Source organism: Deltaproteobacteria bacterium, assembly GCA_018668695.1.
Lineage (GTDB): Bacteria > Myxococcota > XYA12-FULL-58-9 > XYA12-FULL-58-9 > JABJBS01 > JABJBS01.
Genome location: JABJBS010000383.1, coordinates 1 through 115,343, shown reverse-complemented (window position 1 = coordinate 115,343; position 115,343 = coordinate 1). Strand labels below are relative to the sequence as shown.

Sequence of the window (115,343 nt, the reverse complement as noted above, 5' to 3'; positions counted from 1 at the left end):
CCGTAGTAATAGGGCCCACTTGGCCGAATACCAAGCCATTGCTGGAGGTTATCTCGATTCGACACGTTACAGGCAATACAGCCGGTCTAAAACCCAGCCAAAAGCGCCTTCTTGAGCGCACCTATCAACGCCGAGTTGCCCCCGACCGGATCATCAGCCCCGAGCTTGCTCGCCATCTAGCTGGAATCAGTAGAGAAATTGGTCGCCAGGTTGGAGTTCTCGTCAATCGCCGCGGGCAAATTGAAGATGTTTTTGTGGGAGATGCCCACAGAATTTATCTACCAGACATTGGTCGTACGAGAGCGGGTCAGAGTAATCTACGAGGCCTTCGCCATATTCACACGGTGTTCGGGAAAGATGGTCTTCATCGAGACGATTTTGCCGACCTCACGAAATTGCGGCTGGATCTCGTCGTTGCATTAGAAACTCGGGACGATGGCCAGCCCGGTAAGCTCACCACGGCACATATCAATCCCAACGCTCACAAAGCCAAGCGGACCATCGATCATGTCACCTCAGAGGATTATCGCTCGATTTATGAGGTAGAAGTCGACTTCAAAGAACTCGTTGAGGAAATTGAACGAGAGCTGGGTCGCCAGACCAAGGCTAGAAAAGCCGACGGCGGGCAAACCCGCGCGGTTCTTGTGGGAGTTTACGACCGTAAACAAACCGCTCAATGGCGGCTCGAAGAAATGCAAGAGCTTGCCACCACGGCAGGTGTTCATATCGAAGATGTGATCATCCAGATAAGGCCCAAACCAGACCCGAAACTCGTGGTTGGCCGGGGGAAACTTGAAGAGGTTGTCCTTGAGTGCCTCGACCTTGATATCGAGCTCATCATCTTTGACCACAACCTCAACCCGACCCAGGCCAGAGCCGTTGCAGCGTTCAGCGATCTAAAAGTCATCGACCGAACCCAACTCATCCTCGACATCTTCGCTCAGCATGCTCAAAGCCGAGACGGTAAGCTCCAAGTTGAATTGGCTCAGCTGAAATACAACTTGCCAAGGCTTACAGATCTCGATGCAGGGCTTTCAAGGCTTACGGGTGGAATCGGTGGCCGCGGACCGGGTGAAACCAAACTCGAGATCAACCGGCGCCGTGCCCGTGATCGCATCACCAAGCTTGAAAACGAAATTGGAGCGCTCTCCAAACAAAGGCACTTGCGTCGCCGTAAACGCCAAAACAGCGGTGCTCCGATTGTGTCTGTGGTCGGCTATACCAACGCGGGCAAATCCACACTTCTGAACGTCTTAACTTCGAGCGAAGTCCTGGTTGCCGATCAACTCTTTGCAACGCTCGATCCGACGAGCCGTAGGCTCCGGTTTCCAATGGAACGCGAAGCCATCATCACGGATACGGTTGGCTTTATTCGAGATCTTCCGCCAGACCTGATTCGCGCATTCCGGGCAACTCTAGAGGAGCTCGAAGGTGCCGATGTGCTTTTGCACGTCGTCGATATTTCCGATCCCATGCGCGACGAGAAAATTGAGGCTGTTCGCGCCTTGCTAGAAGAGCTTCACCTCGCGGAGATTCCAGAAATCTTGATCTACAATAAGTGTGACTTGGTCGATAGCATCACCAAGCGAGGCTTGTGCCAAAAAGACAAAGCTGTAGGGACATCCGCCATCACCCGCGAGGGATTGGCCGATCTGATTGGAACGATTTCCCAGAAGCTCTGGCGAACCAATGTTTTGGATACTGAAGAAAACTGGCTTGATTACAGCCAAGGCAAACTGCCGGCTGAAGCCTAGAGATTTTTATTTCGACTTGCGACGGGTGATTGCGAAAATCAGCGACCCATTATCAAATGGCGGTCCACCCACTGCAATTGTTGCACCCGGACGGATATTCACCTTGGACTTAAACTTCGGTTTATCCGAAGAAATCTCAAGCTGCACCATGCCTGCTTGCTTACTGGGCTGAGCCTGAACTTGCATCCACATTTTATTGGGCAATTGTACCCGCGTGGAAGCGCCCAGCTGCACATCGATTTTCATCTCATCTTTCAAAGAGTAAGAAGTAAAATCTAAGTTCGTAAAACTTTGCACAAGCTTTTGGATCGGTGCATCGACTTGCTTACCAACATGGCTCGCATGAATAACCTGTATATCCAACGTGATTCGATTGTCTGAATTTGCGAATGCAATATGACTTGCACCCAAGAAGAGAAGAATTGGCCACCAACGTGCTATTCTAAAATTCTTCCTCATAAACTTCCTCACCCGCATCTATCCAAATAACTGCCGTGTCTGATCCTTGAGGCTGGAAAACAACTGTCTTCGCATTGCCCTCAATCTCCACTGACTCTACCACCACCGAAGCTGTCTGCGGTTGGCCATCGGTTGTGGTATGATTATCGATACCACCAGCGCCCATTAACCACAACGCAGCCGGAGCAACCACTGCACCCAGCGCCGCTGCACATGCAAATCCAAGAGCCATTTGACGAGGGCTTTCAAAGATACCCTCCCAAAATGCCGTCCATCGAGATTTTGCAGATTTAGCTTCCTCTTGCTCAATGCGCTCACGAATCGATTGCAACGCACGAAGCGGCTCTACTTCCGGCACACCTTGAGACACGATCTCTCGGAGATATTCACCGGTAATGCGTACCGAGTCGACTTCCGCCTGACTTTGAGCGCAGTTCAAAAGCTCTTTTTCGATTTCTGCGGTTGCTTCACCAGCTTCGCCATCTGCAAAAGCGTGCAGCATTTCGTCTGAAAATTTTCGATCACTCATCCGTTTACCCTGCCTTCAACTTTTGCTTTCGGCTGACTCTTCATTTGCGCCTGCATGGCCTTTCGAGCATGGAAAAGACGGCTCATGACCGTGCCCTTCTTGATCTCGAGAGACTGCGCGATCTCGTCGTAACTTAAACCCTGAACTTCTCGCAGCACCAACACAGCGCGGTGAATCTCTGGGAGTTCTTTAAAGGCTTGATTGAGTTGTTTATGAAGCTCTCGGCGCTCTAAACTAACCGATGGGTCATGCTCTTCAAAGCGTGGCCACAAGTCCTGCTCACTTCGCAGCGCATCGCGAGCAGCTTCGTCATCAATATCGGCTCTTCGCTGACGCTTTTTCTTTCGCATCAAGTCGATGCTCAGATTCACAACAATTCGGTAAAGCCAGGTTGAAAAGGCAGATTGTCCCTGAAATCCTTCAAGTTTTCGGTGAACTCGAACAAAGGCATCCTGAGCTACATCTTCTGCGTCTTGTAGGTTTTTGAGCATACCAAAAGCAACACGGACCGATTTCTCGTAGTGACGATTCACCAACTCGCTGAAGGCGATACCATCGCCAGCAACCGCTCGGTCCACGAGCATAACATCGGTGATTGTCTCGTTCACCCTTGTTTTCCTTGTGCTTTCTTCACTCTTAGCACCCTCTACAACCTTAAGTTGAACCTGACGCTTCGCTTGGATTTTGGTGGCTTTATTCATGCTCTCGTCCTCCTGCCATAGAAAGACGCCCGGCCAATCCAGCCTATTCAATCAAAAAACCACTCTTGTGGTGCTTTGGTACTAAAAAGATCAGGATTTTTTAATGGTTGCCAACTCACGAGAGCGGGCAGTGGCTGCCACAACTGCATTGATGAGCGTAGTGCGTAAGCCACCTTCTTCCAAGGTGTGGAGACCCGCGATGGCCGTACCGCCTGGGCTCGTCACCCGATCTTTAAGAACGCCGGGGTGCTCTCCGGTTTCAATCACCAGCTGCGCACTGCCAAGTACGGTTTGGGCCGCAAGTTTTTGGGCCTGGCGGCGATTGAGCCCCACCTTTACGCCTGCATCTGACAACGCTTCAATAATCATGAACACATAAGCAGGGCCACTGCCCGACAGTCCGGTTGCCGCGTCCAATAAACTTTCTTCATGCAGTTCAACCGCAAGACCGCAGGACTCAAAGAGTTCGTGGGCCATCTGCTTGTCTTCGTCTGTAAGGTGCTTGCCGCAGGCCAAAGCTGCTGCGCCGGCTCCAACCACGGAGGGCATGTTGGGCATTGAGCGACAAATACGGGCTTGCTCACTAAGGTGCGCCCCAATCTGTTGCATGGTGATTCCCGCAGCGACACTGATGACCAGGGCATCTGGTGAAATCGAACCTGCAATCTCGGAGAGGACCTTCTCCAAAATCTGCGGCTTCACGCAAAGTACGACCACATCCGCCTGCTTTGCAGCCTCACTGTTATCGAGCGTAACCGTAAGACCATAAAGGCGGTGAAGGTCATCAATGCGCTCTTGGCGTCGTCCCGTAGCGAGAATGTCCGGAGCGGCTACAACATCGGCTTTTAGTAAACCGCGAATGATGGCTTCCGCCATATTCCCAGCCCCAATAAACGCCACTTTCTTACCCTTAAGTCCCATAGTCTTCATTCCTTATTGCTTGGTCGCCATCGCCGCACGCAAATCCTGCACAGCCTGGGTTAAATGCAATTTGATGGGTTCATTTAATGGTTTTCTCACCATTTCTTCAAGCTTTGGTAAAACCGCTATCACTTTGAGCTTAGCCAGGGCCATCGCTGCACGGCCACGAACGGGTGGTTTCTCATCCGCAAGCGCGAGCACGAGAGTCCGTGTCGCTTTTCGTCCACCAATGGCTTCCAGAACACGGATGGCTCGCATGCGCATATGCGTCTCAGAGTGTTCCGTTGCATCCCGAATAAAGTCACCTTCAACCAAATGCTCTTTCAACTCTCTAAGCGAGTAGGCTGCAGCATCTTTAACCGTCAAATCTTCATCTTCTTGTTCAAAAACTTCAATCACCACAGCGAGGTTCTCACGATGACCATCACGGCCAAGGGCACGTACCGCCCCAGCTCGAATAGGGGCCTTAGCTGAGCGCAGGCCTTCGGAAATCCATTCCATGCGCGTGATACGAGGCATCGTGGCCAGCAACGTTTGAGCCTGCTCATAAACCTCCGGGTAGTCACCGAAGCTTTTTGTAATGACCGCCCGTGCCAAGTCGTTCAATGGCAGAGGTAGATGCTTTAAAACCGCCGACCGAACCCGCACATCGTCTGAATCAAAAGCTGCGAGAACAAATTCTTGGTGGGCCAGTAAGTCAAAAGAGGTCAAGGCCACGTTCGCCCCCGCTGCAACCATGGGAACCGGATCACTGGCGGCCAAAGTAACCAACTCGACAATCGCACGTGGACGCTTAAGCTGAGCCAACGCGTCGATCGCCGCACGGCGGACCGAGTCATCGTCGTCGGTCTTTGCGCAATCAATCAAAGCCTTGAGTGCATCTGGATGGCCTGATCGCCCAAGTAAAACCGCAGCTTGCAGCCGAACCTTGAAGGAAGGCTCCGTCTTTAACACATTACTCCAATAGGTTGGCCCGGAATCGATGGCGCTCGAAACCATAGAATCGCACCCGGTTAATCCTGCCAAAATCAGTCCAAGCACAACCAAGAATCTATTTATGTCGTATCTTTTCATCATCGCCTTGTCAGACCGCTAACATATGGAACCCCGCGTCACAATTAAAGCCCCGATCCCACTCGCGTTGACCCTTTCATGGGAGCGCGTTATGCAGCTTTCGCAAATGAGCCAAGGAGCACGCCATGACTAGAAAACTACTTGCCGTAATCGCCGCAACCTTTATCCTCGCAAGCTGCAGCCAGCCCGAAGATCCAACCACCTCTGCATATTGGATTGCACAACTCGAAAACAAAGAGAAGCGCCCCGAAGCACTCACCCAATTGGGTAAGCTCGGTGATAAAACTGCTTTACCCAGCGTTCAAGAATGGTTTGAGCAAGAAGGTTCTTGGACCCCAGAAGCAGCATACGCACTGGGCCGACTTGGCGACGCAACCATTATCCCGGCACTCAAGGGCGGCATTAGCTACACCGTGGGGACTGGCTCGGATAAAAAGACACGTGCCAAGAACCGAACCAACCTAAACATCGCAAAGGCCATGGGTCAGCTCAAAGCGGAAAGCGGCGTCGATGCCCTTATTCGTCTTACCACCATGCCTGACCTCAACACCCGTGAAGCTGCCATGCGCGCAATCGGTAAAATCGGCAGCAAAACCGGAACTGAGACGCTGATTAAAATTGCCAGAACCGAAACGCAGCCGTTCTTACGCAAAACAGCCATCATGGCTCTCGGCGACTTGGGCGACGACAAAGGCATCCCAGTCCTCATCGACAGCCTCTACATGGAACTGCCTGGAACTTCTTTTTACTACGAAGCACGCCACTCACTTCTGCAAATTGGTAAATCAGCCATTCCCGCTTTGATTGAAACTCTTGAGCGCAAAAACAAAGCCGTAGAAGCGATTCGGTTACCAAGCGGTGTAAACATTGCTGAGGGTGCCATTGAAGGAAAAGCTGCTTTCGTACTCGGCTCGCTGCGTGCTCAAGATGCCGAAAAGCAAATGCTTGCAGCACTCAAGACCTATTACAAAAAGTATCAAAATCGGGCGAGCGGAATCTCTGCAAGCGTTCCGGGTGCGGTCGCTGAAATTGCATACTCACTTGGAAACCTTGGTACAGAGGCCAGCATTAAGAGCCTTTCAACAATTGCCAACGAAACTGATGCCAACCTTCGCATTGCAGCCACCGAAGCACTGACCTACATCGGCGCTACAAAATCTGTTGCAAGCCTTTTAGCTGCCGCTAAAACAGGCAATGCGGCGGCGCGCCGAGCTGCTATTGAAGCAGTGGCCATGCTGGGAGCCGGCTCAGAAACAGCGAGCCTCGACGGTCTTAAAGGACCTAAAGAAGAAGCAACTCAAGAAATCGCTAAGATTGTTGCAGCCAATAAGCCTGCTCTCGCCGCGGCCACAGAATGTAAGTCAGATGCTACCTGCTGGACGGGCAAGCTTGCGGATGCCAATATCAAAGTGCGACGCCGAGCCGCTTTTCAGCTCGGTTGGTTAGGCTCAAAAGAGAGCATAGCAAGCCTGATGAAAGCCGTAGAAGACGAATCTTCTGCAGTGCGCATGGCCGCCATGGCAAGTGTGAGCCGCCTAGGCGGAGCCGATCTCAAAGTACTTAACGCAGCACTCGAACGCTGGGGCAAAAAGGTTGAGTACAAAAACTCAAACCAAGAGCTTAAGCGCCTCATCGAGCGAAGCCGAAACCAAGGTTAAAAACGCTTAAACACTCAGCTCATAAAGCACCATCATGGCGGTGTTATTTAGACGCCGCCATGATGACTTTGTTTCCCGTGACCTGTGGAGGATGCAACCGAGCACTTTCCATGCGGCCCCAATATTTACTCTGCGAATTATGTTCCCAAGCCCTCCTGGAAAACCCTTGCCCCCGCTTTAGACCCGCTCAATCCAATACAAGCTGCTACGCCCCTTATCTCTATGGGGGAACTCTAGAGACCATGCTTTGGCGCGCGAAATTTAGAGGGCGTGAAGACCTTGCCATGGCGCTCGGCCGGCTTTTGGCAGAGCACCAGCCCGCTCAAGATTTAGCCTCTCAGTGTGAACTTATTGCCCCGATTCCACTAAGCCTTAGGCGGCATTTAGATCGAGGCTACAATCAAAGCGCTCATATCGCGCAAAGCTTAGCTGATACCTTGAAGCTGCCCATGCTCACCCACTGGCGACGGCGCCACACCCAGCCTCAGCACCTGCTCGGTCGGCGTGAGCGCCAGCAAAACATTAAAAATGCGTTTAAGCCCGCTCAAGGCGTTGAGAATAAGACGGTTTTACTTATCGACGACGTCGTAACCACCGGTTACACCTTAGCCGAGGCCGCGAGGACATTGCGCCGCTCTGGGGCCCGTAAGGTTCATACCCTAGCCTTAACTCAAGCAAATTGGTCCTACCTAAAAACTTAACCATAACTTGAACTTAAGTAAATGTAGCGAGGTTGAGCAGACATGCCTTGATTGACAATTAAGAAAAAGGCCGTCTAGTCTCACGCCAAGCGAATCTGCCACGGGGGAAAATATGAACTTAGGACGCGTTTTAGCACTTTGTTGCCTTACTTTAATTTTGGGACTGGCCGCCTGCGGGCAAAACCGCAACACGGGTCCTGCCGACCCGACGGATACGACAGATCCCAGTGATACGTCGGGCCTTTGCCTAAGCGATGCCGACTGTGAAGGCGGAGTTTGCGTGGGCGGAGCATGTCAGTCCGAAGAGCCTATAGAAGACACGCCGTGCACTGACGATACCGATTGCCCCGCAGACGAGTATTGCCAGCAACCAAGCGGCACAACTTATGACCCATCGAGCGAAGGCATTTGTGTGCCAGATTGTAGCTCCAACGATGACTGCTCCGTTGGGCAAGAATGCATCGACGGGCGCTGCTTTTCGAACTACGACTGTGATCCTGCCAATAACAGCTGCGACTGCCCAGGTGGTGAAGTATGCAATGGTCAAACCCGTTCATGCAGCGCGCCACCGGCAACCTGTTACTTCAACCAACAATGCCCCTGCGACTGGCTTTGCAATGCCGATAACGAGTGCTTTGACCCGAACAACCTGGGCGGCTGTACCGACGATACCGATTGCAACGACGTTGCCGGTTGCCAGGACGGAAGTTGTGAATGCGTAGATGGTGCTTGTAGACCCGCTGACAGCTGCAGTGGACCTGGTGATTGCCCCAATGGCTCATATTGCGCCAACGGCGTATGCCAGCCTTCACCACCGTGCAACGACCAGCTCGATTGCACTCCTTACGGCCTCGTTTGCGAGGAGCCTTATTGTGTGGATCCTGACCCATGCGACAACGGCAATTGCCCACCCGGGTTTACCTGCGCCGACAACTACAATCCGGCGGTATGTCTGCCCGACGGCTCTGGAGAATGTACACAAGACATTCAATGCCCTGCGGGAGAATATTGTGACCTATTCAGTAATACCTGTGCACCGGGTTGCCGCGATGATGCCGATTGCGTGGGCCAATGCGCTGGTTCAAGTATTTGCACGTGCAACAACAGTCGCCAATGCGTCGCCGATGGCAGCGGTTCGCTCGGAGGTCCTTGTGATGCCGACAGCCAGTGTCCCGGCGGCACCATCTGCGCCTATGACGACCCTCAAGCTGGTCTTACTTGTGACCTCATTCCAGTTGGCAACTGTGACAAGAGCTGCCGACAAGTCTGTGACCTGGCGACCAGCGCCATCTTTGAAACCTGCCCAGCAGGACAAAGCTGCGGCGGCGATGACGCTGTTCAAGCCCTGCTTAACGAGCTGCTCGGATCAGCCTTTGGCAACTCAAGCGGCAGCGTCTGTTACTAAATTGAAGCGTTAAGAGCCAAGCCGCGAAGAAACCTAAACTCTTCGCGGCTTGACACAAATCCTGTGTCGGTCAACATACCGGCTATGTTCTATCGCCCCACTCAAGTCGCCGTTGATCTTCAAGCATTAAGGCAAAACGCGGCCGCTATTGCCAAGCTGCACCCCGATGTTCAACTTTGCGCAGTCGTCAAAGCCGACGCCTATGGACACGGAAGCGTTGAAATCGCGCGAACCCTCGCTGATGCAGGTGTTGCATGGCTCGCAGTCGCTTTGGTCGAAGAAGGTATTCGGCTACGTGAAGCCGGGATCGACTTACCCATTCTTGTGCTTGGCGCACTTGTGAACGAAGCCGCTGAGGCTTTGGTGAAATTTAAACTCATCCCAACCGTATTCGAAGTCGAACAATTGGAAGCACTATCTAAAGCAGCTGGGTCGAGCTCCCTAAAGCTCCATTTAAAAGTCGACACGGGTATGTCCAGGCTTGGCGTTCAGCCCGAGCAATTAGGTGCATTTTTACAAGAGCTAAAAAATCACCCTAATTTGGTTCTCGACGGTGTGATGACTCACCTCCAAAATGCTGATCTTGAAGATACGCCGCGTAACCAAGCCCAAATCGAAGCGTTCGAAAATGCACTAAGCCAAGTAAAAAGTGCCGGGTTTTCACCCCAGCACCGCCATCTCTCCAACAGTGCTGCGACACTCACCTTAGAAAATACTAGCCAGAATTTATTACGACCGGGCTTGGTCATGTATGGTTTAAGTCCAATGCAAACCAATGTGCCCAAAGCTTTAACGCCCTTGATGCGCTGGACGACCCGACCGCTGCAGATCAAAGAGATTGCTGCCGGAGAGCGGGTAAGTTACGGCGGACACTTTGTTGCCAAACGCGCCACCAAAATAGCTGTTCTCCCGGTTGGCTATGCCGATGGGTACCGGCGCAGCTTTGAGGGAAAAGCAGATGTTTTGATTCAGGGACGACGCGCACCCATTGTGGGCAGCATCTGCATGGATCTGTGCATGGTCGATGTCACCGACTTTGAAAACATCACTCAACAAGATGAGGTTGTTCTGATGGGCAGCCAAGGCACAGAGTGCATTACAACCTACGACCTTGCCCAATGGGCAGGTACCATTGCCTACGAAATTACCTGCGGCATCAGTGACCGAGTTCCACGTCAATACACGGGTGCACCATCATGATAGGGCCGTTGACTCGGGCCGGTGAGAAAACCATCGCGTTCTTCACCGAGCTCGGCAATATGGCGATTTTTCTCGGGCGGGTATGCCTGCTGGCACTCAAGCCTCCCTACCGCTTTAAACTCTTGCTTGAGCAAATGGAATTTGTTGGCGTTGGCTCACTTTTTATCGTTCTGCTCACCGGAACCTTCACCGGGGCTGTCTTCACATTGCAGACCATTACCGGACTTCAACGTGTCGGTATGGAAAACGTCGTTGGCTCCACCGTTATGCTTGCGGTCAGCCGAGAGCTTGCCCCTGTACTTACAAGCCTCATGGTAACTGGCCGGGTTGGCTCTGCTATGGCCACTGAGCTTGGTACCATGCGGGTGTCAGAACAAATCGATGCGATGGAAGTCATGGCCATCGACCCCATTAAATACCTTGTGGTACCTCGGATTATCGCTAGTTCCATTATGGTACCAGCCTTGAGCGTCTTGTTTTGCGTCGTTGCTGCTCTTGGCTCGTATGCAGTCGCAGTTTTGATGATGGGACTTGATGAAGGAGCCTTCGTCGCCCGAATCGAGTGGTTACTTGATCCCTACGATTTTATGCACGGCATGGTAAAATCCGTCTTCTTTGGCGTCTTAATCGCCTTGATCGGCTGCTACCGAGGATTTTATGCCAGTGGAGGCGCCCGCGGCGTCGGAAATGCCACCACTCAGGCGGTAGTTATTGGCTCAATTTCGATATTTGTGCTCGACTATATACTCACAAGCATTTTGCTTCTTTGGGCACCGGCGTAGATATGATCGAGATTCGAGACCTAAGAAAAAGCTTTGGCGGTACAGAGGTCTTAAAAGGTGTTTCATTCAATGTGCGGCCAGGCACCACACGGGTCATCTTGGGCCTCTCTGGGTCCGGTAAGTCCGTGTTGATGAAACATATGATTGGCCTCATGAAACCAGACTCGGGGCAAATATTGGTCAACGGGGAAGACGTTTGCCAAATGAAAACCCCCGCTCTTCTCAAACTAAGAACCAAATTCGGGATGGTTTTTCAACAAGCCGCTCTTTTTGATTCCATGACTGTTTGGGAAAATGTGGCCTTTCCTCTACTTGAACATACTCAGCTTTCTCATGAAGAGGTCGACAAACGTGTACTCGCCAAACTTGCCTTGGTCGGCCTCGAGACATCCGTTAACAAATTCCCTTCGGAACTCTCAGGCGGAATGCGTAAACGGGTTGGGCTGGCCCGCGCGGTGATTCTTGACCCCGAGGTCGTGCTTTATGACGAACCCACCACAGGCCTCGACCCTATTACCACAGACAACGTTGATCAGATGATTTTAGACGCCGCCCAACGGCTACAGGTTACCAGTGTGGTCATCTCCCACGATGTTGGTAGCGCCATAAAAGTTGCGGATGACATCGCAGTCCTCCATAAAGGTGAGGTGGTAGAAGATTGTGCGTCGAGTGAGATTCGTCATTCGAAGCATCCTTTTGTTCAAGAGTTTTTAAACACTTGGTTTGGGAAACAAGAATGATACGAGCACCATTACTTGTCGGTCTCGTCTTGCTTACGGCTGTTACAGCCATGAGCTGGTTTTTGATGAAAACCAGTAAAGATAAGTTCAGCGATGAAGCCACTTATCCAGTCTACGCTGACTTCGTTGACGCTTCAGGCATTCGCTGGAAAACACGGGTTCAAATCAACGGAATCGATGTTGGTAAAATCGGCGGCATTGAGCACTTACGCCTCGACAACGGCCGGCTCGTTGCGCGCGTCACCGTGAGAATCCTAAACGACTACACCGTGTACCAAGACGCCGCCATCAAAAAGGCAGCCGAATCCCTACTGGGTGATTTTCGCCTCGACCTCGATCCCGGGAACCGCGGCGCGGGTGTGCTCAAACCTGAGGGAATTATTGGCCGTGTCCAAAGCGTTTCCGACATGGATGCCATCCAGTCCGAACTTAAATACGTCGCCTCCAACGTGAAAGAAATTACCGACAGCTTCCGGCGGGTTCTCTCGGGTCCAGAAGCCGAAGGCTCAATCGAAGCCATCTTTAAGCGCGTTGAAAACTCTCTTGCCGCTTTAGAAACAACGACTCGTGTCGTGGCAGGTAGCTTAGAGCGCAACGATAACAACATCGACGCCATCCTTGGTGATGTGCGCGCCTTTACCGGCAACTTGGCTTCAACCACCGGCAACCAAGGTGACATCACCAAGATCACATCCAATTTAGCCAGCCTGAGCAGCAGGCTCGACCTCTTGGCCGCACGCATGAGTGACGCCATCTATGGGGAAGCCGGTGCTGAAATATCTGATTCACCGCTTCGTCAAAGTATTGATAACCTCACTGAAAGTGTCGCCCACCTCAACAGCATTACTCGCAAAATTGATGATGGCACTGGCACGATGGGGCGGATTATCAACGACCCAAGTATCTCTGAGAAGGTAGAAGAAACACTCGATAGTACCAATGAGTTGTTCGGGGGTCTTTCACGGCTCGAAACTCAAGTAGAGCTTCGTTCGGAATTTGATGTCCCGTTCCAATCTGGCGGTGACCAGGCCGGCACCGGCATTAAAAATATTGTCGGTGTTGCCATCAAACCAAGGCCCGACAAAAGCTATATTCTCGAAGCAGTCGCAGATCATAGAGGTAGACAAAACCGGGAAGTGACACGTGAAACCGTAACTGTTGACGGAGAAGAAAGCGCACAAATCACAGAGACGTACACAACAAACTACAATGTGATGAAGTTTTCCGCCCAATTTGCAAAACGTTATTACTTTGCAACCCTGCGTTTCGGAATCATTGAGAACACCGGCGGGCTCGGTTTAAACCTTCACGCCCTCAACGACTCCCTAGAGTTAAGACTTGATGCCTTTGATTTTGAAAGGCGCTTCTTAGACAGTGGCGAAGTTCGTCCGCCACGGTTACGCGGAACGTTTCTATACGAATTCTTCGATCACCTTTGGCTCCAAGCGGGTATCGATGACCCCTTCAACGCAGACCTTGCGCAATGGTTTCTCGGAGGAGCGTTGCGCTTTACGGATGAGGACTTGAAGACATTGATGACTGTGGCGCCGAGTCCTTAAAACAAGAACTCCCTACCAAAGACTTAGATAGCAAGCTGGCTTGCAGTAGAAACCTCGGAGCGGCTTTCGGTAGGCTTGGCTGGATTGGCCAGCTCGCCTTGAATCGTAAGATTCGTCGCGCCAGTGGCTCGCACTCTTACGATGTCACCGATTTGCTCACGCTTACCATCGAAAATAACGATTTCATCGCCTTGAGTTCTACCCACCAAACGGCAATCGGAAGTGCTGAGCTTTTCCCAACCCAATTGGACTTCACCTGCTTGAGGCTTGGCTCGCAGTTTACTTTCACCTTCCACCAAAACATCGAAAGTTTTTCCTTCGTAGGCTTGGTGTAATTCCAGGCTAATCTGCGCCTGGATACCCAGAAGCTCAACGTTGCGCTTTTTCTTCACTGCATCTGGGATGTTGTCTTCAAGGCGCTTGTTGCTCACCGTGCCGGGGCGGGGAGAATACTTGAAAATAAAGCAGCTCTTGTAACGTGCTTTATTCAGCAGCTCGATGCTTGCCTGATGATCTTCTTCTGTCTCATTCGGAAAACCAACAATCATATCGCCGGCCAAACGAATATTCGGCATCCGTGAGCGTGCTCGGTCTAGGAGATCGAGATACTGCTCGACGGTATAACCGCGATTCATCTTTTTGAGCATCGTGTTGGAGCCGCTTTGTGCGGGGATGTGGAGGTAGCGGCAAATGCGCGGGCTCTCCGCCATTGCATCCAAAGCATCATCGGTAAAGTCACGTGGGTACGAAGTTAGAAACCTCAACCGCGGTAAATCGGGGTTGGAATCGTGAACGCGTCTTAGGAGATCTGCAAATGAGTAAGCCGTGCCATTTTCAGTGTACTTATAATGGTTCACTGTTTGGCCAAGAAGCGTAACTTCTTTAACACCACTTCCAACTAGCTTCTTCACCTCTTCGATGATGTGCGAAACCGGGCGGTGTACTTCGGGGCCGCGAGTAAACGGGACCACGCAGAAAGCACAAAACTTATTACAGCCACGGGTAATTCGAACATAGGCCTGCGACTGAGCATCTGCAGGAGAGAAGGCCCGAGACAAATCGAGATTTTCTAAATTGTCCTCAGCAGCCTGAAGCGTTTTGGAACGTCTTGAGGTGTGACCGGCCAGTGAAATTTGGGTACCGCGGTTGTTCACAGCGTTATCTACCAAAAGGGGAATCTGGTCGAGATTAGATGGACCGCACACGATATCAACATGCTTCATGCGGTCTGAGATGCCTTTGCCCTCACGCTCGGCCATACAGCCCAAAACACCTACAACAAGATCTGGCTTCTCTTTTTGCTTCGCAATCGCGAGGCGGCCAAGAGCAGACCAGACTTTGTGCTCACTAAGCTCACGGATGGAGCATGTATTGAGCAGCACAATGTCGGCGTCATCACTTTGGTCAACAAAGCCATAGCCCAAAGCCTCAAGCTGACCTTGTACCAATTGGGAGTCCAAAACATTCATCTGGCACCCGTAAGTGCTCAGAAAAACCTTACCTTTTTCATTTTTCTCGGTCATATGTGGCCTCGTCTAGCAGGTCGAACTAAGGGCGTCTACCAGGAAACATTGAAAAATCAAGGGTTCGGCCCATAGAGAGCCGATCGCAGCAGATAATCCTGTATTGTAGCCGGCACTAAACCCTCAACTGACAGGCCCGATGCAAGCCTCTCCCGAATATCACGGCTGGATATTTCGGGGAGCTCTACTTCGAAAGCCTCGTCCGTTAGCTCAGATTGAAAGCCGCCGCGGCCGACAACCACTATTTTCACGAGGGCTTTCAAGTCTTGGAACCGGTACCAGCTCTCGCGTTCAGCTAAGAGGTCTGCGCCCATGAGCATGGCGAACGACTTGTCGGGGTACTTTTGCTTCAACGCGCTAAACAGCTCGAAAGTTCGAACAGGGCTTTCAAGCTCTTGTTCAATGGTGTTGACGCTGGCGCGCGGACCCAGAGGAGCGGTCATGAGCTTGCACATCTGCACCCGCTGCTCGAAATCGACCAGATCTTTGCCAAATGGATGCTGATGAACGGGAACGACCCACAAGGCCTCTGCACCAAGCGCTTCAAGCCCGTAGAGGCAAGCCAATTGGTGACCCATGTGTGGGGGATTAAAACTTCCACCGTAGATCAGGGTGTGGCCCTTAAGTGGGGAAGCCATCTTTTATGATCAATCTGAGCTGGAAGGCTTAGTTGATTTGGATGAGTCGGACGAAGCCTTCGCCTCTTTTTTCTTTTTGCCGCCAGAGTAACCATCGGCATACCAGCCGCCTCCCTTTAAGACGAAAGAGGTCTGACTTAGCATTTTACCAACTTTACGGCTTCTGCAATCTGGGCAAGTCTTCGGCGCTGGGTCACTTATTCTTTGGAGTAATTCCCAAAGGTGGCCACATTTTCCGCACTGATACTCATACATTGGCATGGGTAGTCCCTTTCAACATCGGACACATTCAACGGTGCCACCTATAAAGAGGGATTGCCCTTTTCGTCAAGCACTTGGATGCACACTTCAAATTGCGTATACACCGTAGACCGTGTTTAAAAATTTTCGCACATTTATCGTCTCCCGGCGACGCCAACTTGGATTGGCCCTGCTCAGCGGCATTCTTTATTTCGTTGGGTTTTGTGGCTTTGGTCAGTGGTGGATGTCGTGGTTTTGCCTGGTCCCCGTCCTGCTCGCACTAGACGATGAGACTCTTACTGGCAAAGAAGCCCTCGGAATTGCTTGGCTTTTCGGACTTGTCAGCCACATGGGTGGTTACTATTGGATTGTTCATATGCTTCACCGGTTTGGCTTTTTGCCCGTGCCGGTGGCGCTCTTGGGCTGGTTACTGCTGTGTATCGCACAAGGTTCTTTGCTTGGCGTATGGGGCTACAGCATCCATAAATTTCGCCAAAAATGCAGATTTCCGCTCTGGATCTCGGCCGTACCGGTCATGATCTTAGCAGAATGGCTATGGCCGGCGCTCTTTCCCTCGTACCTTTCCAACTCGCAATTCAGACAAATTTGGCTGATTCAGAGCCTTGAATGGATGGGACCCCTCGGACTCACAGGTCTGATGACCTTTGCCAGTGCCGTATTGTTTCAAGCTCACCAGTGGAAATGGAAAGGCGATAGACCTTTCCCACTCAAAGGAGCCATCTTGTTTGCGGCCTTGTTCATCGCAAACCTTGGCTTTGGAATTCAGGCCGTTGATGCAATCGACCAAAAGGTCGCTGAGGCGCCCAAGAAAATTAAACTTGGTCTCGTGCAAGCCAACATGGGCATCTACGAGAAACGCAGCGCACCGGGCGAAGGGCTCAAACGCCACCGTGACCAAAGCCTTGAACTTCAGTGGCAAGAAGCCGATCTCATTATTTGGCCGGAAAGTGGCTACTTCTACAGCATTCGCAAAGGTACCAAGAACCTAAAACGCCAAGTCCTGGGGCAAATTCAAAAGCCGCTGCTCTTTGGTGGGCTCACCGTCGAGAACCCCGGGAAAGACCAAAAGTTTTATAACTCGGCTTATTTGGTCGACGGCAAAGGCGATGTTCAAGGGACCTACGACAAAACTTATTTACTCGCCTTTGGAGAGTACATTCCGCTGGGCGAAACATTTCCTTGGATTTACAAGCTCTCGCCCAATACCGGAAAATTTACTCCAGGCAATCATACCAAGCCCCTCGAACTCGACGGTATCAAATACGGTGTTCTGATCTGCTACGAAGATATTCTTCCGGGATTTGTTCGCAAAGCAATGAAGCATCAGCCCGATATCCTCGTGAATATTACCAATGATGCTTGGTTTGGTGACACCCACGAGCCCGTTATTCACTTAGCACTGGCAACATTTCGAGCCGTTGAGCAAAGGCGCTTTCTTGCCCGGGCAACCAATACGGGGATCAGCGCATTTGTTGATCCTGCGGGGCGCATCATCTCACAGACCCCCACTTTTGAGAGGGCAAACCTCATGGCCGAGGTGGCGCCGCTTCAAGGTGTGACACTCTACCAAGAGCTAGGCGATTGGCCTGGCTTTGTTTCGGTACTGATGATGTTGGGTTTGGTGCTGCGCTATCGGCAGCGCGAAGAAGACTAAGCTAGAACGCGTTCGGTTTTAAGCGCCTGCTTTTCGCGGCGAACGCTGCCCAGTTCCTCACTTGTATACAGACTGCGCGCAATCCCAATCAGATCACCTTGAAGCGTACGAAGCATTAATGCGTCATCCAATTTAAAATCAGGTAGATCTAAGGTACGTAGATCGGCAACGGTCAGTTGGTAACCATTTTTAATCATAGCGCCAATGTCTGCAGGTATCTCAACCGTGGGAAGAGCGGTGAGAGCATCTCCCATACTCAGCGTAAGCTCTTCAGCTTTTTGCGGAGCATCTGCCAAATCATCAATGGTGATTGCACTCGATAAATCGAAATTCCCAACACGTGTTCTTCGCAGTGCTGAGAGGTGGCCTCCACAGCCAAGCGCTTCGCCAATATCGAGGGCTAAAACACGAATATAAGTGCCTGAAGTACAGGTTACGTCCACTTCAATATTGGTTCCATCAAAGCTAATAAGCTTCAGCTCGTCGATGTGAACATCTTTGGCTTCTCGCTCTACTTCAACACCCTGGCGAGCGAGTTCGTAGAGTTTTTTACCGTCGATTTTCTTTGCGGAGTACATCGGTGGTACCTGTTTGATATCACCGCGGAACTTTTCCAGTACCGCTTCCACCTGCTCTTCGGTCACGTCGACCGGCTTCTCTTCTAAAACCTGGCCTACGGCGTCTAAGGTGTCTGTGGTAACGCCCAAACAAATCATGCCGCGGTAGCTTTTGTCGCAACCAACTAAGTAGCGTGAGAGTTTGGTCGCTTTACCTAAAACAATCGGCAGCACGCCCGTGGCTGCTGGATCTAAGGTACCTGTGTGCCCGACTTTCTTCATCCGCAATACTTTGCGAACGGATGCAACAACATCATGAGAAGTGGGTCCTGCTGACTTATCGATGATTAGAACGCCGTTCATCACTTACCTCGTTTGGGATTTTTACGACCTGTCTGACCGCGCGCGGGTTTGCGGCGACGGTTGCCTCGGTGCTCTTCGTTTTCTTTGCGCCTCTGGTCGTCAAGAGCGCGGCCGCGATCATGAAGCGCGCTGCGATTATCCGTAACCGCAATGGTCTCCTGCGCCGTCGCATCCGGTGCGTCAGCGTCGCCGCGATCAATAGCGCCCAAGACTTGTTCAAGCCGCTGCGCACCGTCGAGTGTTTCGTCCAAAACAAACTCTAGATCGGGGACGAACTTAAGCCGCAATACTTGGCCAAGCTCCCGCTTAATAAACCCTGCAGCAGCATTTAGGCCGGCAAGTGATTCTTCACGTTCAGCTTTTTCGGTATAGGCCGAAATATAAATACGTGCATGGCGTAAATCACCGGCGACCCTTACTTCCGTAATGGTTACAAATCCGATGCGAGGATCATGGAGGCCCGATGTCAGAAGCCGGCTGATCTCTTGTTGGAGCATCTGACCGACCCGCTGAGGGCGCTTATCTTGAGAGCGAGGCATTCGAGGCCTCGTAATCGCCTCGCCCCGAGTTGTCAACGGATGGTTGATTTATTTAGCAATTTTGGAAGATCAACCTGAGGTCGTGGCGCTTTCCCCACAGGCAAAAGCTTGATAGCCCACTCATATGAAGATGATCGGACTCACAGGCGGCATTGCCAGCGGCAAATCGACAGTCACGGCTATCATACGAGCCAAAGACATACCCGTCATCGATGCGGATGCGCTTTACCACGGCTTAATCTCACCCCAAGACAATCAGCCCAGTGAGTTGGCCCTTAAAATTAACGATGCCTTTCCCGGGGTGCTCTTGGGCGACGGAAATGTAAACCGTTCCCTGCTTGGCTCCAAAGTCTTCGGTCACCCAGAAGAGCTGAAAAAGCTTAGCGCAATCACCCACCCGGCGGTTGGTACCGCCTTTATGTTCAAGGTCCAAGAACTCCAAGAGGCGGGAACGGCTTTGGCTATGTACGACGTGCCACTTCTTTATGAACGCGGGATGGAAACGATGCTGGCGGGGGTCTTAGTCGTGTGGGTACCTCGCGCCATTCAGCTTGAGCGGCTGATGGAGAGAGAGCAAATCGAACTGGCCGATGCTGAAAAGAGATTGGCCTCACAGCTTTCTTTGGATGATAAAAAATCTCGAGCCAATTGGGTTATCGATAATTCAGGCAGCCGCGACGCGACAAAAAAACAAGTCTTGGAATGGTTAAGCGACCAAGCTTAAACGCACTTTAAAACTGCATCTCAAAATCGATGCCTGGAGTCGGAACAGTAGCCGGCTCAGTTACGTTACCAACGGGCGTACCCAGTGGCTCTTCTTCTTCCACCACAAAATCAACTCGGTCAGATTTTTCACCGGCTGTAGATCCGCGCGGTACCAATACAAGTCGATCCGACGAGATACCTTGCTTCTTCAAGAAGCGTTCGACCACCGCGGCTCGTGTTTTGCTAAACTTCTGATTCTTGCGTTTCGAGCTCAGCGAATTTACGTGGGTGACAACAAGGATTTTGGTCCAATGTTTGTGCGCCTTAATAATAGCCGCGACTTGTAAAAGAACCCGCTTGCCTTTCACCGTTAGCTTAAGGCCCCGGTACTTAAACGCCACGGGTTGCTGAAACTCCAGGCGACCCTCACCCACGCTTACGTAGGCAGGATACTTGCCCTTGTCTGGACAACCATCGGTGTCGGACTCAAAATTATAAGTTTCTGGCTTGAGTGGGCACTTGTCCAACGCATCTAGAATACCGTCGCGGTCGTTGTCCTCAGCACAGCCATCGGTGTCCTCAACTCCATCAAGGTCTTCTGGGTATAGAGGGCAGGCGTCCGTTAAATCAGGCACCCCATCGAGGTCGTTATCTAAATCAGGGCAACCGTCCTCATCCTGAAAGCCATCTAAATCCTCGGCTTCCATTGGGCACCGGTCCGCTCCATCGGCAAAACCATCACCGTCATTGTCGAAATCAGCGCAGCCATCCTCATCCTGGAAGCCATCCAAATCTTCTTGGTCACCTGGGCACTTATCGGTTTCGTCCGGTACGCCATCGCCATCATCGTCAACATCAGGGCAGCCGTCGTCGTCGCGAATACCATCTCTATCTTCTGGATCGTTGGGGCAGGCGTCATCTTCGTCGAGCACCATATCACCGTCATTGTCTGAGTCGGGACATCCATCGTCGTCTTCAAAGCCGTCTAGATCTTCTGGTTTACTGATACACTCATCTCGGTCATCGGAAAGCCCATCGCCATCGGTATCAAGTGCCATACTGCCCGCTGAATTATAACTCAGCTCCATCATCAGACGAGGCGCCGCGGTACCATAACCAGGATGCATCCCGCCGCCGGCTCCAAGCCCGACACTCCATGTACCATCGACAGTCATGCGAGCGCCGGCCATAAAGCCCATGGGCGTAAGCGCGCTCATCGCCGCTGAGTTTTCGTCACCACCGATTCCAAAAGGTTCGCTGGCATCGGTACGTCCAAAAAATTCACCAACCGCGCTTAACGTAAAAGCTTCGCCCTGAAGGCCAATCAAATCGACACTCGCTCCAAGGTTCCAAAAAATCTCATTGGATATGGTAAGCGTTTCAATGGTGGCAGGTTTTCGATAGCGAAAGCCTGCATTGATATGAGCCGTCATCAAACCTTTATGGGACGATATATAAAGTGCGGGCTCCAAGGACACGCCGCCTTCACCGGCATAGGCTGCGCTGCCACTTGGCAAGACAACGCCTACACCCACCGCTACATCAAGTGCTCCATCGCCCAAACCAAAAAGTTTTGAGCGAGGCACCACACGAATATCACCTACTGAAACAGCACTTAGCGCGCCCAAACCGACTTCGAGCCCGGCAGCATCAAAAGCTTCACCCTCGGCGCCGCCTTGTAAAATCAGGGGGACGCTCAGGCCAACCTCAACCCATTCCCATAAGGCAACGGTGAGCGTTAAAGCGGCATCGAACCGATTGGCCACAAGTGCACCAACTTCACCTTGGCTGCCTGCCGACTGGCTGATACTTAAAACCAAAGGGTCTCGGGCGTATTGAAGCTGAAGACCTGCTCGGTAACCCAAATGTTTACCCATTTGAGCCGATTCAGTGCTCCACAGACTGCCTGTTCCCGTTGCCGGCTTAAAAAGCTGGATATCGACTTCGTAAGCCTGCGCCCCGTGCGGAATCATCACCACAAAGAAACACAGTAGACTTAGAGACTTGAAGAATTTCACCATCTGAGAATCATCGAGTACCGTAAAGATGTCCAGCGAAACATGGGCGCAAAACAGCTTAAGGGGAAACTGAAAGCTCCTTGGCCAGCTGAAGAATGTACTGACCATAACCAGATTTACTTAATGCCTCACCAAGCTTGCAAAATTGAGCATGATCGATGGTTCCCATTCGGTAGGCTACTTCTTCAATACACCCGATCTTCAAACCCTGGCGTTCTTCCACCGTTTGGATGAAATGACTCGCCTGCAGCAGCGATTGATGAGTGCCTGTATCGAGCCAGGCAATACCACGGCCCATGATTTCAACCTGCAGACTTTCATCCTCAAGATACAAACGGTTTAAGTCTGTGATTTCGAGCTCGCCCCGCGGAGATGGCTTTAAAGCTTTGGCCAGCGCCACAACACGCTCGTCATAATAATAGAGGCCCGGAACAGCGTAATGGCTTTTGGGGTGTTCAGGCTTTTCTTCTAAGCTAATCGCTAAGCCTTTATCGTCGAATTCTACCACGCCATATCGGTTAGGATCTTTCACCCAATAACCAAAGATAGTGGAAGTGCCTTTGCGCTCAGCGACCGCTTGCAGCCGATTGGCTAGGCCGTAACCGTAGAAAAGGTTATCCCCTAAAATCAAGCTGACCGGGTCACCGTTTATAAATGATTCACCAATCAGAAATGCCTGAGCTAAACCTTCTGGCTTAGGCTGCTCGGCGTATTCAATTCGAATGCCAAGCGCGCTGCCATCACCGAGCAATTTCTTAAACTGCGGTAAATCCTCTGGGGTTGAAATCAGGAGGACTTCAGTAACACCTGAAAGCATCAAGGTTGAAAGCGGGTAATAGACCATCGGTTTGTCGTAAACCGGCATCAGCTGCTTACTGGTCGCAAGTGTCAAAGGGTGCAGACGGGTTCCAGAACCACCGGCCAATATAATTCCCTTCACGGCGCTCTCCTCGTAATGATTTTAATCAAAATTATTTTCCACTTCCGCCAAAGGCTTGGCCTCTTCGTCTTTGCTGCTTAAAAGTGGGTCCGTCAGGGGCCACTGAATATTCAGGGCTGGGTCACGCCATAATACCGCGCGCTCTAATTCGGGAGTGTAGTAGTCCGTTTGTTTGTAAACGATGACCGTGTCTTCTCGCAGCGTTAAAAAACCGTGAGCAAAGCCATCTGGTACCAAAAACATTTTGTGATTTTCTTCGCTAAGTTCGACGCCGTGCCACTTGCCATACGTCGGGCTACTCTTACGAATATCGACGGCCACATCAAAAATAGCACCGCGTACACAACGCACCAGCTTCGTCAGACTTGCCGGCTGAAGTTGGTAGTGAAGGCCTCGCAACACTCCAGCCTTCGACCTACTTTCATTCTCCTGAACAAATAGGGGAAGCCCGAGCTCTTGGAAGTCTGAGTCACGAAAAGTTTCTTTAAAATACCCGCGGTGATCTCCGAAGACTTTCGGCTCCAAAACAATCAAGCCATCAAGCTCTGTAGTTGTTCTTTGAAACGCCATGCCCCCAACTCCATTCCTCGGGTCTGTGAGCCCGCCTCGGTTTCATCTTAACCGCTTCACCCGTTGAGGACCAATTTTTAAAGGAGATGGCTCTAGTCTTTACTCAAAACCCACCGGTTGATTCAGTAAGGCTACTTGCCGCGCTTCTTGGAGCGCTTCAGCACGATGGCCGCACTTCTCAGTAGTGTTTTCGGGACACTGCTGAGCAAAGCAGGATCTGAAAAGAGGCGTTTTACAAGGCGCACGCTTTCCCAGCTAAGAGCCAAAGGCGCGTAACTTAAGAAACGCCATGGGTTTTCATTCTTCGCCCACAAAAGGTAGCGGTTGGAAAAAGCTCTCGCTCGCAGCGGAGACGGTTTTCCATCGGGGCCTCGGCGGCAGTGGTCCACCACTGCATCAGGCACATAGAAGTGCTTGTAACCACGCCGCCCAAGACGCCACGCCAGATCAACATCCTCGTAATATGCGAAAAACTCTTCATCAAAAGGCCGCGGGCAGAGCGCCAAAAGTGACCTTCGCCGATAGAGTGTCGCGGTGGCCGACGGTCCAAAGATCTCACAGGGTTGGTCGTATTGCCCAATGTCGGGCTCGCCGTGGCCTCGGTCCAGTGGCCTCAAGGCGTAGTGACCTAAATCGATCCCAGCAGAATCAATGAACTGGCGGCCATGCTCGAGGTAAACCATTTTACCAACGGCGCTGGCTCCATCCGGATGATTCTCGAGTTCGGTGTACAAAGTCTCTAAGTAACCAGGCCGTAAAGTAGCGTCGTCATTTAGATAAAACACATAAGAGAGTTCAGTTTTCGCCAAGCCTTCATTACAGGCATAACTGAAACCTTTGTTTTCAGTTTCTTGATGTAAAACAATGGGCAAGTTTGAGCGCGCTATAATCTCAAGCGTAGCGTCTTGAGATCCATTGTCGATGATGTGAATTTCCCGAGCACCCTGGTCTCTTAAAGACTCTAGGCAACCTTCGATCACCTCGGCACTGTTCCAGGTGATGATGATGATTGAAATCGGTAGGGGAGATTGGGTCATTAAAGGCAAAAAAAGAGCCCGCTAGGCGGGCTCAATTCAATCAATGTGCTGCATGCTTGGCTGCTTGCAGCCGGACGGTTGCCCGGCGCGCTCTGGCCATTTCTGCATGGTATTCAGGAGCAGCAGAATCAAGTGATTTAAGCTTGGACTCTGCATCAGCAAGTGCCTTGGTTGCTCGCTCGACATCAATGTCGCGAGCATTTTCAGCACTTTCAGCCAGAACAGTTACTCGGTCATCACTGACTTCGAGAAAACCACCGCTTACCGCGTAGGTATCTGAACCATTTGCTTGCTGGAGAACCACCAAACCTTCTTTAAGATCTGCAAGCAGGGCACGGTGTCCCGTTAAAACGCCTACTTCACCTAAAGCCGACGGTGCCAAAACCTCTTCATAGGTTCCTGCCGCAATCGGACTTTCTGGGGTTACAATATTTACCTCAAGACCCATGATGCACTCCTCTCACCAGCTTATTAAGCAGTGAGCTTCTTGGCCTTCTCAATTGCTTCTTCAATGGTACCAACCATGTAGAAAGCTTGCTCAGGAAGAGCATCGTGGTCACCGCGAACGATTTCAGCGAATGCCTTGATGGTATCCTTAAGCTCAACATAAATACCCGGTGTACCAGTGAAGACTTCAGCAACGAAGAATGGCTGGCTTAGGAATTTCTGAATCTTACGCGCACGGGCAACAACTGCCTTATCTTCGTCGTTCAATTCATCCATACCGAGGATTGCAATGATGTCTTGCAATTCTTTGTAGCGTTGCAGGATTGCCTGCACTGCGCGAGCTGTGTTGTAGTGCTCTTCACCAACAACCTGTGGGTCAAGAAGACGGCTACTTGAATCCAGTGGATCAACCGCTGGGTAAATACCAAGCTCGGAAATCTGGCGAGAAAGAACTGTTGTCGCATCCAAGTGAGCAAACGTTGTTGCTGGTGCGGGGTCAGTCAAGTCATCGGCAGGTACGTAAACAGCTTGTACCGAAGTAATCGATCCCTTAGCTGTTGATGTAATTCGTTCCTGAAGTGCACCCATTTCAGTTGCAAGTGTGGGCTGATAACCAACCGCTGAAGGAATACGACCGAGAAGGGCGGAAACCTCAGAACCTGCCTGAGTGAAGCGGAAGATGTTATCAACGAAAAGAAGTACATCTTTTCCTTCATCATCACGGAAATACTCTGCTGCAGTTAGAGCAGAAAGAGCAACACGTGCACGTGCTCCCGGTGGCTCGTTCATCTGACCATAAATCAGAGCTGCCTGGCTCTTGCCTGGCTTAAGCTTGAGCTTGCCGTTTTCGTCTTTAACGAGCTCGCCGTTTTCGTCGTGCTCAACCTTGATAACGCCTGATTCAATCATTTCGTAGTAAAGGTCGTTACCCTCACGAGTACGCTCACCAACACCGGCGAATACAGAGAAACCGCCGCGGGCAACCGCGATGTTACGAATCAGTTCCATAATCAAAACGGTTTTACCAACACCGGCACCACCGAAGAGACCAATTTTACCACCACGAGCATAAGGAGCGAGAAGGTCGATAACCTTGATGCCTGTTTCGAATGTTTCAACGGCAACGTTCAATTCAGCAAACGTTGGTGGGTCGCGGTGAATCGGGCGGTAGATTTTTGCATCAACTGCACCCTGCTCATCAACTGGATCACCAACTACGTTTAGAATTCGTCCAAGAATTTCAGGACCAACAGGCATACCAATCGGTGCACCCGTTTGGCGAACAGCTGTACCGCGAACGAGGCCTTCAGTTGAGTCCATCGCAAGTGTACGAACGGTGTTGTCACCGATGTGCGACGCTACTTCGAGGATAAGGTTATCTTCCGTATCATCGATGTTAACGTTGGTAACTTTGAGTGCGCTGAGGATATCAGGCAAGTTACCCGCTGGAAATTCTACGTCCACTGCAGGCCCGATGACCTGAGTAATTCGACCGGCTGCCATAGCTTCTGCAGTCATGTTCTTACTCCACTTGAGTCTTCTGTCTCAAAACAGGATACCTTTTGAGCATCCCTAAAAAATTTTCGTTCTTAGTTAAGAGCTTCCGCTCCACTTACGATTTCCATCAATTCCTGAGTAATCGCGGCTTGGCGCGCTCGGTTGTATTCGAGCGTCAACTTGTCGCAGATTTCGATAGCGTTCTTCGTCGCTGAATCCATGGCGCTCATTCGCGCACCATGCTCAGATGCCTGACTTTCAAGCATTGCTCGCCAAACCAAAATGGCTACGTAGCGAGGAACCAAGCTTTCAAGCACTTCAGCCGCACCCGGCTCATAGATGTAGTCCGCCGAGTCACCGGTTGATTCCGGTGCCACAGGCAAAAGCTCATCCAAAGTTACAATCTGATTGATTGCACTTTTGAACTGGTTGTAGAGCAGATAAACGTGGTCGTACTCTTCGCTCAAGAACTTGCGTGAAAACTCATCCGCCAAATCAGAAGCAGAACGGAAGTTCATGCCATCAAAAATGCCTGGGTTATCATGCAGCGTCACAGCTTTCTTACGAAAGTGATCTGCACCTCGGCGGCCAAGAGTTGCGACTTCGATTGAATCGAATCGCCCTTCGTTCTCTTTAAAGAAGAGATCGGCACGCTTGAGGATGCTTGAGTTGAAACCGCCGCATAAACCTCGGTCACTGGTTAAAACCACCAACAGAGCTTTACTTGGCTTACGACGCGCTAAAAGCGGGTTCGTTTCGTCGCCGCCGTCAGCTGTGACACTACCTGCAACACGCTCTAAAGCTTGTCCAAGTTCTGTCGCATAAGGCCGAGCAGCGTTGATTGCGTCTTGAGCACGTTTAAGTTTAGAGGCGGCCACAAGTTTCATGGCGCCTGTAATCTTCTGCGTGTTCTTGACCGATTTAATTCGGTCTCGGATATCGCGGAGTGATGCCATAATCAGTTACTCGTGTTGAAACCGTCATTGAATTCCTTAAGCACTTTTTCGATGGCTTCAACCACCTTAGGCTTCAGGTCACCTACTTCTTCGATAAGCGCTACAACATCTGCATGCTTCGCACTTACAAAGCTTTCGAGCTCTGAACAGTAGCGTTTCATGTTGTTTGTTGGGATGTCGCGAACCCAAGTCTTGCTCTCGCCAGGAATGTTCTTCGTTCCTGCATAAAGCTGAATAACCTGGTGTCCAACTGTAAGCGGTACGTATTGTCCCTGCTTCAGCATCTCTACCAAGCGCTCACCAGCAGCAAGCTGCTCTTGAGTTGCTTTGTCGAGGTCGGAACCAAACTGAGCAAATGCTGCAAGTTCGCGGAACTGAGCAAGTGTTAGTCGGAGTGTACCAGCAACCTTCTTCATCGCTTTAATCTGCGCGGCGCCACCAACACGTGATACCGAAATACCGACGTTTACAGCGGGGCGCTGACCAGCTGCGAAGAGGTTCGATTCCAAGAAGATCTGACCATCTGTAATCGAGATAACGTTGGTCGGAACGTAAGCTGAAACGTCACCGGCCTGTGTTTCAATGATTGGAAGTGCAGTCAAAGAACCACCGCCTTCTGCATCAGACATCTTCGCTGCACGCTCAAGCAAACGAGAGTGAATGTAGAATACATCACCAGGATATGCTTCACGGCCAGGAGGACGACGAAGGAGAAGTGAAAGCTGACGATAAGCAACTGCTTGCTTCGACAAATCATCATAAATGATAAGTGCGTGCTGACCGTTGTCGCGGAAATACTCGCCCATGGTTACACCCGCATAAGGAGCGAGGAACTGCATCGGAGCAGGTGCTGCAGCCGGAGCTGAAACAACCGTGGTGTATTCCATTGCACCGTGGCTCTTAAGCTTATCAACAACCTGTGCAACCGTTGATTGCTTTTGACCAATCGCAACGTAAATACATTTTACGCCAGTGGTCTTCTGGTTGATGATGGTATCGATTGCAATCGCAGTTTTACCGGTTTGACGGTCACCAATGATAAGCTCACGCTGGCCGCGGCCAACAGGAATCATTGAGTCAATCGCCTTGAGGCCAGTTTGCATCGGCTCATGAACCGACTTACGAGGAAGAATACCAGGGGCCTTAACTTCCAAACGGCTGCTGAGCTTAGCGTTGAGGTCGCCTTTTCCATCGATAGGCTGACCCAGTGCGTTTACAACGCGGCCAAGCATCTCAGGTCCAACCGGCACAGAAGCAATCTCGCCAGTTCTCTTAACGATGCCACCTTCTTTAAGGCCGTAACCAGAACCCATGACAGCAATACCTACGTTGCCTGCTTCAAGGTTAAGGACGATACCTTTGGTTCCGTCAGAGAATTCGACGGTCTCACCTGCCATTGCGGCACGAAGGCCATAAACGCGGGCAATACCATCACCGATTGAGAGTATCGTGCCAGTTTCGGCGACTTCTACTCGTCGATCGTAATCGGCGATTTGCTCTTTAATAATGCTACTGATTTCTTCGGCACGAATCTGCATGTGTCGTTCCTACTGTTAGGTCAAAAAACTTAGGCGGCGCCCGTTTGGAGGCGGTCGCGAACCAATTCGAGTTGTCGTTTAACGCTGTTGTCCAGAGTTAAGTCACCCACCTGGCAAACCAGGCCTCCGAGAAGAGTTGGGTCAACTGTGGTTTCAATTGAAACAGGCTTGCCGAGGCGGTTTTGAAGCGCTCCTGCAATACGTTTTTCTTGATCTGGGCTGAGCGCGATTGCACTCTTTACGAGTGCGCGAAGTCGTCCGGCTTTTTCGTCAGCAATGGCCAGTAAATCCTGAACCACATCATCCAAATGTGCCATTCGATTGTTTTTTGCGAGCAATAAAACCAAGTTGGTCGTTTCCTGCCCTGCATCCACCTTCGCTAGAATTTTCTTGAGAATGTCTTCACGGACATTTTTCAAAGATGGGTTTTCGATGATTTCACGAAGCTCTGCACTTTCAGCGTAAGCTTGCTGAAATAGGATAATTCCTTTTGAGAGCCCTTCAACTGCCGTTACGCCTGCACGCTCAAGTGCCGCTTCTACGGCTGCACGGGCATATCGCTTGCCTGCTGCACTCATGCTGCGCCTCCTGCGGATGAAGATGTTTCGAGTTCAGTGATAGCTTCTTCGAGCAACCGGGTCTGATCACCGTCGGTGATATTTGCCTTTAAGCGTTCTTCTGCATCCTTCAAAGCACCCAGCGCCGCAAAAGCCTGGAGGCGAAGACCTGCTTGAGTAAGCTCTTGGTCCACGATTGCAGTAGAGTCGGTCTTGATACGCTCACCGTATGCATTGGCATCTTCAACCAGCTTGTCACGCTCAAGTGCGCCGTCTGCTTTACTGCGCTCGATAAGCGCGTTGCCTTCGGCATCAACATTGGCAAGCTTGCTCTGGTACTCATCGTGAGTTTGCCGAGCCTGTGCGTGCGCTGCTTCGTTTTCTTCAATCGTCTTCTTAATGAGTTTGTGGCGATTCTCGAAAGCTGCTGCCATTGGCTTCTTCACGAAGTGCACCAAGAGGCCTGCGAAAATAACAAAGTCGACGATGAACCAACCGAGAGGGAGCTTATGGGCATCCCAGTTCCACCAGTTGATATCAGAGAAGCTTGCTTGCCCACCGCCACCGGCGGCTAATGCCACGCTGGACGCCAGCATAAGCGCTGATGCGAAAGTAATCTGAGCTGCTAACTGTCTTCTAATCATTCGACAATCTTCCTCAAGCTACGCGTCGACCGAGAACTTTTTCAACCAATTGGTCTGCAAGCTCTTGTCTCTGGCCATCAAGTTCTTCACGAGCGGTCGTTTCAGCCTTCGAAATCTCTGCCCGCGATGCGTTCAGTGTTTCGAGAACTTCAGCACGAGCAGCCCCGACAATCCGTTTCTCTTCGTTGCGTCCATCAGTTCGCAGCGAGTCACGTTCGCGGCTTGCTGCAGCACGAGAGTCAGACAGGCGGGCCTCGTAGGCATCCTTGTCCTGACTTGCAAGATCCTTCAGGCGGTCGACTTCAGCGCGCGCCCCATCGGTCTTGTTCTCGCGTTCGTCTATGACGCGTTGAAATGGTTTGAGTAGTAGCGGCGTCAGTACTCCAAGAATGAGCACATAAATGCCGAACTGAATCAGAAAAGTAACATCGATATCCATCGGTTAACCTACTCGTTCGAATTGCTAAAATCCGTTATAAATCCGAGAGCGCTGGCTTCCTACATGTGTTGTACGCAGGGCGTCAAGTCTGTGAGCTTCGAAACGTTCATAATGTGGACTCGAAGTAACTTTTAACGACCAAAGATGGGTAATTTCCTTTTAGGCATAGTGGGTTAACCAATTTTGGCCGTGATCGCATACAATTGTGATTATTGGGCTTTAGCCCCAAGGAAGACCTTGAGCATTTCGGGTAAGCATGGAACACTCAGCGGGTTGTGCGGGAACATCGTTATTTTACATACATCTACCTCCTGGGTCTCTCTGTCTTTGCGACCAGCTGTGTAGCCAAGCCCGGTAATATCCGTAGTTTGATCGACCTGCCGGGACCCAAGCGGCAACCTTCGCGCCCGGAAGCACCCTCTCAACCAGAGAAATTCCCAGCAGTTTCGCTTGTTTGGGAGCGAACGCAAGATCAGGAGCCGGCGGTTGCGTGGAACTTAAAGACATCCCCAAAAAGAAATGTAAAAGGTCAACACAAGTCCGTCGACGCCGGCAGCCACCAACTTAACCACCCCGAGCCCTTGCTGGAAGCGCCCCGCACCCGGGCAGCAGTGGGACGTAATATCGGTCCGTTTTGGCTTCCACCCGTTCCTCAAGGAGCGACCGAGCGAGCATTCGACCAAGATTTGCACCAGGCCTTAACAATCCTGGTCAACAAAGGGCGAAACCCTTCAGCCCGACTGGCCACGCTGAAAAACAGACTTTTGCGCCACCCGAAGCTGGAAAATCTCCGTAAACTCTGGCTTCCCACGATTGAAACGGCTCAAGAATACGGCCGAGTCACGATTGCATTGCGCGAGCCTCTCAGCATTTTGAAGCGAGCCTTTCGTAAAGCCCGATTCGACGAGTATTACGGCGTGTACCGAGATATCGACCTCGCCAGTTGCCGCTGGGCTACCAGGCGGAGCATCGAGCTTTTACCAGCCAGTCAGGACGACACATTCGAAGTCGTGGTCAAGGGGCTTGGGCGTCACAGCCTAGCAAGTGTCGCCACCTTGTGTGAGCAAGCACTTGCCGTCGAGCTCTCCGAACGGGAGTTCCCAAAAATCAAAGGCAGGCGTAATCTTCGCCGACTTGTCCAAAAGGCATACGAAAAGGAAAACCCACAGCACAAGGTTTACCAAACAAGCGTTCCCGGTGCCTGGCAAAGTGACGGGGGTGGGTTTCTGTTGCGGGCAGTCATGGGGATTGAGCGCAAAAGTAATTTCCCACACACGCAATGTACAATCGAAGAAGTTGAATTAAGCGCTCGTAAAAAGCGCAACAAACAAAATCCCGAGTGCTGCGAAATTGTGCGCTCACTTGCTATCGAGTGCGAACGTCTTCGATAAACTCAGTACCAAACTCTTTCTCAACATAGGCCGCAGCGGGCAGATGCCGCGCAATTGTAATTTTTAGCCCCTGCAGCTCAACCGATTGATTGTGAAATAGTTGCAATCCCTGGGTCGGCAGTGCTTTTCTGCTTTTACCCATTTCAGCAAGGAGCATGTGAGAATGCGCAGTGCCATTACCTTCATGGCGATTATTTTCAGCACGCTTTGCGGTGCAACTGCATTGGCCCAAGATGATGGCCAAGCCGCGGTAACGCCCCAAACTTCTGCCCCTGAAACCATCGCTTTAAATCAAACACCAACTCTGAAACCCGCGACTTTGATCTCTCCGCTCGATGGAGTTGTTGGGCATCTTGGCATCGGCTACTTCACCGACTTTGCTCCTCTTGGATTGAGGTACTGGTTCTCCGATACCTGGGGCCTTGATGTGGGCTTTGATGTTGCGATCTCAAGTGGCAACGGAGAGGCCTGGCGCCTCGGAGCAGAAGTAGGCGGAGTTTACGCCTTGGCAAGCTATCATTATGCTGTCGTCTTCACCCGGCTGGGTTTGGGCCTTCGCGCAACCGATGCTACCCAGGGCGGCGAAGGGGCCGATGCTCCCGCTGAAAATTTACCTGCACGCTTTGATATTCACTCAAGCGCATTCATTGGCGCAGAGCTTTTTCTCGGAGCCCTCGGGTTTCCCAATATCAGCTTACAAGGGGGCTACGGTTTGAGTGCCACCTACACTTATCAAGGTGGTTCTGCTTTCGTACTCGGCACAACCAATGGCGGATTGAACGTCGTCGGATCAGGTATCCTCGGCTTCCATATCTACCTTTAACCCCCTCTCCACGTGGAACGAAATATGAAACACGCCGAGACTCCTAGACTCGTATTTTTTATTTTCTTTGCAATGCTTCAAGGTTGCTCAGGGCTTAACAGTGAATGCTCAGACGGCATTGATAACGATGGCGACGGGTTGGTCGATACTTTTGACCCAGCTTGCCAGCGGCTCACCGACATACCTGCACGCTGCCAAGATCCATTAGATGGGTTGCAAGTAAGCGACCCTGCCTGCAGTCAGAGCCAGCGCGGTGCCTACGAAGCCGCTGACCCCATCTGCGCCAACCGCAAAGATGACGATGGTGATGGGCGCATCGATCAAGATGATCCTGGTTGCCAAAATCACTTAGGCCAATACACACCCCATGCCATGACAGAAACCAACCCGCAGTGCTCGGACGGAATCGACAACGATGGCGATGGTTTTATCGATCATCTAACAGATCCAGGATGCGGCGGTATGGCCTCAGGCCGTGCCGAGAACATCGACCCACCCTGTGCTGACGGCCGCGACAACGACGGCGACGGCAACATCGATTACCCACAAGACCCTGGATGCGACGGCCCTTTTGACACCACCGAAAACAACCCAGAATGTTTCGACGGGCTCGACAATGACGGAGACAGCTTTACTGACTTTCCTAACGATCCTGATTGTATGTCACTTTACCAGGACCGTGAACGAAGCTTTGCTTGCGGCGACGGAATCGACAACGACCGAGATGGCACAGTGGATTACCCACAAGACCCTGGATGCGAAAGCCTTACCGACGATAACGAAATCAACGCAGCATGCTCCGACGGTATCGACAACGACGGAGATGGCCTCATCGACGTTGGCGGACTCGACACCAATGGTGACGGCGTTGCCAATACCCCTCTTGATCCAGGGTGTGAGAGTGCTCAAGACACCGATGAAACCGATGGAGTTTTGCCGGCCTGCTCCGATGGCATCGATAACGATGGCGACGGAGCTGCCGACTACCCAAGTGACCCCGATTGCGAGAGCGAATCAGACCCTGATGAAGCGCCCGATGGCGAATGTTCAGATGGCGTTGATAACGATGGAGATGGTCTCATCGACTACACCACGCAAACCAGCCCTGGCGACCCCGCTTGCGATGCTGGACTTGGGGTCGAGAGCCCCGATCCTGTTTGCGCCGACGGAATCGATAACGACGGGGATGGCCGAGCTGATTTTGCTGGAGTCGATTTTAACAACGACTCAGTATACGATCTTCCCGGAGAGATCCCTCCCGACCCTGGTTGCTTAAGTGCCGTAGACCTTTTCGAATCAACCAAACCGCAATGTTCGGATGGGATCGATAATGACGGAGATGGTACCACGGATTACCCCGCGGACGCAGCCTGCGCCCATCGTGCTGACTCCAATATAGATGGGCTAAGAGGCCGCAACGAAGGCTCTCCCTCGCAGTGCTCCGATGGCATCGACAACGATGGAGATGGCCTCATCGACTTCGAACCCGAGTTTCTAAGCAATGGCAGTGCTAACCCTGATTTTGCAAACGGGGACCCTCAATGCACCGGACTCTTTGACAACGGGGAGGCTCTCTGATGCTCCGTAAAATCACTTCGGCAATTTGCCTCAGCGCCCTCACCGCCTGCAGTGCACCAATCGGCGGAATTGAGCACAATGCTTCATCGCGGTCTCAAGCACTTAATCTTAGAAATTACATGCCTGCCGACGGCGTTTTGGGTCAGCTGGACTTTTACCGAAATACGTCGCCGGTTCTCGATGGGCACAGCCTTAATGTACCGATGGCCGTAACCCGACTTGGTGCGCATTTGCTCGTCGCAGATCATAACAACAACCGCGTGCTGGGTTATGCTGCAGGTCAAACCGGAGTCATTCCGGACGAGGCCAGCTTGGTTATTGGGCAACTCGATTTCTTATCTAAAGACTTCGAGGGAATTGACTCCAACCTCAAGCTTGCGCCCCGGCGCATGGCTACAGATGCCTCTGACCGACTTTATATTGCTAGCGATGACAGCGGTATTTGGCGGATCTTTGTGTACGATAACCCGTTTATTCACGACTCGTCTCATGAGTATGAACTCCTCGACCTCCCTCAAGAAGTCAGCGCTATAGGGTCGATTGCTCCTGATCGCTTTGTTGTCAGTGGTGGTCCCAGCACAAGTGATGAGACCATTCATTTTTATGCAACCGATCACCTCGACGCTCCTGCACTGCGCCAAGGAGATGTCCCCTCGCCCTGCAACGGGGACAGCGGCATCCGAGGCTTTGTAAGACTTCAAAATTATTTCACCGTTGCCTGCGCTACCGGGGTTTATGCTGCCATCATCGACGAAACCACAGGCTTCTTAGAACCCTTAGACAGTGACCCCACTCAGGCCAATTGGACCCATGTTCTTCAAGGCTTTTCCGATATCAGCGCCATTGACGGTGTGGGCGGAATCGTTAACGGGGAAGAACGCGATGAGGCTTTTATTGCGGAGTTCTCCACTCACCGTGTCGTGCCTGTGCCGCGCCCTGTGTATTATATCGATACACGCCGAGACGGCCTTCAAGTTGAGCCTTATGATGTCACTGTGCATCCAGACTTCCAACGTTACCTTGGCCATGCCGATTTGAGTCTCGGCGCAGTTGACCCAGCTCTTGCCGGAGGCCCCAATTACCACCCCGATCCAGAGCAACTGGGCAACCCATCACAATGGGGACTTCACTCTCCAAGAGATCTTGCCTGGAGTGGTGACGAACTTTGGGTGGCCGACCAAAACAATCATAGAGTTGTTCGCTTTCAGACCAGTATTGCGAACCTCGAGGAAGAAGCCGAAGAGATCTTCACCGCACAACAAGTGATTGGTCAGGTTGATTATACCCACACTCATCGTAACCGAGTGGACGGCCGCTCTATCATTGCTCCAAACGATGTGGCCCTGGTTTCCAACGGTCAAAGTTCCCACCTACTTACAACCGACTCTGGCGCTCATCGCGTGGTCGTTCACACCCTCGCCGATAGAGCTGCCAATGGCGCTATGGCAGATGCGGAAACTTTACGAGGCCAAGCTACTCTTTTTGACTATGCTTCGAATCAAGGCACCAACAATGAAGATGGAGAGGGTTTTAACTACCCCACCTGCATCGATGTTGATCCCATATCCAATCGGGTAGCAGTTTGCGATTTCAACAACCAGAGGATCGTTGTTTATGATTCTTACAATTCAGGTACGGCCCCCATAGCGATTATTGGACGTAACCCTGAAGGCCCGCTTGGTATTAGACAAACTTTTCACGGCCTCGCGATTCACGGCAACTTTGTCTTTGCCGCATCCGGAGACAATGAAAACGATATTTTGGCCAACCGAATCCAAATCTACGATTTGCGTAATCTGGCCACGGAAGATGGCGCGCCTGATTCAATCTATTTACCGGTCCATGTCATTGGGCAAGACTTCGACGGCGTATCTCTTCCCGTCAACGTCTGCAATCAAAATGACACAACAGGCCCCGATACAATCTGCGACGTAAAGAATCTTGCGACCGATGAGTTTGGAAACCTTTGGGTAGGCGACCGCGGCAACAATCGCATTCTGATGTTTCAAGATCCAACGGCCCACCTTACCGGTGCCGACGAATCGGCTCGGCTTGAGTCAGTGATTGCCGATCTGGTCATCGGCCAACCCAATATGCTCAGCAATGCATCATTTGCCGGCGCAGGCGATGATGCCTATTCAAGATTTGTTGAAGTCGGGGACTTTGCTCTCACGGGCGGCGAGGAGCCCGGGCTCTGGGCCATTGATGCAGGCAACAGCCGCGTCCTCTATTTTCCAACGCCTCATATCGCGGATCCAACCAGTGGCATGGCACGAGCCACTCATACCTTAGGCAGTAATTTCCACCCCGGCTCCGGCGCCTACAGAGCCGACAACCGCAGCGTCAATGCGCCATCGGGAGTTGCTGTAACCCCGGACGGAAAGCTTATCTTTATCGCCGACCGGGGGTTTAGCCGAGTCCTGCGCTTTACCCTCAACGACGCCCCTATACTTTCACTCTCAGGTGAAGACGATTCGTTGCAACCTGCTCACATAAAGGCCGAAGAAGGAACCAGTGTGGCGGTTCGGATCAATGCCGCCGACCCCGAGGGTGACAATATCGATCTCGAGGTCGTTGGGCTCAATGCTCATTTAAGTTTTGACCCGGCGCCTCAAACCCTGATTTTCGATGCCACAGATCTCAGTGCTGGGTACAAAGCCTACGCCACGATTATAGCGAAGGATTCTAGCGCGCGGACCAACCGCACTGAACTTGCCGTAAGTTTTGAGGTTGTTCAAATCCAAAGCCCAAGCCCCACCCCTCAAGTTACCGGTACTGAACGGGCCCCTGAATCCATTGGCGGCGGCGGCTGCCAAAGCACGCCTATTTCCGCCCTCGCGCTTGTTATCCCATTTCTCTTGATATACCGACGCCGTGCGAACGAAATCTAAAGGATTAGGTATGGGCCAGAAAAATAAAGGACTGACTGAGCGACAACGGATGTGGCGTCTTGCGGGACGTTATTCAAGTGTCGGTGTTGAGATGGCCGTGTGTATTGGCGGTTCAACTTTGGCAGGTCATTACGCAGACAGGCATTTCGGAACCAAACCCTGGCTCTTTCTATTCGGCCTGGTGGTAGGAACCGGCGCCGCAATCAAAGCCGTGGTCCGAATCGTTCGACAGTTTAAAGCAAGCAATCGCGAACAGGACCAAACGTCTGCCGATGAATAGGTGTTGGGCCTAAACGCTTTAAAGCTTCCACATGCACTTTGGTCGGATAGCCTGCGTGGTTTTCGAAACCATAGCCCGGGTACTCCTTCGCATATTCATGCATAAGTTCATCGCGATACACTTTCGCCAAAATACTCGCCGCCGCAATGGTTTGGCTTTTGGCGTCACCGCCCTTGATTGCAAGTTGCTCCACACCAATGCCCGGCACCGAGCGTGCATCGACCAAGAGATAATCTGGCTTAATATTCAAGCCGCTGACAGCCCGGCGCATTGCTTCGCGAGAGGCTTGATAAATATTGAGGTCATCGATTTCAGCGGGTGAGCAAAAACCAAGCGAATAGCTTACGGCCAACTCTTTGATCTCTTGCTCCAAGGTTTCCCGGCGTTTTGCGCTCAGCTTTTTTGAGTCATTCACATAGGGGATGAGGACCTCAGGGGGTAGCACCACAGCAGCTGCGACCACCGGCCCAGCCAAGGGCCCAGCTCCCACTTCATCCACGCCCGCTACATGGAGAATGCCGCCCTTCCAAAGCTTACGCTCGAAGTTAGTCATTTGAACCAAGCGCTCTTGCTCTTGGGTGTCCTGTTCTTTTTTCCGGATCGCCGCCGCAGCCAACTTACGGGCGCCCTGACGAGAATCCCCTTTAAGTTCAGCGATCTCCACCTCTCCTAGTTTATTTTGCTCCAGGAGCTTAGAGAGTTGAGCAATCGATAATTCTGATAATTGGGGCATCATTCCTCGCTAGGTATGCAGAGGACATACCCTAACATACTTGGGTCAGAGGTCACGCTCAGAGTAAATACATTCTTCTGCCGCTTGTTGGCATCTCCGGAAACCCTTAAGATTTCTCCATGACTTCAAGTAATCCAGAAGAAGTACTGCCGGAAACGTCGCGCCCCGGACTTGCCGATGTGCTGAAAAAGTGTGCTGGTCAAAAGCACATCATTGCCATTCGTGGTTTTCCGGATCCCGACAGCATTGGCAGCGCAATGGCACACGCTTTTCTTTGCCAGAACTACGACATTGAAACGATTATCCTCTACTTCGATGATATTTCGCATCAAGAGAACCGGGCGCTGGTGAAGAAGCTTGCGATTGAAATGGTTCGGTATGAGGCCAAACTCGATCCAGACAACTTTGATGGCGTTGTGATCGTAGACTCCCAGCTCTTTCAGCTTCCGGGACGCCTTGAGAACCTGCCCGTCATATCCATTGTCGACCACCATAAGCTCCAGATCGAAACCGAAGCGGAATTCGTGGATGTTCGTGAAGATTGCGGTTCAACCTGCTCAATTTATGCAGAATACTTCATGGAAGGTCTGGCGATCTTCGACAGAGAAAACCCAGCCTGTGCAAAACTTGCCAGTGCTCTGCTTTACGGAATCCGAAGCGATACCGACGATTACCTCCTGGCACGCGAAATTGACTACCGAGCTGCCTCGTATCTAGCACCCTACGCTGACCACGAGCTTTTGATGTCGATTTCAATGCAAAGCATCTCGCCGCGAACGATGGAAATCACTCAGCGCTGCTTTGCCAACAAGGTGATCGCCGACACGTTCATGATCGCCGGCGCTGGCTTTGTGAGGGAAGAAGACCGCGACAGCATCGGCCAAGCAGCCGATTACTTACTGCAGCGAGAAGGAATCGACACGGTCCTTTGCTACGGGATCGTCAACAATCAATTTATAGATGGCTCGCTGCGGACAACCAGTAATGTGGTTGAACCCGACCGATTCATCAAAGAGCTTCTTGGTAAAGGTCCCCATGGTGAGTTTTATGGGGGCGGCAGAGCCGATAAAGGAGCCTTCAAAGTGGATTTAGGGCTATTTTCAAACAACACCGACCGCGAGCTTTTATGGGATATTTCCAAGAAAACCGTGGAAGGCCTATTTTTTAATAAGATCGGCATCAATGCAGAAGAACAAAAACGGACAACTGGCTAAAATTTTTAGGTTTTCTAGGCACTTGGTTTAGGAAAGCTGCGCACTACGTGCATTTTTTGTCGGGATTGCTGGTATAGAATACGATAGCGGTATACACCCGCTAGTCAATATGGCACCTATGCGGCGCAGTAGGCTGGTTGGTGGCTAAAGAATTGGGATGAATCAAGGTATGTCCGTAAACGATAACGACTTATTCGACATTGTCCGCTCGGTCTGGTCGACAGTCGTGTCCCTTGATCTCGAACGCAGTGCGGATGGCTCGTCACGAGACGATATCAACAGTGAATTTCTCTGCGCCTGGATGGAAGCAACCGGCACATGGCAAGGTGGTCTCCTCCTGAGCTGCCAAGAATCACTGGCCCGAGAAGCTGCATCCATTATGTACGAAGTTGACGACAGCATGCTTGGTGAAGATGCGGTTCATGACACATTTGGCGAGCTGGCCAACATGATTGCCGGTTCGACCAAGGTTTTGCTGCCCGCGGGCGTCACCCTTGAGCAGCCCATGGTTCTTGAAGAAGCCGAATTGCCGGAAGCTTGCTTAAGCACATGGCCCCAGCTCAATATTGCGACCCACAACGACGATCAAATGCTCTATGTTTCGCTTTTTCGATGGGACGAAGAATAAACTTCGCCCAGCCATCAAAAACGCCATTTCCTTAAAAATCGATCTTCTAGTTGGTAAAGTCTCTTACCAGTCGTATTCTCAATGGTAGACTCTTATTTAGGCTATCACGCGATGATTAATCTAAGCTTTTGGAACATATGTATCTTTGGAGGAGGCGCCGCGCTCTTAAGCGCCTTCCTGCTCCATTTACGTTACAACCAGAAGCGTACTCAGATTCAACGAGACATGGACCGCCTCAAAAATGAAACCCGCGCGCTTCAAAAAGCTTCAGAAGAAAAAGCGCAGCGGGATGCTACTGCTCGTAAGACGCTGCTCCAGATTCAGCTAAACAACGAAAGTGAAGAAAACACCTCGATTGTAGAGAAGCGTGAAACAGCTCTGAAAAACCGGCTGGAACGCCAAGCCCAGCGGCTCCAAAGATCTCGTGAAGATCAACAAGTCATTCAAGGCCGCGAAACCAACTTAAAGAGCCAGCAAGCCCAACTTGAAAATCTCGTTCAGCAAGCTGTAGCTGCGGAAGCTAAAGAGCTGGCATTGCTCGAAGAGCGCTCCGGCGCTTTACAAAAGGCCTTGCTCAAAGAATGTGTCCAAGAGCGCAAAGACGAAGCTAAGTGGCGAGCAAAACGGTTTTTAACGAAGAGCCGCGATGAGCAAGAGCAAAACGCTACCTTCAATGCCCGCCAGCTTATGGGGAGAATGATGGAACGAATTTCCGTTTCAGGTCACCTTGAAAGAATTCAAAATATCATCCCGTTCCCTAATCCTAAAACAAAAATTATCTTCGCAGATCCAGAGAGCGATGCTCGAAAAATCCTGCACGAGCACATCGACTTCACACTTGAAGAAGGCAAGCTGGAGAACTCTCTACTTGTTCGTGGCGACGACCCTCTAGGGCGTGAAATCGGTCGGCGTGTTTTGAGGCAGCTTTCCAACAAAAGCATCTCGGCATCCAACAAGGTTCGAACAATCTGTAAACGTACCAACGAAGAGATTGACCGCGAACTTAAAAATGCTGCTCGCAAAGCCTTTAAAGAGCTCGGGCTCAAAGAAGCTCATCCAGACATTATGGCCCTCGTGGGAAGACTCAAGTTCCGTTTAAGCTACAGTCAAAACCAGCTTAAACATGCCGTTGAGGTTGCTTACCTCTCAGGCATGCTGGCTCAGGAAATGGGACTCGATGTTCAATTGGCAAGACGGGCCGGTCTTTTACACGACATCGGTAAAGCGATGACTCACGAACGGGAAGGTTCCCACGCCGTCCTAGGAGCCGAAGTTGCACGAAGATGCCGAGAAAATGAATGGGTCAGCAATGCCATTGGCTCGCACCACAACGACGAACCCATGGAGACGCCCTACGCCTTTATCGTCACGGCCGCCGACGCGATCAGCGGAGCGCGACCTGGTGCGCGGCGAGAGACCATCACGCTCTACCTCGATAGGGTTCGACAAATTCAAGATATCGCAAGCCGCCACCCTGAAGTTGAAAGGGTGGATGTAATGCATGCTGGCCGCGAAGTTCGCATCATGGTGCCCGGCCGTGAAGAAAACCCAGAGAGCGGCAATAAAAACACCAAAATGCGATACGTTCCCGACGAAGAGCTGCATCCACTGGCTGAAGACGTTGCTCGCGACCTTGAGGATGAAATGGTTTTCCCGGGTCAAATTCGAGTCACGGTTATCCGTCATTCATGTGCAGTCGCGGTCGCTAAATAAAGTATATGATCCTATTTCTTTTACAGTTTATCTCAACGGTCTTAGTTATTGGCGAAGTCTTGGCCGCCGCGATTCACCACTTCGATAGCGTAAGCAGTGGGCGCACCGCAGGCCCCTCCATTATTAGAGATTATGCCGAAGCCGCTCTTGGAAACTTCTTAGCAACGCTGGTAGCCGTGGCACTGTGCCCATGGGCCATCATCATGCACAAAAGAAGAGAGTTCGACCCCAATGGAGGACCGCCCATTTGCTTGGTCAGCGGCACATTGTGGGGCTGGGGAGGACCGATGTACGGGCTTTACAAATCCCTCCGGGCAAAAGGCGCACGTAATGTCTACATCCTACCCGTTGCTTTTTCACGTGGGGCTATTGACCGTATGGCCGACAACTTATGTGAAGAACTCGAACGCTTCAGCAGCCTGATTGGCGGAGAAAAACCTTACCTCGTCGCCCACGGTATCGCCGGGCTCGCTGCACGCCTCGGACCATCCCAAAGTCCTGGGCGCTATTGCCAAGCAACTTTCACCGTCGCTACGCCGCACCACGGAACCCGTCTTGCGGTTTTTATGCCGGGTCAGCTTGGCTTTCAGCTCCAACCGGGTTCACCCTTGCTCCAGGCTTTAAATCACGAACCTGGCGACTGCGTGCTTACATTCCACAGCCCACTCGACAGCCAAATCATTCCCGCAGAGTCAGCCTGCTTCGGTCAACGCGTCAGTAGCCTCGGCGGCTCAGGTCATTTGAGCATTCTTTGGAACGCCCAGTTGTGTGAGCAAATTTTAAGCGAAATCACCAGTGCTCCATCATCGTAATCAATCCCCTTTTTTTCGTGATTTTTCAGGTGTTTGCCTACGCTGTTTTTGCTGCTATCCCTAGATAACTATGCAAACACAGCTCACACAGTCCGTTCCGGTATCCCTTCTCGAAGAACTGCTCAGCATCGCCATGGGACGTGGAGCAAGCGCAGCCGATATCTACGTGGAACGAACCACTGCCAGCAGCGTTTCATTGGAAGAGAAAAAAATTCGAGCCACGGCCCATAGCGTATCCATGGGGGTTGGAATTCGAGTCATCGCCGGCACAGAAGTTGGTTACGCCTACTGCGATGACCTAGACCCTGCCGCTTTGAAAAAAACCGCAGAGGTCGCCGCTTCAATTGCCAAAGAAGGCGGAAGCCCTGGCCCGATTCAAATCAAAGCGTGTCCTGTCCCAAACCGTTACCCCATCAACGTAGCCCCCGACAGCATTGCGCCAGCAGAAAAAGTCGCCTTACTTAAACGCGGCGACGAAGTGGCCCACGCGTACGACCCTCGTATCACCCAGGTGATGGGAAGCTTCTCCGACAGCACCAAAGATATCCTCATCGCCACAAGTGACGGAACACTCGTCGACGACCGGCGCACGATGTGCCGGCTGAGTTTTATGGCGATGGTCATTGATGAAAAGGGCGAGCGACACACTGGAAGCCATGGCGGCGGCGGACGTGTGGGTTTTGACTTTTTCACTGATTTCAATCCCGAGATGGTCGCCACCGAAGCAGCCCGTATGGCGATCTCCCAAATAGGGGCGGGAGCTGCACCGGCCGGTCCTCAAACCGTTGTACTGAGCCCTGGCTGGAGCGGCGTTTTCTTGCATGAAGCTGTGGGTCACGGACTTGAAGCAGACTTTATTCACAAAGCGACATCTCTTTATGCCGGGCAGCTCGGAGAACAGGTCGCCTCAGATCTTGTGACGGTCATCGACAACGGCGAGCTTATGAATCGGCGCGGTTCACTCAACGTTGACGACGAAGGCACCGTCGCGAAAGAAAAAGTACTTATCGAAAACGGCATTCTTAAGGGGTATATGGTCGATAAACTCTCAGGCAGTATTATGGGAATTGAATCCACCGGCAGTGGGCGGCGACAAAACTACAAGTGCGCACCCATGCCCCGCATGACCAATACCTACATGGCACCGGGTCCCCATACTCACGAAGAGATTATTCAAAGCGTTCAAAATGGCCTCTACTGCGCATCTTTTGGTGGCGGGCAGGTCGATATCTCCAACGGAAACTTTGTCTTTGAAGTCCGCGAAGGTTACCTGATTGAAAACGGGCGCATCACAGCGCCAGTGAAAAATGCCACGCTCATCGGCGTCGGCCCTGAAGCCATGAAGAACGTATCCATGGTGGGCAACAACCCAGAGCTGGATCCTGGTATTGGAAGCTGCGGAAAAGATGGTCAAACAGTACCTGTGGGCGTGGGTATGCCAACCATTCGCATGGACGACGTCACGGTTGGCGGCACCGGCATAAGCCAATAGGTAAAGGGGATACTGCACAATGGAACAAAACGAGTTAAGTCATGAGCCCCTTCTGGAAGTTACGTCTGAGCTTTTAAAGCTCGCGAAAACTGCTGGGGTCGATCTGGCCGACAGCATGGCCTCTTACGGAACCGACTTTGAGGTTAAAGTCGAAAGCGGAAAAATCGGTACGCTCACTCAGGCCACGGCCAAAGCTGTTGGGCTGCGTGTTTTCGTCGGAAAAAAACTTGGGTTTTGCACCACCAGCGATTTCAGAAAATCGAGCCTTCAAGCGCTCGTTGAACGAACGGTTGCCATGGCCCATGAGGTTGAGGAAGACGAATTTAACGATATTGCTCGCGCCGAGTCAGGTACCCTTGATGCTGGTAGCCAATTTGATCCCTACGATCCTTCAATCGCCGCTTTATCTACAGACGAAAAAATTCGGATGGCCCATACCCTGGAACAAGCGGCCCGAGATACCGATTCAAGGGTTCAAAAGTTTCGCGACAGCGGCATTGCCTCTGGCGAATCATGGTCTGCGCTGCAAACCTCAACCGGCACCATTCGAACAACTCGGGGAACTGGGATCAGCGCGTGGTGCAACCCCATTGCAGAAGCCGATGGTCAACTTCAAACAGAAGTTTGGTATGATTCGCGGGCGCATCTTGAAGATCTTGAAAGTATGGAATCCATTGGCCAAAACGCTGCCGCCCGGGCTGCGCGTATGCTTGGAGCTAAACCGGTAGCCACTCAAAAGGCCGCGGTTATTTTTGAACCAATGATTGCCGCGGGTTTGCTCGGTGGCCTTATCGGCGCCATCAATGGTGATCTTGTCTACAAAAAGGCCTCATTTTTGGGAGATAAACTGGGTGAGCAAATCGCCTCGCCGGATATCACCATGATTGACGATCCTCACGTTTATCGCGGGCTTGCGAGCACCCCATTTGATGGCGAGGGGCTACCCACTTACCCGAAACGCATCTTAGACCGCGGAAAACTGACAACTTTTCTCTATGACAGTTACACTGCTCGTAAGGTCGGCGTCAGCTCAACTGCAAATGGCCGGCGAGGAGCTACCGGCATGCCGTCAATCGGTACCTATAATTTCTGTATTGAGCCCGGGCAAACCTCGCTCAAAGAAATGCTAAGTTCGGTACCTCGAGCCCTCATCCTCACCCGAGGTCTGGGACGCGGGCTTAATGCGATTACCGGAGAGTACTCGCGGGGCGCCAATGGTCTATGGGTTGAAAACGGAGAAATTGTGCATGCTGTTCAAGAAGTCACCATTGCCGGTAACCTCTTAGAGATGCTGCAAAACGTAGATTGCGTCGGTAATGATCTCATGGTCAAAGGCTCTACCCGCGCTCCCTCTATTCGAATTCAAGACATGACCATCAGCGGAAGCTAAGGGGAGCTCGGTGCGAATAGCCTTACAGATCAATGGAAAGATTTTACTTTCCACCAGCATCATCATTCTCGGGTATCTTTTCTCGATGGTTTTGAGCGTGGTCGTGGGTATCGAAAATATTCGCTTGCTTGAAGACACCACCGACACACTTTTTCCAGCCACTCGCTACAGTCAACAAGCTTTGTCGGCATTTGAAAACCAGTTAAAGCTTTATGAAAATGCCGTCGTTCTTGGCGAACCCAGCCAAGTCGAGCGCGCTCAAGAGTACGGGGAACGGGTACGTGACTCGCTGGAGCAGCTCACTCAACTTGTAAACTTGAATATGGACAATGTTGCAGAGGTGCATAACTTCAGTCGCAAACTCGCCGCGTTTACCCGAACGGCCAACGAAGTCTACGCCGCAAGCGCCGCCGGAACGCTCAACGATCCCAGCATCGGCAAACAAATGGGGAATCTGAGGCAAGAACAACAAGTTCTTCTCAAAGAGCTCGTCAACCTAGCCGACGTCTTCTCAAAAGAACTTAAGCAAGGCTTAAAAGCCGTCGTCAAAGATACAGAGCAGGGTCAAAGGCTGAACCTCTTGGCCTTTGTGATCGCCATCGCTGCTTCAAGTGTCATCATGCAGCTGGCAATTAATCGGCTTATCACACGACCGCTCGCGAGAACCGTTCGGATGCTTGAGGATTTAGGGCGCGGCCGTCTCGAGAGAAGACTGCGCATTGATACCAACGATGAAATTGGCCGAATGGCTCGGGCCATGGATGAGTTTGCCGATAACCTTAATAATAAAGTGCGTCTTGCCGAAGATATCGCAGCCGGTGATCTCTCCGTGAAGGTCGCGCTCGCATCAGAATACGACACCTTAGGTGAAGCCATGAATACGATGGCTGCCAACTTGAAAAACCACCAGGCCGCTATCGAAAGCAACATCGCAAGCCTTGAGATGCAGGCGATTGCCCTTAAAAAGGCAAACGATAACCTCACCAACGAAATCCAGGAACGTAAAAAAGCGCAAGCTCAGCTCACAGAAATGCAGGCCCAACTGCTTGAGACCTCACGCCAAGCGGGTATGGCAGAAGTGGCCACCGGAGTTCTTCATAACGTTGGAAATGTGCTCAACAGCGTCAACGTCTCCGCAACGCTCGTAGCCGACAAAGTCCGCACCTCTCAAGCCATGGGGCTGCGTAAAGTGACCAACATGCTCAAAGAGAATGACGAAGATATCGGCAACTTCTTAACAAACGACTCACGTGGCAAACAGCTCCCCCGCTACCTTGGCCTCTTGGCGGACAAGGTCGACGACGAGCGCGAGCTTTTGCTTGGTGAGATGCAAACACTGACCAAAAACATTGCCCACATCAAAGATATCGTCGGACTCCAGCAATCGTACGCAAAAGTTGCGGGCGTAGCAGAATCACTCTCACTCCAAGAGCTTGTGGAAGACGCCGTTCACATTAACCGATTGGCCATCGACCGAGGCCAAGTTCAGATCGTCAGAACAGGTGAGTTGCTCCTCCCTACAATTATGCTTGAGAAGCAGAAAGTGCTCCAAATTCTTGTGAATTTGGTGAAAAACGCATGCGAAGCAATCACCGAAAACCCTGAAAGTACAAAAAAGCTTTTCATTGCTATCCACCGAGTGGAAGGTCCGAATGTGCAGGTGACAGTAGAAGACACTGGAACCGGGATTTCAGAAGACAACTTAACCCGTATTTTCGCCCACGGATTTACCACGAAAAAAACCGGGCACGGTTTCGGACTCCACACAGGGGCCATCGCGGCTACCGAAATGGGGGGCTCTTTAACGGCATCCAGCGCAGGAGAGGGCAAAGGGGCTACCTTTATTCTTGAAATGCCATTAGTCTTTGCAGGTGACCACAATGCTTAGAGCTGATGAAAACGATAACAGCAGAATCCTTGTCGTTGATGACAACGAGGCAATTCATGAGGATTTTCGTAAAATTCTCTCCGCCGAGGACCATGCTGGGGAACTCGAAGATCTCGAAGCGAGCCTCTTTGGTGAGGATAATTCCGGCGATGCCCAATCCATGGGAGCAGGCTTTGAATTAACCTTCGCAAGCCAAGGAGCCGAAGGGCTTCAAAAGGCCCAGCAAGCCATGGAAAACGGTAAACCATTTGCCGTTGCGTTTGTAGACATGCGCATGCCACCTGGCTGGGACGGCTTAAAAACCATCGAGCACCTTTGGAAAGTCGATCCCAATATTCAAGTTGTCATCTGTACGGCTTTTGCAGATTACTCCTGGGGAGAGATCATTGAACGCCTCGGTCATACAGACAGGCTTCTGATTCTTAAAAAACCGTTCGATAATGTTGAGGTGAGCCAGCTTGCCATTTCACTCACCCGCAAATGGAGCTTGGCCCGTTTCGCCGAGATGCAACGTGAGGAGCTCGAGAGCATGGTGCAAAGCCGCACCCGTGAGATCCAAGCGGCACGTGATGAGCTGGTGGCAGCCAACCGCATCAAAAGTGAGTTTTTGGCCAATATGAGCCACGAGATTCGCACGCCGATGAACGGCATCCTTGGCTTTGTGGATATCCTCGTAGACGATGAAGACCTCAGCCCCGAGCATCTGGAGTCCGTTGAATTTATTAAACATTCAGCAGATAACCTCATGGGGATCATCGACCAGATTCTCGACCTCTCCAAGGTTGAAAGCCAGAGCTTGGCTCTGGATAATATCGATTTTGACCTCGAGCTGATGCTCTTTGATGTTTGTGACATTATCAAACGACGCTTTAAAGACAGCCCTGTAGAATTTATCGTTGATATTGAAAACATCCCCAGCACTGTCTCGGGCGATCCGACCCGTGTTCGTCAAATCCTGATGAACCTTGTGGACAATGCCGCTAAGTTTACCGCCGAGGGCCATATTATTCTTCGCACCTGTGTCGAAGAAGAAAACGACGAGACCATTGCCATCCAATTTGCGGTTGAAGATACCGGGATTGGAATCGCCGAAGATCAACAGTCCGTTATTTTCGAGTCCTTTAGGCAAGCTGACGGTTCAACCACCCGAAAGTTTGGAGGAACCGGCTTGGGGCTGGCTATCTCCAAGAACTTAGTCGAACAAATGGGCGGCCAAATGTGGGTGGACAGCACGGTAGGAGAAGGCAGTACTTTTTGTTTCCAAATCAACCTCGACAAGGCGTCCATAGCCCACCGGGCTCATCCACCGATTCGCTCAACCGAGCTTGAGGGACGCACTGCAATTCTAATCGACGATAACCGGGTCGCTCTCTCCATTACCTCCCGCACTCTGAAGGAGTGGGGTATGAAGCCGCTGGCTTTTAGCTCGGTAACAGAGGCACTCGGGCACCTATCAAAGACAGAAAATAAACCCGAAGTGGCTCTGATTGATATGATGCGGCCCGATCTTGAAGCACCCGAAGCGATGCGGCAGTTTACGAGCCACCCCTCTTTTCGTGGCATTCACTTGGTCGTCCTTACTTCTGAAGCAAGCCCTGGCTCCGCTAGGCTCTGCCAATCGATCGGATTTGAAGGATATTTGCCGAAACCAGTTCCCCGCGGGGCGATGCGTGACGTTCTATGCACTATTTTCGGCACCGAACCGCAAAGCGGGCAAAATCCGATCATCACAAGGCACAGCGCCCGAGAAGAACTTTTCAAAAATAAAAAAATTCTCCTTATTGATGACAATCCCACCACGGAAGCACAAAGTTTAAAGCTTTTAAGCCAACTCGGCACTCAAGTGGTCCCCTCTTGCTCCATGGCCGAGGCGGTCAACGAGATTTCTAAAGTGAGCTTCGATCTCATTTTGCTAGCTATCGACTCCCTGGCTGGAAAAAGTTTGGATGCCCTGCTGACCTTAAGTCGCACAAGTGGCAATGTTCCCGTCATCGGTATGACCGGTGACACCCAAAAAGTGGAAGCACAATCTTGTTTAAAAGCAGGCATGAGCGACATCATTAGCCTCCCTGCCAATAAGGAAGTTTTGGTTCGCATGATCCGCAAGTGGTGTTCAGAATAATTGCCCGGATCAAGGAATCAAAAAATGGAAGTCACCTATACGAGTTACCTTCAGGTTAACGAGCTCCTAAAACTTCAAAATGAGCTCTCAGACGGGCCCGAACACGATGAGCTTCTTTTCATCATCATTCACCAAGTTTATGAACTTTGGTTCAAACAAATGTTGCACGAGATCGACTATTTAGCGGTCAAACTCGCCCAAGGTGAAACCCCGACTGCACTGCATACGATGAAGCGAATGCGCACCATCTTAAAAACGATGGTGTCTCAAATTGATATCCTTGAAACGATGACGCCTATGAGCTTCGAATCTTTTAGAGATCGATTATCGACCTCCAGCGGCTTTCAATCGGCGCAGTTTCGAGAATTTGAATGTGCTCTGGGCAAGAGAAGTGCAGCGCTTTTAAAGACCCATCCAGAGGGCTCTGAGCAGCGTCGCCGCATTGAAGAGCGCATGGATAAGCCAAGCTTATACGAGACTTTTCTGCAGTATCTGCGCGATAAAGGGCACGGGATCCCAATGCCCGAAAAACCATATCCAAGAGAAGATTCTATTCATCCAGACGAAAAAATCCAGGATGCTTTGCTCGAGGTTTACAAGAATGCTCCGGTGATTACCCTTATTTGTGAACTCATGGTCGACATTGATGAGGGTGTTCAAGAATGGCGCTACCGGCACGTTAAGATGGTCGAGCGTACCATCGGCGCCAAAATAGGTACCGGCGGCTCAGCGGGTGCAGAATACCTGCGTAAAACCCTTTTTACGCCGCTCTTTCCGGATCTTTGGGCTATTCGCAGCCGCTTCTAATTCCTGATTCCCGTCCCCTCCACATTGTTTGACTCCCCCATGGCGCCGAGCTAGCTTGAGCTGCTCTTACAAGGGGGAAAGTATGCTTGATTCAAAGATCATGAGAGCTCTGCTGACACTGTCACTGAGCCTGACAGCCTGTTCCGGCTCCGCTGTACCCGTGGCTCAACCACAAGCCGTACCAAAGGCCTCTGTGGCCTCTGTGGCCCCTGCGGCTACAGAGCCGGTTCCACTGATCGAGGCGGTTCTTGCTAGCGATATCGCAGCAGTAAAATCACTCGTCGAAGCTGGCGCAGATGTAAACGCTGCTGATGAATACGGTTTTCGTGTGCTTGTGAATGCAATGGCCAACTACAATGTCGCGATCGTTGATTTTTTGGTCAAACAAGGAGCCGAAACAGGCTTAGAAAAGCCAAAAAATAATGATGAATCGAAAAGACTTTTTGGTGAAGGACTCGGTCAGAACGAACTTCTTTTGGCGGCCGCTGAATCCGGAGACCTAAAAAGTGTAAAAAGATTGCTGGGCTCAGGAGCAAATATCAATGCGCAAGATGAGGGTGGATTCACCGTTTTGGTCACCGCAATTGCAGGATCGCATACAGAGTTGGTGAAATACCTCGTGAATCAAGGAGCCACGATCGTGGCCAATAGTCCTTAGATTTAGCGCCATCCCGGGTATCGCTTAAGCCTATGGTATCAGGGGATTTGCATTTAATCGGCAAACAGGCGAAGCTAATTCAGAGGCAGGAAATTAGAGACTGTTTCAGCGGGGTAGAGAACGAAATTCCGCTGGCCGTTGATCGGCACTCGAATCGGCGATAGTCGATCTAATGTCTGGCGGAAGTTGCCAAGGGGGAGAAGCAAAAGTTGTTTTCGCATGTTCAAACCAAAGCTACATTTAGCTGGGCAATTAATATTCAAGAGTTCAACTCAAACGAGTTAAGTTTGGTGAAGACTCATGGATAGTATTTCAGCTGAAGAGATCTTTCGGATTACCCAGCAAGTTTGGGCCCCGATGCTAGGATTTGGTTTGATATTGAAAGCTGACCGTGGAGGCGATGATCGTCCACAGGGTCGCGCAACCATTGGTTCCATTTTGCTAGAAGGCACTTGGAAGGGCGGCGTAACGCTAGATTTCGAAAATAGATTGGCTAAAATGTCGGCAGGCCATATTTTCGGAATGGAAACAGACGAAGTTGAAGCTGAAGATGTTCACGATGCGGTTGGCGAACTGGCCAACCAAGTGGGCGGATTGATCAAAGGAAAGCTCGCGCCAAAGAGCCTGCTGAGCCTTCCTACGATCACAGAAGGAATCGAGTTAACGGTGGATATTCCACACTGTCAGCCCATTGGGGCTGCCACAATGGAGTCAGAAGGTGTCTGGTTTCGCGTGGAAGTTTGGAAATATGTACCGGAAGCTTAGAATATAAAATAGCTAATATTTGCTCCGAAGTGACTTTGGAGTTATTTTTATAAGTAATCTAAATGGGGACCTTAAGGCGATTTGGAGCTGTCACATTGGTGATTGACCCAAATCAGGGAAACCAATACCGTTGAGCGGTAGGATTATGAAAGTAAGCAGTTAAGGGCTGAAAACCTTTCGAGACGGATAATTTACATGCGTGCACTGGTAGTTGATGACTCCAAAGCTATTCGCCGTATCATCGGCAAGATTCTCAAAGACCTCGGCTTCGAGGTATTTGAAGCAGGTGATGGCAAACAAGCATTGACAAAGCTTGGCGAAATCGGCGTTCCCGATCTCGCACTCGTCGACTGGAACATGCCCGAAATGAACGGGTACGAATTTCTCTGTAATATTCGAGCAGATTCCAAGTACAATGACCTGAATGTTATGATGGTCACGACGGAGAGTGAAATCTCACAAATGGCAAAAGCCCTAGAGGCCGGCGCCAATGAGTACCTCATGAAGCCGTTTACCAAAGAGATGATCGCTGAAAAGCTGGAGATTCTTGGGCTAACGAGTTGATCTGTGGGCTCTATTCGCGTTCTGATTGTGGACGATGCAGTTGTCGTCCGCAGAATGCTTTCCGATATTATATCGAGTGATCCTCTTCTCACTGTTGTCGGCACCGCCGCTAATGGGAAGATAGCGCTCAAAAAGATACCCACCTTAAAGCCTGACGTTGTCATTTTGGACATGGATATGCCCGAAATGAACGGTCTCGAAACGCTTGAGCGTATTCGTAAGACCCAGGCAAGGCTTCCGGTGATCGCCTTTAGCACCCAGACCATGCGTGGCGCTAAGGTTACCCTAGAAGCACTGAGCAAAGGCGCAACTGATTACGTCACCAAACCATCGAGTCGTACCGGTGGGCGCTCTGCCCTAGAGACCATTCGGGAAGAATTAATCCCGAAAATAAAAATATTTGTACGTCGCACCGGCTCCGCTGCTTTAGTGAAGCAACCCATCCGCTACAAACCGCTGCCTCCTGGTACAAAGGCCGTAGATGCTTCCCGGCGTCGTCCCAAGCCGCTTCCTGTAAGAATTCTTGCGATTGGTACTTCTACGGGTGGCCCAAATGCTTTGACGGAGCTCTTAAAGTGTTTGCCCCGGCCTTTTCCTGTACCGATTTTAATCGTTCAACACATGCCGCCGATCTTTACGAGTATTCTCGCCGAGCGCCTGACCGCCAACACCGGACACCGTTGTTTCGAGTGTGTTTCAGGAACGGTCGTCGAGCCAGGCTGTGTTTGGATCGCACCAGGCAACTTTCATATGGTCGTCACCAAGGCACCAAGCGGCCCAAGGCTCCAGACCCATCAAGGTGATCCTGAAAACTCCTGCCGGCCCGCTGTGGATACACTATTTAGATCCGTAGCAGATGTTTATGGCTCCTCCAGCCTCTCGGTCGTACTGACGGGCATGGGGTCAGACGGATTAAAAGGAAGCCAAAAGATCTACGAAGCCGGTGGTGAAGTACTGGTTCAAGACGAAGCAAGCTCTGTAGTCTGGGGAATGCCCGGGTACATCGCCAATGCTGGAATAGCTCTAAAAATATTACCCATCCCTGCGATAGCCGAAGAGGTTAGAGCGAGAATGGCTGTGCGAAAACGAATATAGACTTGAGAAATTTTTCGGACGTACATGTTCGAGAAAAATTTAGGGAGCCTCACTATGGCACTTCGACAACAAGATTTTGATTTTGTACAAAAGTTGATTCAGGACCGCGCTGCGATCGTCCTCGACAACAACAAACATTACTTTGTCGAGTCTCGGCTGGGCCCTGTCGTTGAAGAGGCAGGCCTGAAAACCATCGAAGAGTTTGTAAAAATGCTCAAGACCAAGGGAACTGAAGTTTGGTTTCAACGGGTCACCGAAGCAATTACGATTCACGAAACCAGTTTCTTTCGCGACATGCACCCGTTCAAAGCGCTTCAAGAACTAATCATTCCGAACGTACTTGAGAACAATCGCGCAGAGAGATCGCTCTCCATGTGGTGCGGGGCTTCGTCATCCGGCCAAGAGCCCTACACGATCTCCATGATTCTCGATCAACACTTTCCTCAACTACGAAGCTGGAAAGTAAATTTTGTGGCCACCGATATTTCCAACAAGATCTTAGATAAGGCGAGACAGGGTCGATACAGCCAGCTTGAGATCAACCGTGGACTACCGGCGCCACTGCTGCTGAAATATTTTCAAAAAGATGGTCTCGAATGGCAGATGAAACCTGAGTTTCGCAACTTGATTCAGTTCAAACAGCTCAACTTAGTCGCCAACTGGCCTCCAATGCCCAAAATGGACATTATTTTCCTACGAAACGTACTTATCTACTTCGATGTTCCGACCAAACGGCGGATACTTGGTAAGATCAAAGAGCTGATGAAGCCCAATGGCTTTTTGTTTCTTGGAGCAGCAGAAATGCCGATGAGCGTAGACCGCTCATTTGAGCGTGTGAACGCTGCTCGAGCTGGCTGTTATCGCATCAAAGATTGATTGAATCTCTTGCATGCGTCATGATGGATATAGAGTGTAATTACTACGAGGCCTTTAGGTAAAAATGGTAACAATTCCAGACAACGAAACCCTCATTGGGGTCTTTCATAATATCACGAGCACCATGCTGAGTTTAGACTCGCAAAGTTGCAGCGCTACGCAAACGAACGAGCAGAAAAAGGATCTCCTTTATTGCACGGGAGTACTTGCGATGCCTGGGCCTACTCCCATCACAGTGGCAGTATCCTCGGATCTTCAGGGTTGCACCCAGCTGGCATCAGCGCTCTTCGCGCTTGAGCCAACGGATGTTGAAATCGATATGATCGGCGATACCATGGCTGAGTTATCCAACATGTTTGCGGGTCAACTTAAAGGGTTCCTCAACCTGAGCCAGAACCTCGGCCTACCGAAAGTACTTACTAAAGGTGAATTCAGCGACTCTATAGATGACGATCGATGGCGGCATATGCCCGTTCAGCTCGGCTCATCAAAGCTGCTTTTAAGCCTCACAACCGAGGCCACAATCGTCGGTAACTACCTAGCTTAGACTTCAAGTTCTACGGGGATTCATCCCCGCTTTCATTTTATTTTACCCAGTAAATTTCAGACAAACTACTGCGTGTAGGTTAAGATACTCACAAGGTATACCTGTGGACTATCATGCCTAAGCGTCTGAAAATTGATTGTGCGGGACAGTTATAAAACGGGAATGTGCGGCTTAAGAACGCAGAACAAAACAGCCTGAGCGCTCTACATCGAGCTTCTCGAACTTGTTTTCACGGGTCATTGGAATTTCGGCCATTCCCATGAACAAGAAACCATCAGGACGAAGTGTATCGGCAACTTTACCCAACACGGTTCGCTTGGTGTCTGGCTGAAAGTACACGAGTACGTTTCTTAGAAAAATAATGTCCATTTTCGGCAATGGAGGCCAGTTTGAAACCAGATTGAATTCTCTAAATTCAATAAGGCTGCGAATCGCTGGTTTAACTTGCCACTCTAGACCCTGCTTCTGAAAGTATTTAAGAAGCATAGGTGCGGGCAATCCGCGGTTCATTTCGAGCTGAGTATACTTTCCTGAGCGCGCACGCTCGAGAACTTTTGAAGACATGTCAGTCGCAATAAAACGAATCGTCCAGCCTTTTAACTGCGGAAAGTTTTCCTGCAACATCATCACGATGCTGTAGGGCTCTTGTCCAGTCGAACAACCACCTGACCAAATATTTAAAGTTCGCTCTACACCGCGTTTCTCGATGATGCGCGGGATGACTTCTTGCTTAAGTGCCTTAAAAGCACGGTTATCGCGGAAAAACCCGGTTTCCGGCGTAGCGATCTCTTCAATTAGTTTCGTCGCGAGTGAGCCACTGGGGTTCTTCAAAATATCGCGAGCAAGCGTACTGGTATCCATGCCCCCGTTATCTTTTGCCAGAGGGCCCATCTTTTGTTCGACCATTGCTATTTTGCTGGAATCTAAAACGATACCTGACCGATCAAGTACCAGCTTGCGTATTTGGTCAAAATCAGCTTGTAAAATCGGCATTGGAAAACCCAACCCTAAACATCTCAAAATATCATAGTTATCGAAACAACCGGGCACCGATCCCTTATGGACCGAGACATATGAGAAATATCGAAAAGCCTACTTGCAGGCAATGCCCGTGCCCATTTCGTTGCAAGAAGCTGAGTCCTAAATCGTAGCAAACAGCGTTGTACCGGGCTATTCGACGGTCACACTTTTCGCAAGATTTCTTGGTTGATCGATGTCCGTCCCACGTAGATCCGCCACATGGTACGCCAAAAGCTGCAAAGGGATGGTTGCAAGCAAGGGTACTAAAAGTCCCTCAGAGGCCGGTATATAGAGCACCTCGTCAGCTACAGAGCGAATATGCTCGTCACCGTCTGTTGCCACAGCAATGACAAACCCCTCTCGTGCCCGAACCTCTTGAATATTGGAAATCACCTTCTCGTAGAGAGATCCTCGTGGACAAATCGCGACGATCGGAACTCCTTTTTCGATCAAAGCGATCGGCCCATGTTTCATTTCACCTGCCGCATAACCCTCTGCATGCTGGTAAGAGATCTCTTTGAGCTTCAAGGCGCCTTCTAAAGCAACTGGAAAACCGTATCCCCGGCCCAAATATAGCGATGAATGAGCCGCCACCATCTTGTGCGCAACGGCAAGAATCTCATTTTCTTGCTTGAGGATTTGCTCAATCAGTAACGGAACTGTTCGTAATTGCTTAAGAACTTCCCCCGCTCGCTCTTTACTCAGGTTGCGCTTACGACCCAAGCCAACTGCAAAAAGTATCAGCACCGCCACTTGCGTTAGAAACGCCTTGGTCGATGCGACACCGATTTCGGGTCCAGCGTGCGTATACAGAACAAAGTCGGATTCCCGTGCGATCGAGGAGTCTAAAACATTCACGATAGACAAGACGGGTGATCCCAGACGTTTGGCCTCACGAATCGCAGCCAAGGTGTCGGCAGTTTCCCCCGACTGACTTACAGCTATCAAAAGAGTCTTCTCATCCAAAAGAGGGTGGCGGTAGCGCAACTCGCTGGCGAGTTCGACCTCACAACCAATTCGGGCCATTTCTTCCAGTGCCATGCGCGCCACCAAGCAAGAGTGCCAGCTCGTTCCACAAGCTGTTAACATCACCCGTTCACACTTAGCCGCCCGCTCAAGTAAAGCGGGGTCCAAAATCACATCGCAATCATCATCGTTGATTCGGCCTCTAAGTGTGTCACCAAGCGCCCGCGGCTGCTCAAAGATCTCTTTGTGCATAAAGTGCTTATGGCCAGCTTTTTCCGCCATCACAGGAGACCACTCAATGCGTCGCGGCGCCCTATCGATTGCAGCGCCCTGCATACTCATCAGGCGAATACCGCTTTTTTCAACGATGGCCATTTCGCCTTCTTCCATGATCAAAACATCACGGGTGTAGGGCAAAAGCGCGGGGATATCTGAGGCAAGCATGCCGCCTTCCTCAAGCACACCCAAAATCAAAGGCGATGCGTTCTTCGCCACGACGATTTTATCTGGCTCCCGCTCACTCATCACCGCAATGGCATATGCACCTTCGACGCGGTTAAGACCTTCGCGAACTCGCTCTTCCAGGCTGGGCGCGTCAGACAAAGCAATAACGTGGCTGATCAACTCTGTATCTGTCTCACTTTGAAACTCTCGGCCGCTCTTAGCCATCTCGGCTTTGAGTTCGAGGAAGTTTTCAATAATCCCATTGTGGACCACCACCACGTCATCCACGAGGTGTGGGTGAGCATTCTCATCCGAAGGACGGCCGTGCGTTGCCCAGCGTGTATGGCCAATGGCTGACTCAGCCACCAGAGGTTCTTCTTTAAGAGCCTTTGCCAGCTCTAAAAGTTTACCTTTGCGCCGACGGACCGTCATTTTACCATCTTCTATTGCAGCGATACCTGCAGAATCATAGCCGCGGTATTCAAGCCGTCGCAGCCCATCGAGAACATAATCTGCTGCTTCTGGAGAGCCTACATATCCAACAATACCACACATCTATTTATTGCCTTTCAAGCGAGCTGCCTTTGCCTGCTCGTTTCGTTCCTTGAGCAGGGCTGCGTAGTCTTCCCTATTAACTTGTTTGCTGCGCCCAAATGCCAGTGCATCTGCAGGGACCACTTTCGTAATCGTCGAACCGGCCGCCACATAAGCACCATTACCTAATTCAAGAGGTGCCACGAGTGTACTGTTAGAGCCGATAAAGACATCACTGCCCAATACGGTTTGGTGCTTATTATGCCCATCGTAGTTGCAAGTTATCGTTCCTGCGCCCACGTTGGACCTTGGACCGATGGTTGCGTCCCCCACATAAGATAAGTGATTGAGCTTGGCACCTTTACCGATTTGGCTCTTCTTCACTTCCACAAAATTACCGACCTTTACTTCATCAGCGAGCGCGGCTTGAGGGCGGAGTCTTGCAAAGGGTCCTATCTGCGCGTCTTTACCGACTTTGGCCTGCTCTAAATGTGAGAAGGAATGAACCATTGTTCCAGACCCGATTTGAGTATCCTTCACAAAGCAGGGGCCATGAATCACAACACCCTTGGCGATTTTCGTTTGCCCCCAAAGCTGAACGCCAACCCCAATGGTTACATCTTGAGCAAGCTTTACATCGCTACCGATAAAAGTTCCCGCGGGATCAAGGAAGGTGACCCCTTTATCCTGCCAGAAGCGAATCAAACGGGTGCGTAGGGTGGCTTCAACGAAAGCGAGCTGCTCACGGTTATTCACACCGGCGCACTCACTTGGGTCAGCCGCCACCACTGCAACTGCCTGGTCTTGGCTTCCCGCCTGCTCAACCACATCCGTGAGGTAGAACTCACCTTGGGCATTATCCGAACGCAGGGCTAAAACCGCTGGCCGTAGAAGTGCTGTGTGAAAAAGGTAAACACCGGAATTGATCTCCGAAATTTCCTTTTCGCCCTTACTCGCGTCTTTTTGTTCAACGATTCGGAGTAGCTTTTTGCCGTCTCGGATGATGCGTCCGTAACCGGTGGGGTCATCAACGAAAGTGGTTAATACAGCCACAGCTTTGTTGGCCCCACTTTTCTGAAGACGGCTGACCGTCTTTTTTTGTAAGAGCGGAACGTCACCGGCCAAGACCAATACATGCCCTTTGAAATCCGGAATAGCTTCAAGGCCCACACGCGCGGCGTCGCCAGTTCCACGCGCAACTTCTTGAACAGCGAAGACAAGAGGTGCGTCTGGAAAAGTCGCCGTTAATAAGTCGCGGGTGCGTTTACTCTCGGGGCCGATCACAACCACGGTGGGCGAAGCACCAGAGGCCAGCGCCAAGCGAACGACATGGACAATCAAAGGAAGTTCACAAGCTGGGTGTAAGACCTTGGGCAAGGCTGAGCGCATCCGCGTTCCTTGCCCCGCTGCGAGAATGATAGCTGCTGTGTTTTGGCTCATGAGTGCGAAGTACCGATGGCGTTTAAGCGTGTCAAGCGGCCCTTTCAGGGTTATAACCCTCATCGATGACTGAAGATTCCCAAAAACCAACCCGCCGGAGAATGCCCCTTAGCCCATTACGCGAGGGGACTCACTCACTGAGCCAAGATGAAGGCCGTTATTTGCTTAAAGCGCTGCGCCTTGGCGATGGTGAAAAGCTTGAAGTTTTTGATGGCGATGGCTTTTACGCCCTTGCCACTTTGCTCGGCGTAGAGGCCGGGGACGCTTATTTGGAGGTCTCAAAACCTCAAGAGGCCCCGCGGCCGGAGCTTGAGCTCTATGTGGCCTCCGCGACGCCGAAAGGCGACCGCGCTGATTGGTTGGTCGAGAAAGTCACTGAGCTGGGAGCCTCTGGCCTGATTTGGCTTAAAACCGAGCGCAGTGTCGTCATCCCTAAGCCCGGTTCCAAAAAGTTTGAGAGGTGGGCAAGACTTTCCGACGCAGCAGCTCGGCAATCGCGCCGGATGCGGGTTCCCACACTCGAGGGACCGCTCACCCTTGAAGAGCTTAAAACATTCGAATTCGACCACCGTTTCGTCGCTTCACCGATCAAAGAGAGCGATACGCCGCTGCCAAGCCCTCTCAAAGGGAAGGTTTTAATCGCGATTGGTCCAGAAGGCGGATTTACTGACCATGAATTGGAGCAATTCAAAAACTCGGGGTACAATTTGTTGTGGTTGAACCCTCACGTATTACGAACCGAAACCGCAGCCATCGCAGCCGCGGCCGTGCTTACCGCTCGCCTTTAATCCAGGCCGAGGCAAGAGTTTGTCCGAATTGCGAAAAACCAACTTCACTTGGCTTATTTCGCTGCCAACAATGTCACAAACTCCTCAATCCCTTCATGACTCCACCTAAAAACGCTCATGAGGCTGCCCTCTTTCTAAACCCCGCAGGTAGTTTTCGGGTACTCTTCGCTTATTGTCTAGACGGTTTTATCTCACTTGCCGCCGTCTTTGTTTTAAGCCTCACCTTCTCCGCCAGTTTGGGCGTGAAACTTCACAAAGGGGCTCACGCCGTTGACGCTGTATTGCTTTCACTCGCCGGGCACCTCGAGGCCATCGCTCCAGCTCTTGTCTTCGTCTTTGGCGCTTATACCGCTTACCAATGCACTGCACTGGCGAGGTCGGGCTTTACTCCTGGTCGTTGGGTTGCGGGATTGGTGCTGGTTCACCGCAAGGGCGTAGAGCTCAGCCGAAGCCGCCTCATCTTTCGAACTCTGCTCTCACTCGTGTCGTGGTTAAGCTTTGGCGCTGGGTATTTTTTGCCGATTCTCGACCCTTACCACCGCACGTTTCACGACGTGTGCTGCCAAACGGTCTTGGTTAAACGAAAGCTTAGCGCCTCTGAACCGTTGAATTAATCAGGAAAGCGTAGAAATAGCCGTCGGAACTGGAGACATAAAGATGACGGTCTTCAACGGAAACAATGGGGTCTGACTCGATTTTATCACCGGTCCGAAAACGCCAATGCAAATCACCGGTCTTCTTATTCAAAGCATAAACAGTTCCGTCGCCGGCTCCGCCTGCAATGAAGACCAGGTTCTTGAAAACCGCTGGGACGGAAATAGCGGGTCCCCGTGTCGCAAAGCTCCACCGTGCTCCTCCACTCTTGGCATCCAAGGCGTAGAGGCGCCGGTCGTTTGAACCAACGTAGGCCGAGCCCTCATCAAGGCATACCGACGAGTTTACCCAATCCCGAGTCGGCACTTTCCAGCGCACGGTGGGTTGTTTCGGGTTTTCAATATTGATGGCGTAAACGTTGCCATCATTGCTCCCGAAGTAAACGGTTGAGTTGGCTACTGTTGGAGACGAAGTAATAGGAGCTTCCGTTTTATACCGCCAGAGCATCTGCCCGGTCGCGGCGTCGAGAGCGTAAAGTCGGTAATCCAAGTTGCCTACAAAAATAACCCCGTCCTGAATAGCTGCGGACGAGTAAGAAAAGCCTCCAACATCCGTTGGACCCTGGTTTTGAACTTGAGGCGCCGCAGCTTCATTTGGTGCCTTTGTTGCGGCTGATTTCGGATCCTCGTTTACGATTTCAAACTCAGAGGGCTTCTTCGTATTTGCCTGGTTCTCTGGGAAGGTCCAAACCGCTTTACCTGTTTTCGCATCAAGTGCGTAAAAGTGGCCATCGTAGCTGCCCACGTACACCACACCATTTTCAACAATCGGATCAGCTTTTACCCGATCGCGCGTTTGAAAGCTCCAAAGCTCCTTGCAGTGATTATCCATGGCATAGATGAGATAATTCGTGCTGCCAAAGAAGATACGCTCACCATCCGTTGCTGGACGGCTAATCACCTCACCTGCCTTGTCGAACGAGCAACGCTGTGAGCCCTGGCGCGTTAAAATACGAACGCCCTGGCTTGTGCCAACGGCGATAAAAGCATCGGTAACCAAAGGTGTCGAAAGACTTGGTGCGCCTAAGTCAAACTTCCATTCCAACTGAACCGGCTCAATACAGCCAACCAGAACTAAAAACATTGAGATCGTGGCGAAAATTCGCATTCGAGGCGTCCCCATATCGTACGTTGTCTTGATGATGCAGATTAGGCGGTTGTGCTCTTTATTTCAAATCCTTCGAGCGACTTGGCCAAAAAGATGAGCCCAAGTATAGTAAGGCATGAGTCAATCGAGCGAAATCGACAATACAGCCGGGCAATATCTCGAATTTATGATCCATGGATTCATGAATGGTTTAATCACCCTTCAAGAACTCGAGGGCATCAGTGACGAGGAGATGGAAACCATCTACGCCCTTGGTTACAACTTCTTCACCTACGGTAAATACGATGCTGCTAAAGACATCTTCACCGGCCTAACGGCTTATGCGCCCTACACTGCCCACTATTGGCGAGCCCTCGGTGCAGTCAATCAACAGCTCAAAGAGTACCCTGAAGCCGTCGCGGCCTACGATATGGCGATTGCCAACGATGATATGGATGTTGTGAGCTACGTGTATCGAGGAGAATCTCAAATACTCTCAAGAAATGTTCCAGCCGGGCTCGAAGATCTCCAAGCAGTCCTTCAAATCGGCTCAAACATGCCAAACTTTGCCCCATGGGTTCAAAGAGCGGAACTTCTTTTAAGCTTACATATGCGCGCGCCTGAATAGGCCGGCAGCTCTTAGGCGTTTTTACCCATCGTAAATCCCTGGATTTTCGTATCCCAATCATGGGCACTCATCCCGAGGCTGCGAACAGCCTCGCGCTGGGTTGGATTCAAATTTACAAACGCTGTGGCCATCGCGACAGGCCACTTGGCCGCTGGTGTTTCCCGGGTGTCCCAAAGCTGCTGAGTCCAACCTAAGTTTCGAAGCAATGCCGATTCTGCACGGCTAAGCTCTTTCCAGTTCGACTGAAAAATAGCCACCAACATACGAATTTGTGATGGGTCTTTGACCAGTGTTCGGCCCGTGTAACGTTCGGTTAGGGCCTCGTTCATACCGGGTGCACTCTCTGGTGTATCCACAGCCGCACGCTCTTTAACGGGCCGAGTTGATGCCGCGCCTAAATCGCGCTCAAACGTTCGCGGGATTCCCCAACCGTCGACTTGGCCTTGAGCTGCTGGTTTTTGACCCTGAGCAGATGGCTTTGCACCTTGCGCCTGGCCTCCCATTAATTGCTGGGCCACTTGAGTTGCCACCTCTGAGGCGACCTGATTTGCGATGGTTTGAGCGACCTTCCCAGCCTTATCGGCCGTCATCGGTCCTCCGCCCATTTGAGCTAAAGCACTTGCGACTTGAGATTGAATATCACCGCCGGCACCTTGTGAAGTTTGAGCCTGGGCAGCTTGTCGTAAACCTTGCTGAGGCGTGGATGCCAAACCTGGGCGACCATCGGTGCCGGTTGCCTGCAGAAAAGCTTGAGTTGCAGTGGTTGCCCGCGACGATGCCGGAGAAAAGTACTTCGGCTGACGGCCCCGGGTGCGCGCTGCCGCTGTTTTTGCACGGCGACGGGCCGGAGGCATCCGCTTCCCACGCAGTTCACGGGCGCGTTGACGCTGGAACTTCTTAACCTGATCTAACTTTTGCTTCACCGACTCTCGGCGCTCCATCACAAACTTTTGCTCTTCGGCCGATAAAACCGAAGCTTCAAGCGGCGGCGCCTCTTTGAGGTTTTGAAGCTTGTTAACGTCTTCAATAAAGCGAGCGGTCTTTAACTTCTTTTCAGCTTGTTCGTAGGAGCGTTGAACTTGCGTATAAAACTGAATGATCCGGCCCCGGTTTTGAGAGCGAACCTTTTGCGCTTCATCATCGTCCAAGCCTTCTGTGGAAGTCAGCTTTGGCGGCGTAGGCAAGGTCGATGTACGTGTCTTACCTTTAAGGAGGCTATTGGCGTCGACGCTTTTGGCGCCCCCTGTCTTAGCCTGGCTTGCCATCTTCGTAAGCAAGCTTGCAACTTTACCCGCACGCTTCGGAAATGAATTCGACTGTAAAGCCATCAATGACTGATCGGTGAGCGCGCGAAATTCATTCGCGTTGCCGCTGCCTATCGTTGCGAAAAAGCGACCTTTGTTCTGTGTAGATTGCGCTTGAAACTTTGGATCCGCTGCAAGCTTCTCAAAGCCTTGTTTTACTTCAGCATCGCCGCCGCTTTTCGCTAAAAGCTCTGTGGCGCGGCCCTTGGCAAATGACGGCATTTTTTGCACATCTGCTTTGCTTGCGAAGCTATCAACCTGGTTCATTGCGTTGGTGTCACTTGGCTGGCGCTCAACCATGTTCATGGCCGCTTTTTGGGCGCCTTTTGGCATCGAAGCTTGGCTCAATGAGTTGAGCATATCAGATGCATGCTTAACGCTTCCGAGCTTGAAATCCGTACCGCCCTTTTTCGCCTGGTCGAGACCAAATCGCATAAATCTCTGCTTGGTCTCCCCATCGGTTTTCGGGGAAGTCATAAATCGCTTCGATAAAAGCTCCGCAGCTGGTTTCTCAAGGCTTGGGTTTTCAATGATCGATTGCTGTAAGGTTCCAAGCTGCTGAGAGTCTTTCACAGACTGCTCAAATGCTGGCTGAGATGATATCCGATTCATGGCTTGGGCACTCTTGGCGCCCTTTTGCGGGTCTTTGACCATCGCCTCTTGAAACATGCGCTTTTGAGCGTCGCTCAGCTTCCCTTGCAGCTTGGAGTTGTCACCCCAACTTTGCAAAGCATCGCCAGCTTCCTGCCCGGCGCTTCCGCCTAAGATATCCTGAATTTTTTGCTGAAGTCGCGGCCCTTTGGTGAAGCTTTCCTTTTGCACCACGGACGACTTCATAGAAGATTTTCGTTCCGCTATTTTTTTCTCAGCGGCACGCCGTGCGGCATCCGCCGAATCATCTTTTCCGACATCTTTCTGAGTGCGCATCTGCGCATCTGAAATCATGCCTTGAATTTGCATATCGATTTTTTCGACTGCCATGGCGTCCTCAACTCAAAAAAAGGGCGGGCTTGGCGCCCGCCCAATCAGTCTATCATACTAGACATCAACCGCCCATCTTACGAATGATGGCCATTGCTGTGTCATGCAGTGCTTTCGAGATATTACTCATCATCTGCAAAGTCTGCTGCTGCTTTTGAAGCATGTTCTGAAGATCTACGTTTGCAAGCTGAGCATCGTCGCCCACACTGTTTAACTTATCTTCCCAAGTTTGGATTTCATCCTCGAGCTTACCGATGGTATCGACGCCGCCAGCTGAAAGGCTAGAAGACATTCCCATCATCATCTTGGCGTGAGCGTCACTGCCTTCAGTGGCGGTAGCTGGGTCGTAAGCTACAACATCACCGCTTAGGCCATGTGTGCTCATTGCATCATCACCCGTTACGCCGCTTGAAATCGCACCTTCACGCGCAGACGTTAGCTCTTTGCGCATATCGCTCAAGTGGTCACGAATCATTTCTTTTTGCTTGTTAAAGTCTTTAACTTTCTCAGCATACATACGCAGGTCTTCAGTGTTTTGCGTATAAGCTTCGCGCAACACTTGCTGAACCAGCGCGTTCACATCTTGGTAATGAATCGTTGGGCCTGCCTGAAGAAATTCTGCAAACTGTCCCTGTAACTCGCTGGTAGAAGAACCGTTCATACTCGCGCCAATTGCACTGAGTTGGCCAAGCTGGCTGCTGCTTAGCTGGGAAACAATGGTGCTGTTTCCAACCTCGAGCCCGAGGCTACTAAGAATTTGATTCACAGCATTGTTGGCTGCTTGCCCACCTGCCTCAAATCCGTCTGTTGGTAGCTGCGCCTGAGCCGCTGCAGGAGTGGCTGCCGGCTGAGCTGCCGTTGGGATTTGAGGGATACTGAGGCCTGGATTATTTCCAATAGGTGATGTCATGTTGAGACTCCAAAAAAATAAGTGTTTAAAATGTATCGATTCAAAAGGGTGAAGGCCGCTGAATGTTGGTCAGCCTTCACCCGTCATGTATTAACGTGTTGCTTTAGGTTCGCCAGTTCCTGGCATCGGTAAGCCTGATGCGGGAGCTGTTTTAGCGCCGCCCGTGTACATATTCTGGGTGCTGGAAGCATCGCCCATATCTGAGAGCATTAACGCAAACGTGCGAATCGCTGCCTTAAGCTCCGGGTTGTTAACGTCTTCAACTGGAACTTGGCGCTCAATCTTTTTGATTTCGAGCTTACGGCCCGCGCGTGACGAGCTCTTTTCACTCGTTCCCTCAGAAACTTCGTCTGCCGCCTTATCAAGTGCAGAGACCGAATCCTTGAGCCGGTCCATCTCTTGGCGCATCGCTTCAGCATCTTCCGATGCCGCCGTGCCTTTTTGACTTTCTAGCCCTTGAACCTTTTGCTGCGCCTGCGCCACATCTTGAAAGAGTTTTTCGATTTGGTCGTTGAGGCCATCGATTTGACCCTGCAAATCACCCACATTGCTCTGCCAAGCGCTCAAGGCCGCTGAGTAATCTTCGTCTTTATCGAAGTTCTCGCGGTTGGGTCGCTGAGCATTTAAAGACTTTTTAGCTTCCTTGAGGCCCTTTACGGATTCACTAAGCTGCTGAGCTTGAGCAACAATCGCCATAATCTCCGCAAGGACATTGGTAATTTGCTCATTAAGAGAAGCGGTCTTGGAAGTAGCTACGGAAGAAACGGCAGGGGGCATTTGACCCACGTTTCCAGAGGAAGGGATAGACATGGAAGACTCCAAAAATTTTAAGTTAAAACTATCGGCTCTTTACGAGCCATAAATCATCGATTCGTCGGGAAGAACTCACATCAGCGTTTAAAAACGAAAGTTCGCTGCAGGTTCAATTGCTGGTCAATTCCCTTATTCATCTTTTGCGCTTGGCCCACTGATTGGTTACCTTTTTCAGTGACTTTTCGCAGTCCAGCCAAAAGTTCCTCTCGATTGATCGTTCCGGCGTCGATTTTGACCTGTTCTGACTGCCCAGCAACCATCAAGCCGACAGCCATGGCACGTTCGGCCACTGACATATCCTCGTTAAACTCCACCCCAAAAAGATTTTTTAAGCTCTCTGAAACGGAGTTCATATCCGGCTGAGGCTCAGGCTCACGCTCTTTAAGTGCCTGTAAACGGGCTAAATCTTTTTCAGTGGGCATAAATGCCCCTTCGACAAAAGCCTCTCCCAAACCCAAACCATCTTTTAAGTCTGCAATGGCACTCTCCAATTGAGGTCCGGCCGAGCTGAGTGTTTGCTGAGCATTATCAAGGCCTTGCTGACTCCAGGCGTCAGGATCGAGTTCGTCATCTGGCAATGGAATGGGCGCCTGGGACGAATCCCCAACATCGAACCCTCCGCGGCCTCTCTTCGATTTGTGAAAGCCTGCCTGCTGAGCAAGCCTTGCCGCATCTTGGGGGCTTACCTTCTTCGCATCTTTTTTCTGAACTTGAGCTTGGGTCTTTTGCTCGGTGGCTGGAACCTGAATTGGGCCTGCTTTGCCTGAGCGAATATCTCCGGGACCTGCCATAACACACTCCTTAACGCGTGTTCATTCTACCGGATTAAGCTTCACTTAGGTTAAAGCAAAATCCAAAAAGAATCATTCCACCTCAATTCCGCGCACTTCCAAGAGCATACGCGAACGATTGACCCACTGGGCATAGTAAGGCTGGGCCTGGCCCACCTCGATGGCTACCTTAAGATCTTCAAGACCTTCATCCGTGAGACCTGCACTGATTTTAGACTCACCTCGGTAGGTGTAGCTGATGACATCCCCCGTGTTCGTCGTCAGTGCCATGTCGTAAGCCGCAATGGCTTCCTTATAGTTTTTCAGAGCTTGGTTCGCCGCACCCGCAGCTCGCCAGTAACGGCTCACAAACGGCTTATAAAGCGTTAAAACACTGAAAACATTTAAGGATGGCTGATACTTACCGAAGTTGTAGAGATAGTGGCCCATGAGAAAAACCGTTTCGATTTCCTCATCATCGAGGCCCAGCAGATCCGAGACGGTAATGTCTCCGCGCATAAACGAATTAGCGACAAACTCCACAAGGGCAGCAAACGTTGCTTCAACACTATCATTGGCCATAACCGGGTCACATTAACATGGCCCCCACGTCAGATCCAATTGCCGCAAAGCATCATTTACTTTTATTATCAAAGGCTTAGAAGATTTGGTGGGAAAAGGCGTTTATTCGATACGTACGGCGCCCGGATAAGTAATACCCAAAAAGTGGATGTTATCACTGGCCACTGTCGGATGGGTGTCGAAAATGCGGACCCGAGCCGGCCTCGGTTCGCCGTCGTCGTTTACACTGTAACCTTGCCCATTGAAGAGCACTTTGGCGGGAGCATCGGTCACCTCCACCACGGTATTGGCGCGCGTTGAAAGCTGTCGATCGCCAACTTTACCCTGATAGATTATCGAATCTGAATTTCTCGTGAACACGCCGTCTTCGTCGTAATCAACAAACGCCAAAAGCCCAGCGTTGCTAAACGTAACGGTTACAGTCACACCATTTTTAACAGCCTTACTGCGGGCCACCACCAAGGTATGAAACACTTCTCGCGTAAGCTCATTAAGTTTTTGACTCCGTAGCCATTTGCGAAAATCACCAGCCGAGATAGTTGCCAAGATACCAATGATACCCACGATGACCATCAACTCAGTGAGCGTAAAACCTCGCTCTGCCCTTCGCATCCCTCGGCTCATAACGGTACCTCACGCCAGCGTAGAATTTTAATCAACCCTGCGCGGCCAGTTCCTTGGTGAACAAGTGTTGGCGGAGGAGTTTCAGACTCAGAAAAGCGCTGATAAAAAATATTCGCCTCATCCGTGCCTTGCGGCAAAGCATCTCGGGCCCATGCTTCCTGGGCAATACCTTGAACCATCATCGCTTTTCTAATCTTCACCGACTCACGCTCAAACACAGAACCGGATGTCCAACAAGACTCACCGGCTTTGAGGTTAAGCTCCGAAGAGTTTCGAATCGCCACGCAGTATATCTTTGAATCACCGCCCGCGATATTAACCGTTGGATCCACAGACTCGATCTTGCCCGCCAAAGAGGCAAAGTAAATCAGTTCATTGTCAACGATAAGAGGATCTGACCAGTACCGGTCTCCGCTGTCGCCTTCTTCACTTGCATTCGTCACGGGCTGAAGTGGCCACTCGGAGTTTTTAAAGCCATCGCCCATGACCCATTCGAAGTTGCCCGTGTTGCCGAAACGCATATCTGTTGCGTTCTTGGCTTTCGAAAGATCTGTTTCTGCAGCGCAAACCCCAGGAGGCTCTTCATCTTGAACCGCGTAAAACCGGTAGCGCACATCATTGGGTGCTCTATCGTCTCCACCGGTACCAAAGAAAACGTTGGGTTGCCCTGTTTCAATCATCGCAACTTGCGGCCGAGTGATAATCGGTGCCCAGTTACGCAGACCATCTCCATCATAATCACCGGCATCGAAGAATACGCAGCGCTTCCATTGATCGATATTGCCACGGCTGTTCACGTCCATCACAATCTTCCAAACCCTGCCCTCTAGATCGCCAATATAAAGCCGGTCCACATAGCCATAACCAGGCTTGTCCTCAGTACTCAGATCCACAAGCATCGGTGAGGCCGTCAAAGCGTTTTCAATATTGATCGTTGGAATCTCAGCCGAGCCCTCACCAAGAGCAGGCGCCTCTTCTTTAAGAGTCCAGTCTTTTAACTTTTCGCCCGTGTAAGCATCCAGTGCGTAAACGGTACGGCCAACATTGCTGTTTTTAAGATTGCTGTAACCGCTGGCAAAGAACACAACCCATTCTGCCTTGTTGTTTAATAGCACTCGGCCAATCGCGGGTTCACTCCACGTTTCACCCATGGCCGCATCCGGAACAGAGCTTGCACAGTCTTCTGCCACCGGCCGACAAAAACTTCCGCCCTCAAGATAGGTGCTTGAGTTTGAAGCATAACTGCAACACTTCAACTCCTTACCAACTCCGCATTCGGGCCATTCCATATTCGTCGGGTCTGCAACAACTTTCGTCACTGTCTGACAAACTTGAGGCTGGCAAATCTCCAAACACTCTGAGGAAAGGTTTGCCGCTTCCAAGCTACCTATATTTAAGTCCTTGGTCGTAATGACAATCTGTTCAACCTCTAGCTTGTCGCTCAGGCTCCAGATCGTTAAATCGTGATTCCCTGATCCCAATACCGGTTGAACCAAACTTTTGACCCACTTCCAGTCGGTGCCACTTCCAGCAGTCACTTTAATTGTTTCATCCACGCGAGCATAAGATTCATCGTTATTAATGGAATACCAAAGCAAGTTGGCGCCGGTATCTTCTGTATTTCGAACACGCATAAAGACGAAGAACTTATCCTTCGCTGCTTCAAGGTTAAACTTGTATTGAGCCAGCGGGCAGCCACTTGCGTAAACGCCCTGCAAGCTTTGGCTCGAAGAGGGCGTGGGGCAGCTCTGCGACCCAGCATCCACCGTCAGCCGAGAATTGTTACCGCTGATCGCAGTCATATCCACAAGTACATCGGCGTATGCTGCGTCTAGAACCACCATCTCGCCGTAAGTTTCGCTGTCTTGTTGCGCATAAACGCGTCCGTCTTGAGAGCATCCGTCATCGCATGCGCCGGGTTGACACTCTTCTGTTTCGTATTGTGGATTACCTGAGCAAACGTCACCTTCATTGTCTGTCGTATCGCTGTATTCCCATAATGGTATCGGGTCAGTTCCAGGATCGGTAATATCTAATGCAAAATAATAGTTGAACCCGTCGCCACCAACGCCCTTGGCTTGACCGGCTAACAACACGGTTCGCCACTTCCCCAAAGATTCCTGGTAGACATCCTGAATCACAATCGGTCCATCCATGATGTAATCGGCACGGTAGTTGTTTGAATCGTCTCTGAGATCTTTAAGCTTGCTCAGCAAGTTGTTTGGAATGAACATCCATTTCTCATGACCTGTATCTGCATCGAAAGCATGCAGTCCGCCGCCATTGGAACCGATGTAAACCACACCATTTCGGCTTACCTCGGCTTCTTGAAAGGCCTCGTAGTTATTCACCGAATATGCGCCATACTCAGCCGGGCCGGTCGGCGCCCCAACATACACGGGCGAGGAGTGCCCCACGTCATAAAACTTCCAGCCATCTGGGTGGTCGAGGCCATCGCGAACAAATTGAAAAAGCGAGACCGCATCGTCGTTCTCAGTGAATCCCAACATATTGGCAAGATCTGGGGTCCCTTCCGACAACTCGACCAAAGATCCAACATCGCCCGAGTCATTAACCTCATAGGTTAGAATTCTTCTGCTTGTGCTTGCTCGGTCTTTCAACAAAGCTCCAGCCTCCCACATCAAAGACAAATGAGGGTTCGGTCCGGGGTTCACACCACTTTGAGCCTGACCCACTCCAACATCGGTTAAATCATACGCTCGTAAAAAGCCTTCGTTACCGGGGTATCGAAAAGATGCAGAATAAATAATACGCTCGTCTGTGCCGAGTTTTTGAGAGAGCCCAGATCTTGAATAATACTCCGCGCCAATGCCATTGACCGCTATTTGAATCCCACTGAATTTGGGGACGACTTTAGCGACCTTATCCGTTTGATTCAGAGCTGCGTTTTCCGCGTCACCCACCGTCGCAACCGCTTGGGCTTTAGAAACAATCGCCCATCGCAGATCCGTACCGAAGGTTGTAAAAATGTGAGGATTGGGGCCGGTACCACCTACTGAGGGCGGTAATTCATCGAGGGGCAATAAGTCCCAATCTTGGCCGTTGTTACTTAAGTAAAACTCAACGTCCATCGTCGTGTCGTCATAGTCCTCAGCAATCACTCCCGAAAAAGTTGCTCGTACAATCGCCTCTTCGCGTGAATTGAGATTATCCATACGCTTGGACATGATCACAGCATCTGCGTTGTAGAGACCCTTCCAAATATTATGAACGTAATAATAATAGCTGCCCCAAGTTTGATTGGTGCCCATCATAAAGTCGAGATAACCGTCTTCATCATGATCTAAGTCTAGAGGCGTTGCGTAGTGGATGTGGTTGCTCATAGACGCAAGTGGGGCATCGTAGTCGAAATTAAAGCGCGCGCGTTCCAGATCGGCTTCTTGGTTTTCAAGTAGCCACAAGTTGGCTTCCGGATAGAGGTCTCCGTAACAACCCTTTCCTGAACGGGTTAGCAGGATGTCTTCGCCGCCTTCTAGGTTCCAATTCCCTTTATGAAGACCGGTTACGCCTCCGCGGGGATTCAAAATTGTGGTGGACTCGTAGGCCGTATTAGCCGGGCCGGTTTTAAAATAGTAGAACATATACTGTTCGCTCATTGAGCCAATGATAATATCTTTTTGGCCATCACCACTAAAATCAGCCACCGTTAACGCAGTGATACCCCGTGTGGGGCCATCGTTAGCCAAACACCCAAAATTTGTTCGAGCAGGGTTATTGCTGTCTGCCGCCGGACCAATAGCCTGGTCGACGATTACAACCTCGCCGTTGCGAAATGGGTCGCTGCGATTGGGCGAGCCCTGCTGCCTAAAGACGATGATTCTGTGAGATGATCCTGAGCTTGATGCGAGTACCAAATCCGAGCGACCATCATTGTCCATGTCTACGACTTCCCCAATATCAGAGGAAAAGTGCCAAGCGACGCCCTTCTCGTAGAGAGGTGTGTTGCTGGCTAATTTAGCCCGCTGAAAAACCGGCACACCTTGGGCATTCAGTACACCCGTATTCCAAAACATGTATGCCAAATCTAGAAAGCCTGCTCGGTTGCGGTCTGCCGCACGTAAATAAAGCACATCCGTCCATCCGTCGCTGTCAAAGTCACCGGCAAAAAGTGCTGTCCCGTATTGATTGTCCGCCGAGAGGTCGTTGTTCTCATCAGCCTGGCAATCCGCCCCTGGATCATTGATCCCATCGCCGCCACCAGTCTGCCCGTCAACATCCAACCACCAGTTGTCTGCACCGTTAGCTTGACCTGAAACAAAGTGCCCGGTGGTCCAGGTGTTACTGGGGACCAAAACCCCGACGTTCCAACCTAGATGGTTTTCACCAGAATCGTCGGGACCCTTATTCATCATATAGTGCAAGTGGCAACCGCCGCTGCTGGCAGTTAGCGCGATCACATCTTGAGGCACCTGAGGCGTTCCGCCGTTTGAGTTGGTCCGAAAGTGACCCGCCACAACCTGCGTGGGCTTAATACTGGGAGGAAGAGGTGCAGGCGCTGGAGGCCTGGCTTGAGGCATACGCGTGTAATTACCTTCTCGTACCGCAAAGCCAACACGTGCATGAGTCACATAACCTTTACCCCAACCATATGAACGGGCACAGCCGAGTTCGGAGCAAGGTTCACCATTACCGGCCTCAGTCGTGTCCTCCAACAAGTCGTCGGTAAAATATTCAGAAAAGGTTCGTGGCGCTAACAAAATAGCTTCTGCATCAGCCCAAACGGTTGCGCCGGTACCGACCAAAACGAGTAATAGCCCAAGGTGAATAAAATATTTCATTAGAAATTACTCTCTGCACTTTGAGATACGAGAATTTCAACCACAGAGCGTGCGCCGCGAATACTCACGCCATAGGCCCTGATAAAAAATTGCTCGTTCGAATCTTCTAAATAGTTATTGTCGTCATTATCGTCACGCACACCCACTCGAAAATGGCCGCCGTTGTAAGCGATACTCGTTTGGTCTGGGTGAAGCCGGCCCCACTGCGCCAGCTCATTGGGATAACAATTTTCGTTTTGCGTAATTTGTGCAGCTGTACAAAGCGAATCATCCCCTAAGGATTCATAGGTGCTGTAGGTAAGCAGCGTATTGATTCGAAGATTAGAGCCAGAAATAAGTCCTGGCTCGGTGTTGAGCTTTTCAACGGCCCAGGCAATCCCTGCTTCAGCAATATAACGAGCCGTCTCAGAGTTTCTTTCCGCGCCCGCAAGCCGAGCGTCAACCGACGCACTTTGCAAAACAAGCATCCCCATAAATGTGATAACAATGGTCATGGCCATTGAGACAATGAGGATCCAACCACGTTCACCTTTTTTTATGGAGCGGTTCATGTTCCATCTTTCAAAATAATGTCGTTATTTCTCATCGATACAGTCGATCGATACACGTACCGGTTATAGCCATCGCTGCGGTCCGGGATCATGTGATCTTGGACAAAAAGCCGGTGGTCACCCAAACGGTTTAAATCCTGTCGGTACTGCCTCGTACGCGCCACAATGGCGATTCGAATGGCCACGATACGAGCCTGTAATTCACGATCCGAAAGACCCGGTGAACTGCAGTCACCATCACCACGGGGATCATCGCACCAAAAATCGACCAGTCCATCAGGCCGCGTCTCGCTTGAATCGCCTCCATTGAGACCGTCATCGACGCCGTATTCAATCTGAATAGTGTCGATGTCGGTTGATAGCGCCATAGCTTCTTCCCAGTCGCCGTTGGGATCATTGATCCTTAATTTAAGTACGGGGTGTTTGTCGTTGCTTTGGTCGAGATAAAAATCAGCGATGCTCACCAGCCCAAAATTAAAGGCAAGGTATCCATCGGGGCAGCCTAAAAACTCCGGACCACCGGTATTAATATTCTCAAAATCGTAATTGTGAAAAGCGTTTCGGTTTCCTGGAGAGTCGCCGGTGATTCGAACAACATCCGATCCATAAGTTCCATCGGCTGAATCACACTGACCAGATATAAACGCGTATTTACCCTGAACGTCTACCCCGTCGTGAGGGTCTGAATCCCAAATGGTTTGATCCGCAATCGGGATACCATCCATACCGGTTCCTGTGCTCGTATCGCCCTCACGGGTTCGAACCATGCCGTCAGAATCACCGTAGTAAACGCGCAGCCTGTCGGCGCCGCCATCAACCCCATTGCAGTCAAGGCTATCCATACCTGAATCGTTAAAGCATCCTCCGATGGGCAAGAGGCCTTGCAGGTCGGTATGTGCCACGAAACCATAACCGGCTCGGGTGACGTAATCTTTGAAAACGCTTAGCGAGACCCGCGCATTTTGCTGGCCTTCAGCTGCATCAAGCTGGCGATTGTAAAACCGGTGCCAGTTGAACGAAGTCAGTGCAATGGCACTCATCGTAAGGCTAGCAACCACAGTGGTTATCGCGAGTTCAATCAATGTAACGCCGCGCTCTCTTGATCTCAGTGTTCTTTTCATCGTCTGAACACTTCCCGGTTCACGATTCTCGTATTCACAGTTCGCACCTTGTACTTCGCTTCACTGGGGACCACGGGAGCGCCAACACCGCCGGCGTTCCAATAAACGGCTACATTAACATCAACGTAATAATCACGGCTCTCCGCACTCCACCGGACCATGTACTTTGAATTCGCGGCGTTTAATGGAGCGGGGTTCGCCAAGCCGGTATTTAGAAAGCCATAGCCAAATCGGTCGTAATAAACATTGGGGCCCGTCCCATCGATGTCATCAAAAGCCATCTCAACGCGTAAACTCTCAAGTGTCGATGCCGCTAGGTTCATCGCCATGGAAGTCTCACCGGTTCGCTTTAAGCTGCGCACGGCATTGCCTTGCATTCTGGCTGCGATCAAAACTGCCAGTGTGAAAATCACAAGCGCAACGGTGACCTCAATGAGGGTAAATCCCCGCTCATCAGGCCCGCGGGCGACTCTAAGTCGAGATTTGGTTGGGTTGCTCACAATACTTACCGTTTCAGAAGTCGTGCCATTGTCGGCTGCTAAAAAACCTAACAAGTGCAGGCTAGTATGAAATCTTGCCGAACGATAATTTTCGGCAAGTATGCAAAGAAGTCAGTTGTCTATGCAATTTTTGCATACTTTTACCAAAATGCAAGAATTTCCGACCGAGTGATTCGTGACTTGAGAAAGAACGCACGAAGGGCCAGAATAGGGTAGAACTGCACCAGAAGCTGGACCCACGGCTGGGGATGTGGTTGATTGTGGTCTAGTCCAATTATCTGGTTTGGGGAGTTCGAAAATGAGTGAAAATGGAGAAAATCGGCGTGAGTTCACTCGCGTTCGAATCCAGCTCGATGCCGAAATAAGTGCCGACGACAAAGCTTCTATCAATGGCGTAGCCGAAGACTTAAGTCTTAACGGCGTCTACATTCCAAGCACTGGGAAGTTACCGATCGGTACTGAATGTACTATCGCGCTTTTTCTAGATGGCCGGGATATTCGCCTGGAAGTGGTAGGAAAAGTGACGCGTCAAAACGAGGGCGGCATGGCCATTGAGTTCACCGGTGTTCCACTTGATGATCTCGAGCACCTCCGTAACTTGATTCGGTTCAATGCTGAAGACCCAAATACTGTTGAAGATGAGTTTGACAGCCACATCGGGCTAAAGCCGCGCGACGAAGACTAGCTTTTAGCTAGCGGCGCTGCTCGCAACAGAGCATCGCCATCACCAAAGCACACAAAGCAAACGCGGACACTGCCATCAAAGCAGCCTCCGGGGTCAAGTTAAGTATCGTGCTTATCGGCGCACTGCCTTCATAAAATGCGTGACGAAGACCGGTCATCCCATAAGCTATGGGATTGAGACCCATTAAAAATCCCAAAACCGAGCCTTCGGCGTGGGGTGGGAACATCGCTCCGCTCAAAACCCATAACGGCACCAGAAGCGTCATTTGAACTGCATGGTAACCATTTGAATTGTTCACCAACCAAGCAACAAAAAAACCAAACGCCGTGAGACCCAAGCTCATCAACATCATCGTTGATAAAAGCAAAGGCCAAGCAATATTGCCCAGTGAGATACCAGCCGCTGGAGCCAACAAGATAAAGAAGGCCACCTGAATCAAAGCCACACTTGTTGAACCCAAGCATTTACCAATGACCAAAGCTGACCGAGAGCCCGGACCTGCCAAAACCATTTGGATAAAGCCCTGAGAACGGTCTTCAATAATACTGAGCGTAGAGAAAATAGATGAGAGCACCAAGACCATCATCACCACACCAGGGAAAAAATACTCCAGGTAAGCAATTTCAATTCCCGGCAATTCAAAGGTCGGTGTTAGACCCGATCCCAAAATGAGCCAAAGGATAAGTGGCTGCAGCAATGCCCCTACCAACCGAGCTGGCTGGGTAAAAAAGCGCATGAGGTCGCGGCGCCACAAAACGTAAATCGTACTTAAATCGTATTTTAGCCCGGTCATAGTTCATCCTCGGCGGTCAAACCGTGGCCCGTTAGGTGATAAAAAGCGTCGGCCAACGTAGGCTTGCGAACCGTAATAGAATTAAAAATACGGGTTTCAAACGATTCTACAATACGTGGTACCCAAGCATGAGCCTCGGGTCTCTCCCACTCAACTGCCCCATCAACAATCCGGGCATTCGCACCGAATACCGACTTCAACCCTTCGAGCATTGCTTCGGGTTCATCAACATTCATCGAAATCACATCGCCCGCAACATTGCTCATCAGTCGGTCGGGAGTCTCTGTGCAAATCACATGGCCTCGGTCCATGACCACAAGCCGGTCACAGCTGGCTGCCTCTTCGGCTCGATGTGTGGTTACCAACACGGAGAGATCTCTAAAATCACGCAAAGCCAAGATACGCTGCCAAGTTCGCTGAACTGAAACGGGGTCTAAGCCAGCGGTTGGTTCGTCGAGCAAAAGAATCTCAGGATTATGAATCAAAGAGCGCGCAAGCTCGAGGCGCCTTCGCATTCCTCCGGAGAAAGTGGAGGTCTTGTCTTTGGCTCTGCCTGAAAGCTCCATAAAACCCAGAAGATCTTCAATCCGCTGGGTTGTTTCAGAACTGGTTAAACCAAAGAGAGCACCCGCCAGCTTTAAGTTCCCGGCAGCGCTCAGCTCGTTGTCCAAACTGGGTTCCTGAAACACAACGCCCATAACTGCTCGCAGCTTACGCGCGGTATCGTCGAGAGCAGCTCCGTCAAGCCAGAGCGTTCCGCGATCTGGCTTCCAGAGACCGGTCATGCATTTGAGTAAAGTCGATTTGCCGCAGCCATTGGGGCCTAAGATGCCGAGCACCTCGCCTTTGGCCACCTCAAAGTAGAGGTCGTCCAAAACCACGCGGTTGTCTAGCATGAGCGAAAACCCACGCACCGCCAATCTGGGAAGAGGCGAATCGGATGCTTCGGAAAAATTGTTTTCCAAATCCGTCATAGCAAGATGTACTGCCACTGATTTAAACTGCTCCAGCTACCATCGCGCCGAAAAGCAAAGGAATATAAATAAGTGTGGCCAAGAACATACTTCTCGCCCACTTGTTCCCTGCTCCCGGTCGAAACCCCTTAAGGGCGTAAACAACCAAAGCCGCACCTAGAGCCAACGCACACGCCCCGTAGAACATATTTGCGAGCCCAAGAGGAACAAGACTGAGAGTGGCTGGCACTAAAAGAACCGATGTCACCACAATCGCGATCCGGGTACGGCGTTCCCCATATACAATGGAGTACAATTGCATACCGGCCCGACCGTAATCCTCTTTTAAGTAGAGGCTTATGGCGAGAAAATGCGGAAGTTGCCAAAAAAAGAGTACGGCGAACAAAGAAAGTCCGCCTAAATCCAAAGAATTGGTCACTGTGGTCCAACCCATAAGGGGCGGGGCCGCTCCTGGAATTGCACCGACATATAAAGCCTGAGGCGTTTTGTACTTAAGAGGCGTGTAAATGAATGCATAGGTGACCAGTGCACCCAGGCCAATCCCTGCCGTAAGAAGGTTTGCCGACCAAGCCAAAAGAGGCAAGGAGACCAAAACCACCGTGAGCCAAAAAAGCATGGGCCAAAACAGAGGTAGTCTTCCGGATGGAAAGGGGCGGGTCATTGTCCGCCGCATCTGGCCATCTTTGTCGCGTTCGAAAAAGCAGTTTAGAGCGTTTGCTCCACCCACGATGAGCGAAGTGCAAAGAATTGCGATGAGAGATTTAAGCGGAGGATGACTACCCGGGGCAAAGGAGATCCCGCCCACAGCAGTCAAGATCACAAACAAAGACAGCCGCGGTTTAGCCAGCGACATCAAATCTTTGAACTGTGCCCAAAGCGGAGGAGCCACCTTCACTTCGTCCAATATGGTTGAACCCTCTTGTGTTTTCACACTTTTCTCTCAAACAAGCTCGAAACAGTTGAATTAAAAGCCATTTATTACATATCAGGCGCTTCGTCAGGCTCACAAACCTTGAGGAGCCCATGGCTGCCACGTGGCTTATAGGGAGGCGACCCCACGGCGTCAACCCATTCATTAAAGGTTAAGAAATACCATATAACCCTTGCCGAACCCCACCTTTACCACCAATGTTGCAAGCATGACTTCGAATACGCCCAAAAAGCTCTTCCAACAGTTCCAAGCCCAAACCGCAAAAGGCGAGGAACTCGAATTAATCCTTTATAAATCAGACACTTGCTTTTATTGTCACCGGGTACTTGAGGCGGTAAACAGCCTGAGTATCCCCTTGGTGCTTCAAGACACACGGCGCGATCCTGGGGCCCGTAAGAGATTGATCAAGCTGGGCGGTAAACCTCAGGTCCCTTGTTTGATCATCAACGGTAAACCACTCTACGAATCGTCTGATATTGTTAGGTTTTTTAAAAAGGTTGTCGTGACGAAAGCTGGTTCATAAATCTTCGTCGTCTGAGTTAGGCTCGTCTATATTCAAGAAAAGCTTTTTGATCACATTCAAAGCTTCAGCTTCCTGCTCCGCTTGCTTACCGTATTCACGAATTGCGGTCATTGGGCCGTGGAGGATTTTATTTGTGACTGCTCGAGTCGCTATTTCCACGGCTTGCTTTTCAGCTTCACTCAATCCCTTAGTCGCTCGAACCACCTCGGCTTGTCGAAAAGCTTCTACTTGGGTCTTGAGTGCAGTGATCACCGGAACTGCACGCAGCGATCTTCTCCACTCAATAAGCTTTGTGATCTCATCATCAATCAGCGCTTCAACTCTCGGAACCTCTTTGCGGCGCCGACTTAAATTGGCGTCCACCACGCGCCCGAGGCTCTCGATATCTTGAACGAAAACATTGGCCAGGTCCCCTGTAGTGCTCTCCACGTTGCGAGGCAAACCGAGATCAAGAACCGCTAAACTGCGCCGCCCGCGGCCCTCAAAAGCCCGTGCTACCATCCCAGTCGTAATCAATGGTTCTGTTACGCTCACAGCTGAAGCAACAATATCTGCCTTGCCGAGTGCCTGTTCCAACTGCTCAAGACCAAAGCCCACTCCCCCAAAGCTCCCAGCGAGCTCATGGGCTCGCGCTCCGTTTCGATTCACAATCGTTAATGACTTGGGGTTATGAGACATAAGATGCTGAGTTACGAGTTTCGACGTTTCACCGGCGCCAACGACCAAAACATTAAGCTGTGAAAAGTCTGAGAAAATTCGACTTGTTAAATGGACACCGGCTGAGGCCACCGAAACTGCGCCCGTACCAATCGCTGTGTCGGTTCGGCTTTGACTGGCTACACGAAAAGCTCCTTGAACGAGCTTGTTGAAATAAGTGGACGGGCTGAAGACAGCGCCTAGGGACTCCCAGGCTGCCTTAAGCTGCCCAAGAATCTGTGCCTCGCCAAGTACTTGGGAGTCTAAACCACAGGCCACCCTAAAAAGGTGCTCAATCCCAGAACGACCTTGCTTCTCATAGATGTGACCAGTTGCCGGGTACCGATTCTCGCCGGTTACCGCTCGTAAGACATTGCCCACCAACGGGCCTCCCGCCAAACCCGACTCGATCGTGGTATAGACTTCAGTTCGATTGCAGGTGGATAGAATCAGAGCATCTTGTACTTCATCATGGGCCAGCAAACGCTTGTATACTTCTTTGATCTCATCAGCGCTTAATGCGCAGCGCTCAAGCACACCAATAGGAGCAGTATGAATACTGATTCCTGTTAGGTTGAGATCGATTGAAAGTTCACCAGCCACAATACATCGCCACTTATGTTAAAAACGCATGAAAAGAGCGCCAAAAAAATGCTGAACCCATCATTGCAACCAACGCAAAAACAAAGCCTGCCAGCGAAAAATAAACCGCGCGAGCCCCGCGCCAACTCAGGGCATACCAAGTTAGTACACCCGCGCCATAAACGATCCACACCGCAACAGTCGATAGAAACTTTGGGTCGAGATAAAATTCTGGGAGCTGCCCCATGCTCATTCCCACGCCCAAACCAATCGTGACCGTAAGAAATACCCAACCTAAGAAGGTGGCGCCGAACATCATCTTGCTGAGCACATCAAGTGACGGCAGCCGCTCAAACATCAGGCCGAAAGTTTTCGCTTTAAGCGAACGGTAGAGCAAAACGTACATCAGGCCGTAAACTGCGCCGACCGCAAAAGCCGTGTACCCAAGAATCGCCGCAATGGCGTGGAAGCCGAAAAACGAAGACTCGAAAAGGTGACTCTGCGGTAAAACTTCTGGGTTGGAATGCGGTAAGAGGGCTGATGATGCCAATTGAAGCATAACGACCAGTGGCAGAATGAACATACCCGTGCTTCGGTGACGCTCAATGCGTTCCACGTACAGATAAGTTAAGGCGACCGATAAGGCCATGAGGTTCAGAGCCTCCGGGAGTGTTGCCACGGGAACCCGGCTAAAATGCGCCGAGAGTAAAACAACAAAACCGACGTGGACAAAAACGGTACCAGCCAAGAACAGACTGCAAGTACGCTCCGCGAAGGGATCTTCACGCATAAAATAGACGGCATAATTCACGGCTGTTAAACCGTAAAGAAGCGGTAGCGCCGCGGTCAAAAGATCAATTAATCCAAGCATACTTACTCGCTCTTAGGGCTCGTGCGGCCACCGGTCAACCCTAACCGGCTCTTGCCTCACCATTATAACACGGGTCGTGCAGCCCCTTGGCTTTGCAACTTCGCGCTTTTTTCATCATGAGCCCTGGGTTCGCGAATATGTAATCTACCCTCAATTGGCAAAGCTTCCAAAATTACGTTCAATGATTGGTCTTTATTAACAAACGCGGTGCCGATTCGGCGAAAGAGCGGCTTCTCAAGGCGCTCATTCTCGATAATGACATAGACTGCTTTGTGCTTATTTACTTCCATGGGAAACTCCTGGTTCTAAGGTTCCCCCTATTCCAAGCAATCCCAGTGCCACACCAAAACCTCTAAAAGTCCAATGTTTTCAATGCCCGGCTGTCTCCGGTACGCAAATTGAGTCGCCATTCAAAAAGCAAAACGACAGCATTAGAACTGCGACTTAAAGCGCTTCACCTTGTAACGAGCCTTGCCGTCTTTAATCTCGAACATCATCGCCAGACCATAGGAAGCTGAACCGTCAAGCATACCCCACGGATCGCCCGACATACTTCCCGCATTGATATAAAGCTTTGGGCTGTATTGATTTTGCTTAATTCTATTCTTAAGCGCCCCACCATTGGCTCGGCCGCCTGCTTCTAAAATGTGTCCAAAAATCCCAAAAGGAATATTTCGTTTCTTTAAAAGTTTAGTCAAATCAGGATCGCCCACGTTCTTTTTGTCGCCAATACGGTCGATGGCGTGAAAGCCTCTACCTTGCGGCGGGCCATGTGAAACCAGCACCACGGGTGCCTTTTTAGATTCTTTGAGGTGGCGACGAACCAAATCAACGTCTTCAGTCTTATAGCTACACGCACCGGTCTGATGAATAAATGCCTTGTTATGGTAACCCGAAAGTGTCCAAAACTCTGCATCGTCAGCTACAATTTGCCGAACAAGAGTCCCATCAAAAAGGTTGGGGTATTTTTTCGACATCGAGCGGTAAATCCGGGCCCAGCCTCCCCGGCTGTCGCTGTTGCCCAAAACAATCAGTGTTGGAAGCTGCGTTTTCGCTAGAATCTCCACAAACTCTTCAAAATCAAATTCATCAATTGCAAGGTCACCATTGGCTACAATCCACTCCGCACCCTCTTTCTTGAACCAAGCCAAAGTTTGCTCGAGGTTTTTACGGGTAAAGTCTGAGAGATCTTTACTCGCACTCAACACACCGATCTTGATGTGCTTGTCCTCATCTCCACCTTCAACCTCAACCCGGTATCCAGTTTGAACGTACTTTTTACCGCCTGCCTCAAAAATGCGTGCTTCCGCCAAGGTATCCAAAGGTCCCGGGCAGGCATAACGGTTGGCTTTAATGTAGTCTTGCCAATTGGCGTGTTCGGCCGCTTGCACCCCGAAAGCAGTGAACATCACTAGAATCATGATGGTGTATCGCATAGCAATCTTGGCCTTTCTTCTAACCACTTTGAATCATGGTTGAAATAATACTATTGAAACGTCCTCAAGAGGAAGAATTCTGACAATGCCGCACAGCCCATCACTCCCCCTTCGGGGCGAAACCATTTTGCTTACCAGGCCCCTTAAAAGCTCGCTCAACCTTCGCGACCAATTGCTAAAGCACGGCGCCTCGGTTGTTCACATTCCAACGGTCAAGCTCGTTGCCTTACAACCCGAGCTACCTAACTTATTAGAGACCCCTTATTGCGCTCTGGCCTTTTCAAGTCAAAACGCCTGGAACTTCTTTCTTGCTCAACTCGAAGAAAATGACCGAAAACTGCCCGAGAAGACCCCAAGATTTAGTATTGGGCCAGCAACCAGTGAGGCAATGCGCCCCTATGGCCCAGTCGTCGAAGCCAAAACTCGAACCGGGGAAGGACTGGCCGAGGCAGTGTGGAACCACTTTGGCACCACACCAGAACACCCCGTATTGTTTCCTTGCTCAAAAAGTGCACACCCAACGTTTGCCGCGAAGATGGCCGAAAGAGGGATTCAAACCCACCGCCTCGAGCTCTACGAGCCACAAACCTGTGTTCCTGGCCCGATTCCTATTGAAGTGTCTCGCCCCAGCTGGGTTTTGCTAACCAGTCCAAGTGCTGTAGAGGGCTTTGTGACTCACCTGCACCCCATCGAAAACGCAAAAATTATCTGTATGGGACCGACCACTCAGAAAGCCGCTGAAGCGGCGGGCCTTAAAATCACATTGGTACCAGACCAGCCCGGTACCGAAGAACTCATCGAAGCGATGATAAATTACGTCCCCAGAGCTTAGCGACCGCGGCGCTTCCACTCTCCGCTTTTACCGCCTGTTTTCTTAATCAAACGAACTCGCTCGATGGTCATGCCCCGATCAACAGCTTTAAGCATATCGTAGACCGTGAGGGCAGCTATGCTCGCCGCAGTCATGGCTTCCATTTCAACGCCAGTTTTACCGGCATTTTCGGCCACAACCAAAATCTCCACGTGCGGTGGCTTCAGTTCAACTTCTACATCAACTCGGGTAAGACCGAGCGGGTGACACAAAGGAATCAATTCGGAGGTCTTTTTCGCCGCCATGATGCCCGCCAAACGGGCCGCCGCAAAGACATCACCCTTATCGGCCCCATTTTTCAGTGCCTCAATGGATGCTTTATTCAAACGCAAGCGGCTCTGAGCGACGGCTTGTCGGCTGGTCACTTGTTTTTGCCCTATATCAACCATGTGCATTTCGCCGCGCTGGTTGAGGTGGGTGAGTTTACTCTTTTTCGATGAAGCCATGGATGAACCTCCCCTTTAGAGGCGGACGTCTACAAAAGCTTTTTTACGAAGTTCCGATACCCAGACCTTCATCTGCTCTTCCATCTTCTTTTGATAAAGTTCGCTGTGAAACGGTTCGAGTTCTTCAGGGGTTTCACAACCACTGGGGGCTTGAACTTTTCGGTCAGTCACCTTGATGATGTGAAAACCAAACTGTGTGCGTACTACTTTAGAAACGGTACCAATCGGCGTACTGAATGCTGTCTCTTCGAACTCTTTAACCATCATCCCACGCTCAAAACAGCCCAAATTGCCATCCGGAGAACCCTTGTCGTCGGAGCGCTCAAGCGCGTAAGCCGCAAAGTCAGCGCCAGCACTCAGCTCAGCCTGAAGCTTAGCTGCTTCAAGACGAAGCTCTTCAAGATCCTTCTCGCTGCTCGCATTTTTTGTTCCCAGTAAAATATGCGATGCGCAGACTTTAACGTTCTGGTTACCATCGTTTTGGCGCTCGCGGCACAAGCCTTGAACATCCTCTGGTTTTACTTGAATGCGTCCTTGAACTTTATATTGAATCAAACGAGCTCGCTCGATCTGAGATTTGAGCTTCGTTCTGTATTCCGTCCAGGTCATTCCCTGATTGTAGAGAGCGGCTTGAAGCTGCTCTCGGTTAAGAGAGTTCATTCGAAGAACTTCTTCAATCGCCCGGTTGATGTCGGGCTCGCCCACACCGAGCATCTCGGCGTTGGTTTTAAGCTCCAGATCGACCATCTTTTCGCCAATTTGGATATCAAGAACCTTCAGCATCACCGCTTGGCGCTGGCTCTCTCGCTCAACGGGATCGGCGATACTTGCGACTTTCTCCATAAAGGGCTGGGCCCGAACTTCGAGCTCACGCAAGGTAATGATCTCACCCTCAATAACCGCAACAATACGATCCACAACCTCAGCTGCAGATACCGGCAAAGCAACCATCACCAAGAGCGCTACAATTAACCAACTAGGGGCGCATAAATTTTTCAAGATCTTTCTCCGATGGCATCTCAAGAGTTGCCGCCTCACGTAATTTCTCGACTGTTTTGCGCATCGCTTCTCTTTGAGCGCTTCGCAAAAGCTCGTCCTCTACCGCATCACGAACTTTCATTAAAGGGAGTTCTTCTTCATCTCGCTTTTCCAAAAGCTTTAAAAGATGAAACCCATAATCACTTTCGAGTATCTCACTGACCTGGCCCGGCCACATGGTAAACGCGCGCTCAAAAACCAGCGGCATCGTACCCTTGGCAAAAAAGCCCAAGTCTCCGCCTGATTTACCTTCTGGGCTCAGAGAATATTGCATCGCTGCGTCTTCAAAACTTAAGCCGCGGCGAATTTCCCGAGCGATTTCTTTAGCCTTCTCTCGGCTAGCCACCACAATTTGCAGAGCTCTCACCGAAGGTGCATCAACAAGACGCTCCGGATGCTCTTCCAAATACACAGTAATTTGCTGCTCAGTAATCGCCAGACGCGCATAGATATGGTCCAGTAAATACTGTTGAACCGTTAAGCTCTCTCGTAATTCACGCTTGAGCCCTGCAACCGAGATAGAGCGGCCCTTCAGGATGGCCTGGAAAGCTTCACTCTCCCAGCCCATCCGCATCCGCCGGTAAGCGCCTTCAACCTGAGCTGCACTGACCACAACCTTTTTATTGCTGGCGGCCTGGAGCAGAAGTCGACGCTCAATTTGATCTCTGAGTAAGTTGCGCAGCTGAACCATATCCGCGAGACCAATCGGTGCACCCTCGGGATCATCCACACGGACGGCGCTGAGTTCGCGCTTGAATTCGGACGCATAAATAGGCTCACCATTTACCCGTGCCAGCACATCACGCTTCACCTCATGGGAGGCATCGGGCGCATCTGCCTGGCAACCAAGCAAAGCTTGAGAGCCAAGAGCTAAACACACACTGATAAGAAGCGAGCTTTTCATTGATAAACGCTCTAACACCCGAGGTTAAGAGGCACAAGACGACGCCTTAGCTATCGCTTTTAGCGACAAATTCGCGCAATGTTTTAAGCAATTGGGCAGCTTCCGCAGGCATTTGAGCCGCCAAATCCTTGGTTTCACCTGGATCGGCTTTCAAATCAAAAACTCGAACGACTTCTTTCCCAAACGAAACTGAGGGGAAATACTCTTTTTTCTTCGCTGCGCGCATATACCAGGCCTCGTCCGCAGGCTTTTGCCAAATAACTTTGTAGCGCTTGCCAACGATCGCCTGACGATGAATCCCGTGTTCATTGTACTCACTGATAACATGGGGAGCCTCCTCTTTTAGGAGGTGATAACCCGGCATCCCCTTTGTGCTCGCTCCTCCCAGAGCCGCCAACGTTTTCGCTATATCCAAAGACTGGGTCAGGCGTTCATCTACTTTACCCGGGGTAAAACTTGGTGACTTCACTAAAAGGGGAATTTTAACGACTTCATCCCAAAATTGATGCGCATGCATGTAGAAGCCGTGTTCGCCCATCCCCTCACCATGATCCGCGGTGATCATCATGGTGCTTTTCTCAAAAAGGTTTCGCTTTTTAAGCCCTTTGACCAATCTGCCCATGGCCTCGTCTCCGTAACGAATGGAAGCGTCGTACACGGCAACAATGGCTTTGCGCCGTTCCGGAGGATAATTATTTTTGTATTCCCAGATTGGGCTTCTGGTGATTTTACCTTTGTAGCCTTTTAGGAATTGTTTCTCCAAGTGCTTCGGAGCGGCATAGGGGTCGTGGGGATCAACTGTAAAAAGGAAAAGGAAAACTTTGTCCGACTTGTCCTGGTCAAGCCATTGAAAAGCCTTCTCCACCAAAAAGTGGCCGGTGGGTAAGCCATTATAGGTTTTCCCCCTTTTTTTCTTCGTATAGGTATTGGTGGGATCTCGAAAAACATCGAAGCCTTTTTGCAGCTTAGCCAAAGAGCCACCATTGCCATTGGCAACAAACCCGGCGGTGGTCCATCCAGCTTTCTTTAAACGCTGAGCCAAGGTTGTAATCTCTTTAGGCAGCTTCTGCTTGCTGGTTTCCGTGCGGTGTCTGGATGCGTTGAGCCCCGTTAAAAAACTGGCGGTCGAGGGCCGAGTCCAAGGTGCATTGGCATAGACTCGGGTGTACCGAGTCGAAAGAGCTGCCAGCTTATCAAGCTCTGGGGTGGTCGGCTCCGTATAGCCGTAAGAACCCATATGGTCAGGCCTGAGAGCGTCGATTAGCACCAGCACCATCAATTCTTTATCTTTAGCTTGAGCAGAAAAGGTGCAACCCAGGGTTACTGCTAGAAATAAAAGCACTCGCAACATTTCATATTCCCTAATTTTAATAGCTCGTCTTTAGCGGCGAGAAGCCACTTCAAGCGCCAGAGATTTAACCTGCTTGAGGTCAAAAGGTTTTTCTATGCTCGGGTTTTCAACCGCTGTTAGAAAATTCTGGGCTTCGGGCGTGAAGGCCCCACCGCTCATAAAAATAATTCTCTCATGGTAACCATCACCCCGCTCTTTTAGGGCTTCATAGATATCCATTCCCATCAATCCTGGCATCATCACGTCACAAAACATGACATCAAACGGCTCTTTGGCCCAAGCTTCCAACGCATCCTTACCATTGTTGACCACCACAACGTCATGTTGTGCCAGCGCCCGCTTCAATGCCCGAGCAACCGGCGGCTCATCATCAGCAACTAGAATACGCGCCCGAACATCGGCGGCGGCCTGAACCACTCCATCTGAAGCCAAGCGTGCACCGCCTTGAATCGCAACCGCATGCGCAGGCAGCTCTACCCACACTTCTGTCCCTTTTTGAACCCGCGTATTGAAGCCAATATTCCCGCCCATGGACGTCACAATATTATGACAAATCGACAAGCCCAGCCCCGTGCCCTCGCCAACCGCTTTGGTGGTGAAGAAGGGATCAAAAATACGCTCTCGGATGGCAGGTTCAATCCCCGGGCCACTGTCGCGAATCACAACCAAAACCATACTGTTATCGCTGATACTCGTCGAAACATGAATCTCGTGCGTTTGGGAATGCTCAATATCTAACGCTTGTGCCGCGTTAATCAGTAAGTTTAAGAAAAGCTGCCCCATCCGGGCCTTATTGCCCAAAACATCGGGAATCTTTTCAAATGTCTTCACCAGATTGCCCCGGTGTCGAATTTCATTCCAAGCAACGTTGATTGAAGAGTTGAGAACTTCCTGGATATTCACCGGCTCAAGGCGTTCTTCATCGCCGCGGGTAAAGTGCTTTAAGTCACGTACAATCAAGCGCACGCGCTCTGCACCTTCACAGCTTTCAGCCAATGCCATCTCAATTTTGTCAGCCGCGTCATGAGGCATCGTCAGTTTGATTTTTTCAAACTCTTCTTGAACAAAAGCTAGGTTCGCCATCACATAAGCCAGCGGGTTATTCACCTCGTGGGCAACACCGGCGGCCATCGTTCCTACACTGACCATGCGGTCTGCAAGCATCAGCTGGCTTTCCATTTCTTTTCGGGCCGTAACGTCTCGAGCAAAGTAAATCCACGCGGTGCTTCCCTCGTACTCCACGTCTCGAGGCGGAGAGATTTCAAAAGTAGCCTGCTGACCATCTTTTCGAATCAAGCGAGCTTCCACAGCAACATCGGCTCCCTCCACGCCAACCCTCGAGAATTTGTCGATATCGTCCGGCAAAATGCTTTTAGCCATGGGCGTACCAACAAGCTCCTGAGCACTGGAGTAGCCAAGGGCAGTTGCAAACGCAGGGTTCACAAAGACCCAGCAACCATCTCGGCTGATTGCAACACCATCGGGGCTTCGAACAATCAATTCCCGAAAGTCGCGCTGACTCTGCATCAACGCATTCATCGCTGCTTGCTGGCTTGAGACGTCCCGAAGCATCAAAACATGACCTTCTTCATGACCTCCTCGGCCAATCACCGGGGCACTGCTCACCACGACTGGGCGCTCATCGCCCTGTGGGCTTCGCAAAACCACGGAGCCTTGCGGAATCGAAGCTTCTTCTTCGGTTTTTGGATACCCGGCAAAATTTAGCGCCTCGACCACCTGCTTACCGCGGCAGTCGTCTGCCTTCATCCCAGCAAGCTCCTCTGCTGCCGGGTTCATACGAACCACTGCACCAGAGAGATCAGTTACAATGAGCCCGTCGCCCATACTATCGAGTGTGGCTGAGAGTTTTCTTTCGTTGGTTCGAACGGCTTGCTCAGCGTGGACACGCTCACTGATATCTCGTTTTACCGAAACGAAGTGGCTGATACGGCCATCGGGGCCAAATACCGGAGATTCCGTGACACCTTGGTGCCAAAACGAACCATTTTCACAGACTCCCACCAACTTACCCCGCCAAACATCGCCCCGCTCAACCGTAGTCTTAAGATCTCGTTGCTGGGCAATATCTGCAGGCTCTCGGCGCAAAAAATCGGTGTGTAAGGAACCGAGCACATCGGCTGCATGAAAACCCGTGATTTTTTCGAAGGCTGGGTTCACGTATTCGAGCCGGCCCTGGGCATCGCGAATTTCAATCGCTTCACCAGCAAATTCCACGGCTGTGATCAAACGGGTGTTGGCAAGGAGCTCGTAAGCCATCTTACGGTTTACGGATAAAGCTAAACTTCTAGCCACGCGGCCCAATAGCTCTCTCTCACCAGGGCGGAGTCGGCGTGAAACTTGGTCGCCTAAAAGTAAGACGCCGGTAACTCTGTCCCCAAGACGCATGGCTAAAACAAAGCCAGATCGTAAACGGCCCCTTAGAAGAGGTAAGACCGACTGCATCGATACAACACTTGCGGCATCGTCACCCACTCGGTGGATTGCGTCTGGCGCATGGCTCAGAGCTGAAATCAAGGCGCTGGGCAAAACCATATATTCTTGACGCTTGAATCCGGCACCAGAAATTGCCGTCATTCGAGCAGAGCCCAGACCGCGCTCACCTGGTGGGACCAGATAAATCGCCGCAACTTCCGAGCCGCAATAATTGCGCAACACTTCAAGGAAGTCTGCCAATGAATCTTCAAGGCGAACTGTCTCGCTTAGCGCCTCATCAATGGCCGCGAGAACTGCGCCACCGTCGTCCTTCAAGGTAGGTTTCTCCTGTGAACGTAGTCCCATGGTAACCGGTAACACGATACATTCCCCCCCAGCTTACTACTTCTTTATTTGAACCATCCACCCCGGAGTTCAAACATTTGGGAAGCTTGCCATAGCACTCAAACCGTGAGAACCCAAAACTCTTCAACATCTTTTCCGATCCCGCGTAATCTCAATACGTTGCAGGCTCAGCCTAACCGCCGTATGGTGCAAATAGGTTGTTTTGTTTTCGGGAGTTTCAGTGCCCACATTTGAATCCATCCGGCGAACGCTTTCGTCGCTACAAAATTCTTTACGGACTCATTTAATCCGCGAAGCTGGACTCTTAGGGCTGGGCTTACTATTTTTAGTGAGCGCTTTTGCCGTTTTATTCACGCACCTGGGATTGTCGGCAGCCAAATCTTTGCTCTTAGCAACTCTTTCTATACCGCTGGGCGGATATTTTTGGTTTAGATACCGCAAACCTGAAATCGACCGGCTTGAGAGTGTTTTAGAAACTGCTCGGTTTGCCCAAATACTTGAGCCAAGCCTCGGAACAGGGCCAAGCAGCGCCGTTGAATTCTCGGAAGAACTTGTTTCCGCAACAACCAACGCTCAGTTTTCCGAATCTTTAGCGCGGGCACACGTGGAACAAACTGCTCATAAACTGAGCCAGGTTTCTCTTGAGGAACGTGTAAGCGATTATTTGGGAGGCCTTTATCGCTGGGCCCCTCTGGCCTGCGGCGCCGCACTTTTAGTCTCTGCCGCTTTAATCACCAATCTCGACGCGGGGCGCACTCGACTCGTTCAGCACCTCTCGGGCGATGCTACCATTCAGATCAGCGAGCTTCCGTTGGTTGGTGACATGCGGCTCACCTACAATTACCCCTCTTACACGGGGCTTAGCCCCCGGGTCATCGAAGGCAGCGACGGAAGAATCGAAACACTTCGCGCCACCCAAGTACTTTTTGAAGCTGTGGCGGATGAACCCGTTGAAGCCGCGTCTCTTGTGCTCTTAAATACAGCCGGGAAGCCCATCCGCACGGTTCCAGCAACCATTAAAAACGAACGACAACTCCAAGCGCAGTTCTCAGTGATGGAGAATGGGCGCTATCATGTCGCGCTCACCAGCGCCGAAGGTGACCAAAAGCGCGGCCGCCGAGAGTATCCCATTGTGGTTCAGGCGGATGCTCATCCCACCATCAGCATGGATACGCCCGCCTCCGATGTAGAGATCAAGCAAACCGAATCGGTTCAGGTTCTTTGGAGAGCTCGCGACGATTTTGCCGTCAGTGAGGTCGCCCTTATTGTGGAGAGCAGCACCGGCGCCGAGACGGGCATCCGCACTGTTCTCGCTGGACCGAAACAAAAGGCCAAGGCTCGAGAAGGCCGCTACACTTACCGTCCCGGCAAAGAGGCCCTCGGATCTGATGATGGGGTGGTGATTTACCTCGAAGCCATCGACAACGACCCTGTCACCGGGCCCAAGCGAACCACATCCGCTCGCCGCAAAATCACCATTTTCAGCGCGCGCAGAAACCACGCTCGGGTTCAGGCCCAGCTTCAAGGTGCGCTCGACAAACTTGTCGACTTACTTGCCTCCGAGCTCGTTTCTTTTGCAGCGGCCAGTCAGCCGGCCGGGAAAAACATGGAGACTTTGGTCGCCGACCAAAAAACAGGCTTTGTCTTACTCCAAACCGTTTACGCAGATCTCACCAAGCTCGCCGCTGACCTCAGCGCAGATACACTCTCAGCGCCTGACACCATTGCAGCCTTTAAAAACACTCAAGAGCGAGTCGCCCAGGCCCTTAGCGCCAGAGAAAACGCAATCAAACGCCAAGAGCACGTCAGTTCAATACGCAGTGCTTTGAATCTGGTCACCACCACCCAAAGCCGGTTCATACCGAAGCTTGAGAACGACATCGCTTACCTCGATGACCTTCTCGCCTTGGGCCGAATCCAAGACCTTAAGCAAACCGCCGCAGACCTCTTGTCCAACCAAAAAGAGCTTCAAGGGCTTCTCGATGCGTTTCGAAACACCCAAGACCCCAAACTCAAGCAGGAACTTGAGGCGCGAATCGAAAGCCTGCGCAAGCAGATGCTAGAGCTCTTAAACCGGATGAGTCAGATCAAGAAAACTCTACCCGGCGAGTACCGCAACATGGAATCGGCTTCTATGCTCAAGGTCGATGACCAATTGGGGCGCCTCGAGGAGATGCTCAAATCTGGCGATTTAGAAGGCGCCGCTCAAGAGCTTGAGCAGCTTGCGAATATGATCGAGCAGATGGTCGAATCCATCGACGATGCCGGAGAGAGCTACGGCGGTGAGAAGTATGACGAGCTTCGCGAAAACATGGAAAAATTCGCGCAAGAGTTCGAAGGGCTTGAGCAACAACAAAAAGCTCTGAAGACCCGGACCGACGAGATGGTGGAACGCTACCGCGAGCGCGCCATGAAAAAGGCTGGTAAAAACCCAGACGCACTCTCCGAGAAATTGCTCGGGCTGATTGTCACCGCGCAAGGTGAGGTCGACTTTCTCGCCACCAAAGAGTTCCTCTCCGCCTTTGCTCAGCGACAACTTACCGGCCTTCGAGAGCGGCTCATGGATCTCCAACTGCTGATTGAGCAAAAAGACTTTTCTGAGAGCCTCAAGCTTTCTGGAAGCGCCCTGCAATATGCAAACAACTTGCGAACCCGCATAAGCCGGCAGACCCAAGGGCGAAACGTTCTTCCTGAACAAGAAAGCCGCAAGCTAACTGCTTCTGGTAAAAAGCTTGTCGAAACAGTGCAAGAGATCAGGGAGCTTCTCGAAGAGCTTTTCCCAGACCCCGAAGACGTGCTCACCCAAGACGAGATGCAAGATTTGCAACAAATGGCCCAAAAGCAGGACGAGCTCCATGAGCAAGCCGGCGAGGTGGGCCAGCGCATGCAAGAGCTCGCCCAAGAAGTCCCGCTCTTTGGTAGCGAGCCAATGCAAATGCTTCAGGCAGCTCGTCAAGAAATGAAAGCCTCCGGTAACAAGACCCGGGAAGGACAACTCCCACAGGCATCCCACCACGGTGAACGGGCGCTCGAACAACTCAAGAAAATGCGGCAGGCATTTGAACAATCTTCACAAGGCCAAGGACAGGGCATTCCGCTGCCACTTAGCAGCCAGATGAAGAAAAATAATCAAAAAGGGCAAGGCCGAAAAATGCGCTCTGAAGACGTTGAGCTTCCAGGAGCCGACACCAAGGCCGGCGGACCATCCTTCCGGGAAGAGCTCTTGGACGCCGCGAAACAAGACGCTCCGCAAAACTACGAGGAAGCTGTTCGTAAATATTACCAGGAGCTCATTAAATGATGCGCACCTTATCTATCGCTTTATTCTTAACGCTGCTGATTCCCCAGATAGCTCTGGGCTCAGTCAACCAAGGGCACGCGCTCTTGGAAGCTTGGCAACTTGAAGAGGCTAAACTTCTCGCCCAAGAGCTTCTCCTAGAAAACCCAAGTTCTAGTGATGCGTACATCTTGGCCGGCCGGGTACAATACTTTCGCGGCGAGCACCTCAGCGCGCTGGGTCTTTTAGAAAAAGCGCAAGCCCTCGGCGGTCCTAAAATTGGCGGGCTCTTTGACCGTGTTCAAGATACCGCGCGTTACGCTCCTTACTTTCAAACGCTCGAGACCAAACACTTTAAGATCCGCTACATTGATAAAGATGTCATCACCGCTACCTATGCCAAAGACGTCCTTGAAGCTGCTTACCGAGAGATAGGGGGAGGCCTGGACTTTCTCGCCGCAGAGCGGGATGAGAAAATCGTCGTCGAAATCTACCCTGATGCCCTCGGCCTGGCGGCGGCCACCGGGCTCACTGTTGGTGAAATCGAAACAAGCGGCACTATTGCAGTGGCTAAATACCACCGGCTGATGATCACATCCCCACTGGGGACCGCTAACGGGTACAGCTGGGCCGATACCATTGCTCATGAATTCACCCACTTGGTCATTTCAAAAAAATCACGCAACACCATTCCAATTTGGTTTCATGAAGGCATCGCTAAATATTACGAGACACTTTGGCGCGGAGAAGCCGGGCTTGCCCTCACTGCCTTTAGCGAGAAGCTTTTAGCGGAAGCTACACGCGACAAAGCCTTCATTACCTTTGACCAAATGCATCCATCCATGGCCAAATTACCCTCTCAGGAGGCTACCGCTTTAGCCTTTGCCGAAGTTTTCACGGTCGTAGAGTACCTTCGACAAACTCATGGTGTGTCCAGTATCCCCAAAGTTTTAGAGCTCACGGGTGCGGGGCTGGGCTTTGAAGCTGCTCTCAAAAAGGTATTTGGGTCCGGGCTCGGTAGGCTCGAGAAAAAGTGGCAAAACTGGGTGAAGAAGCGCAAGTTCACATTGGTACCCGGCGCGCGGGCTCAGACCATTGCCCTTAAAGATTCTAAAAACGCGTCCAGTAAAGAAGAGGACCCGCTTGAGGCTCTAAGCAATCCCGACGCCCAGCGGTTTTCGCGTCTTGGTGAGCTTCTCCAAATGCGAGACAAGCACGCGGCGGCGGCCATAGAATACGAAAAAGCTCGCCTTGAAGTTGGAGAACGTTATCCAACGTTAAATTATCGACTTGCCAAGGCTTATTCCCATATGGGCAAGGATGACCAAGCCGTTTCGCTTTTAACAAAGTCCTTTGTGATTCACCCCGACGATACTGATGGGCGCCTGCTGGCCGGGCGACTCGAGTTAAAGCGCGGAGGTTATGATGCAGCCGAAGGTCACTTTGACAAAGTTAAACTGCGAAACCCCTATAATCCAGAGCTGCATGGTTCGATGGCTTCAATTTACAAACATCGAAACAACGCTCCGCAAACAGAGCAATCACTTCAATTCTTCAAACTGTGCCAAGCTCAGCGCGAGCGCCACAGCTTTGACCTCCCGCTGCCAACCAACCTCACTTCCGGCATCACAATTCTCGGTCCACGGTTTGAGACCATTCGAATCATGGGGCAACCCCCCATCGAGCTACCTACGATCGGGCTTAGTTTAGAACCGGGTAATTATTCTTTAGAGTTTAGGGACGCCAAGGGCGAGACCAAGGTTCAAGATGTCCTTGTCACTCCCACCACTTCACTGGTGGTCTTAAAATAAGCAGCTTTAAAATTGCTCAAGCGCGCCGATGTCTACTTCCGAACCGCTGATTCGCTGATTCCCGGCTAAGTCCACTGGGAAACGCTCCGTGAATGATAAATCATCATCTGTATTGGTGTTGTCCAATGGAAGATAAACAAAAGCTCCTCCATCAATACAAGAGGAATTTGAGGGATAATAACTGCTATTTAAACCCGGATCAGACGAGATGTTGCCGCTTCCCGAAAAGCCCGGGATCACAGAATATCGAATTTCAGGAACATACGTTCCCGTGATCTGATCGGCGCTTCCATTCAGCGCGGTATTGCCCCAAATAATCGAGTTGGAAATCGTTACCTCGGCGTTTGTATTCATCATCCCGCCAGTAAGCTCTTGAGCCGTGTTGTTGGCCACAGTGCAGTTAATAAAGGTTGCTTCTGTATTATAATTTCGAATCGCCGCGGAATGTCCTTCGTTGCTATGCACCAACACATTTACAAAAGTTGGAGAGCCGCCAATATTGGAAATCGCCGCGCCATAACCGAAATTACCCGGCGCCTCATTATTTCGAAATACGGTATTCAAAATCTGTGGACTTCCCCCCAGATTTAATAGACCGCCGCCCTCTTTATCGTTGCAGTTGATGCAGCCGCTTTCAGCATTGCCCTGCTCAATCACGACCCCGTCGATAATCGGCGTTTGGTCTGAACCAACCACCACAACATGGTAAGCATTGCCATCGATGTTACCTGTGACATTGAAATCCCCAGACAACACTGCCTCATAAATTAAAGGGCTTCTTGATTTATGGTTTGTTTCGCCTCCAGCGAATCCGCCAAGTAAAACCAGGCCAGTGTTGGCTTCAAAGGTTCGTGTTCTGCCATCACTTGAATCAAGGGTTTCCGAAGGCCGGTAAACACCGTTGGCAAGCCATACTTCGTTGTAGCCATATGTTATGAAAAAGCCTGAAGAAGTGTCTAAAGCAGGTTGAAGAGTGTTGTATGCATTGTCCCAGCTACTGCCGTCGTTTGATCCATTTGCCGAGGGATCAACAAATACGACACGTGTGCAGCTGTACGGTGCGCTTTGGGCGCATGTAAAAAACGGTTCAACGGAACATTCACTGGAGCAGCCATCACCGGCAACCGCATCGCCGTCGTCACATGTTTCATTAAGCTGGATCACGCCGTCGCCGCAGCTACCAATCTGCAAGAGGCAGTCGGCGCTGCAATAGTCTCCGTTGAGTGTATTGCCGTCATCACAAGCCTCATTGCCTTGTGTTGCGCCATCCCCGCAAAACCCTGTGACTGTTTCACAAAGAGCGTCGCAATAATCATCGCCGTTGTTGTTACCGTCGTCACACGCCTCGAAGGCCTCGTCCAAAACGCCGTCACCGCAAAGACCCAGCCGGTCACAGGTCTCACTGCAACCGTTGCCATCGTCTGTATTATTGCCATCATCACATGACTCAAAATACGACTCGACAACATTGTTACCGCAATCAGAGTTATTAATGCACATCGCGCTGCAACCGTTGCCATCATCAATGTCGTTGGCATCGTCACACTCTTCATTGGTCTGAACCAAATCATCCCCGCAAAACCCGGTAACCTCCAGGCAATCCGAAGAGCAATAATCACCGGCCTCTGTGTTAAAATCATCGCAAAGCTCAATGGCGCTCTCCAGCACTCCGTTTCCACAAGTATGGTTTGCTAAGCACTCCACGGAACAGCCATTGCCGTCATCAACGTCGTTTCCATCATCACACTCTTCGTTGATCTGAATGACCCCATCCCCGCAAAGCCCTGTGACTTCTTGGCAATCGCTTGAACAGTAATCTCCATCGGTCGTATTTCCGTCATCGCATGTCTCATAAAGAAACTCATTGATGGCGTTTCCACAAACATCATTGCGTTCGCAGTCCTCAGAACAACCGTTACCATCATCGATCATGTTGCCGTCGTCACAATCTTCGCCCACTTGTACATCTGCATTTCCACATGACGGCGGTGAGCAATAACCCTCATCGCATTCGCCAGAGATGCACTCATAGTTTTCCTGGCAACTCTCGCCCTCACCTTTATTAAAGCAGCTGCCGGTACCGTCACAGGCGAGCGGGCCTGCACAAATATCTGCAGGATCTTGGCCCGAAAGAGTCGGCGAACAACTGCCGGTGAGCTCACCGGTTTCTGCGTTGGTGCAGGCCATGCAATCGCCATCACACAACGCATCGCAGCATAAACCCTCGACGCAGTGCCCCGAACCACAAGCTTCGTCTTCCGTGCACTGCTGACCAAGGGGTGTTTGAGGAGAGCAGCTGCCCTCAAGGCAATACCAGCCCGATTCGCAGTCAGTGGAGACACTGCAAAATTCATCGTATCGTTGGCACAAATTATCGATGCAAGCTTCTGAACTTAAACAGTCCTCTGAGCTATTACAGACCTGTAAACAGGATGATTCTTGGCAAATATAACCTGCCTGGCAGGCATCTTCCTGGTCACCACAACCGGTCGATGAGCCGGTGCTACAGCCTGTAAACCCAAGGGCACTAAAGAGTGCCCAGAGGATAATTGTAAAGACCTTCATTTCGGTCATACCTCTTCATGTTTGAACATCAGCTCACATATCGAAAGCCGTATTTCAGAGTAGCGCAGCAAGGGCCTCGTGTCACATACGATAGAGGGGTGTAAATTGATATTCAGACGTTGCGTAGTGAGTGCGCTCGCGGTAAGAGCTTGGCGCTATGAGTACCTATGATTTAATTGTAATCGGAGCCGGCCCTGGTGGCTATGTTGCTGCTATTCGCGGTGCACACCTTGGGTTAAAAACGGCTATTGTTGAAAAAGACAGTAAACTGGGAGGCACATGTCTTCTACGAGGCTGTATTCCCACGAAGAGTCTTTTGCACTCTGCTGACGTCGTCAGCGAATTAGAGCATGCAAAAAAAGACGGGCTCATCAGTGGAGAGATCGAGTTTCATTACCCCGCTGCACAAAAAGCCCGTAAAAAGGTTGTTACGAAAAGTGCTGCAGGCGTTGCGTACTTGATGAAAAAGAACAAAATCGATGTCCATAAAGGATTCGGTAGTCTGAAATCAGCTACACAAGTTGTTGTTGAATCAGATGAGGGCAGTAAAACGCTGACGGCCAAAAATGTTATTTTGGCTACCGGTAGCGTTCCTCGCCACCTCCCTTTTCTCAAAGTCGACGGCAAGCACGTTGTTAGCTCTGACGAAGCGCTTGAGCTCAAAGACCCGCCCAAATCCTTGATCGTTCTGGGTGCCGGAGCAGTGGGCATGGAGTTCGCGTCGATTTACTCACGCTTTGGAACCAAGTGTACCGTTCTCGAAATGCTCGACCGCGTACTTCCGCTCGAAGATCGTGAAGTAAGTGAAGAAATGGCCAAGTGCTATAAAAAGCGCGGCATCGACGTCATGACCAGCACGAAACTCGAAAGCGCCGAAGTCAAAGGCGGCGAAGTCGTCTGTCAGCTCGATACTGGCTCGAAAAAGGTCGAGCTTAAGGCTGAGATGATCCTTGTAGCTGTAGGCCGCGTGCCCGTCACTGCAAAGCTTGGTCTAAAGGCTGCAGGCGTTAAAGCAGATGATGCCGGTTACATTGATATCGACCCATTCATGCGCACATCACTGCCTGGCGTCTATGCCATCGGTGATATTGTTCGCACACCGCTTTTGGCTCACACCGCCAGTGCTGAAGCACTGCTTGCTGTAGATCACATCGCCGGTAAAGAGCCTAAACCGCTCGATTACAACCTAAACCCAAATTGCACTTACTCAAGCCCGGAAGTAGCAAGCGTAGGCCTCACCGAAGAAGCTGCGATCAAAGCTGGTTACACCATCAAAACCGGAAAGTTTCCTTTTTCGGCCCTGGGCAAAGCACGCATCATGAACCAAATTGACGGATTCGTGAAAGTGGTAGCGGATGCAAAGTACGATGAAGTCTTGGGCGTTCATATCATTGGTCCACGTGCAACCGATCTGATTGCAGAAGCGTCCATGGGTATGAAGCTTGAAACCACGGTGGAAGAGATGGCTCATACGATCCATGCTCACCCAACGCTGCCTGAGGCTGTTCTTGAAGCTGCTCACGCTGCAATGGGACGCCCCATCCACATGTAAAAAGCCTAGCTCGCCAGAACGCTATGAAGATTTATCGAAATACAGAGTCCGTACCTCAAGAACCTGGCCCCGGCAGAAGTGCAGCCATCGGTATTTTCGACGGCGTTCACCTTGGGCACCAAGCGCTGGTTAACGGTGCTATTCGCTGGGCACAACAGGACAGCCTTCGCTCTGCGATTCTAACTTTTGAGCCTCACCCAGCGAAGGTGCTCGCGCCAAAATATGCTCCAAAAATGCTCGAACCCCTCTCAAGGAGACTCGAGAGGTTCGAAGCTTTGGGCCTCGACGAGGTTTTTATCCAGCCATTTAATATGGAATTTGCACAAATGAGCCCTCAGGACTTCGTGCAAAATGTACTGGTTGACCAGCTTCAAGTACGGCACATCACCGTCGGAGAAGGTTTTGTCTTCGGCTCCAAACAATCTGGGGATGTTGAACTTCTCTCTAAAATGGGTCAAACCCTAGGTTTCTCGGCTCACCCCGTCAGCCATATTCGTCAAACCGGTATGGTCACGTCATCCAGCAAAATTCGTGAGTTCATCGTTGCGGGCAAAATCGAAGGGGCAACTCTTTTGCTTGGACGCCCCCCGGAACTTTTTGGCCCGGTTGTACCCGGAGCTGGGCGCGGAACAGGGCTTGGCTTTGGCACTGCCAATGTTCGATGCGAAAACGAACTTCTCCCTGCGACGGGTGTTTATGCAGTAAAAGTGCGAACAAATTCGGGAAATTTTGAAGCTGTCTTAAATGTTGGGTATACGCCTACTTTCGGAGGCGAAACCGAGATAAAAGTTGAAGCACATCTTTTGGAATATTCCGGAGATGAGCTCTACAACGAAACTATATTTCTAGAGCTGATTGCTTACCTCAGGCCAGAACGCAGGTTCGACGGTCCCGAGTCACTCAAGCTACAAATCGGCAAAGATATTGAAGAAGCAAAGGCTGCATTTGCAGCACTAAAAAACTAGACACGTAATCTACGAGAATTGGGGAAAAACATGCCACCCAAGATGAAATACGGACTCATTGGAAACCCAATTGACGAGTCGCCATCACCCGCAATGCATAACGCTGCTTTCGATGCCATGAATATGAACGCGGAATACCAGCTTCGCCCCGCCGGGCCAGACGATGCAAAAGCCGTTTGCAATGAGATCCAATACAGCAAGTGGCTTGGACTCAACGTAACCACACCCATGAAAACAGTCATGGGCGGCCTTGTTACGCTTGAGGGTCACGCCAAGCGTGCTGGAGCTGTAAACACGCTTTGGCGCTACGGTTCAGACATTCATGGCGCACTCACAGACGTAGACGGCATCATGAAACCCCTTGAACAACGCGAAGTTCAAGCCGGGGGCCACGCTTTGATCTTAGGCGCGGGAGGCGCCGCACGCGCTGCCGCCATCGCCCTGGATGAACTTGGTCTGCATGTTCATGTAGCCGCCCGAAACCCCGATAAGGCCCGTGAATTTCTAACGCAGATGAAAGTTGAAAAGGCCGGGGAAGCCATAGCGCTATCCAACGAAACTGCGCTCTCAGCTGCCATCGCCCAAGCCAGCGTGATTATTCAAGCCACACCAGTAGGCAAAAATGGTGATGCCCATGAGCTTGATTGGTCGAGCGTTAAAGAAGGCACGATTGCGTTCGATATGGTTTACAAGCCCATCGAAACACCGTTTCTTGCAGCTGCGCGAAAAGCCGAATGCCAAATTATCGAAGGCTGGGAAATGCTTTTGTTTCAAGGCGCAGCGTCCTTGAAAATCTGGACAGGCCGCGAAGCTCCCCTAGACGCTATGAAAGCTGCTCTGGAAAAGTCTCTGAAGTAAGCTGCTTAATAACGGCGCCATAAACCTCATCATAAGGCTTGGTGCTCATCTGCATTAAGCCTTGGTTTTCCAATGAGGCTGAAGGTCCGGGCGAGTCGAGAGCTGCTACCAAAGCACTTATAAAGCTCTCCACGTCGGCTCCCGCAAGCCATACACCGGTTGGTGCTGGAGCCGACACACTATCGGCAACGACCACTGCCTTAAGGCCCAGCTGAACATAGTTAATTAGTTTCACGGGAAACCCTGTTGAAAGGGTTCGGGTTGAGAGCCCAATTTCCGCGCGCTTCAAATAGCCAACCATTTCTTCTCTAGATTGATATTGGCGAAAACAAGCTGCCCCTTCAGCGACCAAGCTCTCTGCGTTAGGCCCAAAATCACCCAAGTGCGCGCGGCTTAGAATCAGAAGCTTAACATCTAGCCGTAAAGCCCGAAGTCCTTCAAAAGCACTCCAAAGCAGCTCCAAGTTTTGGTAGCCATCGGGGTTACCGGAGTAAACGAGAAAGCGTCCCTCAGGAAGGCAAACATTTCGAGCCTTGGTCTCACGCAGTTCTTCACTTTTTAGAGAAGGAGCAACGACAAACACTTTCTCGGGCTTTACCCCGGACCGTATTTGTAACTCTCGCTGATAACGGTCGAAGACAATGACCGCATCGGCCATACGGGGAGCTGTTAAATCGAAGGCTTTTCCTGCAATTGAGGCGCAAAACCTCGTAACAACGCGGCTGAAGTAAGTTGGTAACTCATCCTTCATCGTATTGTGGGCGTGGTAAATCAGCGCAATCTTCAAGCCTGACGCCTTGAGCGCTACTCCAATTAAGAGCCCTTCAACGTTATGGGCATGGAGAACATCAAAATTCCCGCGTGAGACGACCCGCCTGGTTTTAATGGCCAAGGTTGTATCGTTTACCAAGCGCTTCAAGCTCGGCCCACTTCGTAAACCAGCATTTAGTGAGGGTGCCCGGTGGTGGATAAAGGCTGATGGCTTCGTACCGTCTCCATAGTCGTAGGAGAGCAGTTCAACGTGATGACCGGCATCTGATTGAGCCTCCGCCAGATGGCGGACAAACACCTGGGTCCCCTGATGAGACGGAAATGGACAAGCTGCCAAAACAGCAACCTTAAATCGGCGCTGCATCGAGAGAATTACTCCGCGTAAGGAACCAAAATAGCTGCACCCTTACCGCTGCGTCCCGCCGCATTGCCTTGTCGGGCACGTACAGAAAGCGTCGTCAGGTCAACCACATCAACACAGTCCTCTACGACGAGAGGCGCCAGAGGCGGTGCACCTAGGCTCTCGTCGCCTATCTCAGCCGAGACCTTCATAATCCGAGCCGCTTTCACCCACTCAGCCCCAACGACCGATCCGATTGCTTCGTAAATCTTCATGGTCGCGCCGTTGTTTGTAAAACCAAGCTTGATGTGAAGGCTTTGCCCGACGACCGCAAGATCTAAAACATTTGCCCGAGCATCAAGAAAACGCCCTTTAGCTTTTCGAACTACTTTTACAAGTACTTCGTCGGCCTTCATAAATGCGTCGGCTTTAGCTCGAAGCTCTTCGTGCGGGAGTGAATCGCTGAAATTTGCCGTGTAGGATGTGGAGCAAAGAGCACTGTTAATGCTTGGGCTTTTCAGCCCTATTTCCTCACCGTTGATAATAAAGATTCCATCGGGGAGATAAGGCCTAAGCTTCTCTGCAACCGCGCGCGCATCGGCGTCACCAATGCAATCGACATCCATATATTCAGCTTCGCTCTGAACACCTGTTGCACAAGCAGGTGAAAACGATACCTTGGGCCTGGGTGTATTGCCCTGCGAATAACGCAGCTCAAGCCCCGCCAGTCGCATGGCCCGCAAAATAAACTCGCGCATATCAAGATGAGACTGGTGGACAGCGCGCCCAAGCTTGGCGAACCGAAGTCGCAGACGTGTGGTCTCGTTAACCGGCTCAGCTGGTGCCGTCGGTTCAGTCGGTTCGGGCGTATCCTGGCCAACCACACGGAGCGAGCTTCTTTTTACGAAGGTACCTTCTTTTTCAACTACAGGCGCCAAAGCAACAATACGCTTACCGTCATCGCCTTTTTGCTTCTTGTAGGGATCTCCCTTGTCGCAGCCACCGCACGCATAACAATAATCATGAAGCGCGCAATCTTCGATGGTAGACTCTTTGAGACTCGCTTTACGGTCACGCATTAGAAACTTTTTCAGAATCCCTGCATCTAAATGGTCCCAAGGTAAAACACCCTTCATGGGGCGCTCTTCTAGATACTCGCTCGCTTCTAAGCCATGGGGCGTTAAGGTGCGCTCAAGCACTTCAAGCCACTGGTCGCTATTGTGTTGTTCGCTCCAAGCATCCAAGCGGCAGCCTTCGCGCGCCGCTATTTCCAGAGCATCGGCTAATCGACGATCACCACGTGAAAGCACACCTTCTAAAAACGATTGTTCAGCTGAGTGCCAACGAAACCCAATATTTTGCCGCTTTAATCGGCGCCGGAGATAACGTTGCTTCTCGAGGGTTTCTTCTACGCCTATTTGTGCTTCCCACTGAAAAGAAGTGTGAGGCTTCGGTACAAACGTAGATACGCTGACCGTCACATTGATATCTCGGCGAATTTTACGACCCTCTGCACGGGCGCGTTCACCAAGATGAGCGATGGCTTCTACATCGACAAATGTTTCTGTCGGCAAACCAATCATGAAGTAGAACTTAAGGTGTCGCCAACCTGCTTTCACAGTCGCGCGTACCGCGTTCATCAAATCTTCTTCACTGTTTGTTTTGTTGATCACACGGCGCATGCGTTCGCTACCGGCTTCAGGTGCAAACGTGAATCCGCTTTTGCGAACTGTCGCAACTTGCTCAGCAAGCTTAGGCGTCATCGTTTCTGTACGCATAGACGGCAAAGAGACAGAGACATTTTGATCACTGAAACGGTCAAAGAATTGCTCTAAAACATAGTTAATCGGTTCGTAGTCACCCGCAGAGAGCGATAAAAGGCCGAGCTCATCTGCACCTGAATTCTTAATCTGAGCTTCCGCTAGCTTTAAAACCGTCTCCGGCTTACGTTGCCGAGTTGGCCTCGTAATCATACCAGCTTGGCAAAATCGGCAGGCCTGAGAACAGCCGCGTTGAATCTCGATTGAGGCTCTTTCGTGAACCGGTTTAATATTCGGGATAATCGGTCGTGTGGGGTAATGGGCACCGTCTAAATCAATGACAGTTCGGCGAGTAATGCGCGGCGTGCCATGCTTTGCTCGCGTTCCCTCGTAGATTGAGCCTTCAAGGGCTTCTATTTTGGTAATGTTAACCCCGTCGTACTCAATCTCAAAATGAGACGGGACATACATACCCGGTATCCGAGCAATATCTTCCAGCACTTCTTGACGCGTTGCGTTGCGGCTCTTTGCCGCATCGATAGCGTCAACAATGTCGATAATTGCTTCCTCTCCGTCGCCCAATAAAAAAGCGTCAAAGAAAGGTGCGATCGGTTCTGGGTTGTAAGAGCCTGCTCCACCGCCAATGACGTAAGGGTCTTCTTCAGTGCGGTCCTCAGCGCGTACTGGGACTCCGCCGTGCTCAAGCATGCCTATCAAAGTTGGGTAGGAGAGCTCGTACTGAAGCGTAAAGCCAACCATGTCAAAAAGCTTCAAAGGCAAGCGGGATTCGAGAGACCAAATCGGAACATTGTTTTCTCGAGCCTTTTTCTCTAGATCTGGCCACATTGCATAAACACGCTCTGCCGCCATATCTTCTTTTTGATTGATGATATCGTATAGAATCTTGAGCCCGATATGACTCTCAGCGACCTCGTAGACATCCGGAAAGCAAAGGGCAATCCGCCGACGAATATGGTCGCCCTCTTTTACAACTGAGTTTACTTCGCCACCGATATAGCGTGCTGGCTTATCAACACCTTCGAGTAGCGTGTTGATTACATCACCATCAATGGGCATATCGTATTGCATGGTCGTTCTCCGTAAACGTCTGAAAAAAGAGATAAAAAGCTTCCACGAGGCCTATCATTTTGCCAGCTGGTCCCCAGAAGGCAAGTATAGAGCGCCGCGTGTAAGTAAATTTTTCTCTGATTACAATGGGATAAAGAAAGGAATTGGGTTTAATCTATCTGGCCCAAAATATCATCGAGCTGATCAAGCGAATGAAAGAAGATTTCAATTCGCCCTTTGCCCTTACGCTGAACCAGGCGAACCTTGGTGCTTAACTTGCGCATCAAACGCTCTTCCACCGCGCGCTCCGCATGAGACTGCTCGTTTTGTTTAGCTGGCTTACTTGCTTGCTTACGCTTTCTCGCAAGTGATTCAGCATCTCGGACAGATAGCTTTCGCTCAACCACGTCTTTGGCAAGCTTGTGCATGTGCCGTTCATCGCCAAGTGTCATGATCGCCCGCGCATGACCTGCAGTGATTGCACCTTCTGCCAATAGCTCGAGTACTGGTTCCGGCAGCTTTAAAAGGCGAAGGCAATTGGCCACTGTCGCCCGGTTCTTGCCAACGGCGGCAGCCACTGATTCCTGAGTAAGGCCGTAGCCTTTCATCAAGCCAGAATAAGCCTGAGCTTCTTCAATAGGGTCGAGGTCTTCACGCTGAATATTTTCAATCAACGCAACTTTCATTACGTCTTCTTCACTAAGATCCTTAATGACTACTGGGACTTGCTTAAGGCCCGCAATTTGCGATGCTCTCCAGCGACGTTCGCCCGCAACGATTTCATACTCAGTGCCCTGGCTTCGAACAATAATAGGCTGCAAGACACCTTGTTGACGAATAGATTCTGCCAACTCCTCTAACGGAGCCTTATCAAAGGTTTTTCTCGGCTGACCTTTATTGGGAACAATGCGCTCAATCGGCAAAGTCCGCTGGGATGGCTCAACGGGTTTTGAACTGGCCACACTGGTGCCAGCTGCTGGCGCTGTGGGAATCAGTGCGGAAAGGCCGCGGCCCAATGCATTTCTCGAACTTTTGTTGCCACCTGCTGGTGTATTCATGATGTTGCCTCTGCTTGAAGATGATCCGGTCGAGTCGAGATATGGCCAATGCTGTGCTTGTCCATAAATTCGCGTGCTAATTGAATGTAGCTTTTACAGCCACTTGAATTGATATCATAAAGAATGATCGGCTTACCGAAACTTGGCGCTTCAGAGAGTCTTACGTTTCGAGGAACAACCGCTTTAAATACTCGATCACCAAAGTTAGTCCGAACATCTGTGGAAACCTGACGAGCTAGGTTATTACGGCCGTCAAACATAGTCAGTAAGATGCCTTCGATGTTCAAATTTGGGTTCGGACCTGCTTTTACCATTTCTACGGTGCGCATTAACTGACTCAGTCCCTCGAGAGCGTAGTATTCGCATTGCATGGGGATAATGATTGAATCTGCTGCACAAAGACCATTCAGCGTCAAAAGACTCAACGATGGCGGGCAATCAATGAAGATCACGTCATAATAGTCGCGAACTTCGTCGAGTGCTTTTTGTAAACAATGAAGCCGGTCTTCCCGCGTGCCTAAATCCATATCGATTCCGTAAAGATCGGGGCCGGCTGGAATCAAATCAAGGGTCTTTAACTGAGTCTTCTTTATGAGCTCATTGATTGAACGGGTGCCATCGAGGGCTGCGTAAGTACTCTCATCGATTTCATGGGGTCCAACCCCAAGCCCACTGGATGCGTTTGCTTGGGGATCCATGTCTACCAAGAGGACTTTGCACTCAGCAGCTGCCACTGAGGCACCAAGGTTTACTGCAGTGGTCGTCTTTCCGACGCCGCCCTTTTGATTGGCGATAGCGACAATCCTACCCATAATGTCCTCCGAAGACTACTTACCTCTGTTTAAGCGCAGAGAGGCAAGTGCGAAGTATTTATGTCAAAGCGAATGCGCTGGCAAAGAAAAAGGCGGGAAATCAAACTAATTCAGACGCTTTCAAAAGATCTAAGGCGCGTGAGTCACCGGCGACGTCATAGAGGACACGTCGACTTTTCGGTACAGGCTCATAACTGGAGCTACGATAAAAATAGAGCATTCCTGTCTCTTCAACCCATGGCTGGAGTGCCGCCAATTCTTCCGGCGACGAAAATGTTGCCCGGGTCACCAGAGACATATACGGCTGATTGGGGCCATCTTCAGCTCTCGACATCGAAACCTTTACGTTCTTAAGGCCCAAACGGCTTAGAGCTGTTCGTAAAAACGAGACGCGCTTTCTTCGTGGCTCGACCAATGTGACCAAGCTATCCGGCATTGCTATCGCTAGAGGGATTCCAGGAAAGCCTCCACCCGATCCCATATCCACGATTGGGCCAGTCAGCCCATGTTCTATGGCTGCAAGGCTGTCTCGATAATGTAAAGCTGCTGCTTCGCGCGGGTTGGTGATCGCGGTCAAATTGACGCGGCTGTTCCATTCCAAGAGCAGTTCCCAATGTTGTTGCATTTGCTCAAGCATTGCTGGGCTAAGTGAAAGTGACTCGGGGAGTAGTTTTTGAAGTTCGTTTTTCATAGTTTCCAAAATTGTTTCACGTGAAACAATCAATGCCCTGGTTTGAAAAATGTTTCACGTGAAACATTCCTAGCCTTGGCTCTCTAAGACTGTGCGGCCCACTTGTGAACATGCAACCGAACAAGAGCAATCGCCGCTGGTGTGATTCCAGGGATCCGGCTTGCCTGACCCAAAGTTGCTGGCTTTACAGAATTTAGCTTTTCTTGGACTTCTCGAGATAAGCCGCCTGCGATCATATAATCCACATTCTGGGGTAGGTGCATCGACTCAAGTTCCTGCATTCGAGCGATTTCAGCTTCTTCTCGAGAGATATACCCGGCGTATTTGATTTCTTCCTCAACCTGCAAGAGCGCAGCGCGATTGAAGTCACCCGGCTCAACCAGTTTGGAGATTGCTATCTCTGGACGCCGCAATAACGTGGCCCGCTTTTGGCTAACGTGAGTCGACCGCTCTAAGCCAAGCTCTGCAACAAGATCATCACCAATCGCAGTGGCCGAGAGAAAAGCACTCAATGCCAGGCGTTCATCCATCCGTAACTTAGCGGATGCTTGACGCTCATCCGTGAGAAGCCCCCAGCCTTTGGCTTTGTGAAAGAGTCTTTCTTCCGCATTGGACTCGCGAAGAGTCAGTCGGTGCTCGGCTCTTGAAGTAAAGACTCGATAAGGCTCATCAACGCCTTTCGTCACTAAATCATCGATCATCACACCAATATAAGCTTCGTCACGGCCAAGAATTGCCGCATCTTTACCTTCTACAAACCGCACTGCATTGAGCCCGGCCATTAAGCCTTGAGCCGCCGCTTCCTCATACCCGCTTGTACCGTTGATTTGCCCTGCGAGGAAAAGACCAGAAAGTGCCTTTGTCATCAAACTGGCGTAAAGCTGGATTGGCGGTGAATAATCATATTCAACCGCGTAGCCATACTGAAGGATCTTGGCCTTCTCTAAACCAGGGATCGTACGGATGAAGCCTTCTTGAACATCTTTCGGTAAACTCGTGGATAATCCGTTGGGGTATACACGATTCGATTCTAAGCCTTCAGGCTCGAGGAAGATAAGGTGCTTATCTTTATCCGCAAAGCGGACAATCTTATCTTCAAGAGATGGGCAATAACGTGGCCCCAGACCTTTTATAATTCCCTGATAGAGTGGTGAGCGATTTAGGTTCGCTCGAATAAGCTCATGAGTTGTCTCGTGGGTATAGGTTAAATGGCACTGGATCTGCTTCAACGGGTTCTCAATATCCTCAAAACTAAATCGTGGTCTTGGCTCATCACCAGATTGCGCTTCTAGGCTATCCCAATCAATGGTGTCTTTCGCCAATCGAGGCGTTGTCCCCGTCTTGAAGCGGCCCAAGGTAAGGCCCAAGGCACGTAAAGAGTCAGACAAGAAGTTAGCCGGAGCGTCGCCGACGCGCCCACCAGCAAATTGCTCAGAGCCAACATGGCAAAGACCATTAAGGAAGGTTCCAGTTGTAATAACAGCCGCGCGGGTTTTTAAGATGTCTCCGCTTTTAAGTCCAACACCCTCAAGGCCCTCATTGCTATAGTCGAGGCGTACAACTTCATCTTCAAAAAGCGTGAGGTTTGGTGCGTTGTTAATCACATCCGACATGACTGCTTTGTAAGCCTTAGAGTCAGACTGGCAACGGGTCGAGCGAACAGCGGGCCCTCTCGATGTGTTTAAGCGCTTGTATTGAATGCCAGTTGCGTCGGCAACTTTTGCCATTGCGCCGCCCATCGCATCAATTTCCCGAACTAGATGGCCTTTACCGACGCCACCAATCGCTGGGTTACAGCTCATTTGCGCGATTTTATCGAGCTTTAACGTGACCAGCGCAGTATTTGCACCCAATCTACTCGCCGCAAGTGCAGCTTCGCATCCCGCATGCCCTGCTCCCACGATCACTACATCAAACGTGCGTTCACCCATCGTCGACCTACTTTCCGATACAAAACTCAGAGAAAATTCGATCCAAAAGGGCTGTATCGACATCATGGCCGAGAATTGAGCCCAAGCTGCGAACAGCGTCCTCTAATTCGTAAGATAAAACATCCAGCGACATTCCCGCACTTAAAGCATCTTCAAGTCGAGCCATAGCCGCCAAGGTGTCTTCCAGAGCCAACACATGACGTTGCTTCACAATCACAAGTTGCTCGGAGCTGGCCGGTGAATGAAACTCAGCTGTCACCCGGTTTCTTAACTCTTCAACACCTTCGCCAGTCGTATTTGAAATCCAGCCGGCAAAAGGCAGTCCAGCTTTACTCGCTTGCTCTTCAACTGACTTCAGCCCTTGAAGTGTCATCAAATCGGCTTTGGTACCAACGACCATCGCTTTCATTGATTCCTCTGGAAATACTGGATCATCACCCGCCACCAGCCATAGAACCAAATCTGCCTGGGCGGCGTGCTCGTGGGTCATATCGATACCGCGGCGCTCTAGACCTTTGGCGCCTTCACGGATCCCAGCCGTATCAATGACTGACCAGCGGATGAGCCCATCTAAGAACTCAACCTCAATGGGGTCTCTTGTCGTCCCGGGCTCGTCGTCTACTAGAACTCGCCTATCGCCGACCCAATGATTTAAAAGCGAAGATTTACCAACATTAGGTGCTCCACAGAGGCAAATCCTACGGCCCTTTGAAACATCTAACCTCTTGTTTTTAATTAGCTTTTTGACTTGCTCATTGGTTCTGTCAACAATTTCTCTGTGCCCCGGCAGGAGCCCATCGCCAGTGGGGTATTCGGGGAAATCAAGCGCGGCTCGCATATCTGCAAGCATTCCTTCAAGGTCAGACTGAAGCGTTGCGATTTGGCGGGAAAGACCGCCCTCAAGTTGACGGGTTGCCGTCTCTCGTTGCGCATCACTTTGTGAGGCAATCAGATCGCCGACTGCTTCTGCTTGAGCAAGGTCGAGCTGACCATTTAAAAAAGCGCGCAGGGTAAACTCACCTGGCCCAGCCATTCGAGCACCCAAGTTTTTAGCTTCATTGATAACAGAGCTAACCACCGCTTTAGATCCATGGAGATGAAACTCTACGCAATCTTGGCCGGTATAAGAGCGCGGTGCCAGCATGTGGACAACCATTGCATCATCTAGAATCTGACCTTGTTTATTCTTTACGGATGCGCGACTTAACCTATGGCTTTTCCTAGGCTTTTTACTGGGTGCCATCGCATCTGCAATTTTGACCGCTTCAGAACCGGAGAGTCGAACGATTGCAACTGCTCCCGCGCCGTTGGCAGTCGCACAAGCTACAATAGTGTCATTAACTGATTCAGGTCGGTAAGTCATTCTCATCCTCGCTTCGGGCAGAATAACGCTTATGATTTGGTTTTAATTCGTCCCAAATCGCGAAGCCGAAAACGGTCCAGGGTCGCCCTGAAATGCACGAGCCAACGTCAAGAGTCAATCCCAATTCAGCGATATCTCTGTCTCTTTTGAGATCGTGGGAAACATCTCCCTGAATCTACTCTAAGGTAGTTTCGCGAAGAGCCCCGCTGAATATGATCCCTTGTCTTATCATCGGGCGGCGTGTATTCCCCTCTTCTCAAGGAGATCTACATGGCTGTTCTTAAAAGAGATACATCGAACTCGACACCCGGAAATGTCCACGACGTACATACCATTTTAGGCCCAGAGAGTTCTTTCGAAGGTAAACTGGTATTCGAAGGCACCGTTCGAATTGACGGCTCTTTCCGAGGCGAGATTAACACCAAAGACATTCTCGTGATTGGACAGGGCGCCAAGGTCAACGCAACCATCAACGTTGGGCAAATTGTCATCAACGGTGATGTCACAGGCGACGTTTACGCTAAGCAATCTGTAGAGCTCAACAAACCTGCGCGGCTACGTGGCAACATCCACACCCCGCAGCTGATGATCGAAAAAGGCGTTATCTTCGAGGGCAGCTGCAAGATGGAAAATCTCGATAAGCCGGCTAAAAAGCCTTCACCCGCTACCGTATCTGTTCTTCCCGGACAAACTCCAGACCCAACGAACTGATTGTTACCGGTGGCCAGTGCGCTTTCACCAAACGAAGAGCAACAAGCTCAGGCCTGGGAAAGACATATCTGCACCCAAGTGTCTCCTTACCTGGAGCCCTTTGAAGAAAAAGTCGAGTGTCTTGATTTCTTGCCACACGCCGGAGATGTTTGCCTTGAACTCTTCGAGAAATTACCGGCCGGCTCGCGGGCCATCGCGATAGACGAAAGCCGAGAAAATTTAGGTAAGTTTCACGATAAACTTTCCAAGCGCAAAGCCAACGTATTCCTAAGAAAACAAGCTCTTCAAAACCACCCTTTTGGGGAAGCTGTATTTGATTTGGTTTGGGGCATTTGGGCCTACCGTCACCCGGAACGACTAAGCCGCACTTTGCGCACTCTTTACCCAACGATAAAGCCTGGCGGTAGCATCATTTGCGCTCTACCACTTCATGGAAGCTTCTCAGCTCTCTACCGGTTTATTCAAGAAGCCCAAGATCCTCAGCAAGACACTTCGGTATTCGCTACGCGCGAAGAGTTTCCAAGCATCGCGGCTTGCCAAAACTCAGTGGAAGAAGCAGGCTTCATTTGGCAAAGCTCAAGCCAAGCAAGCTTTCACCTGGAGACTGATTTATCGCAGCTCGGTCATTCTTTTCTAATGCAGGGATTGTTTAATCTTTGGTCTCACGGATCTTCGAACATTACCAATATGTTTGAATCCGCTCTGAAGCAAAATGATAACGCTAAGCTAGATATTTCCGTCGAACTTGGAGTTTTTAGTGCTCATAAAGCCTAGGCTGGCTGAGCATCGCGCTTTTTGCGAAGGAAAAAATAGATAATCGCGGCGCTTAGAGCAACTCCAATCGATATGTATTGCGAGGTGGAGAGCCCTAAAAAATAAACTCCCCGGATCTTATCACCACGGTACAGTTCAATCACCGAGCGGATAACCGGGTACACCGCCAGCCAAACCAAAAGTATCTGTCCATGGAATCTTTTCTTCGGCCTCAAAGAGAGCAAGAAAAAGAACATCAAAAGCTCCGCACCGGCCTCATAGAGTTGGGTTGGGTGAACAGCTAATGGCAATTGATTAAAGAGCACATCACCGGCTTCTTGATGAGCCTGGTGAGGCATCGAGTGCTTGGGAAAGACAATGCCCCAGGGCATATCTGTGGGCTTTCCAAAGCAGCAACCAGCACACAAACAACCTAAGCGGCCAAAAGCGTGCGCCATAGCTAAAAAAGGAACAAAGATGTCTGCAAATTTAAAGAACGGTAATTTATGACGACGGGTGTAATAAATGAGGCAAATGGCTGCTCCAATGAAGCCACCATAGAAGACCAATCCTCCGCGCCAAAAATATAAGACCTGTGTGGGGTCTGCGAGGTATTTATCGAGCTGGGTCAGAATGAAAATAGACCGGGCTCCAACCAAACCCCAAAGCAAAAGCCAAAACGCCATGTCCACGACAATATCGCCGTCTTCACCTTCGCGGTTTGCTTGGGCTTTAGCTAAGAGCATTGCCGACATGAATCCGATAGCAATAAACAACCCGTAAGCGTGCAGCACCAAAGGCTGGCTTAAAAGCCCAAAGAAATCTGTTTGAAATACTACTGGATGCACTCTTAACCCCTTGCGGCATCAAACGGCAGTTATGAGTCTTTGGCTTGCTCTGCGTTCTGGCGCTCAACTTTAATCATCTCGATCACAAGCAAAACGACTCCCACGCTGATCGCTGAATCGGCTATATTAAAGGTAGGCCAATTACTTTCGTACCAGTGCCAATCAATAAAATCGATCACGTAGCCTAAACGAATGCGGTCTATAAAGTTGCCAATGGCGCCCCCGAGAATAATTCCCAAGGTAAAACGCATCAAACGCTGATCGGGCGTCGTTTGATGAAACATCCAGCAAATAAACCCAGTCGCTATAATCGTAATGGTGACGAAAAGCGGTAAGCGAAGCCAAGCTTCCTGATCTGCTAGAAAACCAAATGCAGCACCAGGGTTTTCAACATAACGAAAATGCCAAAAATTCTCTAACACCTCAACCGAACGAATACGGTTTGGGTGAAGAGTATAAAGGAAACGGTCGAGCTGCTCGGCAAATGTCACCGCAGCCGGAGCTGCCGCAGTTGCCTTGAACGCATTGGTTAAATGCGCGATTGCCATCCACTTGGTAACCTGATCTGCCAACACTACCCAAAGAGCATTGACTCCAAAGAGTACCCAACTAGCGCGTGGTTTCATAAACAACGTCCTGAATAGAGATTGGCAATAAAAATGAAAGGGCTGCTCACACAGCCCTTCAATCAAATTGCTTCAATAATTATTCCAAGAATAAAAATCAGCCTCGAGCTGATTGATACTCCGACGGAATGATTAAAAGGTTTCGGTACAAACCATCACCTTTTGACTCCGTTCGAACGCCTTCGTTCTCTGTCAAAGCGCGGTGAAATACCCGGCGGTCATGAGGACTCATTGGGCTAAGCTTAACAACCTTCTGATCACGCTCGGCACGCTGTGCCAATCGTTCAGCAAGCTCAACCAGAGCGTTGCGACGGCGCTCGCGGTAACCAGCAGCGTCAAGAATGATCAGTTGATCACCTTCAACCTGGCGTGTGACGATACGGTTTACGATAAACTGCAGCGCAAGTAATACCTCACCGCGTTCACCGATAACTCGTGCACACTGCTCCCCGGTTACTTCAATCTGAATTTGCTCTTCAGTGTCTTCCACAACATTTGCTGTTGCTTCGATACCGGAGAGTTTCAAAATTTCAGCAACAACGGTGCTTGCTACTTTAGCGCGCTCGCCTGCATCTGCTGCGGGAACAACTGGCTTAGCTTCAAGCTCTTCAGGAGTCGCTGGCTTAAGCTCAATAAGCTCTTCAACCTTTTCTTCCTGACGACCATCACGTCGGCCACGGCCTCCACTGTTGTCACGGTCACCGCGGTCTCTGCCACCGCGTCCGCCACGATCACGATCACGGCCACCACGATCACGGCCGCCGCGCTCACGGCCTCCGCGCTCACGGCGTCCTTCGGAGCGATTTCCATCTGACGAACCTGCGTCATCATCGCTACGTGGCTTCGCGCCTTCTTTAGCTTTTGCCTGGATCACTACAACTCGATCCAGCCCTTCCCCAATTTCAGAGATAACTCTGAAATCTACTTCGCTCCGGGTTACACCCAGTGCTTCACTTGCCGCAATAGCCGCTTCAGCTGTGCTGCGGCCCCGGAATTCTTGTCCTTCTGTCATTTTATAAAATGTCCATATTTGATGAAGGTGTATGCGAGGTTCCTTAAGTCGGTACTGGAACTCGCTTGTTGATAACCAGCTGTTGACCAATGGTCAACACACTGTTGACGAAGATATAAAGCACCAACCCGCTGGGCAGTCCTACCATAATGACCGTAAGCATAATCGGCATCATAAACATCATGATTCGAGCTTGGTCATTGTCCATTGTAGTTGGTGTTAATTTTTGCTGTAAAAATGTCACGCCGCCGAGTGCCAATGCCAAAAATGGAAAAGGCTCCTTAGCGGTGAGGTCTACTATCCAAAGAAAAGGCTGCTGATACAAATCCACCGCAGTCCAGAGTGCACGATACAGTGCAAACCATACCGGCATCTGCAGCAACATTGGCAAACAACCACCAAGTGGGTTTACACCCTTTTCTTTAAAGATTCGAATCTGTTCCATCTGCTGCTTTTCACGGTCATCGGGAAAGCGCGCCTTAATTTTATCGAGTTCGGGCTTAAGCAGTTGCATTTTTCGCAT

General features: G+C 50.8%; 103 protein-coding genes. 43 read left to right on the top strand and 60 right to left on the bottom strand.

Annotated elements, in window-relative coordinates; genetic code table 11:
• The first annotated feature begins 8 nt into the window (after positions 1-8).
• Positions 9-1,754 (top strand): GTPase HflX, encoded by a 1,746-nt coding sequence (hflX, locus tag HOK28_22825; protein ID MBT6435944.1) that lies wholly within the window; start codon positions 9-11, stop codon positions 1,752-1,754.
• Positions 1,755-1,760: 6 nt separating this feature from the next.
• Here the strand turns inward: hflX and HOK28_22820 are convergent, their stop codons facing one another.
• The 5 genes from HOK28_22820 to HOK28_22800 all read right to left on the bottom strand — a co-directional run bounded on the left by HOK28_22820 (position 1,761) and on the right by HOK28_22800 (position 5,441).
• A complete protein-coding gene (locus HOK28_22820) occupies positions 1,761-2,213 on the bottom strand; it encodes a hypothetical protein (GenBank protein MBT6435943.1) in 453 nt (150 codons plus the stop codon).
• Positions 2,197-2,742, bottom strand: coding sequence for a hypothetical protein (locus HOK28_22815; protein MBT6435942.1), 546 nt, complete (start codon positions 2,740-2,742; stop codon positions 2,197-2,199). Before HOK28_22815 ends, HOK28_22820 begins: the two co-directional genes overlap by 17 nt.
• Positions 2,739-3,443 (bottom strand): sigma-70 family RNA polymerase sigma factor, encoded by a 705-nt coding sequence (locus HOK28_22810; protein ID MBT6435941.1) that lies wholly within the window; start codon positions 3,441-3,443, stop codon positions 2,739-2,741. The genes HOK28_22815 and HOK28_22810 overlap by 4 nt, the downstream gene beginning before the upstream one ends.
• Positions 3,444-3,533: 90 nt before the next feature.
• A complete protein-coding gene (gene proC / locus HOK28_22805) occupies positions 3,534-4,364 on the bottom strand; it encodes a pyrroline-5-carboxylate reductase (protein ID MBT6435940.1) in 831 nt (276 codons plus the stop codon).
• A gap of 12 nt (positions 4,365-4,376) precedes the next feature.
• The gene (locus HOK28_22800) at positions 4,377-5,441 is read right to left on the bottom strand and encodes a HEAT repeat domain-containing protein (protein ID MBT6435939.1); all 1,065 of its coding nucleotides are present in this window, start codon (positions 5,439-5,441) and stop codon (positions 4,377-4,379) included.
• Positions 5,442-5,563: 122 nt separating this feature from the next.
• On the opposite strand from HOK28_22800, the gene HOK28_22795 reads away from it, so the two are divergent.
• The 7 genes from HOK28_22795 (at position 5,564) to HOK28_22765 (ending at position 13,483) form a co-directional block, all read left to right on the top strand.
• Positions 5,564-7,096 carry a HEAT repeat domain-containing protein gene (locus tag HOK28_22795; GenBank protein ID MBT6435938.1) on the top strand — a complete coding sequence of 511 codons (1,533 nt, stop codon included), beginning with the start codon at positions 5,564-5,566 and terminating at the stop codon, positions 7,094-7,096.
• Between the two features lie 59 nt (positions 7,097-7,155).
• The gene (locus HOK28_22790) at positions 7,156-7,797 is read left to right on the top strand and encodes a ComF family protein (protein MBT6435937.1); all 642 of its coding nucleotides are present in this window, start codon (positions 7,156-7,158) and stop codon (positions 7,795-7,797) included.
• 112 nt (positions 7,798-7,909) lie between these two features.
• Positions 7,910-9,202, top strand: coding sequence for a hypothetical protein (locus HOK28_22785; protein ID MBT6435936.1), 1,293 nt, complete (start codon positions 7,910-7,912; stop codon positions 9,200-9,202).
• Between the two features lie 63 nt (positions 9,203-9,265).
• Positions 9,266-10,402 (top strand): alanine racemase, encoded by a 1,137-nt coding sequence (alr, locus tag HOK28_22780; GenBank protein MBT6435935.1) that lies wholly within the window; start codon positions 9,266-9,268, stop codon positions 10,400-10,402.
• The gene (locus tag HOK28_22775; GenBank protein ID MBT6435934.1) at positions 10,399-11,184 is read left to right on the top strand and encodes an ABC transporter permease; all 786 of its coding nucleotides are present in this window, start codon (positions 10,399-10,401) and stop codon (positions 11,182-11,184) included. Before alr ends, HOK28_22775 begins: the two co-directional genes overlap by 4 nt.
• 2 nt (positions 11,185-11,186) lie before the next feature.
• A complete protein-coding gene (locus tag HOK28_22770; protein ID MBT6435933.1) occupies positions 11,187-11,924 on the top strand; it encodes an ABC transporter ATP-binding protein in 738 nt (245 codons plus the stop codon).
• Positions 11,921-13,483, top strand: a complete 1,563-nt coding sequence (locus HOK28_22765; GenBank protein ID MBT6435932.1) for an MCE family protein — start codon at positions 11,921-11,923, stop codon at positions 13,481-13,483. The genes HOK28_22770 and HOK28_22765 overlap by 4 nt, the downstream gene beginning before the upstream one ends.
• A gap of 23 nt (positions 13,484-13,506) precedes the next feature.
• On the opposite strand, the gene miaB is transcribed toward HOK28_22765, so the two are convergent.
• Genes miaB through HOK28_22750 form a run of 3 tightly spaced genes read right to left on the bottom strand, consistent with a single transcriptional unit; the run spans position 13,507 to position 15,905 of the window.
• A complete protein-coding gene (gene miaB / locus HOK28_22760; protein MBT6435931.1) occupies positions 13,507-15,006 on the bottom strand; it encodes a tRNA (N6-isopentenyl adenosine(37)-C2)-methylthiotransferase MiaB in 1,500 nt (499 codons plus the stop codon).
• A 56-nt stretch (positions 15,007-15,062) separates the two neighbouring features.
• Complete coding sequence (gene nadD, locus HOK28_22755) at positions 15,063-15,644, bottom strand: nicotinate (nicotinamide) nucleotide adenylyltransferase (protein MBT6435930.1); 582 nt, start codon at positions 15,642-15,644, stop codon at positions 15,063-15,065.
• A 9-nt stretch (positions 15,645-15,653) separates the two neighbouring features.
• Positions 15,654-15,905, bottom strand: coding sequence for a zinc ribbon domain-containing protein (locus HOK28_22750; protein MBT6435929.1), 252 nt, complete (start codon positions 15,903-15,905; stop codon positions 15,654-15,656).
• 112 nt (positions 15,906-16,017) lie between these two features.
• Here HOK28_22750 and lnt point away from each other — a divergent pair, with 112 nt between their 5' ends.
• A complete protein-coding gene (gene lnt, locus HOK28_22745; protein MBT6435928.1) occupies positions 16,018-17,559 on the top strand; it encodes an apolipoprotein N-acyltransferase in 1,542 nt (513 codons plus the stop codon).
• Here lnt and truB read toward each other — a convergent pair.
• Positions 17,556-18,479, bottom strand: coding sequence for a tRNA pseudouridine(55) synthase TruB (truB, locus tag HOK28_22740; GenBank protein ID MBT6435927.1), 924 nt, complete (start codon positions 18,477-18,479; stop codon positions 17,556-17,558). The two genes, lnt and truB, sit on opposite strands and share 4 nt — an antisense overlap.
• Positions 18,479-19,018, bottom strand: a complete 540-nt coding sequence (gene rbfA / locus HOK28_22735; GenBank protein ID MBT6435926.1) for a 30S ribosome-binding factor RbfA — start codon at positions 19,016-19,018, stop codon at positions 18,479-18,481. Before rbfA ends, truB begins: the two co-directional genes overlap by 1 nt.
• Positions 19,019-19,142: 124 nt before the next feature.
• Here rbfA and HOK28_22730 point away from each other — a divergent pair, with 124 nt between their 5' ends.
• Positions 19,143-19,742, top strand: coding sequence for a dephospho-CoA kinase (locus HOK28_22730; protein ID MBT6435925.1), 600 nt, complete (start codon positions 19,143-19,145; stop codon positions 19,740-19,742).
• A 7-nt stretch (positions 19,743-19,749) separates the two neighbouring features.
• On the opposite strand, the gene HOK28_22725 is transcribed toward HOK28_22730, so the two are convergent.
• The 11 genes from HOK28_22725 to HOK28_22675 form a co-directional block, all read right to left on the bottom strand.
• Positions 19,750-21,744, bottom strand: coding sequence for an OmpA family protein (locus HOK28_22725; GenBank protein MBT6435924.1), 1,995 nt, complete (start codon positions 21,742-21,744; stop codon positions 19,750-19,752).
• Between the two features lie 55 nt (positions 21,745-21,799).
• The gene (rfbA, locus tag HOK28_22720; GenBank protein ID MBT6435923.1) at positions 21,800-22,681 is read right to left on the bottom strand and encodes a glucose-1-phosphate thymidylyltransferase RfbA; all 882 of its coding nucleotides are present in this window, start codon (positions 22,679-22,681) and stop codon (positions 21,800-21,802) included.
• Between the two features lie 21 nt (positions 22,682-22,702).
• Positions 22,703-23,251 carry a dTDP-4-dehydrorhamnose 3,5-epimerase gene (rfbC, locus tag HOK28_22715; protein MBT6435922.1) on the bottom strand — a complete coding sequence of 183 codons (549 nt, stop codon included), beginning with the start codon at positions 23,249-23,251 and terminating at the stop codon, positions 22,703-22,705.
• Positions 23,252-23,382: 131 nt separating this feature from the next.
• The gene (locus HOK28_22710) at positions 23,383-24,288 is read right to left on the bottom strand and encodes a glycosyltransferase family 2 protein (protein MBT6435921.1); all 906 of its coding nucleotides are present in this window, start codon (positions 24,286-24,288) and stop codon (positions 23,383-23,385) included.
• 40 nt (positions 24,289-24,328) lie between these two features.
• Complete coding sequence (gene atpC, locus HOK28_22705; protein ID MBT6435920.1) at positions 24,329-24,736, bottom strand: ATP synthase F1 subunit epsilon; 408 nt, start codon at positions 24,734-24,736, stop codon at positions 24,329-24,331.
• A 23-nt stretch (positions 24,737-24,759) separates the two neighbouring features.
• The gene (atpD, locus tag HOK28_22700; protein MBT6435919.1) at positions 24,760-26,253 is read right to left on the bottom strand and encodes a F0F1 ATP synthase subunit beta; all 1,494 of its coding nucleotides are present in this window, start codon (positions 26,251-26,253) and stop codon (positions 24,760-24,762) included.
• A 71-nt stretch (positions 26,254-26,324) separates the two neighbouring features.
• Complete coding sequence (gene atpG, locus HOK28_22695) at positions 26,325-27,188, bottom strand: ATP synthase F1 subunit gamma (GenBank protein ID MBT6435918.1); 864 nt, start codon at positions 27,186-27,188, stop codon at positions 26,325-26,327.
• Between the two features lie 2 nt (positions 27,189-27,190).
• Complete coding sequence (locus tag HOK28_22690) at positions 27,191-28,726, bottom strand: F0F1 ATP synthase subunit alpha (GenBank protein ID MBT6435917.1); 1,536 nt, start codon at positions 28,724-28,726, stop codon at positions 27,191-27,193.
• A gap of 29 nt (positions 28,727-28,755) precedes the next feature.
• Positions 28,756-29,304, bottom strand: a complete 549-nt coding sequence (gene atpH, locus HOK28_22685; GenBank protein MBT6435916.1) for an ATP synthase F1 subunit delta — start codon at positions 29,302-29,304, stop codon at positions 28,756-28,758.
• The gene (locus HOK28_22680) at positions 29,301-29,927 is read right to left on the bottom strand and encodes a hypothetical protein (GenBank protein MBT6435915.1); all 627 of its coding nucleotides are present in this window, start codon (positions 29,925-29,927) and stop codon (positions 29,301-29,303) included. The genes atpH and HOK28_22680 overlap by 4 nt, the downstream gene beginning before the upstream one ends.
• Before the next feature lie 13 nt (positions 29,928-29,940).
• Positions 29,941-30,366: a hypothetical protein gene (locus HOK28_22675; protein MBT6435914.1), complete on the bottom strand. Its 426-nt coding sequence runs from the start codon at positions 30,364-30,366 to the stop codon at positions 29,941-29,943.
• 275 nt (positions 30,367-30,641) lie between these two features.
• Between HOK28_22675 and HOK28_22670 the strand changes: the two genes are divergently transcribed.
• The 5 genes from HOK28_22670 to HOK28_22650 all read left to right on the top strand — a co-directional run bounded on the left by HOK28_22670 (position 30,642) and on the right by HOK28_22650 (position 37,329).
• Positions 30,642-31,757: a hypothetical protein gene (locus HOK28_22670; GenBank protein ID MBT6435913.1), complete on the top strand. Its 1,116-nt coding sequence runs from the start codon at positions 30,642-30,644 to the stop codon at positions 31,755-31,757.
• A 163-nt stretch (positions 31,758-31,920) separates the two neighbouring features.
• A complete protein-coding gene (locus tag HOK28_22665) occupies positions 31,921-32,580 on the top strand; it encodes a hypothetical protein (GenBank protein MBT6435912.1) in 660 nt (219 codons plus the stop codon).
• Between the two features lie 24 nt (positions 32,581-32,604).
• On the top strand, positions 32,605-34,158 hold the full coding sequence (locus tag HOK28_22660) for a hypothetical protein (protein MBT6435911.1): 1,554 nt from the start codon (positions 32,605-32,607) through the stop codon (positions 34,156-34,158).
• Positions 34,158-37,049, top strand: coding sequence for a hypothetical protein (locus HOK28_22655; GenBank protein MBT6435910.1), 2,892 nt, complete (start codon positions 34,158-34,160; stop codon positions 37,047-37,049). Before HOK28_22660 ends, HOK28_22655 begins: the two co-directional genes overlap by 1 nt.
• A gap of 10 nt (positions 37,050-37,059) precedes the next feature.
• Positions 37,060-37,329, top strand: coding sequence for an AtpZ/AtpI family protein (locus HOK28_22650; protein MBT6435909.1), 270 nt, complete (start codon positions 37,060-37,062; stop codon positions 37,327-37,329).
• Here the strand turns inward: HOK28_22650 and HOK28_22645 are convergent.
• Positions 37,283-38,062, bottom strand: a complete 780-nt coding sequence (locus HOK28_22645) for a ribonuclease HII (protein ID MBT6435908.1) — start codon at positions 38,060-38,062, stop codon at positions 37,283-37,285. The two genes, HOK28_22650 and HOK28_22645, sit on opposite strands and share 47 nt — an antisense overlap.
• A 119-nt stretch (positions 38,063-38,181) precedes the next feature.
• Here HOK28_22645 and HOK28_22640 point away from each other — a divergent pair, with 119 nt between their 5' ends.
• The 15 genes from HOK28_22640 to HOK28_22570 all read left to right on the top strand — a co-directional run bounded on the left by HOK28_22640 (position 38,182) and on the right by HOK28_22570 (position 54,633).
• Positions 38,182-39,276, top strand: coding sequence for a hypothetical protein (locus HOK28_22640; GenBank protein MBT6435907.1), 1,095 nt, complete (start codon positions 38,182-38,184; stop codon positions 39,274-39,276).
• Between the two features lie 157 nt (positions 39,277-39,433).
• Positions 39,434-39,904 carry a chemotaxis protein CheX gene (locus tag HOK28_22635; protein MBT6435906.1) on the top strand — a complete coding sequence of 157 codons (471 nt, stop codon included), beginning with the start codon at positions 39,434-39,436 and terminating at the stop codon, positions 39,902-39,904.
• Between the two features lie 111 nt (positions 39,905-40,015).
• Positions 40,016-41,617 (top strand): HDIG domain-containing protein, encoded by a 1,602-nt coding sequence (locus HOK28_22630; GenBank protein ID MBT6435905.1) that lies wholly within the window; start codon positions 40,016-40,018, stop codon positions 41,615-41,617.
• A gap of 5 nt (positions 41,618-41,622) precedes the next feature.
• The gene (locus HOK28_22625) at positions 41,623-42,429 is read left to right on the top strand and encodes a hypothetical protein (protein ID MBT6435904.1); all 807 of its coding nucleotides are present in this window, start codon (positions 41,623-41,625) and stop codon (positions 42,427-42,429) included.
• A 70-nt stretch (positions 42,430-42,499) separates the two neighbouring features.
• Positions 42,500-43,921, top strand: coding sequence for a metalloprotease TldD (gene tldD / locus HOK28_22620; protein MBT6435903.1), 1,422 nt, complete (start codon positions 42,500-42,502; stop codon positions 43,919-43,921).
• A 19-nt stretch (positions 43,922-43,940) separates the two neighbouring features.
• On the top strand, positions 43,941-45,311 hold the full coding sequence (locus HOK28_22615) for a TldD/PmbA family protein (GenBank protein MBT6435902.1): 1,371 nt from the start codon (positions 43,941-43,943) through the stop codon (positions 45,309-45,311).
• A 10-nt stretch (positions 45,312-45,321) separates the two neighbouring features.
• Complete coding sequence (locus HOK28_22610) at positions 45,322-47,199, top strand: HAMP domain-containing protein (protein MBT6435901.1); 1,878 nt, start codon at positions 45,322-45,324, stop codon at positions 47,197-47,199.
• On the top strand, positions 47,192-49,321 hold the full coding sequence (locus HOK28_22605; GenBank protein ID MBT6435900.1) for a response regulator: 2,130 nt from the start codon (positions 47,192-47,194) through the stop codon (positions 49,319-49,321). Before HOK28_22610 ends, HOK28_22605 begins: the two co-directional genes overlap by 8 nt.
• 24 nt (positions 49,322-49,345) lie before the next feature.
• The gene (locus tag HOK28_22600; protein ID MBT6435899.1) at positions 49,346-50,128 is read left to right on the top strand and encodes a tryptophan 2,3-dioxygenase; all 783 of its coding nucleotides are present in this window, start codon (positions 49,346-49,348) and stop codon (positions 50,126-50,128) included.
• 82 nt (positions 50,129-50,210) lie between these two features.
• The gene (locus HOK28_22595; protein MBT6435898.1) at positions 50,211-50,786 is read left to right on the top strand and encodes an ankyrin repeat domain-containing protein; all 576 of its coding nucleotides are present in this window, start codon (positions 50,211-50,213) and stop codon (positions 50,784-50,786) included.
• Positions 50,787-51,086: 300 nt separating this feature from the next.
• Entirely contained in the window at positions 51,087-51,551 is a 465-nt protein-coding gene (locus tag HOK28_22590) for a hypothetical protein (GenBank protein MBT6435897.1), read from the top strand.
• Positions 51,552-51,746: 195 nt separating this feature from the next.
• Positions 51,747-52,115, top strand: coding sequence for a response regulator (locus tag HOK28_22585; GenBank protein MBT6435896.1), 369 nt, complete (start codon positions 51,747-51,749; stop codon positions 52,113-52,115).
• Between the two features lie 3 nt (positions 52,116-52,118).
• Positions 52,119-53,210, top strand: a complete 1,092-nt coding sequence (locus tag HOK28_22580) for a chemotaxis response regulator protein-glutamate methylesterase (protein ID MBT6435895.1) — start codon at positions 52,119-52,121, stop codon at positions 53,208-53,210.
• A gap of 54 nt (positions 53,211-53,264) precedes the next feature.
• Positions 53,265-54,086 (top strand): protein-glutamate O-methyltransferase CheR, encoded by an 822-nt coding sequence (locus HOK28_22575; GenBank protein ID MBT6435894.1) that lies wholly within the window; start codon positions 53,265-53,267, stop codon positions 54,084-54,086.
• Between the two features lie 64 nt (positions 54,087-54,150).
• Positions 54,151-54,633: a hypothetical protein gene (locus tag HOK28_22570; protein ID MBT6435893.1), complete on the top strand. Its 483-nt coding sequence runs from the start codon at positions 54,151-54,153 to the stop codon at positions 54,631-54,633.
• Positions 54,634-54,804: 171 nt separating this feature from the next.
• Here HOK28_22570 and HOK28_22565 read toward each other — a convergent pair whose 3' ends face one another.
• The 3 genes from HOK28_22565 to glmU form a co-directional block, all read right to left on the bottom strand.
• Positions 54,805-55,626: a protein-glutamate O-methyltransferase CheR gene (locus tag HOK28_22565; protein ID MBT6435892.1), complete on the bottom strand. Its 822-nt coding sequence runs from the start codon at positions 55,624-55,626 to the stop codon at positions 54,805-54,807.
• 177 nt (positions 55,627-55,803) lie between these two features.
• Entirely contained in the window at positions 55,804-57,618 is a 1,815-nt protein-coding gene (gene glmS, locus HOK28_22560) for a glutamine--fructose-6-phosphate transaminase (isomerizing) (protein ID MBT6435891.1), read from the bottom strand.
• A complete protein-coding gene (gene glmU / locus HOK28_22555; GenBank protein ID MBT6435890.1) occupies positions 57,619-59,037 on the bottom strand; it encodes a bifunctional UDP-N-acetylglucosamine diphosphorylase/glucosamine-1-phosphate N-acetyltransferase GlmU in 1,419 nt (472 codons plus the stop codon). It lies immediately after the preceding gene.
• Positions 59,038-59,102: 65 nt separating this feature from the next.
• Between glmU and HOK28_22550 the strand changes: the two genes are divergently transcribed.
• Together HOK28_22550 and HOK28_22545 are read left to right on the top strand one after the other, a co-directional pair.
• The gene (locus HOK28_22550) at positions 59,103-59,825 is read left to right on the top strand and encodes a 16S rRNA (uracil(1498)-N(3))-methyltransferase (GenBank protein MBT6435889.1); all 723 of its coding nucleotides are present in this window, start codon (positions 59,103-59,105) and stop codon (positions 59,823-59,825) included.
• A 95-nt stretch (positions 59,826-59,920) separates the two neighbouring features.
• Positions 59,921-60,439 (top strand): hypothetical protein, encoded by a 519-nt coding sequence (locus tag HOK28_22545; GenBank protein MBT6435888.1) that lies wholly within the window; start codon positions 59,921-59,923, stop codon positions 60,437-60,439.
• On the opposite strand, the gene HOK28_22540 is transcribed toward HOK28_22545, so the two are convergent.
• Positions 60,414-61,586, bottom strand: coding sequence for a PQQ-like beta-propeller repeat protein (locus tag HOK28_22540; protein ID MBT6435887.1), 1,173 nt, complete (start codon positions 61,584-61,586; stop codon positions 60,414-60,416). The genes HOK28_22545 and HOK28_22540 overlap by 26 nt on opposite strands.
• A 115-nt stretch (positions 61,587-61,701) precedes the next feature.
• On the opposite strand from HOK28_22540, the gene HOK28_22535 reads away from it, so the two are divergent.
• Positions 61,702-62,193: a SycD/LcrH family type III secretion system chaperone gene (locus tag HOK28_22535; protein ID MBT6435886.1), complete on the top strand. Its 492-nt coding sequence runs from the start codon at positions 61,702-61,704 to the stop codon at positions 62,191-62,193.
• 11 nt (positions 62,194-62,204) lie between these two features.
• On the opposite strand, the gene HOK28_22530 is transcribed toward HOK28_22535, so the two are convergent.
• The 10 genes from HOK28_22530 to HOK28_22485 all read right to left on the bottom strand — a co-directional run bounded on the left by HOK28_22530 (position 62,205) and on the right by HOK28_22485 (position 75,202).
• A complete protein-coding gene (locus tag HOK28_22530) occupies positions 62,205-64,478 on the bottom strand; it encodes a hypothetical protein (protein ID MBT6435885.1) in 2,274 nt (757 codons plus the stop codon).
• A 64-nt stretch (positions 64,479-64,542) separates the two neighbouring features.
• Positions 64,543-65,388 carry a hypothetical protein gene (locus HOK28_22525; GenBank protein MBT6435884.1) on the bottom strand — a complete coding sequence of 282 codons (846 nt, stop codon included), beginning with the start codon at positions 65,386-65,388 and terminating at the stop codon, positions 64,543-64,545.
• 90 nt (positions 65,389-65,478) lie between these two features.
• Positions 65,479-66,198, bottom strand: a complete 720-nt coding sequence (locus HOK28_22520; protein MBT6435883.1) for a hypothetical protein — start codon at positions 66,196-66,198, stop codon at positions 65,479-65,481.
• Between the two features lie 80 nt (positions 66,199-66,278).
• Positions 66,279-66,992: a hypothetical protein gene (locus HOK28_22515; GenBank protein MBT6435882.1), complete on the bottom strand. Its 714-nt coding sequence runs from the start codon at positions 66,990-66,992 to the stop codon at positions 66,279-66,281.
• 72 nt (positions 66,993-67,064) lie between these two features.
• A complete protein-coding gene (locus HOK28_22510) occupies positions 67,065-67,553 on the bottom strand; it encodes a hypothetical protein (GenBank protein ID MBT6435881.1) in 489 nt (162 codons plus the stop codon).
• 102 nt (positions 67,554-67,655) lie between these two features.
• Positions 67,656-68,165, bottom strand: coding sequence for a prepilin-type N-terminal cleavage/methylation domain-containing protein (locus HOK28_22505; GenBank protein ID MBT6435880.1), 510 nt, complete (start codon positions 68,163-68,165; stop codon positions 67,656-67,658).
• Positions 68,166-68,173: 8 nt separating this feature from the next.
• The gene (locus tag HOK28_22500; GenBank protein MBT6435879.1) at positions 68,174-72,976 is read right to left on the bottom strand and encodes a PQQ-binding-like beta-propeller repeat protein; all 4,803 of its coding nucleotides are present in this window, start codon (positions 72,974-72,976) and stop codon (positions 68,174-68,176) included.
• A complete protein-coding gene (locus HOK28_22495; GenBank protein ID MBT6435878.1) occupies positions 72,976-73,527 on the bottom strand; it encodes a hypothetical protein in 552 nt (183 codons plus the stop codon). Before HOK28_22495 ends, HOK28_22500 begins: the two co-directional genes overlap by 1 nt.
• Positions 73,524-74,648, bottom strand: coding sequence for a hypothetical protein (locus HOK28_22490; GenBank protein ID MBT6435877.1), 1,125 nt, complete (start codon positions 74,646-74,648; stop codon positions 73,524-73,526). The genes HOK28_22495 and HOK28_22490 overlap by 4 nt, the downstream gene beginning before the upstream one ends.
• A complete protein-coding gene (locus HOK28_22485) occupies positions 74,645-75,202 on the bottom strand; it encodes a prepilin-type N-terminal cleavage/methylation domain-containing protein (protein ID MBT6435876.1) in 558 nt (185 codons plus the stop codon). The genes HOK28_22490 and HOK28_22485 overlap by 4 nt, the downstream gene beginning before the upstream one ends.
• Positions 75,203-75,446: 244 nt before the next feature.
• Here HOK28_22485 and HOK28_22480 point away from each other — a divergent pair, with 244 nt between their 5' ends.
• The gene (locus tag HOK28_22480) at positions 75,447-75,833 is read left to right on the top strand and encodes a PilZ domain-containing protein (GenBank protein ID MBT6435875.1); all 387 of its coding nucleotides are present in this window, start codon (positions 75,447-75,449) and stop codon (positions 75,831-75,833) included.
• A gap of 7 nt (positions 75,834-75,840) precedes the next feature.
• Here the strand turns inward: HOK28_22480 and HOK28_22475 are convergent, their stop codons facing one another.
• From HOK28_22475 to cyoE, 3 genes are read right to left on the bottom strand one after another with little or no spacing between them, the layout of a single operon-like run.
• Entirely contained in the window at positions 75,841-76,626 is a 786-nt protein-coding gene (locus tag HOK28_22475; GenBank protein MBT6435874.1) for an ABC transporter permease, read from the bottom strand.
• Entirely contained in the window at positions 76,623-77,618 is a 996-nt protein-coding gene (locus tag HOK28_22470) for an ABC transporter ATP-binding protein (GenBank protein MBT6435873.1), read from the bottom strand. Before HOK28_22470 ends, HOK28_22475 begins: the two co-directional genes overlap by 4 nt.
• Before the next feature lie 4 nt (positions 77,619-77,622).
• On the bottom strand, positions 77,623-78,453 hold the full coding sequence (gene cyoE / locus HOK28_22465) for a protoheme IX farnesyltransferase (protein MBT6435872.1): 831 nt from the start codon (positions 78,451-78,453) through the stop codon (positions 77,623-77,625).
• A gap of 286 nt (positions 78,454-78,739) precedes the next feature.
• On the opposite strand from cyoE, the gene HOK28_22460 reads away from it, so the two are divergent.
• Positions 78,740-79,054 carry a glutaredoxin family protein gene (locus HOK28_22460; GenBank protein ID MBT6435871.1) on the top strand — a complete coding sequence of 105 codons (315 nt, stop codon included), beginning with the start codon at positions 78,740-78,742 and terminating at the stop codon, positions 79,052-79,054.
• Here the strand turns inward: HOK28_22460 and HOK28_22455 are convergent.
• The 4 genes from HOK28_22455 to HOK28_22440 form a co-directional block, all read right to left on the bottom strand.
• Positions 79,049-80,353: a glutamyl-tRNA reductase gene (locus HOK28_22455; protein MBT6435870.1), complete on the bottom strand. Its 1,305-nt coding sequence runs from the start codon at positions 80,351-80,353 to the stop codon at positions 79,049-79,051. The two genes, HOK28_22460 and HOK28_22455, sit on opposite strands and share 6 nt — an antisense overlap.
• Positions 80,354-80,366: 13 nt before the next feature.
• The gene (gene ccsA / locus HOK28_22450) at positions 80,367-81,203 is read right to left on the bottom strand and encodes a cytochrome c biogenesis protein CcsA (protein MBT6435869.1); all 837 of its coding nucleotides are present in this window, start codon (positions 81,201-81,203) and stop codon (positions 80,367-80,369) included.
• Between the two features lie 62 nt (positions 81,204-81,265).
• The gene (locus HOK28_22445; GenBank protein MBT6435868.1) at positions 81,266-81,493 is read right to left on the bottom strand and encodes a hypothetical protein; all 228 of its coding nucleotides are present in this window, start codon (positions 81,491-81,493) and stop codon (positions 81,266-81,268) included.
• Positions 81,494-81,634: 141 nt separating this feature from the next.
• Positions 81,635-82,639 carry a hypothetical protein gene (locus HOK28_22440; GenBank protein MBT6435867.1) on the bottom strand — a complete coding sequence of 335 codons (1,005 nt, stop codon included), beginning with the start codon at positions 82,637-82,639 and terminating at the stop codon, positions 81,635-81,637.
• An 85-nt stretch (positions 82,640-82,724) separates the two neighbouring features.
• Here HOK28_22440 and HOK28_22435 point away from each other — a divergent pair, with 85 nt between their 5' ends.
• Positions 82,725-83,471 carry a uroporphyrinogen-III synthase gene (locus HOK28_22435; protein MBT6435866.1) on the top strand — a complete coding sequence of 249 codons (747 nt, stop codon included), beginning with the start codon at positions 82,725-82,727 and terminating at the stop codon, positions 83,469-83,471.
• On the opposite strand, the gene moaC is transcribed toward HOK28_22435, so the two are convergent.
• From moaC to HOK28_22410, 5 genes are read right to left on the bottom strand one after another with little or no spacing between them, the layout of a single operon-like run.
• Positions 83,468-83,956 (bottom strand): cyclic pyranopterin monophosphate synthase MoaC, encoded by a 489-nt coding sequence (gene moaC / locus HOK28_22430; GenBank protein ID MBT6435865.1) that lies wholly within the window; start codon positions 83,954-83,956, stop codon positions 83,468-83,470. The two genes, HOK28_22435 and moaC, sit on opposite strands and share 4 nt — an antisense overlap.
• A gap of 15 nt (positions 83,957-83,971) precedes the next feature.
• On the bottom strand, positions 83,972-84,955 hold the full coding sequence (locus HOK28_22425; protein ID MBT6435864.1) for a hypothetical protein: 984 nt from the start codon (positions 84,953-84,955) through the stop codon (positions 83,972-83,974).
• A complete protein-coding gene (locus HOK28_22420; protein MBT6435863.1) occupies positions 84,933-85,898 on the bottom strand; it encodes a hypothetical protein in 966 nt (321 codons plus the stop codon). The genes HOK28_22425 and HOK28_22420 overlap by 23 nt, the downstream gene beginning before the upstream one ends.
• Positions 85,899-85,944: 46 nt before the next feature.
• Positions 85,945-87,249, bottom strand: a complete 1,305-nt coding sequence (locus HOK28_22415) for a sulfatase (GenBank protein ID MBT6435862.1) — start codon at positions 87,247-87,249, stop codon at positions 85,945-85,947.
• A 30-nt stretch (positions 87,250-87,279) separates the two neighbouring features.
• Positions 87,280-90,018, bottom strand: coding sequence for a PAS domain S-box protein (locus tag HOK28_22410; protein ID MBT6435861.1), 2,739 nt, complete (start codon positions 90,016-90,018; stop codon positions 87,280-87,282).
• A gap of 250 nt (positions 90,019-90,268) precedes the next feature.
• On the opposite strand from HOK28_22410, the gene HOK28_22405 reads away from it, so the two are divergent.
• Together HOK28_22405 and HOK28_22400 are read left to right on the top strand one after the other, a co-directional pair.
• Positions 90,269-93,349, top strand: coding sequence for a DUF4175 family protein (locus tag HOK28_22405; protein ID MBT6435860.1), 3,081 nt, complete (start codon positions 90,269-90,271; stop codon positions 93,347-93,349).
• Positions 93,346-95,136 carry a hypothetical protein gene (locus HOK28_22400; GenBank protein MBT6435859.1) on the top strand — a complete coding sequence of 597 codons (1,791 nt, stop codon included), beginning with the start codon at positions 93,346-93,348 and terminating at the stop codon, positions 95,134-95,136. The genes HOK28_22405 and HOK28_22400 overlap by 4 nt, the downstream gene beginning before the upstream one ends.
• Positions 95,137-95,142: 6 nt before the next feature.
• On the opposite strand, the gene HOK28_22395 is transcribed toward HOK28_22400, so the two are convergent.
• Positions 95,143-97,710: a hypothetical protein gene (locus tag HOK28_22395; protein MBT6435858.1), complete on the bottom strand. Its 2,568-nt coding sequence runs from the start codon at positions 97,708-97,710 to the stop codon at positions 95,143-95,145.
• A 148-nt stretch (positions 97,711-97,858) separates the two neighbouring features.
• Between HOK28_22395 and lpdA the strand changes: the two genes are divergently transcribed.
• The 3 genes from lpdA to aroE are packed head-to-tail and all read left to right on the top strand — an operon-like array spanning position 97,859 to position 101,076.
• Entirely contained in the window at positions 97,859-99,253 is a 1,395-nt protein-coding gene (gene lpdA / locus HOK28_22390) for a dihydrolipoyl dehydrogenase (protein ID MBT6435857.1), read from the top strand.
• A 23-nt stretch (positions 99,254-99,276) separates the two neighbouring features.
• A complete protein-coding gene (locus HOK28_22385) occupies positions 99,277-100,218 on the top strand; it encodes a bifunctional riboflavin kinase/FAD synthetase (protein ID MBT6435856.1) in 942 nt (313 codons plus the stop codon).
• Between the two features lie 30 nt (positions 100,219-100,248).
• A complete protein-coding gene (aroE, locus tag HOK28_22380) occupies positions 100,249-101,076 on the top strand; it encodes a shikimate dehydrogenase (GenBank protein MBT6435855.1) in 828 nt (275 codons plus the stop codon).
• Here the strand turns inward: aroE and HOK28_22375 are convergent.
• The 7 genes from HOK28_22375 to mnmE all read right to left on the bottom strand — a co-directional run bounded on the left by HOK28_22375 (position 101,042) and on the right by mnmE (position 110,870).
• The gene (locus HOK28_22375; GenBank protein MBT6435854.1) at positions 101,042-102,211 is read right to left on the bottom strand and encodes a glycosyltransferase family 4 protein; all 1,170 of its coding nucleotides are present in this window, start codon (positions 102,209-102,211) and stop codon (positions 101,042-101,044) included. The two genes, aroE and HOK28_22375, sit on opposite strands and share 35 nt — an antisense overlap.
• 8 nt (positions 102,212-102,219) lie before the next feature.
• Positions 102,220-105,036, bottom strand: a complete 2,817-nt coding sequence (locus tag HOK28_22370) for a TIGR03960 family B12-binding radical SAM protein (GenBank protein MBT6435853.1) — start codon at positions 105,034-105,036, stop codon at positions 102,220-102,222.
• 149 nt (positions 105,037-105,185) lie between these two features.
• Positions 105,186-106,073 (bottom strand): ParB/RepB/Spo0J family partition protein, encoded by an 888-nt coding sequence (locus HOK28_22365; protein ID MBT6435852.1) that lies wholly within the window; start codon positions 106,071-106,073, stop codon positions 105,186-105,188.
• Entirely contained in the window at positions 106,070-106,885 is an 816-nt protein-coding gene (locus tag HOK28_22360) for a ParA family protein (GenBank protein ID MBT6435851.1), read from the bottom strand. Before HOK28_22360 ends, HOK28_22365 begins: the two co-directional genes overlap by 4 nt.
• Positions 106,886-106,985: 100 nt before the next feature.
• Positions 106,986-107,576 (bottom strand): 16S rRNA (guanine(527)-N(7))-methyltransferase RsmG, encoded by a 591-nt coding sequence (rsmG, locus tag HOK28_22355; protein MBT6435850.1) that lies wholly within the window; start codon positions 107,574-107,576, stop codon positions 106,986-106,988.
• An 83-nt stretch (positions 107,577-107,659) separates the two neighbouring features.
• Entirely contained in the window at positions 107,660-109,507 is a 1,848-nt protein-coding gene (gene mnmG / locus HOK28_22350) for a tRNA uridine-5-carboxymethylaminomethyl(34) synthesis enzyme MnmG (protein MBT6435849.1), read from the bottom strand.
• A 7-nt stretch (positions 109,508-109,514) separates the two neighbouring features.
• The gene (mnmE, locus tag HOK28_22345; protein ID MBT6435848.1) at positions 109,515-110,870 is read right to left on the bottom strand and encodes a tRNA uridine-5-carboxymethylaminomethyl(34) synthesis GTPase MnmE; all 1,356 of its coding nucleotides are present in this window, start codon (positions 110,868-110,870) and stop codon (positions 109,515-109,517) included.
• 270 nt (positions 110,871-111,140) lie between these two features.
• On the opposite strand from mnmE, the gene HOK28_22340 reads away from it, so the two are divergent.
• Positions 111,141-111,581 carry a polymer-forming cytoskeletal protein gene (locus HOK28_22340; protein MBT6435847.1) on the top strand — a complete coding sequence of 147 codons (441 nt, stop codon included), beginning with the start codon at positions 111,141-111,143 and terminating at the stop codon, positions 111,579-111,581.
• 9 nt (positions 111,582-111,590) lie between these two features.
• Positions 111,591-112,355, top strand: a complete 765-nt coding sequence (locus tag HOK28_22335) for a class I SAM-dependent methyltransferase (GenBank protein ID MBT6435846.1) — start codon at positions 111,591-111,593, stop codon at positions 112,353-112,355.
• Here the strand turns inward: HOK28_22335 and lgt are convergent.
• From lgt to yidC, 4 genes are all read right to left on the bottom strand, one after another.
• On the bottom strand, positions 112,352-113,182 hold the full coding sequence (gene lgt, locus HOK28_22330; protein ID MBT6435845.1) for a prolipoprotein diacylglyceryl transferase: 831 nt from the start codon (positions 113,180-113,182) through the stop codon (positions 112,352-112,354). The two genes, HOK28_22335 and lgt, sit on opposite strands and share 4 nt — an antisense overlap.
• Before the next feature lie 29 nt (positions 113,183-113,211).
• Positions 113,212-113,808, bottom strand: a complete 597-nt coding sequence (lspA, locus tag HOK28_22325; protein MBT6435844.1) for a signal peptidase II — start codon at positions 113,806-113,808, stop codon at positions 113,212-113,214.
• Positions 113,809-113,905: 97 nt separating this feature from the next.
• Positions 113,906-114,820 (bottom strand): KH domain-containing protein, encoded by a 915-nt coding sequence (locus tag HOK28_22320; GenBank protein ID MBT6435843.1) that lies wholly within the window; start codon positions 114,818-114,820, stop codon positions 113,906-113,908.
• A gap of 43 nt (positions 114,821-114,863) precedes the next feature.
• Positions 114,864-115,343, bottom strand: a 480-nt coding sequence (gene yidC, locus HOK28_22315; protein MBT6435842.1) for a membrane protein insertase YidC, incomplete at its 5' end; no start/stop codon positions are given.

What these genes read in the sequence shown, in the direction of transcription:
- HOK28_22395 (MBT6435858.1), bottom strand. Translation starts at nt 97,710, where the DNA reads ATGACCGAAATGAAGGTCTTTACAATTATCCTCTGGGCACTCTTTAGT.
- HOK28_22795 (MBT6435938.1), top strand. Translation starts at nt 5,564, where the DNA reads ATGACTAGAAAACTACTTGCCGTAATCGCCGCAACCTTTATCCTCGCA.
- glmS (MBT6435891.1), bottom strand. Translation starts at nt 57,618, where the DNA reads ATGTGTGGTATTGTTGGATATGTAGGCTCTCCAGAAGCAGCAGATTAT.
- mnmG (MBT6435849.1), bottom strand. Translation starts at nt 109,507, where the DNA reads ATGGGTGAACGCACGTTTGATGTAGTGATCGTGGGAGCAGGGCATGCG.
- HOK28_22510 (MBT6435881.1), bottom strand. Translation starts at nt 67,553, where the DNA reads ATGGCCAATGATAGTGTTGAAGCAACGTTTGCTGCCCTTGTGGAGTTT.
- rfbC (MBT6435922.1), bottom strand. Translation starts at nt 23,251, where the DNA reads ATGGCGTTTCAAAGAACAACTACAGAGCTTGATGGCTTGATTGTTTTG.
- ccsA (MBT6435869.1), bottom strand. Translation starts at nt 81,203, where the DNA reads ATGCTTGGATTAATTGATCTTTTGACCGCGGCGCTACCGCTTCTTTAC.
- HOK28_22545 (MBT6435888.1), top strand. Translation starts at nt 59,921, where the DNA reads ATGACTCCACCTAAAAACGCTCATGAGGCTGCCCTCTTTCTAAACCCC.
- HOK28_22540 (MBT6435887.1), bottom strand. Translation starts at nt 61,586, where the DNA reads ATGCGAATTTTCGCCACGATCTCAATGTTTTTAGTTCTGGTTGGCTGT.
- HOK28_22435 (MBT6435866.1), top strand. Translation starts at nt 82,725, where the DNA reads ATGCCGCACAGCCCATCACTCCCCCTTCGGGGCGAAACCATTTTGCTT.
- HOK28_22675 (MBT6435914.1), bottom strand. Translation starts at nt 30,366, where the DNA reads ATGGATATCGATGTTACTTTTCTGATTCAGTTCGGCATTTATGTGCTC.
- HOK28_22490 (MBT6435877.1), bottom strand. Translation starts at nt 74,648, where the DNA reads ATGAAAAGAACACTGAGATCAAGAGAGCGCGGCGTTACATTGATTGAA.
- HOK28_22820 (MBT6435943.1), bottom strand. Translation starts at nt 2,213, where the DNA reads ATGAGGAAGAATTTTAGAATAGCACGTTGGTGGCCAATTCTTCTCTTC.
- lpdA (MBT6435857.1), top strand. Translation starts at nt 97,859, where the DNA reads ATGAGTACCTATGATTTAATTGTAATCGGAGCCGGCCCTGGTGGCTAT.
- HOK28_22750 (MBT6435929.1), bottom strand. Translation starts at nt 15,905, where the DNA reads ATGCCAATGTATGAGTATCAGTGCGGAAAATGTGGCCACCTTTGGGAA.
- HOK28_22585 (MBT6435896.1), top strand. Translation starts at nt 51,747, where the DNA reads ATGCGTGCACTGGTAGTTGATGACTCCAAAGCTATTCGCCGTATCATC.
- HOK28_22725 (MBT6435924.1), bottom strand. Translation starts at nt 21,744, where the DNA reads ATGGTGAAATTCTTCAAGTCTCTAAGTCTACTGTGTTTCTTTGTGGTG.
- atpD (MBT6435919.1), bottom strand. Translation starts at nt 26,253, where the DNA reads ATGACTGCAGAAGCTATGGCAGCCGGTCGAATTACTCAGGTCATCGGG.
- moaC (MBT6435865.1), bottom strand. Translation starts at nt 83,956, where the DNA reads ATGGCTTCATCGAAAAAGAGTAAACTCACCCACCTCAACCAGCGCGGC.
- HOK28_22730 (MBT6435925.1), top strand. Translation starts at nt 19,143, where the DNA reads ATGAAGATGATCGGACTCACAGGCGGCATTGCCAGCGGCAAATCGACA.
- atpH (MBT6435916.1), bottom strand. Translation starts at nt 29,304, where the DNA reads ATGAGTGCAGCAGGCAAGCGATATGCCCGTGCAGCCGTAGAAGCGGCA.
- HOK28_22420 (MBT6435863.1), bottom strand. Translation starts at nt 85,898, where the DNA reads ATGAAAAGCTCGCTTCTTATCAGTGTGTGTTTAGCTCTTGGCTCTCAA.
- tldD (MBT6435903.1), top strand. Translation starts at nt 42,500, where the DNA reads ATGCAAACACAGCTCACACAGTCCGTTCCGGTATCCCTTCTCGAAGAA.
- HOK28_22565 (MBT6435892.1), bottom strand. Translation starts at nt 55,626, where the DNA reads ATGCCGATTTTACAAGCTGATTTTGACCAAATACGCAAGCTGGTACTT.
- HOK28_22400 (MBT6435859.1), top strand. Translation starts at nt 93,346, where the DNA reads ATGATGCGCACCTTATCTATCGCTTTATTCTTAACGCTGCTGATTCCC.
- HOK28_22600 (MBT6435899.1), top strand. Translation starts at nt 49,346, where the DNA reads ATGGAAGTCACCTATACGAGTTACCTTCAGGTTAACGAGCTCCTAAAA.
- glmU (MBT6435890.1), bottom strand. Translation starts at nt 59,037, where the DNA reads ATGAGCCAAAACACAGCAGCTATCATTCTCGCAGCGGGGCAAGGAACG.
- HOK28_22785 (MBT6435936.1), top strand. Translation starts at nt 7,910, where the DNA reads ATGAACTTAGGACGCGTTTTAGCACTTTGTTGCCTTACTTTAATTTTG.
- HOK28_22375 (MBT6435854.1), bottom strand. Translation starts at nt 102,211, where the DNA reads ATGCAGCGCCGATTTAAGGTTGCTGTTTTGGCAGCTTGTCCATTTCCG.
- truB (MBT6435927.1), bottom strand. Translation starts at nt 18,479, where the DNA reads ATGAACGGCGTTCTAATCATCGATAAGTCAGCAGGACCCACTTCTCAT.
- HOK28_22460 (MBT6435871.1), top strand. Translation starts at nt 78,740, where the DNA reads ATGACTTCGAATACGCCCAAAAAGCTCTTCCAACAGTTCCAAGCCCAA.
- HOK28_22320 (MBT6435843.1), bottom strand. Translation starts at nt 114,820, where the DNA reads ATGACAGAAGGACAAGAATTCCGGGGCCGCAGCACAGCTGAAGCGGCT.
- HOK28_22440 (MBT6435867.1), bottom strand. Translation starts at nt 82,639, where the DNA reads ATGCGATACACCATCATGATTCTAGTGATGTTCACTGCTTTCGGGGTG.
- HOK28_22635 (MBT6435906.1), top strand. Translation starts at nt 39,434, where the DNA reads ATGAATCAAGGTATGTCCGTAAACGATAACGACTTATTCGACATTGTC.
- rsmG (MBT6435850.1), bottom strand. Translation starts at nt 107,576, where the DNA reads ATGAAAAACGAACTTCAAAAACTACTCCCCGAGTCACTTTCACTTAGC.
- HOK28_22630 (MBT6435905.1), top strand. Translation starts at nt 40,016, where the DNA reads ATGATTAATCTAAGCTTTTGGAACATATGTATCTTTGGAGGAGGCGCC.
- HOK28_22775 (MBT6435934.1), top strand. Translation starts at nt 10,399, where the DNA reads ATGATAGGGCCGTTGACTCGGGCCGGTGAGAAAACCATCGCGTTCTTC.
- HOK28_22505 (MBT6435880.1), bottom strand. Translation starts at nt 68,165, where the DNA reads ATGCGAAGGGCAGAGCGAGGTTTTACGCTCACTGAGTTGATGGTCATC.
- HOK28_22515 (MBT6435882.1), bottom strand. Translation starts at nt 66,992, where the DNA reads ATGGCAGGTCCCGGAGATATTCGCTCAGGCAAAGCAGGCCCAATTCAG.
- HOK28_22605 (MBT6435900.1), top strand. Translation starts at nt 47,192, where the DNA reads ATGCTTAGAGCTGATGAAAACGATAACAGCAGAATCCTTGTCGTTGAT.
- HOK28_22415 (MBT6435862.1), bottom strand. Translation starts at nt 87,249, where the DNA reads ATGTTGCGAGTGCTTTTATTTCTAGCAGTAACCCTGGGTTGCACCTTT.
- HOK28_22625 (MBT6435904.1), top strand. Translation starts at nt 41,623, where the DNA reads ATGATCCTATTTCTTTTACAGTTTATCTCAACGGTCTTAGTTATTGGC.
- HOK28_22665 (MBT6435912.1), top strand. Translation starts at nt 31,921, where the DNA reads ATGCGCAGTGCCATTACCTTCATGGCGATTATTTTCAGCACGCTTTGC.
- HOK28_22480 (MBT6435875.1), top strand. Translation starts at nt 75,447, where the DNA reads ATGAGTGAAAATGGAGAAAATCGGCGTGAGTTCACTCGCGTTCGAATC.
- HOK28_22535 (MBT6435886.1), top strand. Translation starts at nt 61,702, where the DNA reads ATGAGTCAATCGAGCGAAATCGACAATACAGCCGGGCAATATCTCGAA.
- HOK28_22590 (MBT6435897.1), top strand. Translation starts at nt 51,087, where the DNA reads ATGGATAGTATTTCAGCTGAAGAGATCTTTCGGATTACCCAGCAAGTT.
- atpC (MBT6435920.1), bottom strand. Translation starts at nt 24,736, where the DNA reads ATGGGTCTTGAGGTAAATATTGTAACCCCAGAAAGTCCGATTGCGGCA.
- lspA (MBT6435844.1), bottom strand. Translation starts at nt 113,808, where the DNA reads ATGAAACCACGCGCTAGTTGGGTACTCTTTGGAGTCAATGCTCTTTGG.
- HOK28_22800 (MBT6435939.1), bottom strand. Translation starts at nt 5,441, where the DNA reads ATGATGAAAAGATACGACATAAATAGATTCTTGGTTGTGCTTGGACTG.
- aroE (MBT6435855.1), top strand. Translation starts at nt 100,249, where the DNA reads ATGCCACCCAAGATGAAATACGGACTCATTGGAAACCCAATTGACGAG.
- HOK28_22550 (MBT6435889.1), top strand. Translation starts at nt 59,103, where the DNA reads ATGACTGAAGATTCCCAAAAACCAACCCGCCGGAGAATGCCCCTTAGC.
- mnmE (MBT6435848.1), bottom strand. Translation starts at nt 110,870, where the DNA reads ATGACTTACCGACCTGAATCAGTTAATGACACTATTGTAGCTTGTGCG.
- HOK28_22530 (MBT6435885.1), bottom strand. Translation starts at nt 64,478, where the DNA reads ATGGCAGTCGAAAAAATCGATATGCAAATTCAAGGCATGATTTCAGAT.
- HOK28_22815 (MBT6435942.1), bottom strand. Translation starts at nt 2,742, where the DNA reads ATGAGTGATCGAAAATTTTCAGACGAAATGCTGCACGCTTTTGCAGAT.
- HOK28_22615 (MBT6435902.1), top strand. Translation starts at nt 43,941, where the DNA reads ATGGAACAAAACGAGTTAAGTCATGAGCCCCTTCTGGAAGTTACGTCT.
- nadD (MBT6435930.1), bottom strand. Translation starts at nt 15,644, where the DNA reads ATGGCTTCCCCACTTAAGGGCCACACCCTGATCTACGGTGGAAGTTTT.
- HOK28_22575 (MBT6435894.1), top strand. Translation starts at nt 53,265, where the DNA reads ATGGCACTTCGACAACAAGATTTTGATTTTGTACAAAAGTTGATTCAG.
- HOK28_22500 (MBT6435879.1), bottom strand. Translation starts at nt 72,976, where the DNA reads ATGAAATATTTTATTCACCTTGGGCTATTACTCGTTTTGGTCGGTACC.
- HOK28_22370 (MBT6435853.1), bottom strand. Translation starts at nt 105,036, where the DNA reads ATGCAATACGATATGCCCATTGATGGTGATGTAATCAACACGCTACTC.
- rbfA (MBT6435926.1), bottom strand. Translation starts at nt 19,018, where the DNA reads ATGCCTCGCTCTCAAGATAAGCGCCCTCAGCGGGTCGGTCAGATGCTC.
- atpG (MBT6435918.1), bottom strand. Translation starts at nt 27,188, where the DNA reads ATGGCATCACTCCGCGATATCCGAGACCGAATTAAATCGGTCAAGAAC.
- HOK28_22645 (MBT6435908.1), bottom strand. Translation starts at nt 38,062, where the DNA reads ATGCCCCAATTATCAGAATTATCGATTGCTCAACTCTCTAAGCTCCTG.
- HOK28_22680 (MBT6435915.1), bottom strand. Translation starts at nt 29,927, where the DNA reads ATGATTAGAAGACAGTTAGCAGCTCAGATTACTTTCGCATCAGCGCTT.
- HOK28_22385 (MBT6435856.1), top strand. Translation starts at nt 99,277, where the DNA reads ATGAAGATTTATCGAAATACAGAGTCCGTACCTCAAGAACCTGGCCCC.
- HOK28_22640 (MBT6435907.1), top strand. Translation starts at nt 38,182, where the DNA reads ATGACTTCAAGTAATCCAGAAGAAGTACTGCCGGAAACGTCGCGCCCC.
- HOK28_22655 (MBT6435910.1), top strand. Translation starts at nt 34,158, where the DNA reads ATGCTCCGTAAAATCACTTCGGCAATTTGCCTCAGCGCCCTCACCGCC.
- cyoE (MBT6435872.1), bottom strand. Translation starts at nt 78,453, where the DNA reads ATGTCGCTGGCTAAACCGCGGCTGTCTTTGTTTGTGATCTTGACTGCT.
- proC (MBT6435940.1), bottom strand. Translation starts at nt 4,364, where the DNA reads ATGGGACTTAAGGGTAAGAAAGTGGCGTTTATTGGGGCTGGGAATATG.
- HOK28_22365 (MBT6435852.1), bottom strand. Translation starts at nt 106,073, where the DNA reads ATGAATACACCAGCAGGTGGCAACAAAAGTTCGAGAAATGCATTGGGC.
- HOK28_22650 (MBT6435909.1), top strand. Translation starts at nt 37,060, where the DNA reads ATGGGCCAGAAAAATAAAGGACTGACTGAGCGACAACGGATGTGGCGT.
- HOK28_22525 (MBT6435884.1), bottom strand. Translation starts at nt 65,388, where the DNA reads ATGACATCACCTATTGGAAATAATCCAGGCCTCAGTATCCCTCAAATC.
- HOK28_22710 (MBT6435921.1), bottom strand. Translation starts at nt 24,288, where the DNA reads ATGACCCAATCTCCCCTACCGATTTCAATCATCATCATCACCTGGAAC.
- HOK28_22595 (MBT6435898.1), top strand. Translation starts at nt 50,211, where the DNA reads ATGCTTGATTCAAAGATCATGAGAGCTCTGCTGACACTGTCACTGAGC.
- HOK28_22790 (MBT6435937.1), top strand. Translation starts at nt 7,156, where the DNA reads ATGATGACTTTGTTTCCCGTGACCTGTGGAGGATGCAACCGAGCACTT.
- HOK28_22810 (MBT6435941.1), bottom strand. Translation starts at nt 3,443, where the DNA reads ATGAATAAAGCCACCAAAATCCAAGCGAAGCGTCAGGTTCAACTTAAG.
- HOK28_22360 (MBT6435851.1), bottom strand. Translation starts at nt 106,885, where the DNA reads ATGGGTAGGATTGTCGCTATCGCCAATCAAAAGGGCGGCGTCGGAAAG.
- HOK28_22770 (MBT6435933.1), top strand. Translation starts at nt 11,187, where the DNA reads ATGATCGAGATTCGAGACCTAAGAAAAAGCTTTGGCGGTACAGAGGTC.
- HOK28_22495 (MBT6435878.1), bottom strand. Translation starts at nt 73,527, where the DNA reads ATGAACCGCTCCATAAAAAAAGGTGAACGTGGTTGGATCCTCATTGTC.
- HOK28_22520 (MBT6435883.1), bottom strand. Translation starts at nt 66,198, where the DNA reads ATGTCTATCCCTTCCTCTGGAAACGTGGGTCAAATGCCCCCTGCCGTT.
- HOK28_22660 (MBT6435911.1), top strand. Translation starts at nt 32,605, where the DNA reads ATGAAACACGCCGAGACTCCTAGACTCGTATTTTTTATTTTCTTTGCA.
- HOK28_22340 (MBT6435847.1), top strand. Translation starts at nt 111,141, where the DNA reads ATGGCTGTTCTTAAAAGAGATACATCGAACTCGACACCCGGAAATGTC.
- HOK28_22445 (MBT6435868.1), bottom strand. Translation starts at nt 81,493, where the DNA reads ATGGAAGTAAATAAGCACAAAGCAGTCTATGTCATTATCGAGAATGAG.
- HOK28_22570 (MBT6435893.1), top strand. Translation starts at nt 54,151, where the DNA reads ATGGTAACAATTCCAGACAACGAAACCCTCATTGGGGTCTTTCATAAT.
- HOK28_22690 (MBT6435917.1), bottom strand. Translation starts at nt 28,726, where the DNA reads ATGCAGATTCGTGCCGAAGAAATCAGTAGCATTATTAAAGAGCAAATC.
- miaB (MBT6435931.1), bottom strand. Translation starts at nt 15,006, where the DNA reads ATGACCGAGAAAAATGAAAAAGGTAAGGTTTTTCTGAGCACTTACGGG.
- HOK28_22475 (MBT6435874.1), bottom strand. Translation starts at nt 76,626, where the DNA reads ATGACCGGGCTAAAATACGATTTAAGTACGATTTACGTTTTGTGGCGC.
- HOK28_22765 (MBT6435932.1), top strand. Translation starts at nt 11,921, where the DNA reads ATGATACGAGCACCATTACTTGTCGGTCTCGTCTTGCTTACGGCTGTT.